At 68.6% G+C, this 112,110-nt stretch carries 103 protein-coding genes (2 of these 103 only partly in view); 55 read left to right on the forward strand and 48 right to left on the reverse strand.

Features of this window, described 5'->3' with window-relative positions:
- The 16 genes from nirB to BM004_RS07480 all read left to right on the forward strand — a co-directional run.
- Window positions 1-1,557 carry the 3' portion of a nitrite reductase large subunit NirB gene (gene nirB, locus BM004_RS07405; RefSeq protein WP_093212252.1) on the forward strand. It extends 900 nt beyond the left edge of the window, so the window shows 1,557 of its 2,457 coding nt (coding positions 901-2,457); its start codon lies beyond the left edge, outside the window; it ends in the stop codon at window positions 1,555-1,557.
- Window positions 1,558-1,586: 29 nt separating this feature from the next.
- Window positions 1,587-2,396 (forward strand): type IV pili methyl-accepting chemotaxis transducer N-terminal domain-containing protein, encoded by an 810-nt coding sequence (locus tag BM004_RS07410; protein ID WP_093213011.1) that lies wholly within the window; start codon window positions 1,587-1,589, stop codon window positions 2,394-2,396.
- A gap of 19 nt (window positions 2,397-2,415) precedes the next feature.
- Entirely contained in the window at window positions 2,416-2,850 is a 435-nt protein-coding gene (gene nirD, locus BM004_RS07415; RefSeq protein WP_093212254.1) for a nitrite reductase small subunit NirD, read from the forward strand.
- Between the two features lie 3 nt (window positions 2,851-2,853).
- Window positions 2,854-5,658: a nitrate reductase gene (locus tag BM004_RS07420; protein ID WP_093212256.1), complete on the forward strand. Its 2,805-nt coding sequence runs from the start codon at window positions 2,854-2,856 to the stop codon at window positions 5,656-5,658.
- 194 nt (window positions 5,659-5,852) lie between these two features.
- A complete protein-coding gene (gene ybiB / locus BM004_RS07425; RefSeq protein WP_093128547.1) occupies window positions 5,853-6,758 on the forward strand; it encodes a DNA-binding protein YbiB in 906 nt (301 codons plus the stop codon).
- Window positions 6,755-7,570: a uroporphyrinogen-III C-methyltransferase gene (gene cobA / locus BM004_RS07430; RefSeq protein WP_093212258.1), complete on the forward strand. Its 816-nt coding sequence runs from the start codon at window positions 6,755-6,757 to the stop codon at window positions 7,568-7,570. The genes ybiB and cobA overlap by 4 nt, the downstream gene beginning before the upstream one ends.
- Before the next feature lie 95 nt (window positions 7,571-7,665).
- Window positions 7,666-8,772: an ABC transporter ATP-binding protein gene (locus tag BM004_RS07435; RefSeq protein WP_093212260.1), complete on the forward strand. Its 1,107-nt coding sequence runs from the start codon at window positions 7,666-7,668 to the stop codon at window positions 8,770-8,772.
- A 70-nt stretch (window positions 8,773-8,842) separates the two neighbouring features.
- Window positions 8,843-10,111 (forward strand): ABC transporter substrate-binding protein, encoded by a 1,269-nt coding sequence (locus tag BM004_RS07440; RefSeq protein ID WP_093128543.1) that lies wholly within the window; start codon window positions 8,843-8,845, stop codon window positions 10,109-10,111.
- Between the two features lie 40 nt (window positions 10,112-10,151).
- Window positions 10,152-11,066 carry an ABC transporter permease gene (locus tag BM004_RS07445; RefSeq protein WP_093212262.1) on the forward strand — a complete coding sequence of 305 codons (915 nt, stop codon included), beginning with the start codon at window positions 10,152-10,154 and terminating at the stop codon, window positions 11,064-11,066.
- A gap of 1 nt (window position 11,067) precedes the next feature.
- Window positions 11,068-11,958 carry an ABC transporter permease gene (locus BM004_RS07450; RefSeq protein ID WP_093212264.1) on the forward strand — a complete coding sequence of 297 codons (891 nt, stop codon included), beginning with the start codon at window positions 11,068-11,070 and terminating at the stop codon, window positions 11,956-11,958.
- Between the two features lie 67 nt (window positions 11,959-12,025).
- On the forward strand, window positions 12,026-13,156 hold the full coding sequence (locus tag BM004_RS07455; protein WP_093128539.1) for a sterol desaturase family protein: 1,131 nt from the start codon (window positions 12,026-12,028) through the stop codon (window positions 13,154-13,156).
- Window positions 13,156-13,944, forward strand: coding sequence for a YaeF family permuted papain-like enzyme (locus tag BM004_RS07460; RefSeq protein WP_093212266.1), 789 nt, complete (start codon window positions 13,156-13,158; stop codon window positions 13,942-13,944). Before BM004_RS07455 ends, BM004_RS07460 begins: the two co-directional genes overlap by 1 nt.
- On the forward strand, window positions 13,941-15,179 hold the full coding sequence (locus tag BM004_RS07465) for a BaiN/RdsA family NAD(P)/FAD-dependent oxidoreductase (protein WP_177206409.1): 1,239 nt from the start codon (window positions 13,941-13,943) through the stop codon (window positions 15,177-15,179). The genes BM004_RS07460 and BM004_RS07465 overlap by 4 nt, the downstream gene beginning before the upstream one ends.
- Before the next feature lie 222 nt (window positions 15,180-15,401).
- Window positions 15,402-15,614, forward strand: a complete 213-nt coding sequence (rpsU, locus tag BM004_RS07470) for a 30S ribosomal protein S21 (RefSeq protein ID WP_007833691.1) — start codon at window positions 15,402-15,404, stop codon at window positions 15,612-15,614.
- A 109-nt stretch (window positions 15,615-15,723) separates the two neighbouring features.
- Complete coding sequence (locus BM004_RS07475; protein ID WP_093128537.1) at window positions 15,724-16,173, forward strand: GatB/YqeY domain-containing protein; 450 nt, start codon at window positions 15,724-15,726, stop codon at window positions 16,171-16,173.
- Complete coding sequence (locus BM004_RS07480) at window positions 16,173-16,643, forward strand: NUDIX domain-containing protein (RefSeq protein WP_093128535.1); 471 nt, start codon at window positions 16,173-16,175, stop codon at window positions 16,641-16,643. The genes BM004_RS07475 and BM004_RS07480 overlap by 1 nt, the downstream gene beginning before the upstream one ends.
- Before the next feature lie 9 nt (window positions 16,644-16,652).
- On the opposite strand, the gene BM004_RS07485 is transcribed toward BM004_RS07480, so the two are convergent.
- A complete protein-coding gene (locus BM004_RS07485; protein ID WP_093212268.1) occupies window positions 16,653-17,408 on the reverse strand; it encodes a sulfite exporter TauE/SafE family protein in 756 nt (251 codons plus the stop codon).
- A 101-nt stretch (window positions 17,409-17,509) separates the two neighbouring features.
- On the opposite strand from BM004_RS07485, the gene BM004_RS07490 reads away from it, so the two are divergent.
- A complete protein-coding gene (locus tag BM004_RS07490) occupies window positions 17,510-18,415 on the forward strand; it encodes a LysR family transcriptional regulator (protein ID WP_093128533.1) in 906 nt (301 codons plus the stop codon).
- Here the strand turns inward: BM004_RS07490 and BM004_RS07495 are convergent.
- From BM004_RS07495 to pmbA, 5 genes are all read right to left on the reverse strand, one after another.
- The gene (locus tag BM004_RS07495; RefSeq protein ID WP_093213015.1) at window positions 18,402-19,394 is read right to left on the reverse strand and encodes an SDR family oxidoreductase; all 993 of its coding nucleotides are present in this window, start codon (window positions 19,392-19,394) and stop codon (window positions 18,402-18,404) included. The genes BM004_RS07490 and BM004_RS07495 overlap by 14 nt on opposite strands.
- Window positions 19,391-20,293, reverse strand: a complete 903-nt coding sequence (locus BM004_RS07500; protein ID WP_093212270.1) for a bile acid:sodium symporter family protein — start codon at window positions 20,291-20,293, stop codon at window positions 19,391-19,393. Before BM004_RS07500 ends, BM004_RS07495 begins: the two co-directional genes overlap by 4 nt.
- An 18-nt stretch (window positions 20,294-20,311) precedes the next feature.
- Window positions 20,312-21,643: a flavin-containing monooxygenase gene (locus BM004_RS07505; protein ID WP_093212272.1), complete on the reverse strand. Its 1,332-nt coding sequence runs from the start codon at window positions 21,641-21,643 to the stop codon at window positions 20,312-20,314.
- The gene (locus BM004_RS07510) at window positions 21,640-22,548 is read right to left on the reverse strand and encodes an SDR family oxidoreductase (protein ID WP_093212274.1); all 909 of its coding nucleotides are present in this window, start codon (window positions 22,546-22,548) and stop codon (window positions 21,640-21,642) included. The genes BM004_RS07505 and BM004_RS07510 overlap by 4 nt, the downstream gene beginning before the upstream one ends.
- Window positions 22,549-22,682: 134 nt before the next feature.
- Window positions 22,683-24,053 (reverse strand): metalloprotease PmbA, encoded by a 1,371-nt coding sequence (gene pmbA / locus BM004_RS07515; RefSeq protein ID WP_093212276.1) that lies wholly within the window; start codon window positions 24,051-24,053, stop codon window positions 22,683-22,685.
- A 97-nt stretch (window positions 24,054-24,150) separates the two neighbouring features.
- On the opposite strand from pmbA, the gene yjgA reads away from it, so the two are divergent.
- The 3 genes from yjgA (at window position 24,151) to BM004_RS07530 (ending at window position 26,706) form a co-directional block, all read left to right on the forward strand.
- Window positions 24,151-24,807, forward strand: a complete 657-nt coding sequence (yjgA, locus tag BM004_RS07520; RefSeq protein WP_093212278.1) for a ribosome biogenesis factor YjgA — start codon at window positions 24,151-24,153, stop codon at window positions 24,805-24,807.
- Window positions 24,808-24,949: 142 nt separating this feature from the next.
- Window positions 24,950-25,540, forward strand: coding sequence for a molybdopterin adenylyltransferase (gene mog, locus BM004_RS07525; RefSeq protein WP_093212280.1), 591 nt, complete (start codon window positions 24,950-24,952; stop codon window positions 25,538-25,540).
- A gap of 14 nt (window positions 25,541-25,554) precedes the next feature.
- Window positions 25,555-26,706, forward strand: coding sequence for a hypothetical protein (locus BM004_RS07530; protein ID WP_093212282.1), 1,152 nt, complete (start codon window positions 25,555-25,557; stop codon window positions 26,704-26,706).
- 3 nt (window positions 26,707-26,709) lie between these two features.
- On the opposite strand, the gene BM004_RS07535 is transcribed toward BM004_RS07530, so the two are convergent.
- The 4 genes from BM004_RS07535 to czcI form a co-directional block, all read right to left on the reverse strand.
- Entirely contained in the window at window positions 26,710-29,910 is a 3,201-nt protein-coding gene (locus BM004_RS07535) for a CusA/CzcA family heavy metal efflux RND transporter (RefSeq protein ID WP_093212283.1), read from the reverse strand.
- A 9-nt stretch (window positions 29,911-29,919) separates the two neighbouring features.
- Entirely contained in the window at window positions 29,920-31,326 is a 1,407-nt protein-coding gene (locus tag BM004_RS07540) for an efflux RND transporter periplasmic adaptor subunit (protein WP_093212285.1), read from the reverse strand.
- Between the two features lie 18 nt (window positions 31,327-31,344).
- Window positions 31,345-32,715, reverse strand: a complete 1,371-nt coding sequence (locus tag BM004_RS07545; protein ID WP_093212287.1) for a TolC family protein — start codon at window positions 32,713-32,715, stop codon at window positions 31,345-31,347.
- Between the two features lie 98 nt (window positions 32,716-32,813).
- Window positions 32,814-33,188 (reverse strand): cation efflux protein, CzcI family, encoded by a 375-nt coding sequence (gene czcI, locus BM004_RS07550; RefSeq protein WP_093128518.1) that lies wholly within the window; start codon window positions 33,186-33,188, stop codon window positions 32,814-32,816.
- Window positions 33,189-33,357: 169 nt separating this feature from the next.
- Here czcI and BM004_RS07555 point away from each other — a divergent pair, with 169 nt between their 5' ends.
- Together BM004_RS07555 and BM004_RS07560 are read left to right on the forward strand one after the other, a co-directional pair.
- Window positions 33,358-34,035: a heavy metal response regulator transcription factor gene (locus BM004_RS07555; RefSeq protein WP_093128517.1), complete on the forward strand. Its 678-nt coding sequence runs from the start codon at window positions 33,358-33,360 to the stop codon at window positions 34,033-34,035.
- Window positions 34,032-35,363 carry a heavy metal sensor histidine kinase gene (locus tag BM004_RS07560; RefSeq protein ID WP_093212289.1) on the forward strand — a complete coding sequence of 444 codons (1,332 nt, stop codon included), beginning with the start codon at window positions 34,032-34,034 and terminating at the stop codon, window positions 35,361-35,363. Before BM004_RS07555 ends, BM004_RS07560 begins: the two co-directional genes overlap by 4 nt.
- 29 nt (window positions 35,364-35,392) lie before the next feature.
- Here BM004_RS07560 and BM004_RS07565 read toward each other — a convergent pair whose 3' ends face one another.
- Both BM004_RS07565 and BM004_RS07570 read right to left on the reverse strand, forming a co-directional pair.
- Window positions 35,393-36,673, reverse strand: a complete 1,281-nt coding sequence (locus BM004_RS07565) for a cation:proton antiporter (RefSeq protein WP_093212291.1) — start codon at window positions 36,671-36,673, stop codon at window positions 35,393-35,395.
- A 223-nt stretch (window positions 36,674-36,896) separates the two neighbouring features.
- A complete protein-coding gene (locus tag BM004_RS07570) occupies window positions 36,897-39,263 on the reverse strand; it encodes a heavy metal translocating P-type ATPase (RefSeq protein WP_093212293.1) in 2,367 nt (788 codons plus the stop codon).
- A 70-nt stretch (window positions 39,264-39,333) separates the two neighbouring features.
- Between BM004_RS07570 and cadR the strand changes: the two genes are divergently transcribed.
- Window positions 39,334-39,804, forward strand: a complete 471-nt coding sequence (gene cadR, locus BM004_RS07575) for a Cd(II)/Pb(II)-responsive transcriptional regulator (protein ID WP_093128512.1) — start codon at window positions 39,334-39,336, stop codon at window positions 39,802-39,804.
- A gap of 6 nt (window positions 39,805-39,810) precedes the next feature.
- Here cadR and BM004_RS07580 read toward each other — a convergent pair whose 3' ends face one another.
- Complete coding sequence (locus BM004_RS07580; RefSeq protein WP_093212295.1) at window positions 39,811-40,710, reverse strand: LysR family transcriptional regulator; 900 nt, start codon at window positions 40,708-40,710, stop codon at window positions 39,811-39,813.
- 154 nt (window positions 40,711-40,864) lie between these two features.
- Between BM004_RS07580 and BM004_RS07585 the strand changes: the two genes are divergently transcribed.
- From BM004_RS07585 to BM004_RS07595, 3 genes are read left to right on the forward strand one after another with little or no spacing between them, the layout of a single operon-like run.
- The gene (locus tag BM004_RS07585; RefSeq protein WP_093212297.1) at window positions 40,865-41,866 is read left to right on the forward strand and encodes a Bug family tripartite tricarboxylate transporter substrate binding protein; all 1,002 of its coding nucleotides are present in this window, start codon (window positions 40,865-40,867) and stop codon (window positions 41,864-41,866) included.
- Window positions 41,867-41,891: 25 nt separating this feature from the next.
- Window positions 41,892-43,355: an indoleacetamide hydrolase gene (gene iaaH, locus BM004_RS07590; protein WP_093212299.1), complete on the forward strand. Its 1,464-nt coding sequence runs from the start codon at window positions 41,892-41,894 to the stop codon at window positions 43,353-43,355.
- A 14-nt stretch (window positions 43,356-43,369) separates the two neighbouring features.
- On the forward strand, window positions 43,370-44,155 hold the full coding sequence (locus tag BM004_RS07595) for an aldolase (protein ID WP_093212301.1): 786 nt from the start codon (window positions 43,370-43,372) through the stop codon (window positions 44,153-44,155).
- A 61-nt stretch (window positions 44,156-44,216) separates the two neighbouring features.
- Here BM004_RS07595 and cysE read toward each other — a convergent pair whose 3' ends face one another.
- Both cysE and BM004_RS07605 read right to left on the reverse strand, forming a co-directional pair.
- Entirely contained in the window at window positions 44,217-45,005 is a 789-nt protein-coding gene (cysE, locus tag BM004_RS07600) for a serine O-acetyltransferase (RefSeq protein WP_093128504.1), read from the reverse strand.
- Between the two features lie 48 nt (window positions 45,006-45,053).
- Window positions 45,054-45,887, reverse strand: coding sequence for an RNA methyltransferase (locus tag BM004_RS07605; protein ID WP_256219823.1), 834 nt, complete (start codon window positions 45,885-45,887; stop codon window positions 45,054-45,056).
- Between the two features lie 117 nt (window positions 45,888-46,004).
- Between BM004_RS07605 and BM004_RS07610 the strand changes: the two genes are divergently transcribed.
- The 12 genes from BM004_RS07610 to rrtA all read left to right on the forward strand — a co-directional run bounded on the left by BM004_RS07610 (window position 46,005) and on the right by rrtA (window position 61,665).
- Window positions 46,005-47,072, forward strand: a complete 1,068-nt coding sequence (locus tag BM004_RS07610) for an inositol monophosphatase family protein (protein ID WP_093212303.1) — start codon at window positions 46,005-46,007, stop codon at window positions 47,070-47,072.
- Between the two features lie 2 nt (window positions 47,073-47,074).
- Window positions 47,075-49,330, forward strand: a complete 2,256-nt coding sequence (locus BM004_RS07615) for an FUSC family protein (protein WP_093128502.1) — start codon at window positions 47,075-47,077, stop codon at window positions 49,328-49,330.
- On the forward strand, window positions 49,330-50,421 hold the full coding sequence (locus BM004_RS07620) for a mechanosensitive ion channel family protein (protein WP_093212305.1): 1,092 nt from the start codon (window positions 49,330-49,332) through the stop codon (window positions 50,419-50,421). The genes BM004_RS07615 and BM004_RS07620 overlap by 1 nt, the downstream gene beginning before the upstream one ends.
- Before the next feature lie 137 nt (window positions 50,422-50,558).
- Window positions 50,559-51,077 (forward strand): sigma-70 family RNA polymerase sigma factor, encoded by a 519-nt coding sequence (locus tag BM004_RS07625; protein ID WP_093212307.1) that lies wholly within the window; start codon window positions 50,559-50,561, stop codon window positions 51,075-51,077.
- A 2-nt stretch (window positions 51,078-51,079) separates the two neighbouring features.
- Window positions 51,080-52,066 carry a FecR domain-containing protein gene (locus tag BM004_RS07630; protein ID WP_093212309.1) on the forward strand — a complete coding sequence of 329 codons (987 nt, stop codon included), beginning with the start codon at window positions 51,080-51,082 and terminating at the stop codon, window positions 52,064-52,066.
- Between the two features lie 232 nt (window positions 52,067-52,298).
- Window positions 52,299-54,929: a TonB-dependent hemoglobin/transferrin/lactoferrin family receptor gene (locus BM004_RS07635; RefSeq protein ID WP_093212311.1), complete on the forward strand. Its 2,631-nt coding sequence runs from the start codon at window positions 52,299-52,301 to the stop codon at window positions 54,927-54,929.
- Between the two features lie 70 nt (window positions 54,930-54,999).
- The gene (locus tag BM004_RS07640; RefSeq protein WP_093212313.1) at window positions 55,000-57,114 is read left to right on the forward strand and encodes a choice-of-anchor tandem repeat GloVer-containing protein; all 2,115 of its coding nucleotides are present in this window, start codon (window positions 55,000-55,002) and stop codon (window positions 57,112-57,114) included.
- Between the two features lie 83 nt (window positions 57,115-57,197).
- The gene (locus BM004_RS07645) at window positions 57,198-59,186 is read left to right on the forward strand and encodes a choice-of-anchor tandem repeat GloVer-containing protein (RefSeq protein ID WP_143072409.1); all 1,989 of its coding nucleotides are present in this window, start codon (window positions 57,198-57,200) and stop codon (window positions 59,184-59,186) included.
- Window positions 59,187-59,229: 43 nt separating this feature from the next.
- Entirely contained in the window at window positions 59,230-59,838 is a 609-nt protein-coding gene (locus tag BM004_RS07650; protein ID WP_093212317.1) for a biliverdin-producing heme oxygenase, read from the forward strand.
- Window positions 59,835-60,647, forward strand: a complete 813-nt coding sequence (gene gspN / locus BM004_RS07655) for a type II secretion system protein N (RefSeq protein ID WP_093212319.1) — start codon at window positions 59,835-59,837, stop codon at window positions 60,645-60,647. The genes BM004_RS07650 and gspN overlap by 4 nt, the downstream gene beginning before the upstream one ends.
- Window positions 60,644-61,081 (forward strand): YbaN family protein, encoded by a 438-nt coding sequence (locus BM004_RS07660; protein ID WP_093212321.1) that lies wholly within the window; start codon window positions 60,644-60,646, stop codon window positions 61,079-61,081. Before gspN ends, BM004_RS07660 begins: the two co-directional genes overlap by 4 nt.
- Window positions 61,078-61,665 (forward strand): rhombosortase, encoded by a 588-nt coding sequence (gene rrtA, locus BM004_RS07665; RefSeq protein WP_093128729.1) that lies wholly within the window; start codon window positions 61,078-61,080, stop codon window positions 61,663-61,665. The genes BM004_RS07660 and rrtA overlap by 4 nt, the downstream gene beginning before the upstream one ends.
- Before the next feature lie 178 nt (window positions 61,666-61,843).
- Here rrtA and BM004_RS07670 read toward each other — a convergent pair whose 3' ends face one another.
- Window positions 61,844-62,188, reverse strand: a complete 345-nt coding sequence (locus BM004_RS07670; protein ID WP_093128490.1) for a hypothetical protein — start codon at window positions 62,186-62,188, stop codon at window positions 61,844-61,846.
- Between the two features lie 194 nt (window positions 62,189-62,382).
- On the opposite strand from BM004_RS07670, the gene BM004_RS07675 reads away from it, so the two are divergent.
- Both BM004_RS07675 and BM004_RS07680 read left to right on the forward strand, forming a co-directional pair.
- A complete protein-coding gene (locus BM004_RS07675) occupies window positions 62,383-63,093 on the forward strand; it encodes a response regulator transcription factor (protein WP_093212325.1) in 711 nt (236 codons plus the stop codon).
- On the forward strand, window positions 63,059-65,098 hold the full coding sequence (locus BM004_RS07680) for a sensor histidine kinase (protein WP_093212327.1): 2,040 nt from the start codon (window positions 63,059-63,061) through the stop codon (window positions 65,096-65,098). Before BM004_RS07675 ends, BM004_RS07680 begins: the two co-directional genes overlap by 35 nt.
- A gap of 16 nt (window positions 65,099-65,114) precedes the next feature.
- On the opposite strand, the gene BM004_RS07685 is transcribed toward BM004_RS07680, so the two are convergent.
- Window positions 65,115-66,371: a DUF418 domain-containing protein gene (locus BM004_RS07685; RefSeq protein WP_093212329.1), complete on the reverse strand. Its 1,257-nt coding sequence runs from the start codon at window positions 66,369-66,371 to the stop codon at window positions 65,115-65,117.
- Window positions 66,368-66,904: a hypothetical protein gene (locus BM004_RS07690; RefSeq protein WP_093212331.1), complete on the reverse strand. Its 537-nt coding sequence runs from the start codon at window positions 66,902-66,904 to the stop codon at window positions 66,368-66,370. The genes BM004_RS07685 and BM004_RS07690 overlap by 4 nt, the downstream gene beginning before the upstream one ends.
- A gap of 168 nt (window positions 66,905-67,072) precedes the next feature.
- Here BM004_RS07690 and BM004_RS41360 point away from each other — a divergent pair, with 168 nt between their 5' ends.
- Entirely contained in the window at window positions 67,073-67,843 is a 771-nt protein-coding gene (locus tag BM004_RS41360) for a hypothetical protein (RefSeq protein ID WP_177206411.1), read from the forward strand.
- 76 nt (window positions 67,844-67,919) lie between these two features.
- Here BM004_RS41360 and pcaQ read toward each other — a convergent pair whose 3' ends face one another.
- On the reverse strand, window positions 67,920-68,858 hold the full coding sequence (gene pcaQ / locus BM004_RS07700; protein WP_093212333.1) for a pca operon transcription factor PcaQ: 939 nt from the start codon (window positions 68,856-68,858) through the stop codon (window positions 67,920-67,922).
- A 153-nt stretch (window positions 68,859-69,011) separates the two neighbouring features.
- Here pcaQ and BM004_RS07705 point away from each other — a divergent pair, with 153 nt between their 5' ends.
- The 3 genes from BM004_RS07705 (at window position 69,012) to BM004_RS07715 (ending at window position 72,552) form a co-directional block, all read left to right on the forward strand.
- A complete protein-coding gene (locus tag BM004_RS07705; RefSeq protein WP_093212335.1) occupies window positions 69,012-70,037 on the forward strand; it encodes a Bug family tripartite tricarboxylate transporter substrate binding protein in 1,026 nt (341 codons plus the stop codon).
- A 144-nt stretch (window positions 70,038-70,181) separates the two neighbouring features.
- A complete protein-coding gene (locus tag BM004_RS07710; RefSeq protein WP_093128479.1) occupies window positions 70,182-71,168 on the forward strand; it encodes a Bug family tripartite tricarboxylate transporter substrate binding protein in 987 nt (328 codons plus the stop codon).
- Between the two features lie 46 nt (window positions 71,169-71,214).
- Entirely contained in the window at window positions 71,215-72,552 is a 1,338-nt protein-coding gene (locus BM004_RS07715) for a sulfatase family protein (RefSeq protein ID WP_093212337.1), read from the forward strand.
- A gap of 54 nt (window positions 72,553-72,606) precedes the next feature.
- On the opposite strand, the gene BM004_RS07720 is transcribed toward BM004_RS07715, so the two are convergent.
- From BM004_RS07720 to BM004_RS07730, 3 genes are all read right to left on the reverse strand, one after another.
- Complete coding sequence (locus BM004_RS07720; protein ID WP_093212339.1) at window positions 72,607-72,960, reverse strand: hypothetical protein; 354 nt, start codon at window positions 72,958-72,960, stop codon at window positions 72,607-72,609.
- Between the two features lie 109 nt (window positions 72,961-73,069).
- Window positions 73,070-73,336, reverse strand: a complete 267-nt coding sequence (locus tag BM004_RS07725) for a hypothetical protein (RefSeq protein WP_143072410.1) — start codon at window positions 73,334-73,336, stop codon at window positions 73,070-73,072.
- Between the two features lie 452 nt (window positions 73,337-73,788).
- Window positions 73,789-74,718: a DUF3883 domain-containing protein gene (locus tag BM004_RS07730; protein ID WP_093128472.1), complete on the reverse strand. Its 930-nt coding sequence runs from the start codon at window positions 74,716-74,718 to the stop codon at window positions 73,789-73,791.
- 267 nt (window positions 74,719-74,985) lie between these two features.
- Here BM004_RS07730 and BM004_RS07735 point away from each other — a divergent pair, with 267 nt between their 5' ends.
- Window positions 74,986-75,813, forward strand: a complete 828-nt coding sequence (locus tag BM004_RS07735; RefSeq protein WP_093128471.1) for an HDOD domain-containing protein — start codon at window positions 74,986-74,988, stop codon at window positions 75,811-75,813.
- A gap of 27 nt (window positions 75,814-75,840) precedes the next feature.
- Here BM004_RS07735 and BM004_RS07740 read toward each other — a convergent pair whose 3' ends face one another.
- A complete protein-coding gene (locus tag BM004_RS07740) occupies window positions 75,841-76,611 on the reverse strand; it encodes an SDR family oxidoreductase (protein ID WP_093212343.1) in 771 nt (256 codons plus the stop codon).
- Between the two features lie 113 nt (window positions 76,612-76,724).
- Between BM004_RS07740 and BM004_RS07745 the strand changes: the two genes are divergently transcribed.
- Window positions 76,725-77,627: an AraC family transcriptional regulator gene (locus BM004_RS07745; RefSeq protein WP_177206413.1), complete on the forward strand. Its 903-nt coding sequence runs from the start codon at window positions 76,725-76,727 to the stop codon at window positions 77,625-77,627.
- A gap of 87 nt (window positions 77,628-77,714) precedes the next feature.
- Here the strand turns inward: BM004_RS07745 and acpA are convergent, their stop codons facing one another.
- Window positions 77,715-79,853: an acid phosphatase gene (acpA, locus tag BM004_RS07750; RefSeq protein WP_093213017.1), complete on the reverse strand. Its 2,139-nt coding sequence runs from the start codon at window positions 79,851-79,853 to the stop codon at window positions 77,715-77,717.
- Between the two features lie 249 nt (window positions 79,854-80,102).
- Here acpA and BM004_RS07755 point away from each other — a divergent pair, with 249 nt between their 5' ends.
- Window positions 80,103-81,554 (forward strand): cytochrome-c peroxidase, encoded by a 1,452-nt coding sequence (locus tag BM004_RS07755; protein WP_371268865.1) that lies wholly within the window; start codon window positions 80,103-80,105, stop codon window positions 81,552-81,554.
- A gap of 15 nt (window positions 81,555-81,569) precedes the next feature.
- Here BM004_RS07755 and BM004_RS07760 read toward each other — a convergent pair whose 3' ends face one another.
- On the reverse strand, window positions 81,570-82,010 hold the full coding sequence (locus BM004_RS07760) for a MarR family winged helix-turn-helix transcriptional regulator (protein WP_093212349.1): 441 nt from the start codon (window positions 82,008-82,010) through the stop codon (window positions 81,570-81,572).
- 104 nt (window positions 82,011-82,114) lie between these two features.
- On the opposite strand from BM004_RS07760, the gene BM004_RS07765 reads away from it, so the two are divergent.
- From BM004_RS07765 to BM004_RS07780, 4 genes are all read left to right on the forward strand, one after another.
- Window positions 82,115-83,272, forward strand: coding sequence for an FAD-dependent oxidoreductase (locus BM004_RS07765; RefSeq protein WP_093212351.1), 1,158 nt, complete (start codon window positions 82,115-82,117; stop codon window positions 83,270-83,272).
- Window positions 83,273-83,376: 104 nt separating this feature from the next.
- Entirely contained in the window at window positions 83,377-83,955 is a 579-nt protein-coding gene (locus BM004_RS07770; RefSeq protein ID WP_093128463.1) for a PadR family transcriptional regulator, read from the forward strand.
- Between the two features lie 43 nt (window positions 83,956-83,998).
- Window positions 83,999-84,433 (forward strand): DOPA 4,5-dioxygenase family protein, encoded by a 435-nt coding sequence (locus tag BM004_RS07775; RefSeq protein WP_093212353.1) that lies wholly within the window; start codon window positions 83,999-84,001, stop codon window positions 84,431-84,433.
- Window positions 84,426-85,265, forward strand: coding sequence for a siderophore-interacting protein (locus tag BM004_RS07780; protein WP_093212355.1), 840 nt, complete (start codon window positions 84,426-84,428; stop codon window positions 85,263-85,265). Before BM004_RS07775 ends, BM004_RS07780 begins: the two co-directional genes overlap by 8 nt.
- Before the next feature lie 134 nt (window positions 85,266-85,399).
- Here BM004_RS07780 and BM004_RS07785 read toward each other — a convergent pair whose 3' ends face one another.
- From BM004_RS07785 to BM004_RS07800, 4 genes are all read right to left on the reverse strand, one after another.
- A complete protein-coding gene (locus BM004_RS07785) occupies window positions 85,400-86,932 on the reverse strand; it encodes a DHA2 family efflux MFS transporter permease subunit (protein ID WP_093212357.1) in 1,533 nt (510 codons plus the stop codon).
- On the reverse strand, window positions 86,929-87,405 hold the full coding sequence (locus tag BM004_RS07790; protein ID WP_093128457.1) for a MarR family winged helix-turn-helix transcriptional regulator: 477 nt from the start codon (window positions 87,403-87,405) through the stop codon (window positions 86,929-86,931). Before BM004_RS07790 ends, BM004_RS07785 begins: the two co-directional genes overlap by 4 nt.
- Before the next feature lie 90 nt (window positions 87,406-87,495).
- Window positions 87,496-88,473: a magnesium and cobalt transport protein CorA gene (locus BM004_RS07795; protein ID WP_093128455.1), complete on the reverse strand. Its 978-nt coding sequence runs from the start codon at window positions 88,471-88,473 to the stop codon at window positions 87,496-87,498.
- A 16-nt stretch (window positions 88,474-88,489) separates the two neighbouring features.
- Window positions 88,490-89,122 (reverse strand): hypothetical protein, encoded by a 633-nt coding sequence (locus BM004_RS07800; RefSeq protein WP_256219824.1) that lies wholly within the window; start codon window positions 89,120-89,122, stop codon window positions 88,490-88,492.
- 203 nt (window positions 89,123-89,325) lie between these two features.
- Here BM004_RS07800 and BM004_RS07805 point away from each other — a divergent pair, with 203 nt between their 5' ends.
- Entirely contained in the window at window positions 89,326-89,658 is a 333-nt protein-coding gene (locus tag BM004_RS07805) for a helix-turn-helix domain-containing protein (RefSeq protein WP_093213021.1), read from the forward strand.
- Between the two features lie 418 nt (window positions 89,659-90,076).
- Here BM004_RS07805 and BM004_RS07810 read toward each other — a convergent pair whose 3' ends face one another.
- The 4 genes from BM004_RS07810 to BM004_RS07825 form a co-directional block, all read right to left on the reverse strand.
- Window positions 90,077-90,946 (reverse strand): restriction endonuclease, encoded by an 870-nt coding sequence (locus BM004_RS07810; protein WP_177206415.1) that lies wholly within the window; start codon window positions 90,944-90,946, stop codon window positions 90,077-90,079.
- Window positions 90,947-91,513: a hypothetical protein gene (locus BM004_RS07815; protein ID WP_177206417.1), complete on the reverse strand. Its 567-nt coding sequence runs from the start codon at window positions 91,511-91,513 to the stop codon at window positions 90,947-90,949.
- 129 nt (window positions 91,514-91,642) lie between these two features.
- Complete coding sequence (locus BM004_RS07820; protein WP_093212359.1) at window positions 91,643-93,523, reverse strand: UvrD-helicase domain-containing protein; 1,881 nt, start codon at window positions 93,521-93,523, stop codon at window positions 91,643-91,645.
- A 2-nt stretch (window positions 93,524-93,525) separates the two neighbouring features.
- Complete coding sequence (locus BM004_RS07825; protein WP_093212361.1) at window positions 93,526-95,490, reverse strand: ATP-dependent nuclease; 1,965 nt, start codon at window positions 95,488-95,490, stop codon at window positions 93,526-93,528.
- Between the two features lie 146 nt (window positions 95,491-95,636).
- Between BM004_RS07825 and BM004_RS07830 the strand changes: the two genes are divergently transcribed.
- Window positions 95,637-96,512: a hypothetical protein gene (locus tag BM004_RS07830; protein WP_093212363.1), complete on the forward strand. Its 876-nt coding sequence runs from the start codon at window positions 95,637-95,639 to the stop codon at window positions 96,510-96,512.
- A gap of 191 nt (window positions 96,513-96,703) precedes the next feature.
- Window positions 96,704-97,672, forward strand: coding sequence for a hypothetical protein (locus BM004_RS07835; RefSeq protein ID WP_093212365.1), 969 nt, complete (start codon window positions 96,704-96,706; stop codon window positions 97,670-97,672).
- A 1-nt stretch (window position 97,673) separates the two neighbouring features.
- On the opposite strand, the gene BM004_RS07840 is transcribed toward BM004_RS07835, so the two are convergent.
- Window positions 97,674-98,423, reverse strand: coding sequence for a hypothetical protein (locus BM004_RS07840; protein ID WP_093212367.1), 750 nt, complete (start codon window positions 98,421-98,423; stop codon window positions 97,674-97,676).
- Window positions 98,424-98,547: 124 nt separating this feature from the next.
- Here BM004_RS07840 and BM004_RS07845 point away from each other — a divergent pair, with 124 nt between their 5' ends.
- Window positions 98,548-99,333, forward strand: coding sequence for a GNAT family N-acetyltransferase (locus BM004_RS07845; RefSeq protein WP_093212369.1), 786 nt, complete (start codon window positions 98,548-98,550; stop codon window positions 99,331-99,333).
- Between the two features lie 55 nt (window positions 99,334-99,388).
- Here BM004_RS07845 and BM004_RS07850 read toward each other — a convergent pair whose 3' ends face one another.
- The 14 genes from BM004_RS07850 to BM004_RS07915 form a co-directional block, all read right to left on the reverse strand.
- Window positions 99,389-99,649 (reverse strand): DUF2274 domain-containing protein, encoded by a 261-nt coding sequence (locus BM004_RS07850; protein WP_093212371.1) that lies wholly within the window; start codon window positions 99,647-99,649, stop codon window positions 99,389-99,391.
- Window positions 99,646-100,914 carry a TraB/TrbI/VirB10 family type IV secretion system protein gene (locus BM004_RS07855; protein WP_177206419.1) on the reverse strand — a complete coding sequence of 423 codons (1,269 nt, stop codon included), beginning with the start codon at window positions 100,912-100,914 and terminating at the stop codon, window positions 99,646-99,648. Before BM004_RS07855 ends, BM004_RS07850 begins: the two co-directional genes overlap by 4 nt.
- Entirely contained in the window at window positions 100,911-101,939 is a 1,029-nt protein-coding gene (trbG, locus tag BM004_RS07860; RefSeq protein ID WP_093212373.1) for a P-type conjugative transfer protein TrbG, read from the reverse strand. The genes BM004_RS07855 and trbG overlap by 4 nt, the downstream gene beginning before the upstream one ends.
- Window positions 101,936-102,643 carry a conjugal transfer protein TrbF gene (gene trbF / locus BM004_RS07865; protein ID WP_093212375.1) on the reverse strand — a complete coding sequence of 236 codons (708 nt, stop codon included), beginning with the start codon at window positions 102,641-102,643 and terminating at the stop codon, window positions 101,936-101,938. Before trbF ends, trbG begins: the two co-directional genes overlap by 4 nt.
- 12 nt (window positions 102,644-102,655) lie before the next feature.
- On the reverse strand, window positions 102,656-104,029 hold the full coding sequence (gene trbL / locus BM004_RS07870) for a P-type conjugative transfer protein TrbL (protein WP_093212377.1): 1,374 nt from the start codon (window positions 104,027-104,029) through the stop codon (window positions 102,656-102,658).
- A 4-nt stretch (window positions 104,030-104,033) separates the two neighbouring features.
- Window positions 104,034-104,318: an EexN family lipoprotein gene (locus BM004_RS07875; RefSeq protein WP_093212379.1), complete on the reverse strand. Its 285-nt coding sequence runs from the start codon at window positions 104,316-104,318 to the stop codon at window positions 104,034-104,036.
- Window positions 104,319-104,331: 13 nt separating this feature from the next.
- Window positions 104,332-105,060 carry a P-type conjugative transfer protein TrbJ gene (gene trbJ / locus BM004_RS07880; protein WP_093212381.1) on the reverse strand — a complete coding sequence of 243 codons (729 nt, stop codon included), beginning with the start codon at window positions 105,058-105,060 and terminating at the stop codon, window positions 104,332-104,334.
- On the reverse strand, window positions 105,057-107,531 hold the full coding sequence (gene trbE, locus BM004_RS07885) for a conjugal transfer protein TrbE (RefSeq protein WP_093212383.1): 2,475 nt from the start codon (window positions 107,529-107,531) through the stop codon (window positions 105,057-105,059). The genes trbJ and trbE overlap by 4 nt, the downstream gene beginning before the upstream one ends.
- Window positions 107,532-107,541: 10 nt before the next feature.
- Window positions 107,542-107,823 (reverse strand): VirB3 family type IV secretion system protein, encoded by a 282-nt coding sequence (locus BM004_RS07890; protein WP_093213027.1) that lies wholly within the window; start codon window positions 107,821-107,823, stop codon window positions 107,542-107,544.
- An 8-nt stretch (window positions 107,824-107,831) separates the two neighbouring features.
- Window positions 107,832-108,191: a TrbC/VirB2 family type IV secretion system protein gene (locus tag BM004_RS07895; protein WP_093212385.1), complete on the reverse strand. Its 360-nt coding sequence runs from the start codon at window positions 108,189-108,191 to the stop codon at window positions 107,832-107,834.
- On the reverse strand, window positions 108,188-109,225 hold the full coding sequence (trbB, locus tag BM004_RS07900; RefSeq protein ID WP_093212387.1) for a P-type conjugative transfer ATPase TrbB: 1,038 nt from the start codon (window positions 109,223-109,225) through the stop codon (window positions 108,188-108,190). The genes BM004_RS07895 and trbB overlap by 4 nt, the downstream gene beginning before the upstream one ends.
- Complete coding sequence (locus BM004_RS07905) at window positions 109,222-109,728, reverse strand: ribbon-helix-helix domain-containing protein (RefSeq protein ID WP_143072412.1); 507 nt, start codon at window positions 109,726-109,728, stop codon at window positions 109,222-109,224. The genes trbB and BM004_RS07905 overlap by 4 nt, the downstream gene beginning before the upstream one ends.
- Window positions 109,725-111,770 (reverse strand): conjugal transfer protein TraG, encoded by a 2,046-nt coding sequence (locus BM004_RS07910; RefSeq protein WP_371268881.1) that lies wholly within the window; start codon window positions 111,768-111,770, stop codon window positions 109,725-109,727. Before BM004_RS07910 ends, BM004_RS07905 begins: the two co-directional genes overlap by 4 nt.
- Window positions 111,771-112,055: 285 nt before the next feature.
- Window positions 112,056-112,110, reverse strand: partial view of a LysR family transcriptional regulator gene (locus tag BM004_RS07915; RefSeq protein WP_093212389.1) — the 3' end only. It continues 833 nt past the right edge of the window; only the last 55 of its 888 coding nucleotides appear in the window; its start codon lies beyond the right edge, outside the window — the gene reads right to left on this strand; it ends in the stop codon at window positions 112,056-112,058.

Genomic DNA, 112,110 nt, shown 5'->3' on the forward strand with positions numbered 1-112,110 from the left:
GCGCCGCTGTTCGAGCAGGCCAAGGTGGCGGCCAACCACCTGGCGCAGTTCGGCATCGGCCGCTACCTGGGCTCGCTCACCTCCACCAAGCTGAAGGTGACGGGCATCGACCTGTTCTCGGCCGGCGAGTTCATGGGCGGCGAAGGCACCGAGGAGATCGTCATGAGCGACCCCTTCGGCGGCGTCTACAAGAAGCTGGTGATCAAGGACGACAAGCTGGTGGGCGCCTGCCTGTACGGCGACACGGTGGACGGCAGCTGGTACTTCAAGCTGCTGCGCGACGGGCGCAGCGTGCACGACATCCGCGACAAGCTGATGTTCGGGGAATCGAACATCGGCGACACCGGCCACGAAGGCCACAGCAAGGCCGCGAGCATGCCCGACGACGCCGAGGTGTGCGGCTGCAACGGCGTGAGCAAGGGCACCATCTGCAAGGCCATCAAGGACAAGGGCCTGTTCACGCTCGACGAGGTGAAGAAGCACACCAAGGCCAGCGCCAGCTGCGGCTCGTGCACCGGGCTGGTCGAGCAGATCCTGATGTTCACCGCGGGCGGCGACTACTCCGCCACGCCGAAGAAGAAGGCCGTGTGCGGCTGCACCGACGTGAGCCACCAGGACGTGCGCGACGCCATCCGCAAGGAACACTACCTGACGCACGACGCGGTGTACCGCAACCTGGGCTGGCGCACGCCCGACGGCTGCGCCACCTGCCGTCCGGCCGTCAACTACTACCTGATCAGCACCTGGCCCAAGGAAGCGAAGGACGACCCGCAGAGCCGCTTCGTCAACGAGCGCAGCCACGCCAACATCCAGAAGGACGGCACCTACTCGGTCATTCCGCGCATGTGGGGCGGCCACACCACGCCCGACGAGCTGCGCCGCATCGCCGACGCGGCCGACAAGTACAAGATTCCGACCGTCAAGGTCACGGGCGGCCAGCGCATCGACCTGCTGGGCGTGAAGAAGGAAGACCTGGCCGGCGTCTGGAAGGACATCGGCATGCCCAGCGGCTTTGCCTATGCCAAGTCGCTGCGCACGGTGAAGACCTGCGTGGGCAGCGAGTGGTGCCGCTTCGGCACGCAGGACAGCACGCAGATGGGCAAGGACCTGGAGCGCGCGCTGTGGGCCATGTACGCGCCGCACAAGGTCAAGCTGGCGGTGTCGGGCTGCCCGCGCAACTGCGCGGAAGCCGGCATCAAGGACGTGGGCGTGATCGGCGTCGACTCGGGCTGGGAAATCTACGTGGGCGGCAACGGCGGCATCAAGACCGAGGTGGCCGAGTTCCTCGTGAAGGTGAAGACGGCCGAGGAAGTCATGGCCTGCGCGGGCGCGTTCCTGCAGCTGTACCGCGAGGAAGGCTGGTACCTGGAGCGCACGGTGCACTACATCGGCCGTGTCGGCCTGGACCACGTGAAGAAGAAGATCCTGGAAGACGCCGAGGGCCGCAAGGCGCTGTGGGAGCGGCTGCAGTTCGCGCTCGACGGCGAGCCCGACCCGTGGTTCGAATCGTCGCGGGCCTCGGTCGACGTGCGGCAGTTCACGCCGCTGCCTGTGTGATGAACGACACGACACACGGAGCCCACGGTTTGAAACGCAGAGCCTTCATCGCTTCCACGGCCATCGCCGGCATGGGTGTCGGCATGGGGATCGGCATGGGCACCGTCGCCCACGCGCAGGTCCTGGACCTTAACGACGCCATCAACAAGGCGGGTCGCCAGCGCATGCTGTCGCAGCGCGCGAGCAAGGCCTACCTGGCGCTGGCGCAGAACGTCGAGTCGCGCAATGCGCAGCAGGTGCTCGACAAGTCGGTCTCGCTGTTCGAGCGGCAGCTGGGCGAGCTCAAGTCCTTCGCGCCCAGCGCGGCCATTCGCGCCACCTACGACGCGCTCGACGGCGCGTGGGGCGAATTCAAGCGCGAACTCACGGGACTGAATCCCGGCAAGGCCGAAGCCGCCAAGGTGGTGAAGCTCGACGCCGCCGTGCTCGCGCTGGCCAACCAGGGCACCACGCAGTACGAGGCCGCTTCGGGCAAGCCGGTCGGCAAGCTCGTGAACATCGCGGGCCGCCAGCGCATGCTGTCGCAGCGCATGGCCAAGTTCTGCCTGGCCAGCGCCATGCAGATCGACCCGGCGGGCAGCACGGCCGAAATCGGCAAGTCGCGCACCGAGTTCCTCGCGGCGCTCGAGGTGCTGCGCAACGCCCCCGAGGCCACGGCCGCGATCCGCCAGGAACTGGTGCTGGCCGACGCGCAATGGATCTTCTTCAACCGCGGCCTGCAGCGCCTGGATGGCGCGGGCGCGTCGGCCTCGCTGATGTCCGACGTGTTCGTTTCCAGCGAGAACCTGCTCGCGATCATGGACCGCGTGACCGGCCTGTACGCCGAGATCAAGTCATAGAAAAGAAGAGAGCCCCACCATGAGCGATTGGAAAGTCATCTGCCGCATCGACGACATCCCCGTGCTCGGCGCGCGCCGCGTGGCGCGGCCCGCGGGCGTGGACGTCGCCGTGTTCCGCAATGCCGGGGACCAGGTGTTCGCGCTGCTCGACCGCTGCCCGCACAAGGGCGGCCCGCTGAGCCAGGGCATCGTGTTCGGCACCAGCGTGGCCTGCCCGCTGCATAACTGGGCCATCGGGCTGGACGACGGCTGCGCCAGGTCGCCCGACGAAGGCTGCACGCCGCGCTTCGCGGTGAAGGTGGAAGACGGCGTGGTGCACCTGGACGCCGCCGAGCTGGCCACGCATGCCATCGACCTCGAGCGCCCGGTGGCGGGCCCCAGGCCTTACCCGACGATGTCGGTCTTGCCGCTGGAGCCCCTTGAGCCGCTGGGGCCGCTGGGGTCGCTGGAATGAGCCATGACTGAAACACGCTCCACCTGCCCCTATTGCGGCGTCGGCTGCGGCGTCATCATCGAATCCCAAGGCGCCGAGATCACCGGCGTGCGCGGCGACCCCGGCCACCCCGCGAACTTCGGCCGCCTGTGCACCAAGGGCTCGACGCTGCACCTCACGGCCAGCGCCACCGTCACGCGGCAGACGCGCCTGCTGCAGCCCCTGCAGCGCCTGGTGCGCGGCGAAGCGCCCACCGCGGTGCCATGGGACACCGCGCTCGACAACGCCGCCGGCAAGTTCGCGCAGGTGGTGCGCGACCACGGGCCCGACGCGGTGGGCTTCTACGTGTCGGGCCAGTTGCTCACCGAGGACTACTACGTCTTCAACAAGCTCGCCAAGGGCCTGGTGGGCACCAACAACATCGACACCAACTCGCGCCTGTGCATGAGCAGCGCGGTGGCCGGCTACAAGCAGACGCTGGGCGCCGACGCGCCGCCGGCCTGCTACGACGACCTGAAGCACGCCGACTGCCTGTTCATCGTGGGCAGCAACACGGCGTGGGCGCATCCGATTCTGTTTCGCCGCATCGAGGACGCGAAGGCCGCCAACCCGGCGCTGAAGATCGTCGTGGCCGACCCGCGCCGCACCGACACGGTCGAGATTGCCGACCTGTTCCTGCCGATCCAGCCCGGCACCGACGTGATGCTGTTCAACGGCATGCTGCACCTGATGCTGTGGGAAGGCTGGACCGACGCGGCCTACATCGCGGCGCACACCAACGGCTTCGACGCGCTGAAGGCCACGGTGCGCGAGTGCACGCCCGACAAGGTGGCGCAGCTGTGCGGCATCTCGAAGGACGACCTGCTCGCGGCGGCGCGGCTCTTCGCCACCTCGGCGGCCACGCTGAGCCTGTACTGCCAGGGCCTGAACCAGTCGTCGAGCGGCACCGCGAAGAACGCGGCGCTCATCAACCTGCACCTGGCCACCGCGCAGATCGGCCGCCCCGGCGCGGGCCCGTTCTCGCTGACCGGCCAGCCCAATGCCATGGGCGGGCGCGAAGTGGGCGGCCTGGCCAACCTGCTGAGCGCGCACCGCGACCTGGCCAACCCCGGGCACCGCGCCGAAGTGGCCGCGCTGTGGGGCGTACCGTCGGTGCCCGAGAAGCCCGGCAAGACGGCGGTGGAGATGTTCCAGGCCGCGGCCGACGGCGAGATCCGCGCGCTGTGGATCGCCTGCACCAATCCCGCGCAGTCGATGCCCGACCAGGCCACGGTGCGCCGCGCGCTGGAGCGCGCCGAGTTCGTCGTGGTGCAGGAGGCCTTTGCCACCACCGCCACCTGCGCCTTCGCCGACCTGCTGCTGCCCGCCACCACCTGGGGCGAGAAGGAAGGCACCGTGACCAACAGCGAGCGCCGCATCTCGCGCGTGCGCCCGGCCGTTCCCGCGCCGGGCGAGGCGCGCAACGACTGGTCGATTGCCGTGGCCTTCGCGCGCCGGCTCGAGCAGCAGCTGGGCCGCGCCTGCACGCTGTTCCCGTACGACACGCCCGAGCAGGTGTGGAACGAGCACCGCGAGTCGACGCGCGGGCGCGACCTGGACATCACCGGCCTGAGCTACGCGATGCTGGAAACCGCCGGCCCGCAGCAATGGCCGCTGAAGGAAGGCGAAAGCACCGGCCGCGTGCGCCTGTACGAAGACGGCGTGTTCCCCACGCCCGACGGCCGCGCGCGCTTCGTCGACACCGTCTACAAGCCGGTGGCCGAGGCCCGCGAGGCGCGCTACCCCTTCTCGCTGAACACCGGCCGCCTGCGCGACCAATGGCACGGCATGAGCCGCACCGGCACGGCGGGCCGGCTGTTCGGCCATGTGCCCGAACCCATGGTGCAGATGCACGCGCAGGACATGGCGCGCCGCCAGATCCAGGAAGGCGACCTGGTGCACCTGACCTCCAAGCGCGGCTCGATCCTGCTGCCCGCGCGCGCCAGCGCCGAGGTGGGGCTGAACCAGGCCTTCGTCGCGATGCACTGGGGTGAGGAATACCTGAGCGGCTGCTCGTCGACCGGCGCGCGGCTGGCGGGCATCAACGCGCTGACGACGCCGGCCTATTGCCCGACCTCGAAGCAGCCCGAGCTGAAGCACACGCCGGTGAAGATCCTGAAGGCCGAGCTGCCGTGGTCGCTGCTGGGCATGGCCTGGCTGCCGCCCGACGCGGCGCTGGCCGCGCAGCGCGCGCTGCAGCCGCTGATGGCAATGTTTCCGTTCGCGACCTGCGTGCCGTTCGCCGGGAACACGCAAGGCGCGCAAGGTGAAGAACGCAGCGGCATCCTGTTTCGCGCCGCCGCGCACGACGCGCCCGACGATGCGCTGGTCGAGAAGATCGAAGGCCTGCTCGGCCTGCAGGTGGCCGACACCCTGCGCTACGCCGACCGCCGCCGCGGCCAGCGCCGCAGCGCGCGGCTGGTGCGCCGCGCCGACGGCAGCGCCGGGCTCGAGGCCTTCCTGCTGGGCGGCGACACCAGCGCCGAGGCCTGGATCTCCACGCTGCTGCGCGAGGAGCTGCCGGCCCAGAGCTACGGCCGCCTGCTGCTGTCGCCGGGCGCGCGCGCGCCGGTGGCGGTGCAGTCGCGCGGCAAGACCGTGTGCGCCTGCTTCAACGTGGCCGACGCGGCGATCCAGGCCGAGCTGGGGCGCTGCAGCGGCACGCCCGACGAGCGGCTGGCCAAGCTGCAGGGGGCGCTGAAGTGCGGCACGAACTGCGGCTCGTGCATTCCGGAGCTCAAGCGGATGGTGCGGGCGACGCCGGCGGAAGCGCAGGCGCTCACGCCATGACCGCCTGCCTTGCGCTTGCGCCCTCCCCCGCTCGGGGAGGGCCGGGGTGGGGGCCGGGGTGGGTGCCGGCGGCGTCACCATCGGGCGTCCTGCCTGCCCCCATCCCGGCCTTCCCCCGAAGCGGGAAGGAGCCGATCCAAGGCATAAGCCAACTCACATTCCGGCATAAGCCTTGCAGGACAATCCCCCTACCCATGGGAATCAGCCAATACATCAAGGAAATCGGCCGCGGCGCGCGAGGCGCCAAGCCGCTCGCGCGCGAACAGGCCATCGACCTGTTCGGCCAGGTGCTGGACGGCACCGTCACCGACCTGGAACTCGGCGCCTTCTGCCTGGCCATGCGCATCAAGGGCGAGACGCCCGAGGAGATGGCCGGCTTCCTCGACGCCACCCATGCGCGGCTGGACCGCATCCCGGCCGGCGACCGCGCGCTGGTGGTGCTGCCCAGCTACAACGGCGCGCGCAAGCTGCCGGTGCTCACGCCGCTGCTGGCGCTGCTGCTGGCCCGCGAAGGCCTGCCGGTGCTGGTGCACGGCAGCGCCAGCGAAACCTCGCGCGTGCTGGCGTCGAACGTGCTCGCGGAACTCGGCGTGGCGCCGATGACCGCCATCCGCCCCATCGCCAACGGCGAAGCGGCCTTTGCGCCCACCGAACTGCTGAACCCCGCGCTGAAGCGCCTGCTCGACGTGCGCCGCGTGGTCGGCCTGCGCAACCCGGGCCACAGCGTGGTGAAGCTCATGCAGCCCGGTGCCGGCCCCTGCGTGGTGGTGGCCAGCTACACGCACCCCGAATACGCCCGCACCATGGGCGAGACCTTCGAGCTCACGGGCATGACCGCCTTGCTCTCGCGCGGCCTCGAAGGCGAGGTGGTGTCCGACCCGCGCCGCACCGCGCAGATCGACGGCTTCGTGCGCGGCGTGCGCACCGAACTGCAGGCCCAGCAGCCCGGCACCACCGCCGACGTGCCCGGCCTGCCCAAGGAAATCGACGTCGCCACCACCGCCGGCTACACGCGCCGCGTGCTGGCCGGCGAGCTTCCCGTGCCCGAGGCCATCGCGACGCAAGTCAGGCACATCACGCAACTGGCATCCCACGCATGAACAACAACGCCCACCCCACTTCCTCCGCCCTGATCACCGGACGCTGCACGCTGGTGGGCGCCGGCCCCGGCGACCCGGAGCTGCTGACGGTCAAGGCCGTGAAGGCGATCCAGGCCGCCACCGTGCTGCTGGTGGACGACCTCGTGAACGACCAGATCCTGGCCTACGCCCGCCCGGACGCGCGCATCGTGCACGTGGGCAAGCGCGGCGGCTGCAAGAGCACGCCGCAGGCCTTCATCGAGCGGCTGATGATCACGGCGGTGCGCGAGGGCGAGACCGTGGTCCGGCTCAAGGGCGGCGACCCGTTCATCTTCGGACGCGGCGGCGAAGAGGTGGAGCACCTGCGCGACGCCGGCATCGAATGCGCGGTGGTCAACGGCATCACGGCCGGCCTGGCCGCGGTGACCTCGCTGGGCGTGCCGCTCACGCACCGCGACCATGCGCAGGGCGTGGTGTTCGTCACCGGCCACGCCAAGACCGGCGCCGGCGCGGCCGAAGACCCGACCGACTGGCGCGCGCTGGCCGCCACGGCGTACAACGCGCGGCTCACGCTGGTGATCTACATGGGTGTGTCGGGCGCGGGCCACATCGAGCGCGAGCTGCTGCAGGGCCTGCCGGCCGACACGCCGGTGGCCGTGATCCAGCACGCGAGCCTGCCGCACCAGCGGCACATCGCGACCACGCTGGGCAACCTGAAGCACGGCATCGCCGAAGCCGGGCTGGCGAGCCCGGCGGTGATCGTGGTGGGCGATGTGCTGCGCGGGCTGGCCGCGGCCGCCCTGCCGGTGGACGCGGGCAAGTTCGGCACCTGACCCGGCACGGGTCGCGCGGGCGCCGCGCACCGGAGAGTGGCGCGGCCGGCCACCGCGCACCGTCACGTGGCATGGATCGTGCTGAGCCTTCGGCAATGAATGCCGTTGTCACGCCTGTCCCCGCCGCGGTCGAGATCGTCGCGCTCACCAAGCGCTACGCCCCCGGCACCCCGGCCGCCGTCGACCAGATCGACCTGCGCATCGCCAGCGGCAGCTACTGCTGCCTGCTGGGGCCTTCGGGCTGCGGCAAGAGCACCACGCTGCGCATGATCGCCGGCCACGAGTCGGTCACCAGCGGCGACATCCTGCTGGACAACCGCAACATCACCAACCTGCCCGCCGCCGCGCGCGGCACGGCCATGATGTTCCAGAGCTTCGCGCTCTTTCCGCACCTCTCGGCCACCGACAACGTGGCCTTCAGCCTCAAGATGAAGGGCATCGGCAAGGCCGAGCGCCACAAGCGCGCCAACGACCTGCTGGAGCGCGTCGCCATGGGCCACCTGGCCGCGCGCAAGCCCGGCGAGCTGTCCGGCGGCCAGCAGCAGCGCGTGGCGCTGGCGCGCGCGCTCATCACCGAGCCGCGCGTGCTGCTGCTCGACGAGCCGCTGTCGGCGCTCGACCCCTTCCTGCGCATCCAGATGCGCGCCGAGCTGCGGCGCTGGCAGAAGGAGCTGGGCCTGACCTTCGTGCACGTCACGCACTCGCAGGAAGAAGCCATGGCGCTGGCTGACACCATGGTGGTCATGAACCACGGCGTGATCGAGCAGGTCGGCTCGCCGCACGCGGTCTACAACCATCCGGCCAGCGAGTTCGTGGCGCGCTTCATGGGCGGCCACAACGTGCTGGACACGCCGGCCGGCCCGATCGCGGTGCGCAACGACCACATGCGGATCGCCGCGGCGTCCGAGGGCACGGGCGGCCTGGCCGCCACCGTGACCGACGTCGAATACCAAGGTACCTACGTGCTGCTCGGCCTGGCGCTCGATGCCGCCGCGCCGGAGCGCCAGAACGTCTCGGTGCTGCTGGGCGAAGCCGCCTTTCTGGCGCGCCCGTACGCGCAGGGCGAGCCGGTGCGGCTGTCCTGGGCCGAGGCCGACGCGCGCGCGCTCGGCCCCGGCGTCAAGCCGCCGGGCGAGCGGGCATCGGCCCCCGCCGGTGCCTCCCTGCGCGACGACACCGCCGCGCTCGCCATGACCCTGTGAGCGCAGCAGCCGCCAGCTTCCCGTTTTTTCGCGTCCGTTTCATTCCACTTCTTTCCCTGGAGACTCAGCCATGACCGAACCCATCGACTCGTCCGCCGGCGTCAAGCGCCGCATGCTGCTGCAAGGCACGGCCGGCATCCTGGCCACGGGCATCGCGCCCTTCGTGCACGCGCAGGAAAAGGTGGTGCTGCGCTACCTGGGCACCGCGGTGAACCAGGACAAGGCGATCGCCGAGAAGTTCAAGGCCGACACCGGCATCGAGATCCAGTACGTGGCCGTGACCACCGACGACGTGACCAAGCGCGCCGTGACCGCGCCCAACAGCTTCGACCTGATCGACACCGAGTTCTTCTCGCTCAAGAAGATCGTGCCCACCGGCAACCTCAAGGGCATCGACACCAAGCGCGTGAAGAACGCCGACAAGATCACCTCGCTGTTCACCAAGGGCGAGGTGGCCGGCAAGAAGGTGGGCGACCAGGGCACGGCGCCCGTGAAGGTGATCTACCTCGAGGGCGAGAAGAGCAAGGCCTTCGCCAAGTCGGCCACGCAGTACATGTCGCTGATTCCGACCACCTACAACGCCGACACGCTGGGCATCCGCCCCGACCTCATCAAGCGCCCCATCGGCTCGTGGGCCGAGCTGCTGAACCCCGAGTTCAAGGGCAAGACCGCGATCCTGAACATTCCGTCGATCGGCATCATGGACGCCGCGATGGTGGTGGAGGCCAAGGGCATCCACAAGTACGCCGACAAGGGCAACATGACCAAGGCCGAGATCGACCTGACGATCAAGACCCTGATCGAAGCCAAGAAGGCCGGCCAGTTCCGCGCGCTGTGGAAGGACTTCAACGAGTCGGTGAACCTGATGGCCTCCGGCGAAGTGGTGATCCAGTCGATGTGGTCGCCGGCCGTGACGGCGGTGCGCAGCAAGGGCATCGACTGCACCTTCCAGCCGCTGAAGGAAGGCTACCGCGCCTGGGCCTCGGGCTTCGGCCTGCCGGCCACGCTGTCGGGCAAGAAGCTGGACGGCGCGTACGAGTTCATCAACTGGTTCCTCGACGGCTGGGCCGGCGCGTACCTCAACCGCCAGGGCTACTACAGCGCCGTGCTGGAGACCGCCAAGACCAAGATGGAAGCCTACGAGTGGGCCTACTGGATGGAAGGCAAGCCCGCCGCGCAGGACATCAAGAGCCCGCAGGGCGACGTGATCGCCAAGGCCGGCTCGGTGCGCGACGGCGGCAGCTACGAGCAGCGCATGGGCGGCATCGCGTGCTGGAACGCCGTCATGGACGAGAACGAGTACATGGTGCGCAAGTGGAACGAGTTCGTGGCGGCCTGAAAGCCAGCCTGACCTCCCGCCCGAACTCCGCCTTCACTCCGTGAGCGCTCCCGCCACCCGCGCGCCCGCCGCCGCCCCCCTCCATGCCGTGAAGGCGTGGTGGCAGGCGGCGCCGTTCGCGCTGGTGTTCCTGCTGTTCTTCCTGATTCCGCTGGCGCTGGTCGCCATGGTCAGCCTGTGGAATTTCAACGAGTACGAGCTGATCCCGGCCGTCACGCTGCGCAACTACCTGAGCCTGTTCGAGGGCTGTTCGCACCTCACCGACAACGGCGACCTGTGCGTCACGCTCAACACCTACCTGAGCACCTTCAAGTTCTGCCTGCTGGTGTGGGGCATCACGCTGCTGATCGGGTTCTCGGTTGCGTACTTCCTGGCGTTCCACGTGCGCTCGTCGACCGTGCAGACGGTGCTGTTCGTGCTGTGCACGGTGCCGTTCTGGACGTCGAACGTGATCCGCATGATCTCGTGGGTGCCGCTGCTGGGGCGCAACGGCCTGGTCAACCAGGCGCTGATGGGCACGGGCCTGGTGAACCAGCCGGTGGAGTGGCTGCTGTTCTCCGATTTCTCGGTGGTGCTGGCCTTCGTGCACCTGTACACCATGTTCATGATCGTGCCGATCTTCAACAGCATGATGCGCATCGACCGTTCGCTGCTCGAAGCGGCCAGCGACGCGGGCGCCTCGGGCTGGCAGACGCTGTGGAACGTGGTGGTGCCGCTGTCGCGCACCGGCATCCTGATCGGCTCGATCTTCGTCATCACCATCGTGATGGGCGACTTCGTGACCATCGGCGTGATGGGCGGGCAGCAGATCGCATCGATCGGCAAGATCATCCAGGTGCAGACCTCGTACCTGCAGTTTCCGCTGGCCGCGGCCAACGCGATGATTCTTCTGGCGGTGGTGCTGATGATCATCTGGGGCCTGACCCGGCTGGTCGACATACGCAAGGAGCTCTGAGATGCAGACACCCATCAGCGCACAGCGCGCCCCGGGTTTCTGGCCGCTGGCCACCGTGTTCGCGCTCTTCGTGCTGTTCCTCTACGGCCCGATGATCACCATCTTCGTGCTGAGCTTCCAGGGCCCCGAAGGCGGCCTCACGTTCCCGCTGCGCGGCGTGTCGCTGCACTGGTTCCACAAGCTGGCCGAGGGGCTGGGCACGGTGGACATCGGCGCGGCCTTCCGGCGCTCGCTGGCATTGGGCGCGGTGGTGATGGCGTTCACCGTGGTGCTGTCGGTGCTGGCCGGCCTGGCGTTCCGCAAGAAGCTCGCGGGCAGCAATGCCCTGTTCTTCGTGACGGTGGCCAGCCTGATCATGCCGTCGATCATCATTTCGCTGGGCATCGGCCTGCAGTTCCGGCTGCTCGACACCGGCATCAAGGGCATGCTGAGCGCCATGGACGCGACCACGCTGCTCGAAGGCTACGGCACCGCGCTGGGCCTGTTCAGCTCGGCCCTTGGCGCGCACCTGACCTGGACGCTGCCCTTCGGGCTGCTCATCATGTTCGCCGTGTTCAACCGCTTCAACCCGGCCTACGAGGAAGCCGCGCGCGACCTCGGCGCCACGCCGTGGCAGTCCTTCCGCTTCGTGGTGCTGCCGCTGATCGGCCCGTCGATCGTGGGCATCGGCATGTTCGGCTTCACGCTGTCGTGGGACGAGATCGCCCGCACCTCGCAGGCCATCGGCGACGTCAACACGCTGCCGCTGGAGCTGCAGGGGCTGACCTCGACCGTGACCACGCCTTCGATCTACGCGCTGGGCACGGTGACCACCGTGGTGTCGCTGGTGGTCATGGGGGTGGCGCTGGGCGCGGCCGCCATGCTGCGGCGGCGCTCCGTGCGCAAGGCGTGAGCGTTTTTCCTACAGCCCCCTCTAAAATCGCGCTCCAACAAAAGCGCAAGCAAAAGAAGAGGTGGGCATGCTGGATATCGACAAACTCAACGAATTCACCCAGAACCACGGCGAACTGCGCCGTGGCCGCGGGCTGGTCACCGGCACCATCGCGCTGAGCCTGGCCATCCTGTGCTTCCTGGGCGTTCTGGCCTTCCACTTCCCCCAGTACCTCACCACGCCGGAGTTGCGCAAGAGCTACAACGTCGACGTGATGCGCTTCATCCTGCTGGCGGCGCTGGTCATCTCCGGCGGCATGTCGCTGGTGAACATCATCTTCAACCGCTCGCGCTGGCTCTCGTCGGCCGCGTTCCTGCTGGTGGCGGCCTCGGCGCTGCTGGGCGGGCACAAGGTGCCGGTGCACGACTTCGCGGACAACACGCCGTACATCGGGCTGGACTGGTTCATTCTTGACCTGCTGGGCTCGTCGCTGATCTTCATCTTCATCGAGAAGCTGTTCGCGCTGCGCAAGGACCAGCCGGTGTTCCGCGAAGAGTGGCAGACCGACTTCCACCACTTCGTGGTGAACCACATGATCGTGGGCTTCGTGCTGCTGGCCACCAACCTGATGGTGCACAAGCTGTTCGGCTGGGCGGCCAACGACGGTATTCGCGGCTGGGTGGGCAACCTGCCGTTCTGGGCCGGCATCCTGCTGATCGTCCTGGTGGCCGACCTGGTGCAGTACTGGACGCACCGCGCCTACCACGAGGTGCCGGTGCTGTGGCGCCTGCACGCGGTGCACCACAGCGTGAAGAGCATGGACTGGATGGCCGGCTCGCGCCAGCACATCCTCGAACTGCTGATCACGCGCACGCTGGTGCTGGCACCCATCTACGTGCTGGGCTTCAGCAAGGAAGTGATCGACGCGTACATCGTGGTGGTCGGCTTCCAGGCGGTGTTCAACCACTGCAACGTGAGCGTGCGGCTGGGCCCGCTGCGCTACATCATCGTGACGCCCAACTTCCACCACTGGCACCACAGCCAGGACATCGAGGCGCTCGACAAGAACTACGCGGCGCATTACGCCTTTCTCGACTACCTCTTCGGCACGGCCGTGAAGAGCACCAAGCTCTGGCCCGAGAAGTACGGCGTGCTGGGCGACTACGTGCCCAACGGCTTCTTCAAGCAACTGAAGTTCCCGTTCGTCTGGAAAGGCTGATGCGCTTGCGTTTCCAGACCTTTGCGGCCCTGGCTGCCGCGGGCGCCGCCCTGCTGCTCACGGCCTGCGCCACCCGCCTCGACCTGCCCTCCAAGGACAACGGCCTGCGCCTGCGGGTGCAGAGCTCGGTGATCGCGCCGGGCAACGGCGGCGAGCTCATCGCCGCCGACGCGCTGGAGCCGGGCGACATCCTGCTGACCTCGATCGCCACGGTGAACTCCTTCGGCATCCGGCTGGGCACCTTCTCACCGGTGAGCCACGCCGTGCTGTACCTCGGCGACGGCCAGATCGCCGAAGCCGTGGGCACCGGCGTGCGCGCGCGGCCGCTGGCCGAGGTGGTCGACGAAGAACAGATGGTGGTCGCCTTTCGCGTGCCCGGCGTGGACGACGCCGGCGCCGGGCGCATGCGCGCCTGGGCGCTGTCGCAGGTCGGCGCGCGCTACAACACCGTGGGCGTGCTGCTGAACGCGCCCTTCGTGCTGAACCGCCGCCTGTGCGAGCTGCCGCTGGTGCCGGCCGCCGTGAGCCACTACTGCATGAGCGGCATGGCGATGGTGCAACTGGGCGCGAGCCGTGACGACCAGTTCTTCTGCTCGCAGTTCGTGCTCGAGGCCTACAAGCAGGCCGGCCTGCCGATCACCAGCGCCGACCCGCGCTGGGTGAGCCCGGCCGACCTGCTGCACATGCGCGAGGGCGACGTGCCCTCGATCGCCGCCACGCAGCCGCTGCGCTACGTGGGCCACCTCAAATACAACCCGCCGCCGCTGCTGGCGGCCGACGGCCCTTGAGCGCGGCCGACGTGTCCCGCTTCGACGTCGTCGTGATCGGCGCCGGCGCCGCCGGGCTGTTCTGCGCCGGCGTGGCCGGCCAGCGCGGGCTCAAGGTGCTGGTGGTGGACCACAGCGAGAAGGTGGGCGAGAAGATCCGCATCTCCGGCGGCGGGCGCGCCAACTTCACCAACCGCGACCTCGACGTACGCGCGCCGCAGCGCCACTTCATCGGCGACAACCCGAATTTCTGCCGCTCGGCGCTGTCGCGCTATGCGCCGCAGCAGTTCATCGAGCTGGTGCAAAAGCACGGCATCGCCTTCCACGAGAAGCACAAGGGACAGCTGTTCTGCGACGGCTCTTCGCAGCAGATCGTCGACATGCTGCTGGCGGAATGCACCGCGGGCGGGGTCGAGCGGTGGCAGCCGTGCAAGGTCGGGAAGATCGCGTTTTCCGCTGCGGATGCTGATGGAACCGGCACGGGCAGCTATCGAATCGAGAGCGATCGCGGGGTCATCGAGACGGCGAAGATCGTGGTGGCGACGGGTGGCTTGTCGATTCCGCAGATCGGCGCCAGCGACTTCGGCTACCGCCTCGCAGAGCAGTTCGGGCTGCGGCTGGTCACGCCGCGCCCGGCGCTGGTGCCGCTGACCTTCGGCGGCGACGCCTGGGCGCCGTATGCCGAACTGGCCGGGCTGGCATTGCCGGTGCGCATCGAGACCGGGGCCAGGAAGGACAAGATGGCCTTCCTCGAAGACCTGCTGTTCACCCACCGCGGCCTGTCGGGCCCGGCGGTGCTGCAGATCTCGAGCTACTGGAAGCCCGGAACGCCGCTCACGCTGGACTTTGCACCCGGCGTGGACGTGGCCGGATCGCTCGGCGAAGCCAAGCTGCGCTCGAAGAAACGCATCGCCAACGAACTGGCCACGCTGGTGCCCTCGCGGCTGGCGGACGCCTGGGTCGGGCAAGACCCCGCGTTGCAGCGGCCGGTGAACGAAGCGGCCGACAAGGCGCTGGCGGTTTTGTCGGAGCGCATTGCGCGCTGGCAGATCACCCCCAGTGGCACCGAAGGTTACAAGAAGGCCGAAGTCACGGCGGGCGGCGTCGACACGCGCGACCTGTCGTCCCAGACGATGGAATCGAAGCAACCCGGCCTGTATTTCATCGGCGAAGTGGTCGATGTGACCGGCTGGCTGGGCGGGTACAACTTCCAGTGGGCGTGGGCAAGCGCTCATGCGTGCGCCACGGCCCTCTGACTCTCTTCGCCAGGGACACCGCGGAACCGGCTTTGCCGGGCCGCTGGTGTCGCCCCCGGCCAGGGGGAAAAGAAGCGACAGGAAGTGCGTGAAGCCTGTGTGAGTGCTATACTAGCGGGCTAACTTTTGGCCTCCCCTCAACGGCCACAAAATTTTTCAGTTGAGGAACCCCGGCTTTGGGCCTCGATCTCCCCGAGCCAACTTCAGTTCAACGATTCATCAATGACCACCATCCGCGTTAAAGAAAACGAGCCCTTCGACGTCGCACTTCGCCGTTTCAAGCGCACCATCGAAAAGCTCGGCCTGCTGACCGACCTGCGTGCCCGCGAGTTCTACGAAAAGCCGACCGCCGAGCGCAAGCGCAAGAAGGCCGCTGCCGTCAAGCGCCACTACAAGCGCGTGCGCAGCATGCAGCTGCCCAAGAAGCTGTACTAAGCAACGCCCCGGGCGGCAGGCTCTCGACGAAAGTCAGCGCCGTCGCCTCGTTGCCTCAGCCGCGCCAGGGAAACCTGCCGCGGCTTTTGTTTTTTCCGAAAGGTTGCGAATGACACTCAAAGAACAGATCACCGAAGACATGAAGACGGCGATGCGCGCCAAGGACTCCGAGCGCCTGGGCACGATCCGCCTGCTGCTCGCGGCCATGAAGCAGAAGGAAGTCGACGAGCGCGTGGAGCTCGACGACGCCATGGTCATCGCCATCGTCGACAAGATGGTCAAGCAGCGCAAGGACTCGATCGCCGCGTTCACCACCGGTGGCCGCCCCGACCTGGCCGACAAGGAAGCCGCCGAGATCAAGGTGATCGAGGTCTACCAGCCCCAGCGCATGAGCGCCGACGAAGTCGCCACCGCGGTGAAGGCCATCGTGGCCGAGCTGGGCGCCAGCGGCCCCGGCGACATGGGCAAGGTGATGGGCGCGGTGAAGACCCGCCTCGCCGGCAAGGCCGACATGGGCCAGGTCAGCGCAGCGGTCAAGGCCGCTCTGACGGGCGCATGATGACCACCGGCAGCCCCTCCGCTCCGATCCTCAAGGCCTGCGCCTGCATGGTCGACTCGCGAGGCCGGCTGCTGGTGTTCCGCCATCCCGAGGATGGCAACATGCAGCTCCCCAAGGGCACCATCGAGCCCGGCGAGTCGCCCGAGGCCGCCGTGCGGCGCGAGCTGCTCGAAGAGTCCGGCATCGACTACGCCGGCCCGCTGCAGGCGCTGGGCACGCTCGACCGCGAATGCGAAGCCGGCGTGGAAGGCAACACGCACCGCCACCCGCAGCTGTGGCACCTGTTCCTGATGCGCGCCGAAGGCCGGTTGCCCGAGACCTTCCTGCACACCGCCACCGGCAGCCCGGAAGAAGAAGGCCTGGTCTTCCTGTTCCGCTGGCTCGAAGCCGGCGAGGCCATCGACGACTTCGCCCTGCCCTACCGCCAGACCATCGAGCGCGTGCGCGCGGCGCTGCTGCTCGCAGCCTGAGCTCCGCCCTCAGGCCAGGGCGCGTACGACCATGTACGAGCCCAGCAGCGCGAGCCCGACCAGAAAGCAGCGCCGGAACACCGCCACCGGCAGCCGCTTGCGCAGCCAGGTGCCCAGCACCATGCCGCCGACGGCCGGCACCAGCATCGCCAGCGACGCACCCACCGCCGACATCGGATAGCCCCCGTTCCCCGCCAGCCCGATGGCCAGCACCACCGTCGAGGTGGTGAAAGAGATCCCCATCGCCTGGATCAGCGCGTCGCGCTGGAACCCCAGCGCCTGCAGGTACGGCACCGCCGGCACCGCGAACACGCCGGTCACCGCCGTCACCAGCCCCGTGACGACACCCACCAAAGGCCCCAGCCAGCGCGCCTGCGCATCGCTCACGTGCAGTTGCCGCCCGGTCAGGCTCCAGCCCGCGTAGAGCAGCAGCGCCACCCCCAGCGCCACCGAGGCCCAGGCGCCCGCCGGCACGCCCAGCCACAGCGCCCCGCCCAGCGTGCCGATCACCACCCCCACCTGCATGCCGCCGATGCGCCTGAGCACCGGCATGAAGGTCGCGCGCGGCCCGGTCTGCCAGATGTTGGTGACCAGCGACGGCACGATCAGCAGCGCCGCCGCCTGCACCGGCGACATCCACAGCGCGAGCAGCGCCATCGACACCGTGGGCAACCCCAGGCCGATCACGCCCTTGATCACGCCGGCCAGCAGGAACACGGCCGCGGCGGCGGCCCAGAAGCTCGGGAGGTCGTTCGAATGCGTCATCGCGGCCGAGTCTGCCGGGCAATGCCGCGGCTGCAAATGCGGGGTTCGCAGAGCCGGCCTCAGGCTGGGCCTGAGGCTCGTGGTGCACACTCCGGCGAACCATGCGATTCGACCTCACCGATCTGCGGCTCTTCCTGAACGTCGCCGAAGCCGGCAGCCTCACCGGCGGCGCGGCGCGCTCGCACATGACGCTGGCCTCCGCCAGCCAGCGCGTGCGCGGCATGGAAGACGCGCTGGGCACCCCGCTGCTCACGCGCCATGCGCAGGGCGTGCGCGCCACCGAGGCCGGCCGCACGCTGCTGCACCATGCGCGCGTCGTGCTGCAGCAGATGGAGCGGCTGCGCGGCGAGCTCGGCGAATACGGCCAGGGCCTCAAGGGCCACGTGCGCTTCATGTGCGGCACCTCGGCGCTGACAGAGCACCTGCCCGAGGTGCTGAGCCGCTTTCTCGCCGAGCATCCGCGCATCTCGGTCGACCTCGAGGAGCGCGCCAGCCCCGACACGGTGGAGGCCCTGCGCGCCGGCCTGTGCGACATCGGCATCGTCTCGGACGCCATCGACAGCGACGGGCTCGAATGCCACCCCTTCCGCCGCGACGACCTGGTGCTGGTGATGCCGCGCGGCCACGCGCTGGCCGGGCGCCGCCGCCTGCGGCTGGCCGACGTGGTCGACAGCGAATTCGTCGGCCTGCCCGCGGACAGCGCGCTGCAGCAGCTCATCACGCAGCATGTGCGCGCGCTCGGCAAGCACCTGGCCTACCGCGTGCGCGTGCGCAACTTCGAGGCGGTGTGCCGCATGGTGGAGTACGGCATTGGCGTGGGCATCGTGCCGCAGACCGCGGCCGAGCGTTGCGCGCGCTCCATGAAGATCGCGCGCGCCTCGCTCGCCGACGCCTGGGCCGAACGCACGCTGATGGCCTGCGTGCGATCGTCGGAAGACCTGCCGCTCAATGCCCGGCGCATGCTCGAGCACCTGATCGCGCCGCCCGACGAAGCTACGAGGAAGTGATCGGCCGGCCTTGCCGCTTGCGCGCCGCCACGAAGGCATCGAAGGCCTCGCTGCTGGTCTTGCGCGGCACGTAGCCGAAGCGCGCCTTCAGCGCCGTGTTGAGCAGCACCGGCCGGTAGCGCAGGAAGTCCAGCTGTTCGGGCCCGTAGCGGCTCACGCCCAGCGCGGAACCCACCGACAGTGCGGTCTTCAGCACACCGGCCGGCCAGCCGGCGGCGCGCTTGCCCAGGCGCGACGCGATCTCGTGGATCGTCAAGGCACCATCGCCCGCGAGGTTGTAGCAACCGGGCGGTGCGCCGGCGAGCGCATGCGCGATGGCACCCGTCACGTCCTCGTCCCACACGAATACGAAAGGGCTCGCGCTGCCGCGGATGGCAATGAGCCGTTTCTTCTCGAACAGCGCGGTGATCTGGTTGTCCACGTGCTCGCCGAGGATGGTGCCGATGCGCAGCACCGTCTGCGCCAGCGCCGGATGCCGCGCGCGGTAGTCGGCCAGCATCTCTTCCACCTGCCGCTTGTGGTCCGCATAGGCGAACACCGCATTGCCGCGCAGCGGCTGCGACTCGGTCATCCACGCCGGGTTGTCCGCGTGATAGCCGTAGGCCGCGCCGCTGGACGACACCACCACGTGCCGCACGCCGTTCGCCACGCAGGCTTCGAGCACGTTGCGCGTGCCGCCCACGTCCACCGAATGCTCGAACGCGCGGTTCGAGTCCTTGCCCGGCGTGACGATGGAAGCCAGGTGCACCACGGTGTCGATCGCGTGGTCGGCGATGGTCTCGGCGATGCGCGCGTCGCGCACGTCCTGCTGCTGGTAGGCCACGCCCATCAGCCGGCGGTCGGGCGGCACGTCGCGCACGTCGAGGGCCACCAGCACCTCGAGCCCGCCCTGCTCGCACAGCGCGGCGAGCACCGTGCGCCCCAGGAACCCGTCGGCACCCGTCACCAGCACGCGCCTTGCCACGATGCCCCCGCTCATGGCGCCACCGGCCTGCGGCCCCACCAGCCCGCGAGCGCAAGGCCCGCGATGATGTCCCAGAAACCCCACACGCCGGCCACCACGGCCATGCCGCCGAGCCCGCCGAAGAAGCTGAAGATCAACACCAGCCCGAGCCCCGAATTGCGGATGCCCACCTCGATGGCCACCGCCCGCCGGTCGTAGTCGCCCAGCCCCGAGAGCCGCGCGCACAGGTAGCCGGTGCCGAAGGCCAGCGCGTCATGGATGACCACGGCCAGCAGCACCAGCCCCACGTAGTCGAGAAAGAAGCGCCAGTTGCCCGCGATGGCGCCCACGATGAACACGATCAGCGCCACGAAGCTCACGATGCCCACCGGCTTCTTAATGCGCGCCGTGAGCCCCGGCAAGCGGTGCGAGCAGGCCACGCCCAGCACGAACGGAATGCCGATGATCATCACGATGTGCCCCAGCATGTCGAGCGGATCGAGCGCGATGGTCTTCAGCAGCGGCGCGGCCGTCGGGTGCATGCCGCCCCAGAACGCGAAGTTCAGCGGCATCACCACGATGGAGATCGCATTCGAGATCGCCGTCATCGACACCGACAGCGCCACGTTGCCGCGCGCGCGGTGCGTGAGGATCTGCGAGATGTTCCCCGGCGGGCAGCAGGCCACGAGGATCATGCCCAGCGCGATGCTCGGGCCGGGCTTCAGCAGCAGCGTGAGCGCGAAGGTCACGGCCGGCAGCACGACGAACTGCGCGCCGATGCCCACCGCCATCGCGCCGGGCATGCGCGCCACGCGCCTGAAGTCCTCGATGCGCGTGTCCAGCGCGATGCCGAACATCAGGAAGCCCAGCACCACGTTCAGCAGCACCAGCGAGGCCGGGTTGAAGTGCAGGCGGATCTCGTCGACAGGCAGCATGCGGGGGCCCTCGCTGGTTCAGGTGGGGTCGGCCAGTGCCGCGGCCGCGTTGCGCACGGCGGCGCGGTAGGTGTCCTTGTGCACGTAGTACGCCATGCGCTCCAGCTGCAGGTACTTGAAGCCGCCCGACAGGTCGGGAGGCGGCCCCTGCACCGCCGCGCGCAGGGCCTGCGCCTTCGGCGAGCCGCTGGCCTTGGCGCGAAAGTAGCGCGCCACCAGCTCGGCCTGTTCGTAGCGCCCCTGCCAGCCGATGCCGCTCGCTTCGATCATGCCCAGCACGGCGATGTTCTCGAAGCGCGGCGAGAAGATGTTGAGGTACAGCCGCGGCGCCATGCCCTGCCAGTTGAGCAGTTCGCGCTCGATGAACGGGTAGTGCAGCGCGTAGCCCGTGGCCGCCAGGATCAGGTCGTAGTCGCGCGCGCTGCCGTCCTTGAAATGCACCGTGTGCCCGGCCAGCCGCGCAATGTCGCCGCGCACGCCGATGTCGCCATGCCCCACGTGGTGCAGCACCAGCGAGTTCACGATGGGATGCGACTCGTACATCCGGTAGTCGGGCTTCGGGAAGCCGAAGCGCACCGGGTCGCCGGTGAACCACTTGAGCACGGTCGCGTCGATCTTCTGCTTGAGCCACGGCGGCAGCGGGCGCTTGCCGCCCAGCGTGTCGGCGGGCTTGCCGAACACGTACTTGGGCACGAAGTAGTAGCCGCGCCGCACCGAGATGTCGACGCTCTTCGCGTAGTGCACCGCATCGACCGCGATGTCGCAGCCCGAGTTGCCCGCGCCGACGATCAGCACGCGCTTGTCCTTGAAGAGCTCGGCGTGCTTGTAGTCGCTGGTGTGCAGCAGCTCGCCGTCGAAGCGGCCTTCGAACCGCGGGCGCTTGGGCTCGGCCAGCGTGCCGTTGGCGATGACCACGCCCTTGTACTCGGCCGTCTCGCGCGTGCCGTCGGCCGCCTCGGTGCTCACGCGCCAGCGCGTGCCGGGCGCGTCGCTCACCGGCTCGACGCGCAGCACGCGCGTGTGGAATCGAAAGTGCGCGCGCAGACCGAAGCGGTCCGCGAAGTCGCTGAAGTAGCGGCGCAGCTCGCGGTGGCTCGGGTAGTCGGCCACCGTGTCGGCCATCGGGAATTCTGCGAACTCGGTGGTGCGCTTGCTGGAGATGAGGTGCGCCGAGTGGTAGACGGTGGAGCGCGGGTTGTCGATGTCCCACAGCCCGCCCACGTCGCCGTGCGCCTCGAAGCCCTGGAACGGCACGCCGTGCTTCTGCAGGTTGCGCGCGCCGGCCAGGCCCGAAGGGCCGGCGCCGATCAGCGCGATCTGTTCATGGGTCGGTGCGGTGGCGGTGCTCATCGGGTGGGGGGCTCCTTCGACACATCGGAAAGACCTGGAATGGCCGTGGCACCGGCCTCGCCCACGCGCGGCTTGCGCGGCTGGCCGCGCAACAGGCGGTCGTGCAGCGCCTCGGGCAGCAGGTCGAGCGCCTTCGACAGCCAGCCGATGCGCCGCGGCAGCACGACCTTCTCGCGGCCCGCGCCCACGGCGGCCAGCAACCGGCGCGCGGCCTCGTCGGCTTCGAGCAGCCCCGGCATCGCGAAGCGGTTGCCGGCCGTGAGCGCGGTGCGGATGTAGCCGGGGCTGACGGTGTGCACGGTGAGCCCGGTCTCGCGCAGCTCGGCACGCAAACTTTCGAGGTAACGGATCAGCCCGGCCTTGCTCGCGCAGTACGCGCCGTTGCCCGGCATGCCGTGCCAGCCGGCGATGCTGGCCACGCCGACCAGCGCGCCCCTCGCGCCCCTCGCGCGTCTCTCGCCCCTCTCGCCCCTCGCGCCTTCGTCGCCTCTTTTCTGCTCGCGCATGGCGGCCACGAAGGGCTGGAAGGTGGTGGCCGCGCCGAGCAGGTTGATCTCCAGCATGCGGCGGAACACCGCAAGGTCGCCGGCTTCGGCGGTGTCGTAGCCGCCTGCGACGCCCGCGTTGGCAATCACGAGGTCGGGCACGCCGGCCTTCGCCATCCAGTGGGCGGCCATCGCCTGCATGGCGGGGCCCTGGGACACGTCGGGGGTGTAGACCGCGCAGCGTTCGGGCGCGAGCGAGGCCAGCGCCGCGAGCCTGCCGGTGTCGAGCCCCACCAGCGCCACCTGGGCGCCGCCGCCGATCAGCTCACGCGCCAGCGCCTGGCCCAGGCCCCCACAGGCTCCGGTGAGGACGATGTTGCGGAATGGCAGGCGCGGTGGCGGTCGCGGCGACAGGGGCATTGACGCAGTGGCTCCGGGTGGCAAAACCCGGCCACTTTAGCCGCGCGGGTGCGCGGTGCCCCCCGGCATTTCCCCTTGGGTTTCCCCTGGAAGGAGCGGCGTGAAGAGCGGCACGAAAAGCGCCGCCCCCGGGCTCAGCTGCCGGCGATCTTCATCCGGTTCACCAGCACCGACCCCGTGGTCTTGGCGCCGAAGGTGTAGGCGTCGGCACCGATGGCCTCGATGCCCATGAGCATGTCCTTCAGGTTGCCGGCGATGGTGATCTCTTCCACCGGGAAGGCGATCTTGCCCTTCTCCACCCAGAAGCCGCTGGCGCCGCGCGAGTAGTCGCCGGTCACGTAGTTCACGCCCTGGCCCATCAGCTCGATGACGAACAGGCCCGTGCCCAGCTTGGCGAGCATGGCGTCCAGGTCGTCGCCGTGCTTGGTGAGGCGCGAGCTCAGCGTCAGGTTGTGCGAGCCGCCGGCGTTGCCGGTGGTCTTCATGCCCAGCTTGCGGGCCGAATAGGTCGACAGGAAGTAGCCTTCCAGGCGGCCGGCATCGACCACCTTGCGCGCCCGGGTGATCACGCCTTCGTCGTCGAAGGGCGAGCTGCCCTTGCCGCGCATCACGTGCGGGTCTTCGGCCACGTCCACGTGCTTGGGCAGCACCGACTTGCCCAGCGAGTCGAGCAGGAAGGTGCTCTTGCGGTACAGCGCACCGCCGCTCACGGCCTGCACCAGCCCGCCCAGCAGGCCCACGGCCAGCGGCGACTCGAACAGCACCGGGCATTCGGTGGTCTTGATCTTGCGCGACTTCAGCCGGCTGAGCGCCCGTTCGGCGGCGTAGCGGCCCACGGCCTGCGGGCTGGCCAGTTCGTCGGCCGCGCGCATGGAGCTGTACCAGGCGTCGCGCTGCATGTTGTCGCCCTTGCCGGCGATGGGCGCCACCGAAATCGAATGCCGCGAGCTGGCGTAGCCGCCGCGAAAGCCGTGCGTGTGGGCGCTGAAGAAGTGGCTCTGCTGGGCCGAGACGCCCGCACCTTCGCTGTTGGTGATGCGCCTGTCGGTCGACAGCGCGGCCGCTTCGCACTCCAGGGCCAGCTTGGCGGCCTGCTCGCTCGTCACGTCCCAGGGGTGGAACAGGTCGAGCTCGGGGTGGTCCTTGGCGATGTCCGCCTCGTCGGGCAGGCCGCTCACCGGGTCTTCGGCGGTGAAGCGGGCAATGTCGTAGGCCGCCTGCACGGTCTGCTCGATGGCGGCTTCGGAGAAGTCGGAGGTGCTGGCATTGCCGCGGCGGTGCCCCACGTAGACCGTGACGCCCAGCGACTTGTCGCGGTTGCGTTCGACGTTCTCCAGCTCGCCCTTGCGCACCGACACGCTCAGGCCGCAGCCCTCGGAGGCCTCGGCCCCGGCGTCGGTGGCACCGAGCTTCTTGGCATGCGCCAAGGCCGTGTCGACCAGGTTTTCGAAGAAGGAGCGGCTGTAGGCGAAGCCGGAATCGGCGCGCGAGGAGGATGTCGTCATGTGGTGGCTATGATACTTGCGCCCCCCATTTCCCGTTTTCCCTCCAGCTTCCCACTGCGCGTTGCAACGCCGCACGGTGCGGCCCAGAATCCACTCCATGTCCCGCAAACCCAAAAAAGGCTATTTCGTCCGTGGCCAGTTCGTCGCCGAAGGCAGCGAACTCGACCTCGAGCTCAAGCGCGAGCTCAAGGGCTCCGACGATGCCAGCCGCACCGACCTCAAGCGCGAAAGCGACGAGCTGCAGAAGCTCGGCACCGAACTGATGGGCCTGCGCGCCGCCCTGTTCGACGCGCTCCAGCTCGACGAGAAGCTGATCGACGCCCTGGCCGAGGCCAAGCGCATCACCAATTTCGAGGGCAAGCGCCGCCAGATGCAGTTCATCGGCAAGCTCATGCGCAAGCTCGAGCCCGAGGTGCTGGAGGCCGTCAAGCGGGCCCTGGCCGAACAAGACACCGTGCCGGCCGCCGAAACCGCCGCCCTGCACGAGGCCGAACGCTGGCGCGACCGCCTGATTGCCGACGACGACGCCCTGGGCGGCTGGATCGAGACCCACCCGGCCACCGACTCGCAGCAGCTGCGCGCCCTGGTGCGCCAGGCCCGCAAGGACATGAAGGCCGGCCCGGCCGGCGAAGCGCCGCGCCAGGGCAAGGCCTACCGCGAGATCTTCCAGCTGGTGCGCGCGCAGCTGGCGGTGCATGGCGGTGACGACCACGCAGAGGCGGCCGCCGCCCAAGACCGGGAAGAAGACGCATGAGCGTCGGGTCTTTTCCCCTCCCCTCCCGGGGGAGGGACGGGGTGGGCGCACGACGGCCTTCGAGCCGCCATGGCGTCATTGGCGCCGCATGCCCCCATCCCCACCTTCCCCACCTTCCCCCGGAAGGGGAAGGAGCCACACCATGAGCACATCTGACACCGTCCGCATCGGCATCGTCTCCGTCAGCGACCGCGCCTCCAGCGGCACCTACGAGGACAAGGGCCTGCCCTCGCTGAAGGAATGGCTCGGCCGAGCGCTGAAGAACCCGCTCGAATTCGAACCGCGCCTGATCCCCGACGAGGCCGAGCGCATCAGCGCCACGCTGATCGAGCTGGTCGATGCCGGCTGTTCGCTGGTGCTGACCACCGGCGGCACCGGCCCCGCGCTGCGCGACGTGACGCCCGAGGCCACGCTGGCCGTGGCCCACAAGGAAATGCCCGGTTTCGGCGAACAGATGCGCCAGATCAGCCTGCGCTTCGTGCCCACCGCGATCCTGTCGCGCCAGGTGGCGGTGATCCGCGGCAAGAGCCTGATCATCAACCTGCCGGGCCAGCCCAAGTCGATCGCGGAAACGCTCGAGGGGCTGAAAGATGCCGACGGCGCGCAGGTCGTGCCCGGCATCTTCGCGGCCGTGCCCTACTGCATCGACCTGATCGGCGGCCCGTACCTCGAGACGGACGACACGGTCTGCAAGGCCTTCCGGCCGAAGTCGGCCATCCGTCCCGGTCGCTGAGGGCCGCCGGGACCATGCCGGTGGAACTGGCGGACATCTACCGCACCTGCACCGACCACGCCAACGCCGCCCGCCTGCTGGCCGACTGCACGGCGCAAGCCGTGACGTGGCGCTGGGCCACAGAGTCGATGGGCGAGGAAACGCCCTTCCTGCAGGAGCAGTACGGCGGCCCCAGGGCCCGTTGGCTGGCCGACGACCAGGCCGACCCCGAGCGCCACATGCACCACGGCTTCGACGCCGAAGGCCGGCTGGTGCTCCAGCGCCAGAGCCGCGACCGCGCCACGGCCTGGCTGCACGAGGCCGACCGGCGCACCGGCGTGCAGCTGCAGGTGCACGACGGCGAGACCCGCATCGGCACCGTCACCCAGTTCCGCCATGCCGGCGGCCTGCTCGCGTCGCAGCACGTCAGCCACGGCCACAGGGGATTCGACACCCGCTACGAATGGCAAGACGGGCAGCTGCGGCGCGCCGTCACGTCCAACTGGGCCGAAGGCCAGAAGACCTGGCTGTGCCAGGACGTCTACCGCTACGACGAGGCCGCACGGCTGGACACCATCACGCTCGAATACCTCGGCGACGACGGCACGCCCAGCGGCCAGACGCGCCTGAACTACCGCCGCCCGCGCAAGGGCGAGACGCTGGCCACGGTGGCCGCCAAGGTCGAGGCCCTGCTCGTCGACGAGATCGCGCGCGCGCTCCCGCAGATCCCCGCGGAGGAGCCGATCTACTGCCTGCTGATCTGCTACACGCAGGAAGACTTCAACGCCGCATGGCCGCCCTTCCTGGTGTGGGGCCTGGCGTCGTACCGCGACAAGGTGCTCGAGGCCGGTGAAGAGGTCGGCTACCACCTCTGGGCGCCCGACGAAATCCGTGCGGTGCAGGGCGACGCGCACGAACGCTGGTTCGACGACGCGGCGCTGAAGGAAGCCTGCCTGCTGCACGGCCAGTTCATGGACGTCGCGCAGAGCACGGCATCGGCCCGGCGCGTGCTGAAGAATCTCGCGGCGCACTTCAACGCGCCCACCGCGCACGCGATGCTGAACGCGACCGACGACTTCGTCGTCGCGCATGCCGACAACACCGGCGAGATCGACCCGCTCAAGGCCATGAAGACCGCCATCGCGCCCGCGCACTGGGCTTTGCTCAAGGCGCGCGGGCGGGTCTGAGGGCTACGACTGCGTCGCCTGCACGGCGGGCACCGCATTCACCTCTTCTTCCTCGTCGCGCCGGTACGCCATGCGGTACAGCAACGGCAGCACCAGCAGCGTCAGCGCGGTCGACGACAAAATGCCGCCGATCACCACCGTCGCCAGCGGCCGCTGCACCTCGGCGCCCGTGCCGGTGGCGATCGCCATGGGCACGAAGCCCAGCGACGCCACCAGCGCCGTCATCAGCACCGGGCGCAGCCGCGTGAGCGCGCCTTCGCGGATGGCCGCGTCCAGCGGCAGCCCGCCTTCGCGCAGGTTGCGGATGAACGAGATCATCACCAGCCCGTTGAGCACCGCCACGCCCGACAGCGCAATGAAGCCCACCGCCGCCGAGATCGACAGCGGAATGTCGCGCAGCCACAGCGCCACGATGCCGCCCGTGAGCGCGAACGGGATGCCGGTGAACACCAGCAGGCCGTCCTTCAGGTTGCCGAACATCGCGAACAGCAGCGTGAACACCAGCAGCAGCGACACCGGCACCACCACCTGCAGCCGCTCCGTGGCCGAGGCCAGGTTCTCGTACTGGCCACCCCACGCGGTCCAGTAGCCGGCGGGAATGTTCACGCTGCGCATGGCCTCCTGCGCTTCGGCCACGAAGGACCCCAGGTCGCGCCCGCGCACGTTGGCGCTGACCACGATGCGGCGCTTGCCGTCCTCGCGGCTCACCTGGTTCGGTCCGGGCGCGATGTCGAGCGTGGCCACTTCGCCCAGCGGAATGAAGCTGGTGCGCAGGGCCTCGCCGCCCGCGCCCGCGCCCGTACCCTTGGGCAGCGCCACGGGCAGCCGCTTGATGGCCTCCAGGTCGGTGCGCAGGTGCTCCGGCAGCCGCACGATGATGTCGAAGCGCCGGTCGCCGTCGAACAGCGTGCCCGCCTCGCGCCCACCCACCGCGATGGAAATCGCGTCCTGCACGTCGCCCACGTTGAGGCCGTAGCGCGCGGTCTTCTGGCGGTCGATGTTCACGGTGAGCATCGGCAGGCCTGTCGTCTGCTCGACCTTCACTTCGGCCGCGCCGGGAATCTTGCCGAGCGTCTCCGACACCTGCGCGGCCGTCTTGTTGAGCACGTCCATGTCGTCACCGAAGATCTTCACCGCCACGTCGCTGCGCACGCCGGAGATCAGTTCGTTGAAGCGCAGCTGGATCGGTTGCGAGAACTCGTAGTTGTTGCCCGGCAGTTGCTCGACCTCTTCCTGCACGGCCGCAAGCAGCTCGGCGCGCGTGCGGCGCGACTTGCCTTCGAGCGCGGGCCACTCGCTCTCGGGCTTGAGCATGATGTAGCCGTCGGAGATGTTCGGCGGCATCGGGTCCGACGCGATCTCCGCCGTGCCGGTGCGCGCGAAGACGCGCTCGATCTCCGGAAACTTCGCCTTCAGCGTGCTTTCCAGCTGCTTCTGCATCTCGACCGACTGCGTGAGGCTGGTGCCCGGAATGCGCAGCGCCTGGATCGCGAAGTCGCCCTCGCTCAGGCTCGGCACAAACTCCGTGCCCAGCCGCGTGGCCAGCAGGCCCGACAGCAGCACGGCCACCACCGCGGTGGTGATGACCAACGGCTTGGCGCGCATCACGCGCGCCAGCAAGGGCTCGTAGCCGCGCTTGGCCCAGGCCATCAGCTTGTTCTCTTTCTCGCTGACCTTGTCGCCGATGAACAGCGCCACGGCGGCGGGAATGAAGGTGATCGACAGGATCATTGCGCCCAGCAGCGCAATCACCACGGTGAAGGCCATCGGGTGGAACAGCTTGCCCTCCACGCCCGTGAGCGCAAAGATCGGCAGGTACACGATCATGATGATCAGCTGGCCGAACAGCAGCGGGCGCCGCGCCTCCTGCGAGGCCGCGAACACCTCGTGGAAGCGCTCGCTGCGCGTGAGCGGGCGCCCGTGCTTTGCCTGCGCATGCGCCAGCCTTCGCACGCAGTTCTCCACGATCACCACCGCCCCGTCGATGATGATGCCGAAGTCCAGCGCGCCCAGGCTCATGAGGTTGGCGCTGACCTTCTGGTTCACCATGCCGGTGAAGGTGAAGAGCATCGACAGCGGAATCACCAGCGCGGTGATCAGCGCCGCGCGGATGTTGCCCAGGAACAGGAACAGCACGGCAATGACCAGCACCGCGCCCTCGAACAGGTTCTTCTTCACCGTGGCGATGGCCTTGTCGACCAGCACCGTGCGGTCGTACACCGTCACCGCCTTCACGCCGGCGGGCAGCGAGCGGTTGATCTCCTGCATCTTTCTGTCGACCGCCTGCGACACCGTGCGGCTGTTCTCGCCGATCAGCATGAACACCGTGCCCAGCACCACCTCGCGGCCGTTGTCGGTGGCCGCGCCGGTGCGCAGCTCCTTGCCGATGCCGACCTCGGCCACGTCCTGCACGCGCAGGGGAATGCCATTGGCGTTGCCCAGGATCACGTTGCCGATGTCCTCGGCCGACTTCACCTGCCCCGGCGCGCGAATCAGGTACTGCTCGCCGCGCTTCTCGATGTAGCCAGCGCCCACGTTGGCGTTGTTGCGCTCCAGCGCGGTGACCAGGTCGGTCATGGTGAGGCCATGGGCCAGCAGCTTGGCCGGGTCGGGCGCGATCTGGAACTCCTTGGCGTAGCCGCCGATGGAGTTGATCTCGGTCACGCCCGCCACGTTGCGCAGCTGCGGCTTGATGATCCAGTCCTGTATTTCGCGCAGGTCGATCGGTGAATAGGGCTTGCCGTCGGCCTTCTTCGTGCCCTCTTCCGCCTCCACGGTCCACAGGTAGATCTCGCCCAGGCCGGTAGAGATGGGCCCGATCACCGGGGAGATGCCGCCCGGCATGCTCTCGCGCGCCGACTGGATGCGCTCGTTGACCAGCTGGCGCGCAAAGTAGATGTCGGTGCCGTCCTTGAAGATCACCGTCACCTGCGAGAGGCCGTAGCGCGAGAGCGAGCGCGTCTGCTGCAGGCCGGGCAGGCCGGCCATGACGGTCTCGATCGGGTAGGTCACGCGCTGCTCGGTCTCCAGCGGGGAGTAGCCGGGCGTGGCGGTGTTGATCTGCACCTGCACGTTGGTGATGTCGGGCACGGCGTCGATGGGCAGCTTCTGGTAGCTGAAGACGCCCAGCGCCGCCATGCCGAGCACGGCCAGCAGCACGAGCCAGCGCTGCGCAATGGAAAAACCGATGATGCGTTCGAACATGCGGCGTCCTCAGTGCGTGTGCGTGGCCGAGCTCTTGCCCTGCTGCGACTTCACGACGAAGCTGCCGCTGCCCGCATGGCTGGCGCCGGGCGCAAGGCCGCCGACGATCTCCACGCGCTTGCCGTCGCTGCGCCCGGTCTGCACGTGCTGCGGCACGAAGCCGCCGGGCACGCGCAGGAACACGGTGGGCTTGTCTTCGACGGTCTGCAGCGCCTCGGCCGACACCGTCACCGGCGCATCGGCCTCGGAGGCAACCAGCTCGACATTCACGAACAGCCCCGGTCGCCAGATGCGCTGCGGGTTGGTCAGCGTGACGCGCGCGGTGGCGGTGCGCGTCTGCGCGCCGATGAGCGAGCCCACGTACGACACCTTGCCCGTGGCCGCCTGGTCGAACGCGCTGGCGCGGATGGTCACCGGCTCGCCGATGCGCACCAGGTTCAGGTTGCCGGCCGCCACGCTGATCTCGGCCCACACGCTCGACAGGTCGGAGATGGTGAAAACGTTGACGTCTTCCTTCACCGACTCGCCCAACGCGATGTGCTTCTCGACCACCATGCCGTCGAAGGGCGCGCGCAGCTCGTAGCGGCCGAGCGCCGCCGAGGCCGGCGTGGCACCGAGTGCCAGCAGCTTCTGGTTGGCGTTGGCCACGGCGATCTGCGCCTCCTGCAGCGCCTGCTCGGCCTGCAGGTAGTCCTGCTGCGGGGAGATCTTTTCTTCCCACAGCTTCTTCTCGCGCTCGTGGGTCGTGCGGGCCAGCGCCAGGCGGCGCTGCGCCGATTGCAGCGCGCTGCGCTGCTCGGAGAGCGAAGGGCTCGACAGCACCGCCAGCACCTGGCCGCGCCTGACCTCCTGCCCCAGGTCGGCCGACACGCTGTCGACCACGCCCGCCACGCGTGGCACCACGTGGGCGGTGCGGTCTTCGTTGAACTTGATCTCTCCGGGCAGCTGCAGCGACAGCTTGATGCGCGCGGGGCCCGCGCCTTCGATGGCGATGTCGGCGGACTTGATCTGCGCGTCGGTGAAGGCGATCTTTTCTTCCTTGTGTTCTTCCTTGTGCGCTTCCTTGCCCTCTTCCTTGTGATCGCCCTTGTGATCGCCCTTGTGATCGTCCTTGTGCTCTTCCTTTTCTTCCTTCTCGGCCTTGCCCTCCGCGTGGTGCTCCTTGTCGGCATGGCCCGCGGCCTCGCCGTGGCTGTGGTCGTGGTCCTCTTCCTTGCCGTGGGCCTTGCCCTCTTCGTGGTGTTCACCGTCGCCGTGCCCGGCCGCTTCGGAATGACCGGCGGCCTCGGGCTTGGCCGGCGAGGTGCGCAGGATCATCGCGCCCGCGCCGAGGCCCAGGGCCAGGACCACCGCGATGGCGATCCACTGCTTCTTGCCGACGCGCTCGGCAAGGGATGTGCGTTGTTGTGCGTTCATGGTGTGTGAGCTTTCCTGTCAGCGCGCGACGGGTGTCGCGAGCGAGATGTCATCGCCGTGGCGGCCCAGCAGCCGGTCGAGTTCGCCGGCCGCGCGGTGCGCGTCGGCCAGTGCCAGCAGGTACTGCGCGCGCACCTGGAACAGCGTGCGTTGCGCGTCCAGCGCCTCCAGGAAGCTGAACTTGCCCAGCTCGAAGCCCTTGGTGGCGGCCCTGTAGGCGCTCTCGGCGCCTGGCAGCGCGTCGCGCTGCAGCGTCTGGGCGGTGGCCCGCGCGGAGCGCAGGCGCTCGGTGGCCTGCGCCACGTCGGTGCCCAGTTGCAGTTCGGCCGCGGCAAGGTCGTCGCGCGCCTTCTCCTCGCGGCTCAGCGCCTCGGCCACGTTGCCGCGGTTGGTGTCGAAGATCGGCAGCGGCACCGACAGGCCCAGCACCACCTGGTTGCGCCGCCCGCCCCCCATCTCGCCTTCGGAAGAAGGCACGCGCTTGGCGCCGAGCGACACGGTCAGGTCGGGCACGCGCCTGGCCTGCTCGAGGTCGGACAGCGCCCGGCGCCGCTCGACCTCGAGCCGCGCCTGCCGCAGCACGGGCGCGTCGGCCAGTCGGGCTTGCGCGTCCTGCGGCGGCGCCATGGCCGGCAACTGGTCGACCGCGCCGTCCACCTGCGTGAAGCGCGGGCTCGGGTTGCCCCACGACGCCGCGAGCTGCTGGCGCGCCGAGCGCAGCGTGCCTTCGGCCTGCAGCAGTTCGACGCGAATGCCGGCCTCGGCCACGCGCGCTCTGGTTTCCTCCAGCGGCGACACCTTGCCCGCCGCCACGCGGTTGGCGGCGGCGCGGGTGCCCGTCTGCGCAAGGCCGACCGAGTCCTGTGCCAGGCGCAGGCGCTCCTGCGCGGTCAGCACCTCGAAGAAGGCGGTGACCGTGGCCGCGCGGACCTCGGCGCGGCGCGCAGCAAGCGCCGACGCGGCCTGGTCGCGTGCGCGTTCGGCCGCCGTCACGCGCGCGGCGCGCTTGCCGCCCAGTTCGATGGGCTGGCTCAGCTGCAGCGTGGTGGTGCGGTTGTCGCGGCGCAGGTCTTCCACCTGCGCGTCGAGCGTGGGGTTGGGCCAGGCGCCGGCCTGCACGATGGCGGCCTCGGTGGCGTCCTGTTCGCGCGCGGCGGAAGACAGGCCCGGGTTGGCCTGCAGCGCCATCGCAATGGCGCCCTGCAGGTTCAGCGGGCCGATCGGCTCCAGCGTGCGGCCGGATGAAGGCCGGGGAACGGCCGAAGTCTGGGTCTGCGAGGCCTGTGAGGCCTGTGAGGCCTGTGAAACCTCTGAGCCCTCTGAGCCCTCTGAAAGGGCCGGGGTCGCCGCCATGGCCAAGACGGCCAGCGGCACGAAGAGCGTGCGCATCGAATTCTCCTGGGTTGCAAAACAACGGACGGACGAATTCGGCGAGAGCTCAGCTGACGGTGAAGTTCAGAAGAAGTGGGGTGTGTTCTCTCGCCGAATCAAAGGGCGAGAGACCAGTCGGGACGCACCGGAACGTCGGCGATGTGCGAGGCGAAGCGCTCGGCGTGCATGGCACGCAGCGGCTGGGCCACGCGCGCGATGGCGGGCATGGGCTCGCCCGTTGCGTCCGCGTGCTGCGCCCAGCCCGCATGGCAGACCGCGCAGTCGCCGACCACGGCGTTGGGCTGGGTGCTGGCGTTCTTCTGCGCGCCCTCGCCGCTGTGGCTGCGGTCGGTGCCGCGGCTTTCGCTTTCGTGGTGGCCCCAGTGCTCGGGCTGCGTGTCGCGCTCATGCTGGCAATACGCCGATGCCGCGGCCCAGCTCAGCTGGAGCGGCAAGAGTGCAAGCAGGAAGATGAGGAGCCAGCGGCGCATGGAGGCAAAAAGTATATCGGCGGCGTGCATGGAGCCTTGCGCCACGGAGCCTAAAGCCCCGCGGCCTGGAGGCCCGGCGCAATGTATGACAACAACACAAGTGCTTGTCCGTCGATAGGATTACTAAATCGTAATCTCTGTATCGAAAGTGCTTGGGTACCATTTGCCCATGCGCATTCTTGTCATCGAAGACGAGCCCAAACTGGGCGATTACCTTAAAAAAGGCCTTGAAGAGAACGGATACGTGGTCGATATCGCCCGCGACGGTATCGAAGGGAGGTTTCTCGCCACCGAAGGCGACTATGCGCTGGTCCTGCTCGACGTACAGCTCCCCGGCATCGACGGTTTCGCGGTGCTGCAGGCCATACGCCGGACCAAGAACGTGCCCGTGCTGGTGCTCACCGCGCGCGACAAGGTCGAAGACCGCGTGCAGGGCCTGCAGCAGGGCGCGGACGACTACCTCGTCAAGCCCTTCTCCTTTTCCGAACTGCTCGCGCGCGTGCAGGCGCTGTTGCGCCGCGGCAAGCTGCAGGAGTCGACGGTGCTGCGGCTGGCCGACCTCGAGGTCGACGTGGTCAGCCGCAAGTGCTTTCGCGGCCGCACGCGGCTCGAGCTCACGGCCAAGGAGTTCACGCTGCTGCTGGTGCTGCTGCGGCGGCGCGGGCAGATCCTGTCACGCACCACGCTGGCCGAGCAGGTGTGGGACATGAACTTCGACAGCGACACCAACGTGGTCGAGGTGGCCGTGCGGCGCCTGCGCAGCAAGCTGGACGATCCCTTCGACGTGAAGCTGCTGCACACGGTGCGCGGCATGGGCTACGTGCTGGAAGACCGCTCCTGGGCATGAGCCCGCGGCCGCATTCGCTGCAGCGCCGCCTCTCGCTCTGGCTGGCCGCGCAGACCCTGTTCGGGCTCAGCGTCATCTGCCTGGCGATCTACCTCGTCACCGCCTGGAACTTCGGCCAGAAACAGGACGAAGTGCTGGCCCAGAAGGCCGCGCTGGTGCGGCACCTGCTGCAGGAGGCGGAGAAAGGCGGCGACCTGGTCTTTCTGCGGCACAAGCTCGACGACTTCTTCTCGATGCAGGACGACGTGTCGCTGCGCATCTCGCATGCGGGCCGCGAGCTGTTCCGGTCCACGCCCGCCAGCAGCGGGCGCTGGCTGCACCGCGACCTCGAGGTGCCCTGGACCCAGGCCGGCGCGGTCACGCCGCTGTCGGTGGAACTGGGCATGAACGTGACGCAGGAGGCGCGGCTGCTGCAGCGCCTGGCATGGACGCTGTTGGGGGCCGTGGTGCTGGGCACGGCGCTGGTCTCGCTCACGGGCATGTGGCTGGTGCGGCGCGGCCTGCGGCCGTTGAAGGCGCTGGCCGAGCGCACCGCGGCCATGGCGCCCGACAGGGCCAACCAGCCGATCGACGCGATGGCCTTCGCCGAAGAGCTGCGCCCGTGGATCACGCAGTTCAACGCGCTGCTGCTGCGCGTGCAGCGTGCCTATGTGCAGCTCGAATCCTTCAATGCCGACGTGGCGCACGAGCTGCGCACGCCGCTGGCCAACCTGATCGGCGCTACCGAACTCGCGCTCACGCGCCCGCGCAGCAACGAAGAGCTGCAGGGCGTGCTGGCCTCCAACCTCGAAGAGGTCGGGCGGCTCTCGGGCATCGTCACCGACATGCTGTTTCTCTCGCAGGCCGAGCGCGGCGTGCCGATGCGCACGCGCGCCGCCACCAGCCTGGCCGTGCAGGCGGGCGACGTGATCGACTTCTACGACGCCATGCTCGAGGAGGCCGGCCTGCGCGCCGAGGTGACGGGCGACGCCACGGCCGACGTGGACGCCGCGCTGGTGCGGCGCGCCCTCTTCAACCTGCTGGGCAACGCGGTGCGCTTCGCCGCGCCGGCGTCGGTCATCCGCATCGAGATCGGCCGCGACCCGCAGGCAGGTGACGCGTTCGCCGTCACCGTGGCCAACCGGGGCGAACCGATCGACCCGGCCGCGCTGCCGCGCCTGTTCGAGCGCTTCTACCGCGCCGCGCAGGCGCGAGACGGCTCGACCCGGCACCACGGGCTGGGCCTGTCGATCGTGGAAGCCATTGCCCGCATGCACGGCGGGCGCGTGTTCGCGTCGAGCGAAGATGGCGAGACGCGCATCGGATTCACGGTGCAGCGCGGCGGCTGAGCCGCGCCGGACCTCGCCTCAGGGAGTTGTCAGGACTTGGCGGCCGCGCCGCCGACCTCGGCCGCCTCCGCCGCGGCCGCCGCTGCCCCGCGCGCCTTGCGCCCGATGAACAGGTTGATCAGCGGTCCCGTCATCGCGGTGGTCGCCAGCGCCATCACCAGCAGCATGGTGAACAGCTCGGGGCCGATGAGCCCGGCGTCCAGGCCGATCTTCATCACGATGAGCTCCATCAGCCCGCGCGCGTTCATCAGCGAGCCGGTGGCCAGGCTGTCGCGCCAGCCGTAGCCCGCCATGCGCGCGCCGGCCGCGCCGCCGGCGACCTTGCCCAAGGTGGCCACAGCCACGATCAGCAGCATCGCGCCCAGGCTCGCGCCCGTGAAGGCGCTGGCCGTGGTGCCCAGGCCCGCGAGCGCGAAGAACAGCGGCATCAGCACGACGATGGAAATGGGTTCGATGCGCTCGGTGAGCGACTTCAGCAGCCGGTCGTCGCGCGGCAGGCAGACGCCGAACAGGAAGGCGCCGAACACCGCATGCAGGTGCAGCCACTCGGTCGCCAGCGCGGTCACGAGCAGGCCGAGCATGAGCGCGGCCATGACGGTGGTCGAGGGCTCGCCGCCGGGCGCCCTGGTGCGCAGCAGCCAGGCAAAGGCCGGCTTCGCGCCCAGGAACAGCACGCACAGCACCACTGCCATGCCCAGCGTGGTCTTGAGCAGGCCGTGGTAGCCCTCGCCCGCGCCGACCATCGCGACCACGAAGGCCAGCAGGATCCACGCGAACACATCGACCACCGCGGCGGCGCCGAGCGACAGCTGGCCGAAGGGCGTGCGCGTCATGGCGCGGTCCTTCAGGATGCGTGCCATCACGGGGAACGCGGTGATCGACAGCGCCGCCGCGATGAACAGCGCGAACGGCCAGAAGGCCACGCCGGCCGGTGCCAGCGACGGATGCAGCGCGGGCGCGATGGCCACGCCCAGCGCGGCCGGCACCACGATGCTCAGCACGCCGACATAGCCCGCGGAACGCAACTGCTCGCGCACGCCCTGCGACGCGCGCAGCTCCAGGCCCACCACGAACATGAACAGCACGAGCCCCAGCGTCGAGAGCGACGAGAGCCCCTGCAGCGATTCCTTGGAGAACAGCTGCGCATGCAGCGACGGAAACAGCGCCCCCATGACGACGGGGCCGAGCATCAGGCCGGCCGCCATCTCGCCGACCACCGCCGGCTGGCCTACATGACGCAGAACCCAGCCGCACACGCGTGCGGTGGCGAGGATGACGATGAGTTGCAGCAGCAGCGAGGTGGCGGACATGGGAGCGGGATGCGGGGAATGCAGGGAGCGCGGGGGCAGGCGAAGCGGCACATGTTAGTGCCCTCGCGTGACGCGCTCAACCCGCCCTGCTCACGCCGTGCACCCGCCGTGCGCCCGCTGCGCGCCAGCAGCCGCTGGCTTGCTGCCCCGCGCCGGCCATCGCCATCGCGCTGCTCGCGGCAACCGCGTTGCCGCCAGGCGCAAGGCGGACGCAGGTACCGGCTCAGTCCTTCGGCGCGCGCATCAGCCGCAACCCGTTCGCCACCACCAGCAGGCTCGCGCCCATGTCGGCGAACACGGCCATCCACATGGTGGCGCTGCCGAACACCGCGAGCACGAAGAACACGGCCTTGATGCCCAGCGCCAGCGTGATGTTCTGCCACAGCACCGCATGCGCGCGGCGCGACAGGCGGATGGTCTCGGGAATGCGGCGCAGGTCGTCGTTCATGATGACCACGTCGGCCGCTTCCATCGCGGTGTCGGTGCCGGCGCCGCCCATGGCGAAGCCGATGTCGGCCTGCGCGAGCGCGGGCGCGTCGTTGATGCCGTCGCCGGTCATCGCGGCCGCGCCGTAGCGCTGCTGCATGGCCTTGATGGCGTCGAGCTTTTCCTCGGGCAGCAGGTTGCCGCGCACGTCCTCGATGCCGGCATGCGCGCCGATGGTCCTGGCGGTTGCGGCGTTGTCGCCGGTGAGCATCACGGGCACCACGCCCAGCGCGCGCAGCTCGGCCACCGCGGCCTGCGACGACGCCTTGATGGTGTCGGCCACCGCGAACAGCGCGAGCACGGCCGTGTCCGAGGCCAGCAGCGTGACGGTGCGGCCGGCTTCCTCGTGCTGCTTGAGTTCGGCTTCGAGCGCGGGCGTGCACAGGCCGCGCTCTTCGATGAGCCGGTGGTTGCCGAGCACATAGGTCTGGCCCGCGACCACGGCCTGCACGCCGCGGCCGGGCAGCGCGGTGAAGTCGCCGGCTTCCTCCGCGCGTGCGCCCTTCAGTCCTTCGGCAATCGCCTTCGACACCGGGTGGTCCGAGCGGCCCGCGATGCTCGCGGCCGTTGCGAACACCACCGCCTCGTCGGCCGACGCACCGGCCGGCGCACCGTGCAGCGACGACGCCACCAGCTTCGGCTTGCCTTCGGTGATGGTGCCGGTCTTGTCGAGCGCGATCGCCTTCAGCTTGCGCGCTTCTTCCAGGTAGGTGCCGCCCTTGATGAGGATGCCGCGCCGCGCGGCCGAGGCCAGCGCGCTCACCACGGTCACAGGGGTGGAGATGACCAGCGCGCACGGGCACGCGATGACCAGCAGCACCAGCGCCTTGTAGAGCGCCTGCGTCCAGGTCCAGTCCATGAACAGCGGCGTGAACAGCGCGACGGCCAGCGCCAGCACGAAGACGGTGGGCGTGTAGACGGCGGCGAACCGGTCGACGAAGCGCTGCGTGGGCGCGCGCGAACCCTGCGCCTCCTCGACCGCGTGGATGATGCGCGCGAGCGTGGTGTTCGACGCCACCGCGGTCACGCGAAACTCCAGCGCGGCGGTCTGGTTGATGGTGCCCGCGAACACCGGGTCGCCCACGGTCTTGTCGACCGGAATGCTCTCGCCCGTGACGGGCGCCTGGTCGATCGCGCTGGCACCCGCGGTGACGATGCCGTCCAGCGGCACGCGTTCGCCGGGGCGGATGCGCGCCACGGCGTCGAGCGCCACCTCGCCGGCCCTCACGGTCTGCCAGCTGCCGTCGGGCTGCTTCACCTCGGCCTGCTCGGGCGCGAGCGCCAGCAGGCTCTGGATGGCGTTGCGGGCACGGTCCACGGCGCGCGCCTCGATGAGCTCGGCAATGGCATACAGCGCCATCACCATCGCGGCCTCGGGCCACTGGCCGATGACGAAGGCGCCCGTGACGGCCACGGCCATCAGCGCGTTGATGTTCAGGCGCCCGCGCACCAGCGCGGCGAAGCCCTTCTTGTAGGTGTCCAGGCCCGCAAGGCCGATGGCGCCCAGCGCGAGCGCCATCTCGGCCGCCATGAAGGCCTTGCCGTCGAAGCCCATGAAGGAAATCGACTCGGCCGCGATGGCCAGCACCAGCGCGGCCACCAGGCGCACCAGCCCCGCGTTCATGCCGGCGATCGTCGCGGGCGCGGCGGCCGGTGCCGCACCGCCCTGCACGTCCACCGGCTCGGGCTTGAAGCCGGCCTTGCGGATGGCGTCGAGCGCCTGGGGCAGCGCGCCTTCGTCGGTGGTGATGGCCATGGTGCGCTCGCCGAGGCGAAAACGCAGCGCCTTCACGCCGGCAATCGGCTCCAGCGCGCGGCGGATCTCGGACTCTTCCACCGCGCAGTCCATGGTGGGAATGCGAAACAGCAAGGCGCCCTTGGGCAGGTCGGCCGGCGTGGCGGACGCCGTCGAGCCGCGGACGACGGGGCTGCCGCAGCAGGCGGGCTCGGCGTGGGCGTGCGCGTGGGCGGGGGCATGCGCGTGGCCGTGCCCTTCGTGCGCGTGACCGTCGTGGTCATGTGCATGGCCATGGTCGTGCGCATGGTCGTGGCCGTGCGGGTCTGCTTGGGGAACCTTGAGGTTCAGGGCGCTTTCGTTCGTCATGGAATCGATTGGAAACCCTGAAGCAGGTGTAGAGTCAAACGCTCATTTCCACCCGTTCGGATACCGCATCATGAAAATCGGTGAACTGGCCAAGGTCACGAACACGCCGGTCGAAACCATCCGGTACTACGAGCGCGAGCACCTGCTGCCCGAGCCCGCGCGCACCGACGGCAACTACCGCATCTACGACGAAGACCATGCCCAGCGCCTGGGCTTCATCCGCCGCTGCCGCTCGCTGGACATGACGCTCGACGAGATCCGCAGCCTGCTGAAATTCCGCGACGCGCCGCAGGAGGACTGCGGCCAGGTCAACCAGCTGCTGGACGACCACATCGGCCACGTGGCCGCGCGCATCGCCGAACTGAAGACGCTCGAGAAGCAGCTGAAGGCGCTGCGCCAGCAATGCGGCGGGCCCGAGTCGGCCAACGCCTGCGGCATCCTGCAGGAGCTCGACACCGCCGCGCTCGCGCCCGACACCTTCGGCCAGCATGCGGGCCATGTGCACGGCGCACTGCATGCGCCGGCCAAGCGCGGCGCCTGACCCCGCCTACGCCTCGTTTTCCGGCTCGCCGCCGAGCGCCGACAGCCGCTGCGCAATGCCGATGGCCTGCGCCACCCACTGGTTGCCGCAGTGGTGCCGCCGGATCGCCGCCACCTTGCGCTCGAAGCGCCCGCCCACGATGCGCACGCGCTCCAGCCCGCGCGAGGCCACCATCGCCGCGCCCAGCCGCGCCGGAAGAATGCCCATGCCGCAACCCGCCGCCGCCAGGTCGAGCGTGAGTTCGACCGAGTTGCTCTCGATGGCCGGGAGCAGCGGCCGCCCGCATTCGCGCTCGACGATGCGGCGCAGCACGTAGGGCCGCGGCGGCAGTATCAGCGGCTGCGCAGCCAGCTGCGCCACCGCGATCTCGCGCGGCAGCCCCTGCCCCGCCAGCCGGTAGCCCACCAGACGCTCGTCGTGCAGCAGCACGCGCTCGACTTCCTCGGAGTCGATGGCCACGTCGTAGACGAAACCCATGTCGGCCTTGCCGCGCACCACCGCCTCGACCACGTCCTGCGAGCTGGCCGTCATCAGCGTGAGCCGGGCCGTCGCGCCCTGCTGGCGGAAGGCCACGGCCAGGTCGGGCAGCAGATAGGCCGCCAGCGTGTTGACGGTGGCAATGCCCAGGTGATGGGTGGAGGCGCCGGCGGCGGCCGCCGCGCCCATGGCATGGTCGATCTGCTCGAACGCCGGCTCCAGCCGTGCCAGCAACTCCGCGCCCGACGCGGTGAGCGCAATGCCGCGCCCGTGGCGGCGGAACAGGGCAAAGCCCAGTTGCTCCTCGAGCCGGCGGATCTGCTTGCTCAGCGCCGGCTGCGAGATGACCAGCGTCTCCGCAGCCTTGCGCAGCGAAGGCGAGCGCGCGGCAAACACGAACTGCCGCAAGGCGTGGTCTGAGGTGTCCATGGGAGGCAAAGGCTAGCGCATCCAGGGCCGAGCCGTGCGGTCTTGCAGCGGGCGAGCGATAACCCGGGGTTATCTCTGGAATGCGGCGCGGGCGGTTTCTCCGGTGGGCGCAAACACGGAGCATGGCCGCTTCCCACCTCACGACGGAACCGACATGCAACGACGCCAGCTTCCCGCCGCGCTCTTCGCGCTTTCAGTGGCCACGCAGGCCGTGCGCCCTGCGCTGGCGCAACCGGCCTCGGCTTCCGCGGCGGCTTCGCCGTCTTCGCGCGCGGTGCGCCTCATCAACGGCTTCTCGGCCGGCGGCGCGGTCGACACGCTGTCGCGCGCCGTGGCCGAGCGCCTGGGCGCGGTGCTGGGCCAGCCCGTGGTGGTCGACAACCGGCCCGGCGCCTCGGGAATGATCGCGGCCGACGCGGTGGCGCGCGCCGCGCCCGACGGCCTCACGGTGGGTGTGCTCGACGTCGGCGCGCTCGCCGTGAACCCGGCCTTGCAGAAGCGCCTGGCCTACGACGCGGGCAAGGACTTCGCGTACATCGGCCTGGTCGCGCGCATCCCGCTGCTGCTGGTGGCGCACCCCTCGGTACCCGCGGCCAACCTCAAGGAACTGACGGCGCTGCTGCGCGCCAACCCCGGCACCTATGCCTACGCCACGGCCGGCATCGGCAACCCGCTGCACCTGGCCATGGAGGCCTACCGGCAGGCCAGCGGCGTGAAGGTGGTGCACGTGCCGTACAAGGGCGCGAGCGCAGCCGTGCAGGACGTGCTGGGCGGGCGCGTGCCGCTGATGTTCATCGACGTCAACACCAGCGCGCAACACCTTCGCGCGGGCACGCTCAAGCCCTTGGCCATCGCCACGCGCGAGCGCAACCCCACGCTGCCGGGCGTGCCCACCTTCGCCGAATCGGGCTTCCCTGGCTTCGAGGCCACGCCGTGGATCGGGCTGCTCGGGCCGGCCGCGCTGCCGGCCGACACCAAGGCGCGCATGGCCGATGCGTTGGCCCAGGTCATGGCGCAGCCCGACACGCGCAACAGGATCACCGCGCTGGGCTTCGTCGCGCTGCAGGACGGACCCGATGCGTTCGCCAGGCTGGCGGGCGAAGATCGCATCGCCTATGCGAAGCTGATCCGCGAGCGCGGCATCTCGCTCGACTGACCCGATCGACCTGCTGGAGGTTTCCATGACGACACCCGACATACCCGAACTCAGCGCCGTCGAGGCGCTGGCTGCGTTCGACAACGGCACGCTGACCTCGGAGGCCTATGTGCAGGCCCTGCTCGCGCGCGCCCAGGCGCTGCGCTCGCTCAACAGCTGGATCACGCTCGATGCGCAAGGCGCGCTGCAGGCGGCACGCGCCGTGGACGCCGCCCGTGCGCGCGGAGACAAGCTCGGCGCGCTGGCCGGCCTGCCGCTCTATATCAAGGACAACATCGACACCCAGGGCATCCGCACCACCGGCGGCACGCCCGCGCTCAAGGACTTCGTGCCGCGCGCCAATGCGCCGGTGCTGGAGCCGCTGCTGGCGGCCGGCGCCATCGTGCTGGCCAAGGCGAGCCTGCACGAGCTCGCGTTCGGCAGCACCTCGAGCAACGCGGCCTTCGGCTTCGTGAAGAACCCGTACGACACGGGGCGCATTCCGGGCGGCTCGTCGGGCGGTACCGCGGCCGGCATTGCCGCGCGCATTGCGCCCGCAGGGCTGGGCACGGACACGGGCGCGTCGGTGCGGCATCCGGCGTCGTTCTGCGCGCTCGTGGGCCTGCGCCCGTCGGTGGGCAACGGCGGCGCCCAGAGGCGCTACCCGGGAGGCGGCGTGGTGCCCATCTCGCGCACGCGCGACACGCCCGGCCCGATGGCGCGCACCGTGGCCGACGTGGCGCTGCTCGACGCGGTCGTCACCGGCGCACCCACGGCCCCGCTGGCGCCCGCAGCGCTCGCGGGCCTGCGGCTCGGCCTGCCGCGCGCGTACTTCTGGGAGAACCTCGACCGCGAGGTCGAGGCCGTGATGAACGCGGCCGTGCAGCGGCTGCGCGAAGCGGGCGTGGTCTTCGTCGAGGCCGACCTGCGGGGCGTGCCCGAGCTCAACGAGCGCGTCTCGATGCCGGTGGCGCTCTACGAGTTCTACCACCGCGACCTCGAGGCTTACCTGAAGGAAGAAGGCCTGCAGCTCACGCTCGACGAAGTGATTGCGCAGGTAGCGAGCCCCGACGTGAAGGGCATCTTCGGCATCGCGAAGGACATGCCCAGGGCCGCCTACGAGGACGCCATCGGCGTGCACCGGCCGAAGCTCGTCGCGGCCTATGCCGACTACTTCTCGGCGCATGCGGTCGAGGGCGTGCTGTTCCCGACCTGCGCCATTCCGCCGCCGCCCATCGACCCCGACTTCACGGGCAAGGTCGAGATCAACGGCGTGCGGCAGCCGGGCGGCCCCGCCGCGCTGTTCCAGGTGCTGATCCGCAATGTCGATCCCGGCAGCAATGCCGGCATCCCGGGCCTCGCGCAGCCGGCCGGCATGACCGCGGGCGGGCTGCCCGTGGGCCTGGAGATCGACGGCCCGCTGGGCAGCGACCGGCGGCTGCTGGCCATCGGCCTGGCCATCGAGCAGCTGCTGGGCAAGCCCCCGGCGCCCCCTGTCACTTCCCTTTGACGACCCCACGCACCATGAACACACCTGAGCGCGCCCAACTGCGCGACACCGTCAACGGCACCCTCGGCTCGCCGCTGCGCCCCGCGCCCCACTGGACGCTCGAACAGAAGATGGCCATCGCCTGCCGCTACCTCGCGCTGCAGGAGCACTGCGAAACGCTGGCCGGCCAGATGACCGTGCGCCTGGGCGAAGGCCGCTTCGCGACCACGCCCATCGGCGTGGCGTTCGACGAGATGCGCCCCGGCGACATCCTCGTGGTCGACGACGAACTTGCGCTGCTCGAGGGCCGCGGCATGGCCAACCCCGCCACGCGCTTTCACATGTGGGTGTACCGCGCGCGGCCCGACGTGGCCTGCATCATCCACACGCACCCGCCGGCCACGTCCGCGCTGTCGATGATCGAAGAACCGCTGGTGGTGGCGCACATGGACCAGACGCCTTTCTTCAACGACTGCGCGTTCCTGAAGGAATGGCCGGGCCTGCCGATCGCCGACGACGAAGGCGTGGTGATCTCGGCCGCGCTGGGCGGCAAGCGCAGCATCCTGCTTGCGCACCACGGCCTGCTGACCGCCTGCGCGACGCTCGAGGAGGCCACCTACATGGCGGTGCTGCTGGAGCAGGCCGCGCGGCGCCAGTTGATGGCGGCGGCGGCCGGCACGGTGCATCCGGTGGCGGACGCGCTCGCACAGGAGTCGCACGACTTCCTGCTGAAGCCGAGCATCGTGAACGCGACCTTCGCGATGTATGCCCGCCGCGTGCTGCGCGCGGGGCATCCGCAGGATGACTTCCTGGGCAATTGAGCCGGTACGGCCCTGAACACGGCTTGCCGGGGGCCGCGGCGGCCCTGCTGCCCCGCTGCCCCTACTTGCCCACCAGCTGCGTGAGCTTCTCCGCCTCGAAGCTCTCGTCGCGCGCCGCATCGCAGGGCACGCAGTCCTTGGTGCCCGGTTGCGCCGACAGCTTCTCGATGGCCTGCCACAGCAGCGCGATCTGGTGCTCCTGGCTGGAGGCGTTGTCGATCAGCCCGCGCATGGCCTGGCTCAGCGGGTCGTCTTCCTGCGTGATGCCGTAGGCGGAAAACTTCTGCGGCGCGGCCACGTCGGCGCCCTCTCCGGCTTCGCCGGCCTCGCCGCTCTTCGACGGAATGATGCGCGCGGGAATGCCCACCGCGGTCGCCCCGGCCGGCACCGGCTTGATGACCACCGCGTTGCTGCCGATCTTGGCGCCGTCGCCCACGACGAAGCCGCCCAGCACCTTGGCGCCCGCGCTCACCACCACGTTGCGGCCCAGCGTCGGATGCCGCTTGGCGCCCTTGTAGAGCGAGGTGCCGCCCAGCGTCACGCCCTGGTAGATGGTGCAGCCGTCGCCGATCTCGGCGGTCTCGCCGACCACCACGCCCATGGCGTGGTCGAAGAACACCCGCTCGCCGATCTTGGCCGCGGGGTGGATCTCGATGCCGGTCAGCCCGCGTGCCACGTGCGCGATGAAACGCGCCGGCCACTTGAAGCCATGGGTCCAACAGGCATGCGCCCAGCGATGCAGCACCACGGCATGGAAGCCGGGGTAGACCGTGATCACTTCCCAGGCGCTGCGGGCGGCCGGGTCGCGTTCGAGGATGCACCGGATATCGGCGCGCAGGCGAGAGAACATCGCTGCCTTCTTGTCGTTATATGGTTATGTCGACGGGGGGCGCGCAGTCTATAGCCCGCTGTCATCGCGTACGGGCGATGGGGTCTTAGCCTCGGGCCCGGGCGCCGCGGCGGCGCCGACAAGCGGCTTGACGGCGTCGCGCGGCGGCTTGGTGGTGTCGCGCGGCAGCTTGGTGGCGTCGCTCATGGCCTTGGCGATGCCGCGCAGGATGTGGATCTCTTCCGGCGTGGGCTGGGCCCGGTTGAACAGCTGCTGCAGCCGCGGCATGAGCTTCTTGGGCGCCGCGGGGTCGAGAAAACCGATGTCCACCAGCGAGCGCTCCCAGTGCTCGAGCATGCCGGCCACGGCCTGCGCGTCGGCCACCTGCACCGGCGCCGTGGCCTCTCGCACGCCGTAGCCGCCCAGGGCCAGCCGCCATTCGTAGGCCACCACCTGGATGGCCGCGCCCAGGTTCAGCGAGCCGAATTGGGGGTCGGTCGGAATGGTCAGCGCCACATTGCAGCGGTAGACGTCTTCGTTTCGCATGCCGAAACGCTCGGAGCCGAACAGGAAGGCCACGTGCTGGTCGGCTTGCTGGCCCAGTGGTTCGAGGTGCTCGCGGGGCGTGCGCGTGGGCGGGCCGAAGTCGCGCGGGATCATGGCCGTGGCGCACAGGTGGGTCACACCGTCCAGGGCATCGTCGAGCGTCTCGACGATGCGGGCGTTGGCCAGCACGTCGAGCGCGCCGCTCGCGCGCTGGATGGTTTCCTCGCGCCGCAGCACGTTGGCCCAGCGCGGCGCGACCAGCACCAGGTCGGTGAAACCCATGGTCTTCATGGCACGGGCGGCGGCGCCCACATTGCCGGCGTGGCTGGTCTGGATCAGGATGAAACGGGTGCGCATGACGGGTTTAGCAGACACAAAACGGCGGAGCCGGTAAAATCCCCCGATTCTCGCCGCCCGCATCGCCGGGCCGCTCACGGGGCGCCAAGCCCCTCCTCTTGCTCTTCTCACAATCCAATGTCGTCCCCCAACCTGCATCCCATGCTCAATGTGGCCGTCAAGGCCGCACGCGCCGCCGGCGCGATCATCAACCGCGCTGCCCTCGACGTCGAGTCCGTGCGCATCTCCCAGAAGCAGGTCAACGACTTCGTCACCGAAGTCGATCACGCCAGCGAGAAAGCGATCATCGAGACGCTGCTCGGCGCGTACCCGGGGCACGGCATCCTGGCCGAGGAATCGGGCACCGAGCACGGCGCCAAGGATTCCGACTACGTCTGGATCATCGATCCGCTGGACGGCACCACCAACTTCATCCACGGCTTCCCGGTGTACTGCGTGTCCATCGCGCTGTCGGTGCGCGGCAAGATCGAGCAGGCGGTGGTCTACGACCCGAGCCGCAACGACCTGTTCACCGCCACCAAGGGCCGCGGCGCCTACATGAACGACCGGCGCATCCGCGTGTCCAAGCGCACGCGCCTGAACGAGTGCCTGATTTCGACCGGCTTCCCGTTCCGCACCGGCGACAACTTCAAGCAGTACCTGGCCATCATGGCGGACATGATGCCCCGCGCGGCCGGCCTGCGCCGCCCCGGCGCCGCCGCGCTCGACCTGGCCTACGTGGCCGCCGGCTTCACCGACGCCTTCTTCGAAACCGGCCTGAACCCCTGGGACGTGGCCGCGGGTTCGCTGCTGGTCACCGAGGCCGGCGGCCTGATCGGCAACTTCACGGGCGAGCCCGAGTTCCTCGAGCAGCGCGAATGCCTGGCCGGCGCCCCGCGCATCTACGGCCAGCTGGTGCCGCTGCTCGCCAAGTACTCCAAGTTCGCCAACGTCGACGACAAGCTGCGCGCCAGCGACCGCGTGCGCGCGGTGTCCGCCTCGACCAAGGCCAACGCGGAAGACGCATCGGTCGACCTGTACGCCCGCAGCACGGTGCCCGACTTTGCCGACGAGGCCGCCGAAGGCGCTGAAGGTGCCGCGCCCGCCCCCGCCGCGGCGCCCGCGCCCCGCAAGCTCACGCGCATTCGCCGTGACGCGCCCCCCGCCGCCGGTGCCCGCTCCGAGGGCGACACGTCCGCCAAGTGACGATGCTGGGGCCCCGCGCCGCGCCCCGGGTTCGCGAAGCTCTGCGCATTGCGCTGAGCCACTACGTCGCGAGCGGGCTGACCGTGGCGCTCGGCCTGCTGTTCATCTCGGGCGGCATCCACCTGTGGCTGGGCACCCTCGCGGCCTCGGCCGCCGCCACCGGCGTGATCGTCACCGCGCCGCCCGACCTGCCCGGCCCGCGCCGCGGCAAGTTCTTCCAGATGCTGCCGGCGCCGCTCATCGGGCTGCCGCTGTTCTTCGCGGTGCAGATGCTGCACACCGCGCCCATCCGCCTCGGGCTGCTGCTGGTGCCCGCCACCTTCATGGCCTTCCTGGCCATGGCCTGGGGCAAGCGCGGCATCCCGATCGCGATCGCGGTGATGTTCTCGATGGTCTTCTCCATGGCCACGCCGGCACCCGGCGGCATGGCCGACGCCCTGCAGCGCACCTGGGAGTTCGGGCTGGGCGCGGGGCTGTACGTCATCTGGGCCACGCTGGCCAACCTGGCGCTCAACGGGCGCTTTCGCACGCAGTCGGTGGCCGACGTGCTGTATTCGCTGGCCGCGCTCATGCGCACCGAGGCCAGCCAGTTCCTGCCGCAGGACGAGACCCGCGACGTGCGCGACACGCCCGCGCCGCTGCTGGGCCAGCTGCTGCGCGAGCAGGCCGCGCTGGCCGACCAGCTGCAGGCCACGCGCGACATCGTGCTGGAGTCGCCGCGCACGCCGCGCCGCCAGCGGCTGGCCGCCATGCTGGTGATCGTGCTCGAGATGCGCGACCAGCTGCTGGCCAGCGAGCTCGACCTCGACACCCTGCGCGCCCACCCCGCGCATGCCGAGGCGCTCATCGAGATGCGCACCGTGCTCGAGGAACTGTCCGACGAGACCATCGCGCTGGCCGACGCCCTGCTGCTGCGCCGCCAGCCCGACGCCGTGGCCGACCGCCGCCCGCGGCTGGCGGCCATCCACGTGTCCGCGGACGACAGCGCCAATGCGCTGGGCGGCACCGGCGGCCACATCGGCCCCACGGCGGCCATGCTCGCGCGCGGGCTGGCAAGCCGCATCGGCCACATCAACGACGAGGTGCTGCGCCTGTCGGCCATGGCGCGCGGCGACGCCGAGCCCAACCTGGCCGTGGTGCGCGCCAACTGGCAGATGTTCGTGAGCCCGACCGACTGGTCGCTGCGCCCCTTCTTCACGCTGTGGCGCTGGGACCAGCCGCCGCTGCGCCACGCCATTCGCGCCGCGCTGGCCATTGCCGCGGGCTACGCCATTGCCGTGTCGATGCCCTGGGGTTCGCACGACTACTGGATCCTGCTGACCATCGTGGTGGTGCTGCGCGGCAGCCTGTCGCAGACGCTGGAGCGGCGCAACGCGCGCGTGGCCGGCACGCTGCTGGGCTGCGTGCTCGCGGTGGGGCTGCTGTCGGCGCATCCGTCGGCGCTGATGCTGCTGGTGATCGTGACCGTGGCGCAGGCCATTGCGCACAGCTTCGCGGTGCGCCGCTACCTCATCACCGCGGTGGCGGCCACCGTGCTCGGCCTGGTGCAGGCCCACCTGCTGAACGTGGGCGTGGCGCCCATCTTCGCGCTGTTCGAGCGCATTGCCGACACGCTCATCGGCGCCACGCTGGCCTGGGGCTTCTGCTACGTGCTGCCTTCGTGGGAGCGCACGCAGATCCCGGCGCTGGTGGCGCGCGTGCTCACCGCGCAGGCGCGCCATGCGCGCCTGGCGCTCGGCCTGGGCCAGCTGCAGGCCGTCGACAGCAGCCCCGAACTCGAATGGCGCCTCGCGCGCCGCGAGGCCTACGACAGCCTCTCCGCGCTGGTGCAGGCCACGCAGCGTTCGCTGTCCGAACCGCGCGCGGTGCAGCCGCCGCTGGAGCCGCTGGAGCACCTGCAGGCCCACAGCTACCAGCTGCTCGCGCAGCTGAGCGCCGTGAAGTCGATGCTCGTGCTGCGGCGCGACCGCCTCACGCCGGGCGAGGTCGAAGGGCCGATCAGCCGGACTTCGCAACGAATCGAAGCCGCCATCGGAACTCTGCCCACCACCGGGCCCTCTCACCCCGAGAGCCCGGGTTCGACCACCGTCGGCGGTCCGATCCCCTTGCCTGACCCGTTCGACAACGACATCAGCCCCTGGCTGCTGCGCCGGCTCGATCTGGCCACGGCACTCGCCACGCAGCTGCGCGACGACGCAGCGCGCATTCTTCAACCTCTGAACGAGACAACGGAACAAGCAAAGACGACCACCGCCTGATGATCAAAGAGATACTCGCCCACCCCTGGTTCGGCACATGGGTTGCCGCCCTGATCGCAGTTCCCCTTTCTCTTCTCGCCCACCGCATCGGCGGCCTTGTGTTGAGGCGGATCACCCGCCCGGCCCCGACGATCCACACGATGGTGGTCAATTGCAACGCCGCGGCGCGCATCGTGCTGCCGCTGGTTGCGCTCAATGTGGTGTGGCAAGGCGCGCCCGACGACCTGCGCTTCATCGGCAACGTGCGCCATCTCACCGGCCTGCTGCTCATCGCGTCGACCACCTGGCTCGCGGTGAAGGCCATCAGCGGTTTCGCCGACGGCGTGCTCGCGCAGAACCCTTCCGACATCGCCGACAACCTGCAGGCGCGCCGCGTGCTCACGCAAACCCGCGTGCTCGCGCGCACCGCCGCCACGGTGGTGCTGGTGGCCGGCGGCGCCATGATGCTCATGACCTTCCCCGGCGCGCGCCAGGTGGGTGCGAGCCTGCTGGCCTCGGCGGGTGTCATCGGCATCGTGGCCGGCCTGGCGGCCAAGCCGGTGTTCAGCAACCTCATTGCAGGGCTGCAGATTGCGCTGGCGCAGCCCATCCGCATCGACGACGTGCTGGTGGTCGAAGGCGAATGGGGCCGTGTGGAAGAGATCACCGGCACCTTCGTGGTGATGAAGATCTGGGACGAGCGCCGGCTGATCCTGCCGCTGACCTACTTCATCGAGAAGCCGTTCCAGAACTGGACGCGGCATTCCTCGCAGCTGCTGGGCGCGGTGTTCGTCTACGCCGACTACGGCATGCCGCTCGCGCCGCTGCGCGAAGAGGCCGAGCGCATCGTGAAGGCCGCGCCCGAGTGGGACGGCCGCTTCTTCAACCTGCGCGTGACCGACGCCACCGAGCGCACCATGCAGATCCGCGTGCTGTGCACGGCCGCCACCTCGGGCCTGGCCTTCGACCTGCGCTGCAGCGTGCGCGAGGGGCTCATCGACTTCATGCAGCGCGAGTACCCGCAGTTCCTGCCGAAGATGCGCATCGAGACCGACGGCCCGCAGGAGCGCGAGCAGCCGAGGGCGATGCCCGGCGTGGCCTCCATCGGCTGAATCGCCTGGATCGCCTGGATCGCCTGGATCGCCTGGATCGTCAAAAAGGCCTGACCGGATTGCGGAGAAAGCCGAAAGCAAGAAGATAAGAATCATTCTCAACTATCATTGAGAATTCCTTCTTACAGCTTGCTTCCATGCTCGGCGCGTCTTCCCCCTCGCAGGACCTTTTGCATTCGCTCTACAGCGAAAACCAGCGGTGGCTGGTCCAGTGGTTGCGCCGCAGCACCGCCAGCGTCCATGAAGCCGCCGACCTGGCACAGGACACCTTCGTGCGGGTCGTGCAGCGCTGCCCCGACGAGATTCGCGAGCCCCGCGCCTTCCTGGCCACCATTGCGCGCGGCGTGCTCATCGACCATTGCCGCCGCATGGCGCTGGAGCGCGCCTACCTCGAGATGCTCGCGCGGATGCCCGAGGCCTGCGCGCCGTCGCCCGAGGAGCGCGCCATCGCGCTGCAGACCCTGGAGCAGCTCGACCGCATGCTCGACGGCCTCGGCAGCAAGGCCCGCAGCGCCTTCCTGCTGGCCCAGCTCGACGGCCTGCCCCACCGCGAGATCGCCTCGCGCCTGGGCGTGACCGTGAGCTCGGTCGAGAAGTACATCGCCGGCGCGTTCCGCCACTGCTACCGCATCGCCTACCAGGACGGCGCGGCGTGAACATGGGCGCCAAGGCCGAATTCAGCGCCGGTCCCGACGACACCGTCGTCGACCAGGCCATCCACTGGCTGATGCGGCTGCAGTCCGGCCAGGCCTCTCCTTCCGACTGGCAGGCCTTTCGCGACTGGCGCGAAGCGCGCGCCGACCATGCCGTGGCCTGGGAGCGCCTGCAGGGCATCCAGGCCCGCTTCACCGAGCTGCCGGCGCAACCCACGCGCACCGTGCTGGAGAACGCTCGCAAGGACGTCACCCGCCGCCGCGCCATGCGCACGCTGGGCGTGGTGCTCGGCGGCGGCGTGGTGCTGTGGCTCGTGCGCGCGCAAGCCCCGGCGGATTCCCTGCTGGCCAGCTACGGCACCGGCGTGGGCGAGCAGCTGCGCGTGGCGCTGGACGACGGCAGCATGCTGGTGCTGGGCTCGTCCACGCGCGCCGACGTGCGCTTCGACGCGAACGAGCGCCGCATCCTGCTGCGCCAGGGCCGCGTGATGGCCACCACCGGCGCCGACGCCGACGTGGCGCAGTCGCGGCCCTTCTTCATCGAGACCGGCCACGGCCGCGTGCGTGCGCTGGGCACGCGCTTCTGCGTTTCGCTGGGCGCCGACGGCAGTGAAGTGCAGGTGTTCGAGGACGCCGTGCGCATCCGCCCGGCGGCCGGCACGGCCACGCGCACGCTCGAGGCCGGCCAGCGTGCCTGGTTCGACGCGCAAGGCGTGCACGACGCCGGCCCGCTCGAGGCCGACGCCGACGCCTGGGCCGACGGCCTGCTGGTGGCGCGCGAGATGAAACTGTCAGACCTCGTGGCCGAGCTCGCGCCCTACCGCCGCGGGCGCCTGGCCTGCGACGCCGACGTGGCCGAGCTGCGCATCTCGGGCGTCTTCAGCCTCACCGACACCGACCGCACGCTGTCGCTCGTCGAGAAGACGCTGCCCGTGCGCGTGGCCACCGCCACCCGCTACTGGGTCACGCTGAAGGCCAGGGCGCCGCGCTGAGCACGCCGGGAGCGCGCCCCGCGGCGCGCTGAACACGCCGGAACGCGCCGCGCGGCGCGGCGCGCCGTCCCCACCCTCGCTGAAATTCTTTTGCCGGTCCGTTGCGGATTCGCGCATCTCGTTCGACCTATTCCACAGAGCGGCTCGAAAGCCGCCGCACTTTCCGAGTTCACGGACCCCACGGCAGTCGCCACCCCGTTCAGCCACGAAGGGCTTACCAAAGGATCCGCAGATGTCTTCCCCCCGCCCGCCGCACGCCCGTGGCGAGCCTCGCCATTCCCTGCTCGCGCTGGGCATCGCCGCCGCGCTGTGCACCGTGTCCCACGGTGCAGCGCATGCGCAAGCCGGCGCCGCCCCCTCACCCGCACCCGCGCGCGCCGCCGCCGGCGCGGCCCTCAGGACCTACAGCATCGGCGCCGGCCCGCTCGACGACGCGCTGCAGCGCTTCGCGCGCCAGGCCGGCGTGCTGATCTCGTTCGACCCCGCCGTGGTGCGCGGCCTGCGCACCGACGGCTTCAACGGCGAGGCCAGCGTGGCGGGCGTGCTGGGTGCGCTCATTGCGCCGCACCCGCTGGCCGCGCAGAGCGACGGGCCCGACGCGTGGCGCATCCGCGCGGCGCCGCGCCCGGTGGCGCCGCCCGCCGGCGGCATGCCCTCGGCCTCGGGCGGCGACCTGCCGCCGGTGGTGGTCACGGCCGACCGCGACGCGCGCCAGCGCGCGTACGACACGCCGGCCTCGGTGGCCGTGATCACGCGCGAGGACATGGACCGCCTGCCGCCGCGCAACACCAGCGACGTGCTGGCCGACGTGCCGGGCCTGTACACCTCGCAGGGCCGCGACAACCCCGGCGTGTCGGTCAACATGCGCGGCCTGCAGGACTTCGGCCGCGTCAACGTGATGATCGACGGCACGCGGCAGAACTTCCAGCAGAGCGGCCACGGCTCCAACGGTTCGGTCTACCTCGACCCCGAGCTGCTGGGCGGCGTGGACATCACCAAGGGCGCGAGCTCCACGGTGGGCGGCGCCGGAATGATCGCGGGCATCGTCAACTTCCGCACGCTGGAAGTGGACGACATCGTGCGCGAGGGCCAGACGCTGGGCGCGCGCGTCAACGCCACCTCCGGCACCAACGCCTACAGGTTCGCCGGCAGCACCGCGCTGGGCATCAAGGCGAGCCCCGACGTCGACGTGGTCATGGTCGCCAGCCGCAAGAAGATGGGCATGTTCGAGATGGGCCAGCGCGGCTCCATTGCCGACAACGAGGGCCTGGACAAGGTGGTGCACGGCGTGAACCGCCTCACCAAGCAGGACCAGAGCTCGGCGCTGCTGAAGGGCACCTGGCGCTTGGCGCCGGGGCAGCAGGTCAAGCTGAGCTACGTGGGCTTCGACGCGAAGTTCGGCGAAAACAGCGACAGCGGCGTGGAGGCCGGCGGCGGCGCCATGATGAACCACGTGCGCAGCGACACCCTGTTGGGCAACTACAACTGGAAGCCGGCCGGCAACCCGTGGATCGACCTCGCGGCCAGCCTCTACTACACGCGCACCAGCAACAAGGCACACCGCGCGGCCGGCGGCCTGCTCGACGGCAACGAATACAACCTGCAGTACCAGACCAGCACGGTGGGCGGCACGCTGCAGAACAGCTCGGGCATGAAGCTCGGCCCGCTGGACGCCGTGTTCAAGACCGGCGGCGAGTTCTTCCAGGACAAGACCGACCCCAAGGCCCAGTCGCTGAGCGTGGGCGCCGACGCCGGCACCACCGCGCTGTACACCGGCGCCACGCCCGCGGGCACGCGCACCGTGGCCAGCCTGTTCGGCGAGCTCAGCCTGCTGCGCGGCGACTGGCTCGAAGTGACCGGCGGCATGCGCTACGACTGGTACGGCCTGCAGGGCAGCGGGCGCATGCGCGTGGGCTCCATCGCCAACCCGGCCGGCGTGCGCCCCGCCACCACCGCGCTGTTCACCAACTTCGAGACCGACCGCCACAACGGCGCCATGTCGCCGAAGATTTCCATCGCGGTGAAGCCCGTCGAGCAGGTGCAGCTGTTCGCCAACTTCGGGCGCAGCATGCGCCCGCCCGCGCTCACCGAGACGCTGCTGTGGGGCCAGCACGTGGGGAGCCTGTTTCCGTACTACCCCAACCCCAACCTGTTCGCCGAACGCGCGCGCACCTGGGAGGTGGGCAGCAACGCCAACTTCAGCGACCTGCTGGCGCGCGGCGACAAGCTGCGCATGAAGGCCGCGTGGTTCAACAGCCGCGTGAACAACTACATCACGCAGGCGCGCGTGATGTCGCCCATCAGCACCGCGGCGGGCGGCACCTTCGGCCCGTATTCGTACGTGAACCTGGACGACCCGTTTCGCAACCGCGGCCTCGAGCTGCAGGCCGACTACGACGCGGGCACCGTGTTCGGCGGCATCAGCTACACGCACCTGATCGTGGACACCGGCACGGGCGGCTACGACCCGTTCCCGCTCGGCAGCCTCACCGGCTACCCGGCCAGCGGCACGCTGGGCAAGGCCAACGGCGCCAACATCCAGTACGTGCTGCCGCCGCGCAAGAACCTCAGCGTGACGGCGGGCGTGCGCCTGCTCGACGGCAAGCTCACGGTGGGCGGGCGCATGAGCTTCCAGTCGCCCAGCAACAACCGCAGCAGCTGGACCGCCGACAACGCCGAGACCTACAACGGCAAGGCCTGGCACCTGTACGGCCTGTGGGCCAGCTACGAGATCAACAAGCACCTCACGTTGCGCATGGCCGTGAACAACCTGCGCGACCTGAACTACGCCGAGATGCAGGGCGCCGCGTACTTCGCCGGCCCGGGGCGCACGGCCACCGTGACGCTGTCGGCCCGGTTCTGACACCGCCGCAACCCCCTTGCGCTTCGCTTTTTCCCTTCTTTCCATTTCCTTCTTGCGAGATCGAATCCGTATGCATTCCCTTGCCCCGAAACTTGGCGCCGCGCTCGCCGCCGCCGCCACCACCGCCGCCATGGCCGCGGTGGTCGCCGGTGCCACCCTGGCACCGCCCCCCCTGCACGCACAGACACGCGTTTCCGGCGTCACGTTCACCAGCCTCGCCTCGTTCCGCCCCGCGGGCGACGACGTCACCACGCCCGACGGCACCGTCGGCTGGCCCGGCGCGCGCAACCCCACGGCGCCGCCGCTGTATGCGCTGCGCCCGGGCACGACCACCGGCCACCTGTACGGCGGCTTCCTCGGCAACGGCCTGGTGGGGGGGCGCCCGTTCCTGTACACGGCCACGGGGCTCTACAGCATGCAAGCCGGCGTCTCCATCTACGAGCGCCTGCCCTACGACGTGCTGAGCGACCTGCAGGGCCGCGTGAGCAGCACGCCCGTGCAGGCCAGCGACGGGCGCATGTACAGCGTGATGACCAGCACCAACGGCGAAGCCAACGCCGGCAAGAACGCGCCGAGCAACTACACCTACTCCGCCACCGTCGGGCTCGGCCTGCTGGTGCGCACCGACGCCGACGGCACGCACGCGCAGGCACTGCCGGCCACCATCGGGCAGATGCACTCGCCCAACGGCGCGCTGGTGATCGACGCCGACGACAACCTGTACGGCATCGACAAGGGGCCGCAGGGCAACGGCCGCATCTTCAAGCTCGACCTGCGCAACACCGGCGCCGCGCTGGAAACGCTGCACACCTTCCCGGCCGGGCCCAACGGCATGAAGCAGGTCGCCAACGACCTCATCATCGGCAGCGACGGCGTGCTCTACGGTGTCACCGCCTACAACCGCGGCCTGCCGCTGCACGCGACCACGCCCACGGCCACCGACACGCCCACCGGCACCGCGTACCGCATCGACCCGAAGAACGCCGCCTCCTTCAAGGTGCTGCACACCTTCACCCTCGCGGAGGGCGAAATCAACGTGCTGGACAACGCGAGCGACGAAGGCTTTCGCCACTACCCGAGCGGCCAGCCGTTCGTGACGGGCGATGCCGGCGAGGCCACGCTGCGCAGCATCGGCAGCGGCCAGCCGGCCGCCCTGTCGTCGCTGGTCGACGGCGGCGACGGCTACCTGTACGGCGGCACCTCCACGGGCGACTGCTACCACTACATCAGCCCCCCGGCCGTGACGACCGGCCTTCGCTACATCTCGCGCGACAGCCCGCTGTGCGGCTTCCGCTCGTGGACCGGCACCACCGGCACGCAGCACACCACCCCGTACCCGCACTACGACGGCCCCAAGCCCTTCGGCACGCTCTACCGCATCGCCAAGGACGGCAGCGGCGGCCTGCAACTGCTGCACACCTTCAGCGACAGCGACGGCGCCACGCCGCGCGGCCAGATGGCGCTGGGTGCCGACGGCGCCATCTACGGCACCACCCTGTCCGGCGGCGGCAACGTCTGCATCAACCTGGCGACGCGCAACGCGGAAGTGGGCTGCGGCACCATCTACCGCATCAAGCCCAGGTCGATCACGCTCGACGGCAACGGCCAGGCCGGCAATGCCGGCTTCGAGGTGGTGCACGTCTTCTCGGGCAACGACGGCCGCGTGCCGCTGGGCATCCGCACGGGCGCCGACGGCCGGCTCTACGGCGTGACCTCCATCGGCGGCAGCTACACCAACAGCACGGGCCAGGTCGTGCCCACGCCCTACGGCACCGTGTACCAGCTCTCCACCGACGGCGGCCCGGTCACGGCCAGCGCCAGCCTGATCGCCAGCCCGGTGCAGTTCAACGCCGGCGGCAGCACCACGCTCACCTGGACCACCAGCAACGCCACCAACTGCTCGGCCGCCTCGTCGGCGGGCGACTGGAAGGGCCCCGTCGACACCTACGGCAGCCTGGTGCTCACGCCCAAGGCCGGCACCTACCGCTACACGCTGACCTGCAACGTGAACGGCTCCGCCGCCGGCGCGCAGGTGTCGGCCACCACCACGATCTTCGTGGGCACCGTGGCCACGGCGGAAGACGGCAACCTGGTGAGCTACGGCAACGGCGGCGGCGGACCGGTGTCGCCGCTGGCCCTGCTGCCGCTGGCCGGCCTGTGGTGGCTGCGCCGCCGGCGCGACTGATGCGCCACGCCCTTTCCACCCTTTCCACCCTTTCCGGTTTCATCGTCCATCGATCAACGCCCTCGCGGGCAACGAGAAATTCCATGCGTCACCCTTCCCGATTCGCCCTGCAAGGCAGCGCGCTCGTGCTCGCACTCGCGGCCGCCGGCTACAGCAGCGCCCTGCTCGCGCAAACCGCAACCACGGCCGCCACCTCCGGCTTCAAGCCCGAAGTCCTCGCCCGCTTCACCGGCACCACCGGCGCCGCCATCGGGGCCATGCCCACCTCACCGCCCCTGGTGGGCAAGGACGGCCGGCTCTACGGAACCACCAAGCTCGGCGGCCCGTCGATCGGCCCCTTCAACTTCACGGTACAGGGCACCGCCTACAGCGTGCCGGCCACCGCGAGCGGCACGCCGGGCCATTCGTCGGTGCTGCTCGGCAACCTCGGCAGCGCCAGCTCGACGCTGGCGCAGGACAGCGCGGGCACCTTGTATGCCGGCGCCGCGTTCTCCGAATACAACAACGTCAACAACGCGCTGCTCGGCGCGCCCGTGATGTTCACGCTCAAGCAGGGCGTGCCGGCCGCGTGGACGCAGCCCAGCCTGAGCGACACCTACCAGAAGGCGATCAGCCCGCGCGGCCAGCTCGCCATCGACGACGCGGGCAACGTGTACATCGGCTCCAGCGAATCGTCATCGCGCTGCGTCGCCGGCACCACGCAGAACCAGCTCTGGCGCGTGACCCCGGCCGGCGTGTTCCAGCGCGTCGTCGACTTCTGCAAGTTCATCGACGCGTCGGCCAGCGCGCAGCTCCACCACAAGGGCGGTGCCTCGGTGTCGCACGTGTGGAGCCAGCGCGACCAGGCGCTGTACGCGCTGACCTCGGTCACCGCCACCGGCGTGTTCGACCCCACGGCCACCTCCGACTACCTCGGCCGCTCGGTCGGCACGCTGGTGAAGATCGGCAAGGCCGCGCTTGACGAAGGCGCGGCGAACAACGGCGTCATCGACACCGGCAAGGTCGAGCTGCTGCACACCTTCCTGCGCGGACGCGACGGCGAGCCCGCCGCCACCAGCGACCGGCTGTCGGGCGTGGTCGAGGCGGGCGACTGGCTCTACGGCACCGGCTACTCGAACAACCCGACCTCCTCGAACGTCCCCAGCTCCGAGGTCTACAGCGGCACGGTGTGGCGCGTGAAGAAGAACGACCCGTCCTCCTTCAAGGTGGTGCACAGCTTCCGCGGCACCGGCACGCTGGCCGCCGACGGCACGCCGGACGGCGACGGCGGTACGCCCTACGGCCCGATCGTGTTCGCCGCCGACGGCAACATCTACGGCACCACCAAGCGCGACGGCACCATGGTGTACCGCTCCGGCACGGGCGTGGTCACGCCCGTGGGCGCAGGCACGCTGTTCCGCATTCGCGTGGGCACGGCGGGCGACCATTCGGACGACGTGTACGAGGTGCTGCACCGCTTCGACTCCGCCACCGAAGGCGCGCACCCGGTGGGCCTGAGCGCGGGCAGCGCCGCCAACGGCATGCAGAAGCTGTACGGCGCCACGGCGTACGGCGGCTCGGGCCAGGTGCTGAACACCGCGTCGCCGGAAGGCGGGATCGCGGGCAGCGGCACGGTGTTCTCGCTCGACGTGCCCGTGTCCAGCGTGAGCTTCACCACACCGCTGACCGCTTCGGCCAGCAGCGTGCGCGCTGGCGACACCGTGCGCCTGAGCTGGGACGCGGCCAACGCGGCTTCGTGCACGGCCGGCGGCAGCAACGGCGGCGCCTGGCTCGGCGCGCAGCAGACCCGCGGCAGCGAGGTGCCGGTGGTGCTGCGCACGGCGGGCAACAACACGCTCACGCTGAGCTGCCAGAGCGACAGCGGCGGGCTGGCCGCCACGTCCAGCGTGGCGGTGACCGTCACGGCGGCCAGCGCCACCACCACGCCCGGCACGTCCACCGGCGGCACCACGGTGACGGGCATCAGCCCCGGCGCCGGCCGCAGCGAAAGCGGCGGCCCGCTGAGCGCGTGGCTGCTCGCGCCGCTGGCCGCGCTGGCGGCATGGCGTGGCCTGCGCCGCGGCCCGCGCTGATGCGGACCCAAGCTTCTTTCCCGAACCCACTCCCACAACGACCATGACACCTTCGCACATTCCCGGCGCGCTCCCCGCGCACGCCCTGTCCCAGCGCCTGAAGACCGAAACCGCCGTGCAGCACGAGCGCATGCACCAGCTCATGGCGCAGGCCGATCCGTTCGCGAGCCGTGCCGCCTACGCCCGCTTCGTGGCGGCGCAGTACCTGTTCCAGCGCGACGTGGAGCACCTGTTCGCCGACCCTGCCCTGCAGGCCGCGGTGCCCGACCTCGACACGCGCGGGCGCCAGGAAGCCTCGCTCGCCGACCTGGCCGACCTGGGCGCGGCGCCGCCGCAGGACGACATTGGCAGCACGGGCGCCACCATGCCCGGCGCGCTCGGCTGGCTGTACGTGTCCGAAGGCTCCACGCTGGGCGCGGCCTTCCTGTTCAAGGAGGCCCAGCAGAAGCTGCAGCTCGACGCGCAGTTCGGCGCGCGCAACCTCGCGGCCTACCCCGAGGGCCGCGCGCAGGCATGGCGGCGCTTCGTCCAGTCGCTCGACGCGCTGCCTTGCGACGACGCCGGCAAGAACGCCGTGGTGGCCGGCGCGAACGCGGCCTACGACCGCTTCGGCGCGCTGCTGGCCACGCACTTCGAACTGCCCGAGGAATGAAACGCTGGGCGGTTCTGGGCGCCGTGTGCGGTGCGCTGGCCACCGCCGCGGCGCAGTGGCCGGCCGCATGGGCCGTGGCCGGCGCCGCCTCGCGCGCCAGCGGTGGGCGCGTGCAACTGGCCGACGTGCGCGGATCGGTCTGGAATGGCTCGGCCGTGCTGGTGCTCTCGGGCGGCCCCGGCAGCAACGACGCGCGCGCACTGCCGGGCCGCGTGGCGTGGCAGGCGCGGCCTTCGCTGCATGCGGCGGGCGACGACGGCATGGCCCCGGGCCTGCGCATCGCCATCGCCCAGGACTGCTGCCTGCGCGAGCCGCTGCGCCTGGGCGTGCGCGCGCACGCCGGCGGCGTGGAAGCCCGCGTCGGCGCGCTCGACTGGCAGGTGCCCGCCAGCCTGCTGCAGGGGCTGGGCGCGCCGTGGAACACGCTGGGCTTCGAAGGCGGCCTGCGGCTGCAGGCGCAGGCGCTGCAATGGCAGCGCGGCCAGGGCGGCAGCCGGCTGCAAGGGCAACTGGCGCTCACCGCCGAGCGCATCTCTTCGCGCATCGCGCCGCGCCGCTCGCTGGGCAGCTACCGCCTCGAGCTCGACGCGCAGCCGCCGCAGCGCGGCGGCCAGCCCGGGCGCACCACGCTCCAGCTGCGCACGCTGCAGGGCATCCTGAAGCTGGCGGGCGACGGCGAGTGGCTGGCGGGCCAATTCCGCTTCCGCGGCGAGGCCCGGGCCCAACCTGGTGAAGAATCGGAGCTGGCGAACGTGCTGAACCTGATCGGCAACCGCCAAGGCCCCATCACCCTGAGAGTGCTGCGTTGAAGCCAGTTCCCCGACCGACCTCCCCGCTCACGCGGGCCCTGCTGTACGGCTTTGCCGTGCTGTGCCTGGTGCTGGGCCTCATCGGCGTGGTGCTGCCCGGCATGCCGACCACGGTGTTCATCCTGATGGCCGCCTGGGCGGCGGCGCGCAGCTCGCCGCGGCTGCATGCGTGGCTGCTGAACCACCGGCTGTTCGGCCCGCTGCTGCACAACTGGGAGAACGGCCGCACCGTGAGCCGGCGCGCCAAGTGGAGCGCGACCATCACCATGGCCGTGTGCGCGGTGATCGTGTCGTTCACGGCGCACCGCCCGTGGCTCGCCGGGCTGGCCATCGGCTGCATGGCGACGGTGCTGGCGTGGCTGTGGTCGCGGCCACCGCCGCCACCTCCGCCACCGCCGCCACCTCAAGCGTCACCGCCTCCTTCTTCTGCGTGACAGCGAACGCTGTTCAATGGCGCGCGCCGCTTGCGCTGGCCGCGCTGCTGCTGTTGCTGCAGGCCGGCGGCGAGCCGGTGCGCGAGGCGCTGCGGTACGAGCGCGGTGCCGTGCTGCACGGCGAGCTGTGGCGGCTGTTCACCGCGCACGCGGTGCACCTGGGGTGGACCCACGCGCTGCTGAACACGGCCGGGCTGCTGCTGTGCGCGGCCCTCGCGCCCGCATCGCTCGCGCGCCTGTCCTGGCCGCGGCAGGCGCTGTACCTGCTGGCGCTCGCCGGCACCGTCTCGCTGATGCTGCTGCTCTTCTCGCCGCACGTCGGCAACTACGTGGGGCTGTCGGGCGTGCTCTACGGCCTGTTCGCGTGCGTGCTGTTCGCGCAGGCCCGCCGGGGCGGCCGGCCGGAGGCCGCGGCGCTGTTACTGCTCGCCGCGTGGGTGGCGTGGCAGTGGCTGGCCGGCCCTTGCGCGCAGGAGGAGCGATGGATCGGCGGGCGCATCGTCGCCCAGGCGCATCTCTACGGGCTGCTGGGCGCGGCCGGCTTCGGGGCGGCGATGGCGTTCAGGGCGCGGCGACCGGCGTGATCCTGCGGATCTTGAGGAGAGGAAGCCATGAACTGCGCTCGGCAAGACAAAGCAAGTTCTCCGCACCGGGAGTGCGAAGCTCGACAAGCTGGGGAAAGACAGCCAGCGGATTGTGAAAACTCGTCAACAGTTCGTCTGCCGCTGTCCGTGGCGACGGGTCCCGTTCACACCGGTCTCTTCATCCCCTGTGCGCGAAGCCGAACCGCACCAGGAACAGCTCGGCGCGCGCCAGCACCCAGCCCGCGGCCAGCTCCCATTGCGACGCCGGGGCCCAGTGGTGCACCTCGGCGTCGCCGGTCGCGCACAGGCTCACGCTGCCGGTGGTGGCCACGCGGTGCCCGCCGCCTTCGGCCAGCACCGTGCGCACCGGCACCATGGTGTCGGCCAGCCACAGCGGCGGCCCGTTCACCGTCACCTCGCCCTTGTGAACCAGGAGTTGCGTGCCCGCGCGCAGCGTGGTGTGGAACGACTCACCGGCATGCAACACGGTAGTGATCGGTTGGAGCTTGGAATGAAATGTCATCTGGGCCACCTGCCTTTGGAAGCGGTTGAACGAGCGAGGGAGGCGGCCCTCGCAGCCACGCGACGGGATCGCGATGCGGCGGATTGTTCCGGCTGCGCGGCCGGCGGTCTGTCGCTATCCATAGCTACCCCTGCATTCCAGTGAGCGCGGCAGGTCACATTCGGTGACAATCCGCTTCTTCCCACTGGCAAGCCATGCTGAACCCTTCCGCGCCGTCACCGATACAGGTCGCCTTCGTCGAAGACGAGCCGGTCTTCGCGGACGCGCTTTCGGCCGCCATCCGAGAAGCGCCCGGCATGCAGCTGCACAGCGTGGCGCGCAGCCGGCGCGAAGCGGGCGCCATGCTCGACCTGCCGGCGGCGCACGTGCTGGTAGTCGACCTGGGCCTGCCCGACGGCTCGGGCGTGGAGGTGATCCGCGCGGCGCAAGGCGCCTGGCCCGACTGCACGGTGATGGTGAGCACCGCCTTCGGCGACGAGGCGCACGTGCTGCAAAGCCTCGAGGCCGGCGCCACCGGCTACCTGGTGAAAGACAGCTCGCCCCACAACATCGTCGAAGAGATCCGGATCGCGCACGCCGGCGGCAGCCCTCTCAGCCCGCTGGTCGCGCGGCGGCTGCTCGCGCGTTTCAAGCACAGCCTCTGCGCCACCGCGCCGCAGGCGGCCACGCTCGGTGTGAGGCCCGAGGCGCCGCTGCCGGCCGAGCAGGCGCAGCTGTCGCCGCGCGAGCGCGAAGTGCTGGAGTACATCACCAAGGGCTTCAGCTACGAGGAGATCGCCGGGCTCATGGCGGTGTCGCGCAACACGGTGCTGAGCTTCGTGCGACGCATGTACGCCAAGCTCGAGGTCCGTTCGCAGCTGGAAGCCATTCATGAAGCCCGCAGCCAGGGCCTGCTGGCGCCCTAGCCGGGCCCTTGCGGCTTTGCTGCTCTTCGTCGCCGCCTTCTGCGCCGCGGCGCAGGGCGACGCAACGCTTTGCGCGCACCAGTTCACGCAGGCGCGCGTGCTCACGCAGTTCGGCGTCACGCCGTCGGACGAACCGCCGCGCCGACTGGAGGCTGCCATGCTCGCCGGTGCCGCAGCGGACAGCGGCAAGGCGAACTGGCAGGAGGTCGCCCTGCCCTACACCTGGCCGCGCGCCGTGTTGCCCGACGCCACGGCCGGGCGGGCCGCGCGGGCGCCGTGGCAGGTGACGTGGGTCGAGTTCGACCTGCGCGGCCTGAACGGCCTGAGCGGCCTGAGCGGCCTGAGCGCAGCGCAGGCCGAAGACGCCTACCTCTACCTGCCGCGCTGGCAGACCATCGGCCGCATCGCCGTGTACGCGGACGACCGCCTCATCTACCGCTCGAGCGGCGACGTGGTGTGGAACAGCTTCAACTTCCCGCTGTGGATGCCGCTGGACGGTGACGGCGCCGCCAGCACGCCGCTGCCGTCGGTGCTGCGCCTGCGCATCGAGAGCCTCACCAGCGCGGGCGGCGCCCTGTCCAGCGCGTGGGTCGGCCCGCGGCCGGCGCTGGAGCCGCGCTACCAGTGGCGCAGGCTGCTGCAGTCGCGCATCTCCGAGATCATGAGCTTCGCGGTGATGGGCCTGGGCCTGTTCGCGCTGCTGGTGTGGCTGCTGCGCCGCCGCGAGAGCATCTACCTGCTGTTCGCGGTGTACACGCTCTTCATGGCGCTGCGCGGGCTGCACTACTACATGGGCGTCGAGCCGCTGCCCATTCCCTCGGCGTGGTTCGGCTGGATCACAGTGAACTCGGTCAACGCGCTGCTCGTGACTTGGTACTTCTTCGTGGCCACGCTGGTGCCGAAGGCGCCGCGCTTCGTGGGGCGCGCGCTGCTGGCGCTGCTGGCGGTGTCGTGGATCGTCACCATGCCGGCGCTCGCGGTGTTCCCGCCCTTCGAAGCGATGGCGCCGCTGTCGTACCTGCTGACCATCCTGGCGGGCCTGCCCGCCGTCGTCACCATCGCGTGGGTGGCGTGGCGGCAAGGCTCGCGCGAAGGCATCCTCGCCTCGTCGGTCGGGCTGGTCGACCTGCCCGTGGCCATTCACGACTGGCTCATGCAGAACTACATGGCCAGCCCCGAGGACGTGTACCTCTGGCCCGTGTCGACCACCGCGCGGCTGGTGATGTTCATCTACATCATCCTGCGGCGCTACGTGGGCGCGGTGGACGAGGTCGAGCAGGCCAACGTGCGCCTGGCCGAGCGCCTGCGCGAGCGCGAGGACGAGCTGGCCGCCAACTACGCGCAGCTGCGCGAGGTGCAGCAGCGCGAAACCCTGAGCCGCGAACGCCAGCGGCTCATGCAGGACATTCACGACGGCATGGGCTCGCAGCTGATGAGCGCGCTGAAGGTGGCCGAGGCCGGCAAGCTCAGCGAGCCGCAGATGGCGATGGTGCTGCGCGAGTGCATCGACGACCTGAAGCTCACCGTCGACTCGCTCGAGCCGGTCGAGGCCGACCTGCTGCTGCTGTTGGCCACGCTGCGCTACCGCCTGCTGCCGCGGCTGATCGACGCCAACCTGCGCCTGCGCTGGGAAGTGGCCGACGTGCCGCCGCTGATGTGGCTGGACCCGCGCAGCGCGCTGCACATCCTGCGGATCCTGCAGGAGGGCATCTCCAACGTCATGCAGCACGCGGGCGCCACCGAGCTGCGCGTGGCCACGCGCGAGGAGGCGCTCGGCGTGTCGGTGATCCTGCTGGACAACGGCCGCGGCTTCAGCCCGCGGCCCGAAGGCGCGGCGGGGCGCGGGCTGTCGAACATGGTGCGGCGTGCGCGCGCGGTCGGCGGCGAGGTGACGTGGGAAGCCACGCCAGACGGCACGCAATTCAAGCTGTGGCTGCCGCTGCGCCAGGAGCACATGGACGGCCTGGCCGACTCGACCTTGTCGATGCCGGCCACGCTGGCCTGACGGCGAACTTCGCGCCCTATGTGCCTGAAGCGGAAGCAGGAGAGCCAGGCACAGGCCTGCGCCGCATCGGCGGCAGCGCGAGATTCGTGAACGCGCGCAGCAGCCACTCGACCGGCCCGTAGGCGAAGCGGCGCATCCACCAGCGGCTGAGCACCAGCTGGCACGCGAAGATCGCGAAGGCGACGGCCGTGGCCGCGATCGGGCCGACCGTGCCGATCCACCGCAGCCCGTAGGCCAGGAAGATCCACGCGCACACCAGCGACTGCCCCAGGTAGTTCGACAACGCCATGCGCCCCGCCGGCGCGAGCACGCGTTCGAGCACTCGGCCGCGCGGCGTGAGCATGAACAGCACCAGCGCCGAGGCGTACGCGGCCGAAAGAAACGGTGCCGTCAGCAAGGTGGCCGAGAGCCCGTAGAACTCGCGCACCGAGCTCTCCAGGCGAATCGACGGCCAGGCATACACCGCGGCCCCCGGCAGCCCGACGGCCAGTCCCCAGAACAACAGCCGCCTGAACAACGCGCGGTGCGCGCCCGCGTTCGCGAACAGTCCGCGCCGCCCGGCGATGAAGCCGGCAAAGAACATCGCGAGCGCCGTCGGCGCCTGCACCAGCCCCGTGATCCACCAGATCTGCAGCAGCTCGCGCACGTGCTGCGCGATCACCGTGGCAGGTGTGCCGCGGTAGGCCGCGAGCGCGGCAACGGCCTCGGCATAGGCGCCGCGCGTGTCCATCGGAATGCCGGCCTTCACCAGCAGGTAGCCGATGCCGCCCCACAGCAGCGAGGTCACGAGCACCAGCCCCGTGGCGAAGCGCGCCAGCAACACATCGCTGCGCCGCCGCAGCATCAGCAGCACCGCGCCGATCACCGCGTAGGTGGTGAGGATGTCGCCGTGGTACAGCAGCACCGCGTGCGCGAGGCCCAGCACCCACAGGCCCAGCAGCCGGCGCGCCATGCGCGGCGCAAAGCGCTTGCCGTCGCGCTGCGCCGACTGCATCTGCAGCGTGAAGCTGTAGCCGAAGAGAAACGAGAACAGCAGGTAGAACTTGGTCTCGAAGAAGAAGGTGCGCACGAACGACGCCGTGCGCTCGGCGAGCGACAGCGCCATCGGGTCGGGCACGCTCGCGCCGTAGTAGGTCGACGAGAAGGTGGCGATGTTGACCACCAGGATGCCCAGCAGCGCGAAGCCGCGCAATGCGTCGACGAGCGACTGGCGCTGCGCCGCCGCGTCCGCGTCGTGCAGTGCCTGCGCCGGCTGCGTGGGCGGGGTGCTCATCCGCCGGCCAGCAGCGCGTCGATGTGCGCCCGCGCGCCCTCGTCGTCCAGCGCCTCGCGCGGGTTGATGCGCATGTCGAACGCCTGCAGGCACCGGTCGAGCTCGCCCAGCGCCGCCTCGTCGTCCTTCACGCAGAGGATGTAGGCGTTCTCGAAGGGCAGCAGGTCGACCAGCCGCAGGCCATGGGGCTTCAGCGCCGAGTTGATGTGCTCCAGGAATGGCAGTTCGTACTGCAGCATGGAGGGGTCGATGCTGGCCTGCGACCAGTCGACGTCCTGCATGAGGTCGATCACGAAGTTCACGTTGCAGGCCGACAGGTCCAGCCCGGCGAGCGGGCGCAACGCGGGCACGCCGCCGAAGTATTCCTTCCACTCCTCGTAGACGACCAGGCCCTGCTGTCCGAGCTGGTCCGCGAGCCAGTGCAGCACGTCGAGTTGCGCGCTGCCCGGCGGGCGTTGCGCGCGCAGCGGCTGCGGGTCGAGCAGGGGAACGCAGTGCGCCAGCGCGTCGATGAGGTTGTCGATTTCTTGCATGTGTGGTGTGAACGATGAGCGCGGCTCGCGCGAGGGTGGACCGCGAACTCTAATCGCACGCGCGACGCGCGCACCGCCAAAGACCGTGGCCGGTTCAGCACGCGCCGATCGCCGATACTCCTGCCCTTTTTGAAAAATCGCCGCACCGACGGCAAGAGGGAGAAGCACATGATTTTTGTCTGGTCTGGCCTGGGGTTCCTGGTGATACCCATCGTATTCGTCACCTCCATGGCGGTCACGCTGGTGCTGGAGAAACTGCTGGGCGTCATCGGCCACGGCGAGTGGCTGACGACGGCCATCGGGCTCGGCATTCTGGCCGGCGCCGCGGCCAACTGGTTCATCGGCAAGAAGCTCAACAGCACGCCGCCGCGCGAGCTGATCGATGCCAAAACCAATGAGACGGTGCTGCTCTACAAGCGGCACAAGTTCTTCTGGATTCCGATGCAGTACTGGTCGTTTCCGGTGGTGGCCGTCTCGCTGATCGTGCTGTTCTCGCAGTCGGGCCATGCGGCGCCGCCGGCCCGCGGCAACAGCCTGCCGCCCCTGCAGGCACTCGTCGAATGCAAGGGTGCGGCCAGCGGCATCGCAGCCTATGCCGACAAGCTCGAGGAAGGCACGCTCGCCGGCTGGGCGAAGAACCCGGAGCTCAGCACCTTCATGTCGGACGTGTGGCGCATGCCCAAGCCCATGACCGTCACCGTGGCCGGCCTGCAGACACAGGACGTGCGCTTCGGCAGCTACGAGCTCGGCAACTACGCGGTGCACGCCGTGACCGATGCCACCGACCTCGACGCCGTTGCGCGCCAACTGGGCCTGCGCGGCGTCGACGGCCGCGGCTTGGCGCGCGAAGCCGGCAAGGGTGCGTGGATCGTGGCGCGCCAGTTCAAGGGGCGTGTCGAAGTGGGTTGCGAGTACCCGAACCCGCGCATCGCGGGCTGAGCACGCGGCGCACATCTCAGGTGATCTCAGGCGATCTCAGGTCACCTCAGGTGATCTCAGGTCGCATCAGCTCCCGTCAGGTCTTTCGGGCGCCGACGATCGCGCGGATTTCCTCGATCAGCAAGCGCGCGCCCTCGGCGATCTCCCCGGCCCCGCTGTTGCGCCGCACGGTGAGCCCCACCGGCCCTTCGGTGCTCGCGGTGTCCAGCGCCACGCGCTTCAACTCGCCGCGCGCGAGCAGCCCTTCCACCGCGCCCTGCGGTGCGAACCACACGGCCTCCGAACGCTGCAGCAAGCCGAGCGCGAAGCTCGTGTCGGTCGCTTCCACCAGCTGGTTGGGCAATGCGAAGCCTTGCGCGATGAGGAAGGCGTCGGCCGTGTGCCGTATCAGCGTGCCCGACACCGGCAGCACCAGCGGGTAGGCCGCCAGCGCGTCCAGCGTCGGCTTGCGCCGCGCCGCCAGCGGATGGCCGGGCCGCACCACCAGCCGCAGCGGCTCGCTGTACAGGTGCTCGAACGCCAGGTCGGCCATGGCCGAGGCCTGCGCGAGGCGGCCCAGCACCAGGTCGATCTCGCCCTGGCGCAGCTGCGTCATCAGCTGCGCGTTGGTGCCGCTCACCACGCGCACGCGCAGCGACGGGTGCGCCGCGTGCAGCCGGGCCACGGCCTCGGGCAGCAGCTCGCCCGCCATGTTGGGCAGCGCGCCGACCACCACGCGCAGCTGGTCGGCGTCGGGCTGGTCCATGGCCAGGCCCATGCCTTCGCGCAGGCCGCGCAGCGCCGAGACGGCGTGGCGCACCAGCACCTCGGCCGCGGGCGTCAGCTCGACCCCCCGGCGGCGGCGCAGCAGCAGCTGGCGGCCGACGATTTCTTCGAGCTCCGCGATGGTCTTGGACACGGCCGGCTGCGTGAGCGACAGCGCGCGCCCCGCGCGCACCAGGTTGCGCTCCTGCGCCACCATCACCAGGCACTGCAGGTGGCGCAGCTTCAGGCGCGCAAAGTTCATGGCTGACATGGCGGTTCCATCTGGAGAGGCATCGTTGAAATATAACGAGAGGGAATACCTGGCGGAAGAGCTTTCAGTTGTGCCCGCCCGGCCACCCTTCTAGAGTTGCCTTCCATGCTGCCCCGTACCGGCATGGCAGCACCGAACCACAAAGAGAGACACATGACCACCGGCCACCTGATGACCACCTTCGGCGGCGCCCGCCGCCGCCTCGCCCTTGCCGCCGTTGCCACCGCAGCGGCCTGCGCTGCGCTGTCGCTGGCCGCGCCGGCCGCGGCGGCGGACGCCCCTTCCCCCGCCTACCCGGCCAAGGCCGTGAAGTTCCTCACCAACTTCCCCGCCGGCGGCCCCATCGACATCCTGGGCCGCGCGCTGGCCGACGCGCTGCAGAAAGACCTGAAGCAGCCCTTCATCGTCGACAACCGCCCCGGCGCGGGCGGCAACATCGGCGCCGACCTGGTGGCCAAGAGCCCGGCCGACGGCTACACCGTGCTGCTGGGCATCGACAGCACCTTCACCATCAACCCGCACCTGTACCCGTCGATGCCCTTCGCGGCCAAGGACCTGAAGCCGCTGATGGTGTTCAGCTCGTCGGGCCTGAGCTTCGGCGTGGCCTCCGGCGTGAAGGCCAGGACGCTGCCGGAGTTCATTGCGCAGGCCAAGGCCGAGCCCGCCACCTTCAGCTCGGCCGGCAACGGCAGCCCGGGCCACATTGCCGCCGAGATCTTCGCGAGCGACACCGGCGCCAGGATCACGCACGTGCCCTACAAGGGCAACGCGCCGGCCGTGCTGGCGCTCATGGGCAACGAGGTGCAGGCCGGCATCCTGGCCACGCCGGGGCTGCTGCCGCAGGTGCAGTCGGGCAAGCTGCGCGCGCTGGCCGTCACCGGCAAGCAGCGCTCGCCGCTGCTGCCCGAGGTGCCCACCGTGGGCGAACTCGGCCTGAAGGGCCTGGAGTTCGAGGTGCTCTACGTGGCCATGGTGCCCGCCGCCACGCCCGAGCCGGTGATGCAGACGCTGCGCCAGTCGCTGCACAAGGCCATGGCCCTGCCCGAGATCAAGACACGCCTGGCCTCGCTGGACATGGTGCCCCTGGCCGAGACAGGCGCCGCCGCCAGCGAGCACCTGGCCGGCAACCTCGCGCGCTACGGCCGCATCGTGAAAGCAACAGGCATGAAGGTCGATTGAGCCGCACGTAACGCCTTCGGGTTAACCCCGGCGATGGTTGATTTGATCAATCGAATGCCGGGTCTACAGAATCGTCGGCAACCGCGAACCTCGCGGCCACACTCACAGGCCAACACCCTGAACGACGACAAGGAACCGACCATCATGCTGCCGACCCGCCCCCTCTCCCGCCGCCTTGTTGGTTTGCTGGCCATTGCCGGCGCCGTGGCCTGCCTGGCCACCAACGCCGCCGCGCAGGCCAAGCTCGACAGCCCCCTGCACCTGGTGGTGGGCTACGCACCCGGCGGCGCCACCGACCGCGTGGCGCGCATCGTGGGCGACAAGCTCGGCGCCAAGCTGGGCGTGGCCGTGGTGGTCGACAACAAGCCCGGCGCGGGCGGCCGGCTGGCCGCGCAGCAGGTGAAGATCACGCCCGCCAACCAGAACGTGCTGATGCTCGCCAACCCCGCCGTGATGGTGGTGGCGCCCCTGGTCTTCAAGGACAACAACTACGACGCCGAGCGCGACTTCGTGCCCGTGTCGCACGTGAACGACTACAACTTCGCGCTGTCGGTCTCGCCCACGCTGCCCGTGCGCGAACTGAGCCACCTGCTCGCCTGGATGCGCGCCAACCCCACGCAGGCCAACGTGGGCGTGCCCGCCACCGGCAGCCTGCCGCACTTCTTCGGCCTGATGATGGGCGAGAAGGCCAAGGTGCAGACCCAGGTCATCGGCTACCGCGGCTCCGCGCCGCTGCTGAACGACCTGATCGGCGGGCAGGTGCCCATTGCCGTGGACACCGAAGACGTGGTGCTGCCGCAGCACGCCGCGGGCAAGCTGCGCGTGCTGGCGCTGTCGGGCGCCAAGCGCTCGCCTTTCGCACCCGACATTCCCACCTTCAAGGAAGCCGGGCTCGACCTGTCCGCCACCGGCTGGAACACCTTCTTCGCGCCCAACAGCATGCCCAAGGCCAAGGTCGAGCAGCTGGCCACGGCCATCCGCGAAGTCATGCAGGACCCCGACACCCAGCGCAAGTTCAAGGACTCGGGCATGACCCCCGTGGTGAGCACGCCCGCGCAGACCGCCGCCATGCTGAAGGCCTACCGCGCGCAGTGGGCGCCGGTGGTGCAGAAGTCGGGCTACCAGCCCTGATCGAGCCGATCGCCTAACAACAACCAGACCAGACCAGTCCAGAGACATGACCAGACCCAACATCATCTTCATCGTGGCCGACGACCTCGGCTATGCCGACCTGGGCTGCTACGGCGGCCGCGACGCCGCGTTCGGCCCCGTGTCGCCGGTGCTCGATGGGCTGGCGGCCAACGGGCTGAAGCTCACGCAGGGCTACGCCAACTCGCCCGTGTGCTCGCCCACGCGCTTCGGCATGATCACCGCGCGCTACCAGTACCGCCTGCGCGGCGCGGCCGAGGAGCCCATCAACAGCAAGAGCCGCGGCAGCACCACGCTCGGCCTGCCGACCGACCACCCCACCCTGCCGTCGCTGCTGAAGGCCGGCGGCTACCAGACCGCGCTCATCGGGAAGTGGCACCTGGGCTACCCGCCCACCTTCGGGCCGCTGCGCTCGGGCTACGACGAGTTCTTCGGGCCCATGTCGGGCGGTGTCGACTACTTCACCCACTGCGACTCCACCGGCCGCCACGACCTGTGGTTCGGCGAGGAAGACAAGCAGGAAGAGGGCTACCTCACCGACATCCTGTCGAAGCGCGCGGTGGACTATGTCGATCGCATGGCCGCGCTGCAAAAGACCGATGACGGCAAGGACGCGCCCTTCTTCCTGAGCCTGCACTACACCGCCCCGCACTGGCCGTGGGAAACCCGCGACGACGCCGAGAAGGCGCCGCTGGTGAAAGACAACCTGTTCGACCTGGCCGGCGGCAACATCCACGTGTACCGCCGCATGATCCATCACATGGACGAAGGCATCGGCTGGATCATGGCCGCGCTGCACAAGCACGGCATGGCCGACAACACGCTGGTGGTGTTCACCAGCGACAACGGCGGCGAGCGCTTCTCCGACAACTGGCCGCTGGTGGGCGGCAAGATGGACCTGACCGAAGGCGGCATCCGCGTGCCATGGATCGCGCACTGGCCCGCCGTGATCGGCAAGGGCGGCGAGAGCACCCAGCTGTGCATGACCATGGACTGGTCCGCCACCATGCTCGACGCGGCCGGTGTTGCAGCCGACCCGGCCTACCCGCTGGACGGCGTGTCGCTCATGCCGGTGCTGAAGGACGCGAAGCAGAGCTTTCGCCGGCCGCTGCACTGGCGCATGAACCACCGCGGCCAGGAAGCCCTGCGCGATGGCGACTGGAAGTACCTGAAGGTCGACGACAACGAGTACCTGTTCAACATTCCGGCCGACGAGCGCGAGCGGGCGAACCTGGCGAAGAAGGAGCCGGAACGGCTGGCCGCGATGCGCGCGGATTGGGCGCAGTGGAATGCGACGATGCCGGCGATTCCGGAGGATGCGACGGTGAGCCTGGGGTATTCGGTGAAGGATATGCCGCAGCGCTGAGCTGCCACGTTTGTTCCTGACGCCGGCACCGACTCGGGGCCGGCCACACACCGGCTAAGGCTGGCAAACGACGTCTAACCTTGCCGTCAACTCGCCCGCCGTGCACAGGGCGAGCATTCGGGCGCCCTTCTTCCAGAGGAACTTGCAGTTGGCCAGTCCAGTGCCGGCGCACGCCACCATTTCGGGCCGGCCTGTGCACCTCGAATCGCCTGAGCCGCACGTGTCGGCATCGGGCGCATGGAAGGGTTTCCAACCCGCCTTGATCATCTTCGCGCGCACCGCGCCGTAGTCTTCTCCCTTCTCGAAGGAAGGAGCATCGCTTGCCGCGATGGCCAGGGGTCCAAGCAGAAGCGCGGCGGTCCAGACCATGAGGAAGCGGGAAACGAGGCTGTTCGAAAAGTTGGGCATACCGAATTCCTTGAGTGAGCCATGGCACGTGGCAAGAGCCGGGCGCGTGCTTCGCATCGAGAACGCCGCCGCCACGAGAAGTGGTGCGGCAGCGGCGCTTGGGCGAGCCCTACGCTCTCAAGCTTGCTTGCACCAGTTCATCCACATCTTCCGCCAGATCCGCGGCGATCCACAGCATCCTGTCTCGCCGCATCTCTCCCGCTTCTTCAAACCAGCCGTTGCCGCTTCCGTAGCAGCACCAGAGCAGCGTCTTCAACTGCGAGGACTTGATTTCGAGGAGGTCTCTTGCTTCGTCGCCCGAGAGGCAGGCGTATCGGGAGGGGCGTGTCCGGCGGAATTTGGGTGTGGGACGCCGGGCCATAATTCGAACAGCCATGGGGTGTGCTCCTTGTAGAAGATTTGCACGTCATGTGGTCAGACGGCCAGGGTGTTTGCTTCACCCTGGCCGTCGCCTTTGATACCTCACGTTCGCATCGGTGCGCGAGCGCATCGACAACCCGCCGTGAGGCGAGCGGTTCACTCATTCATTCGCTGGTGGGTGTGGGCATTCCTTTCACGGCATTCGCCGCCCCTGTAGCGGGGCGCCTTGCTGCTGGGGCATCACTTTAGATAAGCGAAGCCGGGCAAGGGAAAAGAATTCGTCGAGAAATTCTCGAATCGAAGAGGTATCTGCCGGGGCTCGGCCCGGGGACACAAACAATGACAGTTGCAGCGCTGTCACGCGCCGGAAGCAGCGCACAGGCGGCTGCTTCCGGTGGTGAAGTCGGGCTCTACCGAGCTGACGCGCCGTGGCGCTTTGCGCTGCGCATTGCACGCAGCGCCGAAACCTCAGAATGCCTCGTAGCCGGTCGCCGAAGTGATCTCGGTGGGCTTGTAGATCTTGTGCTGCGCGGTCGGGCCGCCCGCGTCCATCACCACCAGCAGGCGCCACAGCGGCTCGCTCGTGGAACTGGCGCTTTGTTCCTTGCTGAGCTTGAAGCTCGGCACGCCGGGCGCGGTGCCCTTCACGACCACGCGCAGCAGCGTCTGGCCCTTGGCGTTCGACACTTCGAGGTCGTAGCCGAGGTTCTTTTCGCTGAGGTTCTCGGCCTTGTAGCCGTAGCCGGTGAAGTGCTTCACGACGTATTCGAAGGCAGCGGCCTGCACCTGCTCGGGCGAGGCCTTGGCGCCACCGCCTGCGGCGGCCGCGGCGGGCGTTGCGGCCAGCGGCTGCGGCACGTTGCCGCGCGACTTGGCGGCGTGCACCTCGGCGTCGGTCGGAACCCAGCCGCGCGGGCCGCGCACCAGCACGGCCAGCTTGTCTTCGGGCTCCCAGCTGGCCACGTGCCATTCGTCGTCGTCGCGCACGCGGGTGGACACCTTGGCGTCCTTGTTGCTCTCGACTTCGAGGATGGCGATGCGGTTGGTCTGCACCACGGCGCGGAAGTTCTGGCCGGCGTCGAAGGTGCGCTTGAGCAGGGCCAGGCGGTCCTTGGCGCGCTGGATCTGGTGCGCGCTGCGTTCACCGCCGCCGGCGCGGTGGTGGGTGTCGAGCGACTCCAGGTAGAACCAGCGGCCGCCGGCACCCAGGTTCACCCATTCGGCCCAGATGGTGGCGATGACGTTGTCGCCGGTGGCCAGCCAGGCGTGGTCGAAGGGCTTGTCGCGCGCGTCGAACACGCCCATCTTGGCAACGATTTCGACCGGCGTGAGCCGTGGTCCGGACAGTCGCTTTTCATTGATGACAGCGAGTACCTGGGGATCGACTTCGTTTTCCATTCAGCGGGCTTCGAGGGGAGTTGCAAGGGGTGGGGAGTATGCCGCATCGCCGCCGAAAACCGGCGCCCGCGGCCAAGCCGGGCCGCCCGGAATACAGCAACAGCTTCGTAAAACATGCAATACCGCGATCGGGCTATTCGCCCGCGGCTGTTGCGGGAAGTCTGCACTCGCGCCGCGCCAGGAGCCCCGGGGGCCACGCAGCGCAACATGTAACTTGAAGCTTGCAGGACAATTCCGGGCTACAAAAAATCACACACCGAGATCGCCATGACCCTGGACGAACTGTTTGCCGAGAGCCATTTGCTTCCCACGGTACCCAAGGTGGTGTTCGATCTCATCGAATTGCTGCGCGACGAAGACGCGGCAATTCCCCTGGTGGCCCGCAAGGTCGAGCTCGACCAGGTGCTGACGGCCCGGGTGCTGCGGATGGCCAATTCGCCCTACTTCGGGCTGCGCCGCAAGATCATGTCGATCCAGGACGCGATCCAGATGCTGGGCTTCTCGGCGATCCGCTCGCTGGTGGTGAGCTCTGGCCTCACGGGCACGTTCCAGAAGGTGCACGGCGTGCACCTGCCGACCTTCTGGTCGCACAGCCTGCGCGTGGCCTCGGTGGCCCGCTACCTCGCGGGCAAGACCCGCCGGGTGGACGCGAGCCTGGCTTTCACGATGGGCAGCATGCACGCCATCGGCCACCTGATCATGGCGGGCGCCATGAAGGAGCAGATTGCCGAGCTGAACGCGGCGCACCCCTTCGACCGCATGGGCCGGCTCGAGGTGGAACAGCAGAAGTTCGGCTACCACTACGGCGACGTGGGCGGGCGGCTGGCCGCGCGCTGGGAGTTCGCGCCGGAGTTCGTGAGCGCCCTCTCGGGCTTTGCCAACCCGATGGAAGCCGAGCACCTCGACCCGCTGGCCAATGTGCTGCACCTGGCGGTGTGGCGCGTGGCGCTGGAAGGCGAAGGGCTGCGCATCGGCGACGCGCAGCACGTGTGGCCGGCCCTGTCGGCCGACGCCATCGGCATCTCCGAAGACGTGGTGCAGGAAATGCCGGCGCCGCGCGAGCTGGCGTCCGACCTGGAATCGATGATCGCCTGATCGCCTGATCGTCGGCCATTCAAGCCATCAGGCGGGCGCTCGTTGCCCGTCGACCGCCGCGGCCCCGGCCAGCGCCACCGCATCGGCGCCCGCCGGATACCGCAGCCGTCCCGACGTGTCGTTCGCGGCGTGCCACACCGCCTGTGCCACATCCGAAGCCACCGTCACGGCCTGCAACTTGCCGAACGACGCGAAGACGCGCTGCGCGAACGGCGCATAAGCCTCCGGAATCAGCCCCTGCATGCGCGCCTGGCCGTTGCTGGTGAAGCTTGTCGTGGGCGCGTAGCCGGGCTGCACCAGCTTCACGCGCACGCCGAAGGCTTCGAGTTCATGCGCGAGCGACGCGGTGAAGCCCTCCACGGCCGTCTTGCTCGCGGTGTACACCGCCACCAGCGGCATGGGCGCGAGCGTGGCGCTCGACGTCACGTTCACGATGACGCCCGAACGCCGGGCGCGGAACTGCGCAAGGACCGCCTGGGTCATGGCGATCACGCCGAAGGTGTTGGTCTCGAACACCTCGCGCGTGGTGGCCATGGGCGTGGCCTCGAACGCGCCGAAGAGGCCGATGCCGGCGTTGTTGACCAGCACGTCGATGGGCCCGGCCGCCTCGAGCACGGCGTCGATGCTGGCGGCGTCTGTCACGTCGAGCGGCAGCACGCGCAACCGGTCGGAAGGCGGTAGCAGGTCTTCTTGCGGTGTGCGCATGGTGGCGACGACGTTCCAGCCTTGCGAGAGGAAATGGCGCGCGGTTTCGAGGCCGTAGCCTGAAGAGCAGCCGGTGACGAGTACGGTTTTCATGGATGTGTCCTGGACGGTTGGTGGAGTGGTTTGCATGGTGGGTTGAACGATATCCAGCACAGGCAGGACTTTCTACAATGCGCAGTCCACCATTCGTTTGCGAGCGTCCAGCCATGAGCGATCCGCTGTCCGAGGTCATCGCGCTGCTGCAGCCGCGGGCCGTGTTCTCCAAGTGCATCAGCGGCGCCGGCCAGTGGGCGGTGCGCTATTCGGACTACGGCCAGCCGAGCTTCTGCGCGGTGCTCGAAGGCAGTTGCCTGCTGGCGGTCGACAGGCAGCAACCGTTCACGCTGCAGGCGGGCGACTTCGTGCTGATGCCGGCCACGCCGGGTTTCACGATGTCTGGCTTCGAGGCCGCGGCGCCGACGCACATCGACCCCAAGCTCACGCCCTCCCCCACCGGCGAGGTTCGCCACGGCCGGCGCGGCGGGCGGCCCGACGTGCGGCTGCTGGGCGGCTACTTCGTCTTCGATTCGCCCGACGCGGCGCTGCTGGTCTCGCTGCTGCCGGCGCTGGTGCACGTGCGCGGCGTGGAGCGGCTGTCGGTGCTGGTGCGGCTGGTGGGCGAGGAGTCGCGCGAGAGCCGCTCGGGCCGCGAGATGGTGCTCACGCGGCTGGTGGAGGTGCTGCTGATCGAGGCGCTGCGCTCTTCATCGGGCGAAGACGCGCCGCCGGGGCTGTTGCGCGGGCTGGCCGACGCGCGGCTCTCGCTGGCGATGCGGCAGCTGCACAAGGACCCGTCGCGCTCGTGGACGGTGGCGCAGCTCGCGCAGAAGGCGGCGCTGTCGCGCTCGGCGTTCTTCGACCGCTTCACGCGCGCGGTGGGGCTGCCGCCGATGGAATACCTGCTGGCGTGGCGCATGGCGCTCGCCAAGGACCTGCTGCGCCGCCAGGACCTGGCGATCGGCGAGGTGGCCGAGCGCGTGGGCTATGGCTCCGCGAGCACCTTCAGCACGGCGTTCAGCCGGCACGTGGGGCAGCCGCCGAGCCACTTCGCGCGCACCGCGGCGGGCTGACCGAGCCCCGCCGAGGCCCCATGAAAAAAGGGGCGCCCCGCAAGAGGCGCCCCATGTCCGTTCGAGACCCCGAAGGGCCCCGCGTGCTCAGGACTTCTTGAAGTCCAGCGCGCCGGTCAGGTCACCCATGGGGTGGCCGCCGTTCTTCAGGAGCGCGGCGTCGCGGTCGACCAGGCCCTTCAGCGGCGGCAGCGACCAGCGGTGCGTGATGAAGCGCAGCGTGGAAGCGGTGTCGTACTGGGTCTTGTCGACGAAGCCCTTCTTCGAGAACGGCGAGACGATGATCGCGGGAATGCGCGTGCCGGGGCCCCAGCGGTCGGCCTTGGGCACGGCGGCGTGGTCGTAGAAGCCGCCGTTTTCGTCGTACGTGACGACCACGAGCATGTGGCCCCACTGCGGGCTGGCCTGCAGCTTGGCGAGCACGTTGGCAATGTGCGCGTCGCCGTCGGCCACGCTGGCGTAGCCGGCATGCTGGTTCAGGTTGCCCTGCGGCTTGTAGAAGCTCACGGCGGGCAGCGTGCCGGCAGCCGCGTCCTTCAGGAAGTCGGCGTCGAAGTCCTTCAGGTAGGCCGCGCGCGCGTCCGGGTGCGCCGTCGGGTCGAAGGCGGCGTAGTAGTTGAACGGCTGGTGGTGGAACTGGAAGTTCGGCGTTTGCGCGGCCGGCGGCACGGCGGCCGGGAACTTGCGGTCACCGGTGGCGACGGCCGTGGTGTCTTTCCACGCGCCACCGTACCAGGCCCAGCTCAGGCCCTTGGCGGTGAGCAGGTCGCCGATGGTGGTCTGCGTCTGCGGCGGCAGCGTGTTGGCCTTGGTCGGGTCGGCGAAAAGCTTGCTGCTGTCCGCCGCCGCCGGCGCGTTGCCGCTGGGCTGGTAGGCCGGCTGCATGGTGTTCACCGCGTAGAAGTTGCCGGCGGCATCCTTCGGCGTGAGCGTGCTGTCGTTCAGGTAGGTGGGCGCACCGTTGAGCACCGAGGTCGGCGCGTTGGCGGCGGGCGTGAGGCGCACGAAGTTGCCGTTGGCATCGGTGTCGATGGCCGAGATGGTGGCCTTGGCCGGCGAATTTGCGTCGTCCGCGTTCGGGTACAGCGGCGCGCAGGCGCACACGAGGTACTGGTGGTTCAGGAACGAGCCGCCGAACGCGCCCATGAAGAAGTTGTCGGCCAGGGTGAAGTTCTTGGCCACTTGCCACAGCTGCATCTTGCTGCCGTCGTAGTAGCCCATGCTGAGGCCGCCTGCGTCGGAGTACGCGGCGAACTTGTCGTTCTTGCCGCCGTCGATCTGCATCTGGTTGTTGTAGAAGCGGTGCACCAGGTCACGCGAGATGACGGTCTGGTCGACCTTGGTTCCCGTGTTGAAGAAGCCGGCCTCGGCATCGATCTGGAACATCTTGTTGGGCATGCCCACCGTGGCTTGCTGGGGGATCGAGACCGTCTGGCCGCTCGCGGTCACGCCGCCGCCCCACACCGGCGGCAGCGTCGGCAGCGTGGCACCGTCGAAGTCCTTCTGCGGCTCTGGCGCGGTGGTCGACGAGGTCGGGTTCACGCCGGGGATGCCGTTGGCGCCGGGGTACAGGCCGTACAGGTTGTCGAAGCCGCGGTTTTCCGCGTAGATGACGACCACGTTGGTGATCTGGTCGAGCGCGAGGCGGTTGCGCAGCGCGGCGATCACGTCGCCGCCCGCGCCGGCTTCGGCCACGGCCTCGGCAATGCGCTCGATCGCCTGGTCGATCTCGTTCTGCAGCGCGGTCTTGATGGCCGCGTCGGTCTGCTTGTTGTGGTCGGCCAGCAACTGGGCTTCGCTCACGCCCAGGCGTGCGGCGAGCGCGGCGCGGGCAGCGGCCAGGTCGCCGCCGTTGGCGTCCATCAGCGCCACGAGTTCGGTGGTGATGGCGCTCACCACGCCGTTGGCGCCGGCCGGCGCGCGGAACACCAGCGGCTGGGTGACGGGGGTCTCGGTGTTGGTGACGGGGTCGAAGCGCTTGCTCGACGTGCCGATCTCGGCCACCAAGGCGCCCTGGCCGGTGAGCGTGAAGGCGCCGTTGGCGTCGGTGGTGGTGCTGGGCTCGCCGCTGTCGCAACGGCCGTTGCCGTTGGTGTCGATGCAGACCTTGGCGTTGCGGTAGTAGCTGCCGGTGACCACGCCCGAGGTGGTGGTCGCCGTGCTGCCGCCCGAGGGGAAGCCGAAGAAGCCCGGGCCGCTGTTGTCGCCGCCGCCGCAGGCAACCATCATGGCCGCCGCGGCAATGGCGGTCGGCCAGGGGGTGAGGTGGCGTACGAGTTTGCGTCCGCGAGCGGACACGTTGCTACGTTGGGAGGGGGTCATCATGTGTGGTGTTATGAGGTGTGGATGAACCAGACCGGTGGTCGGGCGGCGTGATGCTCTGCGTGGCGCATGACAGCCATGTTGCAATTCGTGCTACATCCGATGCGCTAATTCAGGGCTAAGAAATCCCCCTGCGCATGTCACGCCGCTGACATGCGCGAAACCGATCCTCGTCGGCTGCCCCGCGGCCCTGCCCGCACACTTTTTCTCCACGTGCCCCCGACGACCCGACTCTTTCGCCGCATGGCCCTGCTGGCCGCGGTTCCCCTGCTGTGCGGCGTGCTGGCCGCTTGCGGGCGCGCCGCGCCTGACGCATTGACCGCGTCGACACCCGCGCCGGCACCGCAAGCCGCCCCAACGCCTGCAACGCCAGCAACGCCAGCAGCGGCACCATCCGCCGCACCACCGGCCCAGCCGGCCTACGTCGGCGCCACCTACGCCCTCGTGCCTGGCCGCCCGCAACCGAGCGCCGCGCAACTCACCGAGATCGGCCGGCGCATCTTCTTCGACGGCAGCCTCTCGGCCACGGGCAAGGCCTCGTGCGCGAGCTGCCACGACCCGCAGCACGCCTTCGGTCCGCCGAACGCGCTGTCGGTGCAGCTCGGCGGCGCCGACGGCAAGCAGCAAGGCCCGCGCGCCGCGCCCTCGCTGCGCTACCTGGAAACGCTGGCCGCCTTCACCGAGCACCACCACGACAACGACGGCGACGACAGCATCGACGCCGGTCCCACCGGCGGCCACATGTGGGACGGCCGCGCCGGCTCCGCGCACGAGCAGGCGGCCATGCCGCTTCTCTCCCCCGCCGAGATGGCCAACGCGTCGGTGGCGGACGTGTCGGCCAAGCTCGAGCGCGCGGCCTACGCCGACGACCTGCGCAAGGCCTTCGGCGACGACGTGTTCAAGACGCCCGACGCCGCCTTCAAGGCCGCGGGCCTCGCGCTGGAGGTGTTCCAGCAGTCGCCGAAAGACTTCTATCCGTTCACCAGCAAGTACGACGCGGTGCTGCGCGGCCAGGCCAGGCTCAGCGCGGCCGAAGCGCGCGGATTGCGCGTGTTCAACGACGAGGACAAGGGCAACTGCGCGTCGTGCCACATCAGCGAGCGCACGCAGGACGGCGCGTTTCCGTTCTTCACCGACTACGGCCTGATTGCGCTCGGCGTGCCGCGCAACCGCAAGCTGAAGGCCAACGCGGACCCGGCGTTTCACGACCTCGGCCTGTGCGGCCCCTACCGCACCGACATGAAGGACCACCCCGAGTACTGCGGCCTGTTCCGCACGCCCACGCTGCGCAACGTGGCGGTGCGCCAGAGCTTCTTCCACAACGGGGTGTTCCACTCGCTGGAGCAGGCGATCCGCTTCTACGCGCAGCGCGACACCGCGCCCGAGCGCTGGTACGCGCATTCGGGCAAGGGCATCGTGCAGCAGTACGACGACCTGCCCGAGCAGTACCACGCCAACCTCAACACCGACGCGCCCTTCGGCCAGAAGCGCGGCGGCAAGCCGGCGCTGACGGAGGCGGAAATCCGCGACGTGGCGGCATTCCTGCGAACGCTGACCGACGCGGATCAGAAGAACGCGCCGGCCACCGCCACCGCAGCCCGATAAGACGCGCAGGCGGCCCTAGCCTCCGCCCATGCGCTCGACGTTCGCGTTGAGCCGCTCCAGCAGCGCCGCGAGCTGCGCGACCTCATCCGCCGAGAAGCCCGCGAGCGCGTCCTGCGCGTGCGCGTCCATCAGCGCCTTGGCCCTGGGCAGGCGCTTGGCGGCCAGCGGCGTGAGCGAGATCAGGCGGCTGCGGCCGTCGTCGGGGTCGGCGACGCGCTCGACCAGGCCGTCGCGTTCCATGCGGGCCAGCAGCTGCGCCATGCTGGGCTGCTCCACCTGCGCGATGCGCGCGAGCTCGGCCTGCGACAGCGCCTTGCGCTTCTTGAGCGACACCAGCACCGGCAACTGGCCCACCGCAAAGCCGAACTCGCGCAGCCCGCCGTCGGCAATGCGCGTGAAGCCGCGCGTGATGCGGCCGATGAGCCGCAAGGGGCTGGAGTCGTGCGTGTCGGTCATGCGAGGCATTCTATCTTCATAGGCTCCTATGCTAATATAAATAGGAACCTATCCTTCATGGAGCCTTTCGAATGCCCCGCCTGTCCACGTCTTCCACGTCTTCCATGCCTCCCGCTTCCCTCACCCCGTCCCGCATCGCCATCGTCGGCGCCGGCCCCGGCGGGCTCACGCTGGCGCGCCTGCTTCACCTGTCCGGCATCCATGCCACCGTGTTCGAGCGCGAGGCAAGCCCGCTCGCGCGGCCGCAGGGCGGCACGCTCGACCTGCACGAAGACTCGGGCCTGCTGGCCGTGCAGCGCGCCGCCCTGGCCAGCGAGTTCCAGCGCATCGCGCGCTACGACGACCAGGGCTCCCGGCTGCTCGACAAGGCGGCCCGCGTGCTCTTCGAAGAGCCCGACGCGGGCGCCGGCAACCGCCCCGAGGTCGACCGCACCGCGCTGCGCGAGATGCTGCTGGCCTCGCTGCCCGCCGAATGCGTGCAGTGGGGCCATGCGCTGCGCGACCTGCGGCTGCAGGAAGGCGGGCGCTGGAACCTGCTGTTCGAAAACGGCGAGGCCGGCCCGTTCGACCTGGTGGTGGGCGCGGACGGCGCCTGGTCGCGCGTGCGGCCGCTGCTGTCGCCGTACAAGCCGCAGTACAGCGGCCTCACGTTCATCGAGTTCGGCATCGACGACGTCGATCGCAGCCACCCGGCACTGGCGCAACTGGTGGGCCGGGGCAAGCTGGAGGTGCAAGGCGACGGCAAGGAAATCATCGTGCAGCGCAATGGCAACGCGCACATTCGCGGCTACGCGATCTTCCGCGTGCCGGCGGACTGGGCAGCGCAGCGCTTCGACTTCGCCTCGCCCGCGTCGGTGCGCAGCGCGTTGCTGGCGGAGTTCGCGGGCTATGCCGATGCGGTGACCGACCTCTTTCGCGTCAGCAACGACAACTTCGTTTCGCGCCCGATCCATGCGCTGCCGGTCGGCCATTGCTGGACGCACCGGCGCGGGCTGACGCTGCTGGGCGACGCGGCGCATGTGATGTCGCCCTTCGGCGGCGAAGGCGTGAACGCCGCGATGCGCGACGCCGTCGAACTGGCCGCCCAGCTCGGCGCGCAAGGCGATTGGGCCGCCGCCGTGGGCACTTACGAAATGCAGATGTTCGAGCGCGTGGTCGACGCGGCGGAAGGCTCGGCAGAAGCCGCCGCCGTGCAGATGTCGCACATCGGCGAGGCACTGGCGCTGGCTCACCTGAGCGAGCACCGGGCCGTGGCCGCCTGAACCGGCGGGTGTCCGTGGGACGGAGACGTCTTGGGTGTATCTATTTGACTTTGTTTTAGATATATCTAAAATAATTCAGATACGCATCAGACAGGACACCCACCATGAGACATTTCCACCTCGACCACCACCACTGCCGCACCGCCCGCGGCGAGCATGAAGACGGCCTTTCCGGCGGCCGCGGACACCGTGGCGGGCGCGGCGGCGGAGGCGGCGGCCGCGTGTTCGGCCACGGAGGCCTGCGCTTCGTGCTGCTGCAGCTCATCGCCGACAAGCCGGCCCACGGCTACGAGCTCATCAAGGCCATCGAAGACCGCCTCGGCGGCAGCTACGCGCCCAGCCCCGGCGTGGTCTACCCCACGCTCACGCTGCTCGAGGAGCTCGGCTACCTCAGCGTGGAAACCGCCGACGGCGGCGGGCGCAAGCGCTACAGCATCACGGCCAGCGGCCAGGAGTTCCTGGCGGCCAACCGCGAAATGGCCGACGCCATGATGGCCCGCATGAGCGGCGGCGTCGACGGCGCCGGCCCGCGCGGCGGGCGCCCGCCGCAGGTGACGCGCGCCATCGAGAACCTCAAGCTCGCGATGCGCATGCGCCTGTCGGGTGCGCCGATGACCGAGCAGCAGGCGCACGACTTCGCGGCCGTGCTCGACAGCGCCGCGCAGCAGATCGAGAAGATCTGAGCCTGTTGCCGACCCCCTGCCTGCACTGCCTGCCTGCCTCGCCATGCTGCACAACATCGCCACGATCAGGGGCTACCACGCCCACGTCTACTTCGACCCCGACACGCGCGCCACCGCACTCGCGGTGCGGCACGCGCTCACCGGGTGCTTCGACGTGCGGGTGGGTGGCTTCCACGACGAGCCGGGCGGGCCGCACCCCAAGGGCTCCTACCAGATCGGCTTCACGCTCGGCCAGTTCGACCATGTGGTGCCCTGGCTGATGCTCAACCGGCAAGGCCTCGACGTGCTCGTGCATCCGCTCACCGGCGACGAGGCCGGCGACCACGAACACCGCGCACTGTGGCTGGGCACGCCGCAGCTGCTGGACATCGACTTCCTGCGCAGCCTGGCCGCCCTGGCCACCCCGGCCGCCACCCTGGCCGCTGCGCCTTCCCCATCTCAACCCGCCCTGCTCACCCAGGACTCATGCAATGACTGACTTCAGCACTTCATCTGCTTCCACCGCCCCCGACCGCACGCCGCGCCGGGTGCGCCACGACCTGCGCTTTCGCCAGCTCACGGTGAAGACCGTGCAGCGCGTCACGCCGCACCTGATTCGCGTCACCCTCGCGGGCGACGACCTCGCGGGCTTCACCAGCCTGGGCTTCGACGACCACGCGAAGATCTTCTTTCCCGACGCCGCCACCGGCAAGCTCACGCTGCCTACCGCCGGCCCCGACGGCCCGGTGTGGCCCGCAAGCGGCCGCCCGACCATGCGCGACTACACGCCGCGCCGCCACGACGCCAAGGCCGGCACGCTGGAGATCGACTTCGCGCTGCACGACGCCGGCCCCGCCACGCAGTGGGCCGAGCAGGCCAAGGCCGGCGACACCCTTGGCGTGGGCGGCCCGCGCGGCTCGTTCATCGTGCCGACCGAATTCGACTGGCACCTGCTGATCGGCGACGACACCGCCCTGCCCGCCATCGCGCGCCGCCTGGCCGAGCTGCCCGCCGGTGCGCGCGCGGTAGTGCTGGCGGAAGTCGACAGCGAAGCCGACGAGATTCCGTTCGAGACGCAGGCCGAGCTCACGCTGCAATGGGTGCACCGCCGCGGCGCCGAGCCGGGCACGAGTGCCGTGCTGGTCGATGCGCTGAAGGCCGCGAAGCTGCCGGCCGGCGATTTCCATGCGTGGGTGGGTTGCGAGTCGGCCATTGCCAAGGCGCTGCGCGCGCACCTGGTGGGCGAGCGCGGCGCGAACCCGAAGTGGACGCGGGCCTCGGGCTACTGGCGCCGCGGTGCGGTGGCCACGCACGATTCGCACGACGAGTAATGTGAGTCCTGCTCCTTCCCCTCCCGGGGGAAGGCTGGGATGGGGGCAAGCGGCGCATCCACCGCCGACGGTGATCGATACGCCGTCAGCCCCCACCCCGCCCTCCCCCAAGCGGGGGAGGAAGAGATACCGCCTCAGTGCGGCACTTCGGCAGGCCCCGATGCCGCGGCATTGCGTCGCGGGCTCTTGATGAGCAGCAGCAGCGGAATCGCCAGCACCGTGATGATCATCATGATCGCGAAGTCGTCCAGGTAGCCGATCAGCGCGCCCTGCCGCGTCACCTCCGCATTCAGCAGCGCCAGGCCGCTCAGGGTGTCGGGCGACATCATCTGCGGCAGCGTGGCCAGCGCGGGGTTGCCCGGCGCCACGGTCGAGGCGATCTGCGCATGCGCCTTGCTCGAGCCTTCGGTCAGCAGCGCCTGAACGATCGAGATGCCCACGCTGCTGCCGATGTTGCGCAGCAGGCTGAAGATGGGCGTGCCCTGGTTGCGCAGGCGCGGCGCCAGCGTGGCGAAGGTGGCGGTCGACAGCGGCACGAAGGTGAAGCCGATGCCCAGCCCCTGGATGAAGCCAGAAAGAATGATCAGGCTGCTGTCCATCTGCAGCGTGAGCCGCGTCATCTGGTACAGCGAGAAGGCCGTGAGGCCGAAGCCCACCGCCATGATGGCGCGCACGTCGATGCGCTGCACCAGCCGGCCCACGATGATCATCGCGATCATCGTGCCCACGCCGCGCGGCGCGGTCACCTCCCCGGTGTAGATCACCGGATAGCCCATGAGCCCCTGCAGGAAGTTGGGCAGCAGCGCCATGGTCGCGAACAGGATCATGCCGACGATGAACGCGAACAGCAGGCCGGTGACGAAGTTGCGGTCCTTGAGCAGGTCGCGGTCGAAGAACGACACGCCCTGCACCGTCCAGGTGTGGACCACGAAGAAGCCGAAGGCCACCAACGCGGCGGCCGCCTCGAGCTTGATTTCCCACGAGTCGAACCAGTCGAGCTGCTCGCCGCGGTCCAGGAACAGCTGCAGCATGCCGATGGCCAGGCTCAGCGTGACGAAGCCGAAGATGTCGAGCTTCTCGCCCTGCGGCCGGCTCTCCGGCAGGTAGCGCGCAATGCCCCAGAAGGCGAAGATGCCCACCGGCAGGTTGATGAAGAACACCCAGCGCCAGTCGAAGTTCTCAGTGAGCCAGCCGCCCAGCAGCGGCCCGAGGATGGGCCCGACCATGATGCCCGCGCCCCAGATGGCCATGGCCTGGCCGACCTTCTCGCGCGGGTTGATGTCCAGCAACACCGCCTGCGACAGCGGCACCAGCGCCGCGCCGAAGATGCCCTGCAGCAGGCGCGCCGCCACGATGCCGACCAGCGAGGTGGCCAGCCCGCACAGCGCCGAGGCCACCGTGAAGCCGATCACCGAGATGATGAACACGCGCCGCCGCCCCCAGTGGCCGCACAGCCAGCCCGTGAGCGGCAGCGCGATGGCCGAGGCCACGATGTACGAGGTGAGCACCCAGGTGATCTGGTCCTGCGAGGCCTGCAGGCTGCCCTGCATGTGGGGCAAGGCGACGTTGGCGATCGTCGTGTCCAGCGCCTGCATGATGGTCGCCAGCATGATCGAGATGGTGATCATGCCCTTGTGCGGCACGGTGGTTCCGGGTGCGACGCTCATGGCTTCGGCCCCGTGCCGGAGGTGATCTCCACCAGGCTGCCATGCACCTTGCCCAGCAGGCTCAGCAGCTGGGCGCGTTCGGGCGGCGTCAGCACCGCCATCACGCGCGCGTTGAGTCCGTCGCTGATGCTCAGGGCCGCGTCGAGCGCCTTCTCGGCGCTGGGCTGCAGGTGGATCTTGTTGACGCGGCGGTCCGTGGCGCTGGGTTCGCGGCGGATCCAGCCGGCGGCGGCCATCCGGTCGCACAGGCCGGCCACGGCCATGGGCGTGAGGTCGAGCCGCTGCGCAAGTTCGGCCTGAGAGAGCGGCTCGACCTCGTCCGGGTCGCCGTGCATGGCCAGTGCGCCCAGCAGGCGGCACTGTGCACTGGTGAGGCCGATGCGTTCGCGCGCGAGGCGGTCGAACTCTTCGCTGTAAAGCTTGCCCACGCTCTTGACGAGGAAGCCGAAACGCTGGGTGAAGTCCCTTTTCATAAGGGACTTGATTATCTACATGTTTATTAGTTTGGAATTAGCAAAGGCCGGCGGCAGGCCCTGCCCTTGCAACCTGTCCTTGCATCTGCCTCACAACCAGCCCGCGCGCCGGAACCGGTAGTACAGGTAGCCGCAGGTGCTGACGATGAGCCCCAGCGCCACCGCGTAGCCGTAGCGGAATTTCAGCTCCGGCATGTTCTCGAAGTTCATGCCCCAGATGCCCGCGAACGCGGTGCACACCGCGAAGATGCTGGCCCAGGCCGCGAGCCGCTTGGTGACCTCGCTTTCCTCGATGGTCACCATCGACAGGTTCACCTGGATCGCCGTGCCGATGGTGTCGCGCATGGCGTCGATCGAGCCGTTGATGCGCCCCAGGTGGTCGCCCACGTCGCGAAAGTACTCCTGCGAACTCATGCAGACCTGCGGCACCCGCCCGCCGTGCATCTTGCCGGCCGCCTCCAGCAGCGGCGCCACCGCGCGCTTGAGGATCATGCTGCGCCGCTTCAGGTCGTAGAGCTGCTTGATTTTGTCGCGCGCCGCGCCGCCCTGGCCGAAGATCTGCTGCTCGATGCTTTCCAGCTCCACCTCGAGCGCGTCGATCACCGGAAAGTAGCGGTCGACCACCGCGTCCATCAGCGCATACAGCACGAAGCCCGCGCCGTGGCGCAGCAGCTCGGGCTCGCGCTCGCAGCGTTCGCGCACGCCCAGGAAGCCCTGCTTGCTGCGGTTGCGCACCGACAGCACGTAGTTGCTGCCCACGAACACGTCGACCTCGCCCACGTTGGTGCAGTGCTCGCCCTCGGGGGAGGGCTCGACCAGGTGCATGACCACGAAGAGCGAGTCGCCGTACTCCTCCACCTTCGGGCGCTGGTGGCCGTGGTGCGCGTCCTCGACCGCCAGCGGGTGCAGGCCGAACTCCATCTGCATGTGGTCGAGCTCTTCGTTGCTCGGGTCGCTCAGCGCCACCCACACGAAGCACCCCGGCCGGGTGATGTATTCGCTGATGTCGTCGACGGTGATGTCGGCCAGTTTCGAGCCGTTCTCGTAGGCTACGCAGTTGATCAGCATCGCTACGCGTCCTCGGTCAGTCCTGGGGGTCGGCCGCGGCCAGCTGCGCGGTGGCGGCCAGCGCGGCCTCGATGGCCTGCGTCTCGCTCCTGAGCAGGGCCAGGCCCTTTTCGGCGAACGCGGCGTGGCTCGCCACGTCGGCCCACAGGCTCGATGCGGCTTCGGCGCAGGTGAGCGATGCGAAGCGGATGCGGCCCTTCGCCAGGTCGACGAAGCGCTGCTCGCGCAGCGGGTCCGCCCGGTCCCAGGCGCCGCCGATCAGCACGCGCTTGCCGCGCTTGATGCGCGGTTCGCGCTCGGCGAAGAAAGGCAGCTTGGCCGAGACCCAGGCCTGCATGCCGGTGTTCAGTGCGGTGTCGAAGGCCGAAGGCGCGGGGTGCGCCTTCGCAAAATCGCGCAAGGTGCCGACGTTGTAGAGCAGCGGGTCCTTGGGGTTCGCCGCACTGCCTTCCACGGGCCGGATGACCGACGGGTTGCTGCCCGCGCGCTCGGGCCGCTTCGACTTGCGCAGGTCCGCAAGCTCGGCCGGCGACATGCACAGGTACAGCGCCGCGAGTTCGGCCGGCAAGGTGGCGGTGTCTGGCAGCGCGTGCGCGTCAGGGCCTTTGAGTTCATCCAACTGGGCCATGGGCGCCTTGTTCTTCTTCACGCGGGGTTTGCGCTTGTGGATTTTAGGGCTGTGGGCTGCGCGGCGATGGACCCGCAGGCCGGCGAGGTTGACGACGTTGACGCGGCTCCATCCGGTCGATCTGCATGGGGATGCCACAAAGTTCACGGCAAGCAAGGGCGAGAAGGCAGCACGCGACGCGAAAGCGACAGGGCTCTATCGACAATGGCGAGAAAGAATTGACCATGAAGACCGACACCGCAGTCCGCCACGTCACCAAGCCCGGCGCCAACCTCTTCCTCGAGCTGGGTTTTCCGCCGGCCGAAGCCAGGCGCTTGCAGGCCGCGTCGCAAAAGCAGATCAACGACACGCGGTTGCTGAAACAGCAACTCATGGAAGCGCTGTCGAACTGGATCGCGGAGCATCACCTGAAACAGGCCGACGCTGCCGAAATCCTGATGGTCTCCCGCCCCCGGGCTTCCGACGTGGTGAACAGGAAGACAGCCAAGTTCACCATCGACACGTTGGTTGAAATGCTCAGCCGCATCGGCAAGCCGGTCAAACTGGTCGTCGGCTGAGCCCCCCGCCCGTCCCCGATAATCGCCCGAGTGAAAACGACGACTGCCCAACCCACCCCCTCGACCAGCGACTTTTCCGGGCACACGCCGATTGTGTAGGTAGGCAGATGCTGTCTGGCGTGGAAGGAGCGATTTTTCCTTTATTGACAGTCACTTAGTGCATCTACGCAGTTCTACGCCGGAACGCACCATGGGCGTGGATTGGCATGGTTTGGCGATGAAATTACCCCAAAATTACCCCACGCAAGTGCTCAAAAACTAAGGCGTAGCCGGGCGTATGGCGGAGTACTTAGACATGGCTCGCCACTACGCGCTGAACCTCGCCTGAGCATCTGTCGTGACCCCACAAAGAGCGCGAATGTCACCCGTTGAAAGCGGCGTGATCCCGGGTTCGCGTAGCGCGGCTTTCAGTTGAGCATCAACGCGAGAAGAGGTCGCGAATCCTCTCGAACGGAACGCCGGTTTCCGCCGCCCGCCGAACCTTCCGGTCGATCGCGAGGTTGAGCGGCAGTTCGCGATCAAGCGCGTCGAAGAGGTCGAGACCATCCATGCAGACGACGCGCTTCCCGCGTCCGAAGGCGGCCAAGCCATCTTCGGTGAAGCCGCTGTTGCTGACGAACAGCCCCCGCGCCCACGCTGCCTTCTGCTCTAGCTTCCCGTGAAATGCGTGCAGGTCGGCAGCGCTCGTCTTCGCCGATTCCCACTTCGCTTCGAGCAGATAGGTCTCACCCTGCAAGACAAAGCTACCGTCGATCTGCTCACCCTTGTTCCGAAAGGGCTCGCGGGCCTCCAACCCATAGAAATTGAAGGCATCACGCAGCCATACCTCGAATGCGTAGCCTCGCGGATGCGGCTCCATAGCAGAAAGATCAATCAGCCGTTGCTTCAATGCGAGGACCTTCGGCAGGTCAAAGGCCGCCTTAGGCGGCTCTCCCGCAGGAACCGCATCGGGCTTGCCCTGCATGCGATTCAAAAGCGAGAAGAATCGCCCCTCGGCGTTCGACACCCATTCCTCACGTTCGCGATGCTTCCGAATCCCCTCGCGGTAATCCCACAGGGTCCGCAGCGTCTTGACGGAGGTGGGCAGGTCGACCTTGTTCAAGTAGCACCGAAGACGCTTGGCCTTTGAGGTGCCATGTTCCCGGTAGGCGTCATCGTCAATGTCGACGTTCAATTCTTCTGCGAAGAAGCTCGCCATGCTGTGGTCGGAGAAGTCGAGGACGTAGCCACTGTTCATCTCGAACAAGTCGTCGAGAAACTTCATGTCCAGTGATCGAATATTCGACATTCAGGCGGCTCCTTTGAGCTTGAGCAGGAATTCGCCCACCTTGGACAGCGCCCCTACCCGGGCGATCAAGTTGCCTAACGCGGACAACGCGGAGACGTCGCCTTCGGCGTTCAGACGCTTGATGGCATCGTCCACATACTGCTCCAGCTCGGCGGTGACAAGAACCGGATCTGTGGTCTGCTCATCGATGCGGTAGATCGAAACGTCCTCGATGTTCTCCCCATGCACGCGAAAGAACACCATGCAAGGCGGCGTCGCTTGCTCTTCAACCCCCAGCGCCTCCATGAAAGATTTGTTGAAGCTGCGCCAGTGAGCCTCGATCGCACGATCATGCAGATAGAAGAGCGTGATGTCTTTGCCTGTCTTCTCATGCAGCAGGCGGAAGCCACGAGCATCGTTTAGGGCTCGACGCACGACGCCATTGGTCATGTCATAGAAAACGAATGCAAATGCTCTGGCGCGTCCCTCCTGCAAGTGTTCATGGCAGATTGCCTCAAACGTATCGATGAATCCCGTGTAGCCCATGCCGATTCCTCGGTCGCCTTCCTGCATTTGAATTGGGTGCATATCTTCTCCGGGTGGTGGAATTGCCAGGCTCGTATTTTCCCAGTCACTCGGCACAATCCCAACGACCTTAGGCAGGGTCTGGCGCCTAGCGAATACGGGGCTGGAACGCGCGAAGTACTTTCGCGCCTGTTAAATCGCGATCTCCCGTACACCTGCCTGCGCAAGCAGTTCGAACAGGTCCGCCACCTTCTCGCGCGGACCTCGCTCCCGACAGAAAAGGAAAAGCGCGCGCTGCTTGGCGCGCGACAAGGCAACAAAGAAGGTGGCGATACCCTCCGGATTGCCGGGGACGTAGCTCCACCAAGCCCGATCGTCCAGACCCAAGAACGCAATGGTGTCGTACTCGAGGCCCTTGCTCTTGTGCACAGTCATCAAAGGGATCTGCCCGATGCCAGCGAAGGTGGCGAGACACGCCGGCCATTCCTGCGCCGTCTGGGCGGAGTTGGCGAAGTGCTGCGCGAAGCCTTCGGCCATGATCTGTAGCAAATCGCCATGGGTGTACTGCAGAAACGTTCGCGAGATGGCATCTCCGTCCAAAAACTCGAACACCTTGATCACCAAGTTCACCGCGCTCACTCGATTCGGCGAGGTAGCGGCCATATCGCTGCGCAGATCCGTCAGGAAGCGGGCGAGCTGCGCCTGGCTCCGGTCTGCACCCGCTTCGTCATCGGGATCAAGCGCACGAAGGATCTGAAGCGCGCTGGAAGCGCGCTGCCATGCGTCGGGTTCTCGTCGGCTTGCGCCCAACCGAAGAATTGCGAGCACGACCTGGCTGATCTCGTCCGCCAGCAGATCTTGAACCGTCGTGCGTCCCAGCGAGCGGCTTTCGTTGCGGATGCTTAACCCGGCAGCCGCAAAGGCCTCGCCCAGTTCTCCTTCGAAAACGTCCGCAGTCTGACGCACCAGCAGCGCATAGTCGCGGGGCTGCTTGCCGCGCTGCGCCATGTCTGATGCAATCCATCGCGCAAGATGGCTTGCCTCGGCCTCACGCGTGCTACTTGCCCAAATCTGAGCCACATCGCCATCCACCTGGCGCATGGCTTGCGCCTGGGTTGCCACAGCACCGGGATCCAGCGCGCGCGCCACCACGTGCTGGATGCGCACGAGATCTGGCGATGAGCGGAAGTTGAACAACAGCGGAAATCGCTGCGCCCGGAAATCGGCCTCGAACCTCTCGAAGGCATCAGTTCGCGCGCCCGCCCACCCCATGATGCGTTGCTTGTGATCCCCGACGGCTGTAACCATCGCATGGCCCGCAAAGGCCGACAAGAGCAAGTCATACTGCGCGAAGGTCGTGTCCTGAAACTCGTCCACAAACACGAATGGGTAGGTCGTGCGCATTGCCGTGCGAATGTGCGGATTCGACCGTAGCAGCAACTCCGCAAGCCGGTTGATACCGACAAAGGTGAGTGTGGAACGTTCTGCTCCAGCCAGTTGCTGGTGCCACCAGCGGTCGATAGCAAACTCGATGCCATTTTGGGGGGCAACCCGCTCGACTTCCAAAATCCGACTGCCCACAACCTCTGGCTCGAAGGTCGACGGGCCGAGCCCCGCGATTTCGAACTGCCAAGGTGGCGGTGCCGCCAAGCGCGCGCCATCTAGGAAACCGTCCATCTGGCGCCGTGTCGGGAAGGCGATGTCGTAGGGCTTGGTCGGCCGGCGCGACGCGGGGATCGCAGACTGGAAGCGATCCACCAACCCCTTAGTGAAGGCGTCGAAGGTCATCGATACAAAGCGGCTGGCCAGCTCCAGAGGACAACGCTGGCGTACGCGAGCAGCAAGGTTCGCCGCCGCATCGCCCTTGAAGGAGATGGCCAGTATCCGATAGGGTGGCAGGCAGAGCCCCGTCTCCAGCAGATAAACGGCCCGTTGCGCCAGGAACTCGGTCTTGCCGGAGCCCGGGCCTGCAACGACCGACGCGGAGCCGACATGCTTGAGTGCCCGCCAGGCTTGAGGTTCCAGATCGGGGATACCACGCGGATGCCAGTCATCCGGTGCAACGCGCGCCATCGTCAGATGCCACCCGGCGCCGCCGGTTCGACCTTGGCGCGCACGTAGTTCAGCAGCGCCCGCAGTTCCTCCGGGGCACCTGCAGCGAGTTGCGGTGCCGGCACGGTCGAGAGCACACGCACGTGCGTCGTTGGCTTGCCTCGACCGAGGAACAGGTAGCGGTACCAGCGCAGCGCAGTATCCCAAGCTGCTGGATACGTGCCAGGAATGCCATCCTCGCCGAGCACAGCATCCCTGGGGTCACCCCTTCCTGAAGGCCCGCGATCTCCGGCCTCCAGTACTTGGTACGCGACGGAAAAGGCGCTGAACATCGACAGGTCAAGGTCGAGTGGATAAGAGAAAAAGACGCCGGAGCTGCGCAGGTGTTGAACCCATTGCTCGACGCCTGCTACGTTGCCTGCCGCGTTTTGAGCGAATAGCGCTAAGTTCGCCGCCGGCCCATCGGGGTGCAAAGCGGCGCCGAACACCTGCTGTGGATGAAATTCGCAGGCCAGCAGTTGCTCGCAAGCCGTCTTGATGCGCCCCCACCCTCCTCCGCTTCGGCCCCAGTCCAGGTCAAGCAAGGTGGCATGTGGAATATCAAGGTCGGTGAGCAGGCGCCATAGGTGGTTCACGTGCCGCCCACCCAGCGGGACGATAGCCACAAACGACCGATCGATCGGAAACCCCATCGCTTCAGCCAGTTTAGGCAACACCACCTCTTCGGTAGCTCCCTCGCCCAGGACAACGAAACGAGCGAAATAGAGTTCCGGATAGCTCCTCACGGCCTCACGCACGAATTTAGACGCTTCCTCCACGCCAACAGGCAATTGCAGCGCACGAACCATCGCCGTGCGGTCCACCGGATTCAAGCGGAAATGCCGCACGCCCTCAGGCTCGATGCGCGCCAGGATGCTCGCGGAGTGGCTCGACACGATGGCTTGTGCGCGATGGCCGTGGGTGAGTTCCCGGATCTGACCCACGATGCGCGACAGGTAGAACGGTGCCAATGTGTTCTCTGGCTCCTCCACCGCGATCAGCGTCAGAGCGGGAAGCGACACCGTGTCGACCAGGAAACCTGCAGCGGCGGGATCGGCCGCCACCTGCGCTTCAACGTCAAGGATCGCCGCGGTCATGGCGAGGTGGAACAAGGAGCGCTGCCCATCGCTGAGATCGTCGAGACCACGCTCACGACCCGACTCATCCGGGTAGAACATGACTTCCACTCTGCGCACAAACTCCTGCCAGCGCACGTCCACAGGCCGAAAGACCGGCGTGGTGTCCGTGCCCGCCGAATGGACCTGCTGCCAGCGATAGCTGACGGCCGCGGCGATGCGACCGACAGCTGCTTCCCCGACGAAGGCCCCGTTCATCGTCGCTCCGGCATGGACCAGTGCGTCCTTGACACCCTGCGACCAGTTGATCGCGCGCCACAGACGCCCCTTGAGGAAGGCCGTGACCTGAGAGCCACCGTCTCGCGTGGCCGGAACGTAGATCATCTGAATCCTCGCCCGGTCCACAGCCTTCATTTCGAAGCACTCGTCGTCCTCGAATGGCCCGAAGGTGCGCACGGCCAGCAACTTTTGCTCCACTGCGCCTTCGAGCGAGCCGTCGTCTGTCCAGGTCGCCTGCAGCCGCAGGCGGCACTTGAGGCGGCCCTGCTCGTCGGCGGCCATTTGCTGGAAAAATTCTGGCACCGCCGCGAGGTCCGCGTTCGCATCGAGCTCAGGGAAAGCGACGACGGCCTCGACGTACAGCGTTCGCTGCGGTCCAGGAGCGAGTTCATTTGCAGGAACATGGAAATCCTGTCGCCGCAAGCGACGTTGGTCCGCCGTCACGCCAAAGAGGCGAGCCAAAGCCAAAAGGACGGCGGTCTTGCCGGTGCCATTGACACCGATGAATGCGGTGAGATGGCGCTCCAGCGCAATGGTGCTTTCTTGTGGGCCGAAGCATCGAAAGCCGCTCAGGTGCAATCGCTCGATATGCATGCAGAATGGGGCTGTAGCCGAATGTAAATTTGGCTTGCAGTATGACCGAGTCGCGGGGCGATTAAACGGAATGTCCGTCAGCTGAGTGGTAAGCCCAATTCCTACGATCCGGCCCTAACCACGATGCTTCTAGGGGAGCTATAGCTATGTCATCTTTTAAGTTCTCGAAAGTCGCAATCCTCCAGTCCCTCGATCCTGGAGATTTCGAGACCGGAACCGAGTTGGGAAAATCCATCGAGGGTCTGCGCGACGATCATGCAGTGGTGCCTGAAGTGGAGCTGATCAACGTAAAGGGACGCGAAGAATTCCTACAAGCCATTGAAAAGCTGACCACTGAGGTTGAGAAGAGTGATGCCGCCCCCATTCTCCAGATCGAGATGCATGGATGGGAGGACAAGACGGGACTCGCATTCCCTGACGATACGTCCTTGACTTGGCCAGAGCTTTCGGACCCGTTGGCCCGGCTCAACAAGGCAACTGGATTCAACCTGCTCGTATGCATGTCAGCATGCTTTGGTGGCCATTCCCTCAGTTTCGTCAAGCCCGATGGCCCCAGCCCTTGCTTCGGGCTCATCGGCCCTACGCATTCTGTCGATCCGTCAGAGCTGCTCGGTGGTTTTCGCTCGTTCTATCGGGAGCTGATCACAACGCTGGACATTAATGCTGCGCTCGCGAAGCTGCATGCTCACAAGCTGCAGAAGGGTGGCTACATCAACATCACGGCGGAAGAGTGGTTTTTCAAGCTCGCGGCTGGCTATCTCAAGACTGACTGCACCGAAGAGCGACTCCAAGCCAGATCCAAGGCAATCACCGACCAGATGAAGAGCGAAGGAAAGACGCTCAACGATGCGCAACTGGCGGCCATTGCACAACTTGGGACCACGCTAGCGACCAGCTTTCTAGATCGCCGATTCCCGACGTTTTTCATGGTCGACGCAATCCCGGAGAACCATGTTCGCTTTGGCCATGCGTTGACCCAGGCAAAGCAAGATGTTGCGGATTTCATCGCGTCGCAAAAGTAGCCCGGACCGCTTAGCCGGTAGCAACGTGCTGTTGGGGATCGTCACACCCCTGCAAAGAACGCTTCAGCGCCTAGTCCATCGACCCTAAAGCAAATCGGAGTGATCTGTTGAAGCTGTTTGATCCTATCGTCGCTGAAGCGAGGTTGCACCCAAACCTGCGCAGCATTCTCAGTACAGGAAACGTCTACAACATGGACGTCCTGCAGGACTGGGCGCGCGGCTTCGTCGATCGCGACGGCAAGTTCGTCGAGGAGTTCCAGACCACGTTCAATTCGAGCTTCTGGGAGCTGTACCTGTTCGCCGTGCTGAAGAAGTACGGCATGAGCGTGGACTTCTCGCAAGCAAGGCCCGACTTCTGCATCCCAAGCCTGGGGTTGAACATCGAGGCCACGATCGCCTCGAACGCGCAGGGTGCCGAGCCGGAGTTTGCCAGGCTGGGCAAGATGCCGCCGGGCGACCTGAATGCATTCAACCTGCAGACCATCGTGCGGCTGGCCAACAGCCTCGCAGTGAAGCATCGCAAGTACATCGAGTCATATGCGCCGCTCGATCATGTGAAGGATCGCGCCTATGTGGTGGCGGTGACGAACTTCGACCAGCCGTTCAGCTTCATGGCCTGTCAGCGACCGATCGAAGCCGTGCTGTATGGCTACTACGTCGACGAAGAGCGCTACATCGCCACAGGAGGCCAGGAAGGCCGGTTGCAAGGTGAAGAACTGCGGCAGGTATTCAAGGACAACGGCAGTCCGATCGACCTCGGCCTGTTCACCACGCCGGCCTATCGGGAGATCAGTGCGGTGATCTTCAGCGGATGCGCAACCATGGGCAAGGTTCGCGCGCTCTCATCAGATCCCGCTCCCGGAATCGTCTTCACCGCATTGCGCCTCAATCCGGCCGCAGACCGTCCGCATGTCATCAACGAACCCAAGCGGCGCTACCAGGAAAGCCTGCTTGACGGCCTGCGCGTCTATCACAACCCGTTTGCGCAGCGCCCGCTGGACCCTGCCCTCCTCCGACACCCAAGCGTGTTCCAGTGGCATTTCCAAGGTGACGAAGAAATCATCGAGCAGCGCGAAGGTCAGTTGCTCTTCCGTTGTGTCAATACGGTCCTCGACAAGCCTGGTACACCGGGTGTCCTAGGGCAGTCCGACCGTTCGTGAATCAATCGCGGAGAATCCTTGCCGGATACTTGGCATCGAACATCTTTTCTTCGAGCCATTCGCACAAGTACTCTACCTGCTCGATCGCTTTCATCAGCTTGTCGCGAGAGACGTGAACCGAGGGCGACATGAACAGCGCCGGCTCGTCGCCTTCTTCAAACAGCGCGGCCTCGCGCTCGCTCATGAAGAACGGCCGGGGATATCTCTGCCTATCCTTCTCGGCGTGGGTCACTCGCACCGACGTGATGCTCTCTGGATGCTGATCCCGATTACGGGCCAACACCACCTGCTCGATGATATCCAGGTCCGCCGGGCATCGAGTCCAGTCGATGCCCGCACACGAGGCCAGACAAGCGCGATAGCCGCCGACAATCCCTTCGTTCTTGAATTCGACCTTGAAGGCCTTGCCGCAGTTCAGGCCAAGGTCGCGCTCCCAGGTCCGGAAGTAGAGCTGCAGAGATGCCGACAGCATGGACAGGCAACAGCGGCCAGTGACTTCCCGCAGTTCGTCCGCATCGATCCACTCGCTGAGAAACGGCGGCTCTCCATCTTCGCTGTAGGGAGGCACATAGGGCTCTTCCTCCGCTTCGATCTTTCGGATGATCTCGTTGAACGGACTCGTCCCATGCTCGTAAAACTGGCGGATGAGGCGCGTACGATCTTTCAAGAAGAACAGAACATCCATACTCACTCCTTCCTTGACGACGGTGGCGCACTCGCGCTCGATGCGACGGGGGCCACCGACGAGCAACGGCGGTCCATCACGTTCAGGACGACGCGCTGCAGCCGTACAGGCCACTCTGCAAGCCCACAATAGCGGCTGATGCGCGCATCCGCCGCCGCGCCCATACCCCACCGCATCCTACAGCTCTGCCATGCCCACTACTAACCCGCCAGAAGCGCGTGCTGGCTCGCGCTCTGTCATCAGACGCTCCAAACCCGAAGACATCGCGCTAATCCGTTCCTGGTTGGAGGCGGAAGATGCTGCTGGCGTGCACGGCAACTTTCTTTGCAACTGGTCCGTCATTGCACGAGCCCATGAGGACCAAGAGCTGCTTGTGTACATAGACGGCAAGACTGGACTGCCAGTTGCCTTCCAACTCGGGCGCCTGCTGCAGTCAGGAATCCTGCAAGTCAAGCAAGACTTCCGAGGCCGGGGAATCGGCAAGAAGATGGTTGCCTACTGCGTCAATCTCGCCCGACACAAGGGCGAGGATCTCCTGGTCATTCAATGCAAGCCGTCTTCATCGATTCCGTTTTGGCAGCGCATGGGCTTCACGCTGATCCCTGATAGTGACCCGCCGAACAAAGCCTATAGAGTCTTGGAGCGAAGGCACGACCTGCCCGCAGTCGGCAAGCCTGTAGACGTAGTCATTCGGTTCTATCCGGAGGAAAGAAAATGGCGAGATGCCTGCGCTGCGCTCGTGCAGCTTGCGGCGTCAGGGAAGGAATTGCCGGACGGCGTGATCCAGCTCGACCGCCGAATTTCCTTTCATGAAGACGCCTACCCACTCGCCCGAGATGTCGTTGTCGAGGCTGAGGTCAATGGAGTTCGCCAGTTTATCGACAAGGCCAAATACCGCGAACTTCAACAACGCGGCGTCACACGGTGCAGGAATGGATGGTTCATTGACCAGATTCGCCCCGAAGAAAGTCATTGATCCATCGCTTCGCCGCAGTCTTTTCAGAGCGATTTGCATCCGCAACGCGCAGGCGTCACCCACCCGGGAGCGGTCTGCTCACAGCAGTGGGAGCGATTCGTTTGTGTCCCATCGTCCTGAACCCACGATCCCGCGCCATGAACGCCTCCAGCATGTGCGGCACCAGCGCAACGGCATCGACCCGCTCGCCGTAGGTCTGCGCGTGCATCGCCGCATAGCGGTCCAGCGTCGCCTTCAGCTCCGCCGACAACGTGACAGTGAGCTTGACCGGTTCGATCTTGGGCAGCGGCCCGAGGCGAAGCTTGGCCGTGCTCATTGCGACGAACCCCGGGTGAAAAACAAGGGCTGATAGGGCCTCAGGATCAGATCCTTATTGACCATCACCCGCATTGGGAAACCCGGCCGGATCGTGAGCGTCGGCTGGACACTGAGGTTGCGCTTGGTGATCTCCTGGCCGACCTGGTTCACCGTGTCCTGGGCGCTTTCACGACCGGCGATGATCACGCGGTCCCCGGTGCCGCCGTTGATCGCGCGGGTCTCGGGCGCGGCCAGTTCGGCGCCGAGGCCCAGCAGCGTGGACAGCGCCGCACCGGCGAGGATGCGGTCCCAGTGCCAATCGACGCCATCCTCCAGGCCAGCGTAGCCGGCCGGGTCGATGCCCGGCAGACGGTCCAGCGCCACCGAAGACGTGTCGGGCAGGATCAGCCGCGTCCACACCAGCAGCACGCGCCGCTGTCCGAAGGTCACCTGGCTGTCATAGCGCCCGATCAGGCGCGAGCCCTGCGGGATCAGCAGGTAGCGGCCGGAGGCAGTGTCACGAACCTCCTCGGTCACATTGGCGATCACCTGCCCCGGCAGGTCGGAGTTGATCCCTGTCACCAGCGCGGCCGGGATGATCGTGCCGGCCATGACCTGGTACGGCGAAGCCGGGAGCTGCAGACTTCCGGGATTGCGCGTGGCCGCGTCGCCCGCCTTGGCGACAAAGGACTCTTTTTGGTCTTGGCGGTTCTGCACCGCAGTGGGGTCGGCCGGCTGCGCCGGCGCTGTAGGCGCCAAGGCGCCGGCCAGCGCATCGAATGGCTGCACGGCGCGGGCCTCGCCAGAAGGCGCGGCCTGGGCAGGCCTGGCGCTGGCGCCGCCCGGGGCGCGGAAGAACACCCCCGAGCGTGCCGCCTCCTCGGCCGCCAACTGCGCCGCATGCGCCGGATCGACACCGCCCCCCGGCACGCGCGTGTCCATCGGCTGCTGCGATTTCACGATGGCCGGCCCCAGGTCGCCCGGCAGCGGCACGCCCAATTGAGGCACCGCGGACCGTGCGGGTAGCCCAGCGTAGTCCTTGGGCAACTGGTCCAGGCTCTCGGCCTTGGCGACGCGATCGACGTTGTACAGCTCGGCGGCCGGGTTGCGTTCGCGCCTGTGCGGCTGCAGCGACCACAGGGTCGCACCGAGCACCACGGCGGCCAGCGCGCCGACGATCACGGCCAGCATCCGCCGGTTCAGGCGCACCACCGGGCGCGGCGGCGCGCGCAACGCCATCGCCTCCGGGTCGGCCTTCGGCGGGACGTTGGCGGACTCGCTCATGATCCATTGCTCCCCGTCGCCGCACGGGACACGCCGTCGGTGCGCTCGATGCGCACGACTTCGGCCTTGCTGCCCTTGAAACCGCCCAGGCGCAGCTCTGCAGCGCCGAACAGCCGGTCCACCACGTAGTACGGCGCACGGAAGCGGTAGTTCACGAGCTGGCCGTCGCCCTGCGGGCCGATCACAAACAGCGGCGGCAGTTCGCCCTGCGCGATGCCGCCGGGAAACTGGATGTAGACCTTCTGCCCGTCATCGAAGGCGCGCAACGGCTTCCACGGCGGGCTGTCACCGTTGATCGCATAGCGGAAGCGGATGCTCTCCAGCGAGAGGCCCGCGTCCACGGGCGCCGCGGCCTGCGCCTCGCGCGCCTGCTTCTGGAGCGCCAGCATGCGGTCCTTCGGGTAGTCCCAGGACACGGATGCCATCCAGGCCTGCTGCGTCGAGGACAGTTCGACCAGGTAGGTGCGCCGGTTGGTCGTGATGACCATGTTGGTCTTCAAGCCCGTGCGGGTGGGCTTGACCATCACATTCACGCGCAGCGTCGATCCAGCGCCGCTCGCGGTATCGCCAACGACCCAGCGCACGGTGTCGCCGGCCGAGACCGTCACCAGCTCCTCGCCCTCCTGCAGCGCGAGGACGGTGACGCGGCCAGGGCTCGTATAGACCTGGTACAGCGCGCCGTCGGTGAAGGGCCAGACCTGGATCGCATTGACGTAACCCTCGCGCGAAGGCGCGATGCGGGCCTCATCGTTGGCCTTGGACACACGCACCTTCTCGTCGGCCGGCTCGGGCAGCAGCGGTGCGTCGGCCGCAGGCAGTGCCTTCATCTGCGCCGGCAGCGGCAAGAGCTTGGGCACCTCCACCACTTCGACGGGTACGGGCGGATCGGGCAGGCGCTGCGCCTGCACGGGTTCGTCCAGCGTGATGGTCGGCGGCGGCTTGCCCTGCGAGGCGCAGCCTGTGAGCCCTGCAATCAGCAGAGCCGGAAACACGTGAAGGCGCAACTGAGAATTCGTCGGGTTCATGGTTTCTTCACTCCTTCGTTCGCATCAAGTTCGCGGCTCCACGACAGACCATTGACGTAGATGCCCAGGGGGTTCTTGCGCAGCCGCTCCTCGGTGCGCGGCGGCTGCAGGACGATGGACAGCACGGCAGTCCAGCGTTCGGTTCCGGCCGGTGCGCCGTTGACGTAGCCGCGCTCGATCCAGCGCACCTGGAACGAGGAATCGCTGGCGCGCACGACGCTGGTCACTTCCACCGCCACCGAGTTCTGACCGATGCGCGAGAACGGATCGTTGGTGCGGGCGTAGTCGTTGAGCGTGGCCGCGCCCCGGTCGGTCGCATAGTCGTAGGCTTCGAGCCAGTTGCGCCGCACGACGATGGGGTCAATGGACAGCGAGCGTACGTCGTTGATGAAGCGCGCAAGGTGGTGCGCGATCTGCGCATCGCCCGGCCGGTACGGCGTGGCGGCCTCGCCGACCGTGCGCACCTGGCCGGCCTGGTCCACCTCGATCACGTAGGGTGTGACGATGGATTGCGCCGAGCGCCACACGAGGCCGCTGGCCATCAGCAGCGCCAGTGTCAGGGAGCCGAAGGCCATCAGGCGCCAGTTCTTTGCCTGCACGCGCGCGGAGCCGATGCGCTCGTCCCACACCTGCGCGGCCGCCTGGTAGGGGGTGACGGGCGCCGGCGTGTCCGAGTAGCGCACCTGGGGTCGTTTGAATCGCATGAAGGGTTCTCCTTAGCTGTCATCCCGAAGGCTGGGACTGGCACCGCTGCCGCTGCTGTCGCCCGAGCGCAGCGTGTGGGCCGCGACGGTTGCGCCGTGCGCGATGCGCTGGTGGCGTTGAAGGCGTTGCGCCCAGGCGGGCGGCGCGCTGGTCGCGCTGTGCGCTGCTGAAGCATCGGCAGGTGCTGCCGATGCAGCCGCTGGCGGCGCGGTCGCCTCGGCCACGAAGTTCGCCACGCGGTCGCGCACGGCCTTGGCGCCCGAGGCGACGCGATCACCGACTGCCTCGGCGCCGCTGCGTGCGACGTTGGCCAGGCCCGCGCCGGCAGCGCGCAGGCCGCTGCCACCCGAGGCCGCAGCTCCAGCCTGGTAGGCCGAGCGCGCGCCGCCAGCGAGCGTGCTGGCCGAACGCCCTGCAGCCGCTGCACCGCCGATCGCGCTCCGCGCCGCGCCGGGTGCCATGCGCGCACCGGCCGCGACCGCCGCACCAGCGCCGGCCACAGCAGCACCACCGGCGACCGCGAGCCCTGCCCCGCCGACCAGTGTCCCAGCTGCCGCGCCGGCACTGAGCTGCGGCGCGCCGGACACCAGCCCGGTGGCGATGCCCGGCCCGAAGATGCCCAGGCCAAACAGCGCGAGCGAGGCCAGCATGATGGTCAGCGCGTGGTCGATGCTCGGCTCGGTGCCCGGCGGAGCAGTGAACTCGCCGAACAGCCCCGTGCCGATGCCGACGATCACGGCCAGTACCAGTACCTTGATCCCCGCAGACACCACGTTGCCCAGCACCCGCTCGGCCAGGAACGAGGTCTTGTTCCACAGCGCGAAAGGCACCAGCACGAAGCCCGCGAGCGTCGTCAGCTTGAACTCGATCAGCGTCACGAAGAGCTGCACCGAGAGCACGAAGAAGCTCACGATGACCACCAGCCAGGCGAGGCCCAGCACGATGATCACGTCGAGGTTGGCGAAGATCTCGGGGAAGCCCGTCAGGTCGCCGATCTGCGTCATGATCGGCCGCCCGGCGTCGATGCCGACCTGCGCGAGGCGACCCGGCTGCAGCAACTGCGCCTGCGTCAGCGCTGAACCCGAGGCGGTCAGTCCCAGGCCAGCGAACGAGCGGAAGACGATGCCCGCGAGCGAATTGAAGTTGCCGATGATGTAGGCGAAGGCACCGACGTAGAGCACCTTCTTGATCAGTTTGGCGATCACGTCGTCACCGCCGCCGCCGCTTGCGTTGCTCATGGCCCAGAACAGGCCAGCGAGCGTCATGTCGATCAACACCAGCGTCGCCGTCAGGAACGCGACCTCGCCGCCGAGCAGGCCGAAGCCCGAGTCGATGTAGCGCGAGAAGACGTCGAGAAAGCGGTCGATGACGGCGATGTCGTTCACGGCATCATTCCTTTGGTGCCGACTCGGCCGCCGGGGGCGCCGGTGGCTTGACCGGATCGCCCGCATACGGCGACTGGCCGCTGCCGAGAAAGCGTCGCCGCGTGGCCTCGGACACGGCGCTGCACTGCGCATCGCCGACCTTGGCGTGGTCGACCTTGCAGGCTTCGCGCAGTTCCTTCAACCGCTGTGGATTGGCGGCCAGCGACTCAACGGACTCGATGGGCGCGGGCGTCTTCTCGCAGGCGGCAAGTGCCAGCGCGAACAGGCTGAGGATCAGGATTCGTTGCATGGCGGCCTCTCCCTCAGTTGCCATAGAAGTTGACGGCCGCGGGCGTGTACGGCGTGCCATCCCCCTGGAAGCGACGGCGCACCTCCCGGGCGCGCTCCTGCACGGCGACCTGGCGTGCCTGCTCCAGCGCAGCCGCACGATCCTGCGTGATCTGGAGCTGCTGGGCCTGCATCGCCTGGCGCGACTGCAACGCGAGCAACTGGTTCGTCGCCTGCATCGCCTGCAGCGCGCCGACGGCCGACTGGCTGCGGCTCACCAGGTCGGTCAGCGTGCGCTCGTCGGCGGCGAAGTTCTGCGCCGCCTGCGACTGCACCTTAGTGGCGGTACGCAGCGCTTCCAGCGAATTGCGCCAGCGCGTGCGAGCATCGACGGCCATCTGCGTGCCCGAGATCGCGGCCGTGTACGAGTCGGGATAGAGACGGCGGAAGTCCGACTCCATCTGCGAAACGTTGAAAGCCAACCCCTGGGCCTGCTGGATGAGTTGGTTCGTGGCCGACAGCGCGGCGCGCAACTCGGCCAGCGCACTGAAGTCCAGTCCCGTCAGGTTCCGGGCCTGGTTGGTCAGCATCTGCGCTTCGTTCTGGAGCTGGCGAATCTGGTTGTTGATCTGCTCCAGCGTGCGCGCGGCGGTGAGGATGTTCTGCACGAGGTTGGTCGGATCGATGACCACCCATTGCGCGTATGCGCCCGGGGCGAGCGCGGTGAGGATGGCCGTGACGGCGGCCAGCAAGGTCTTCTTCATGGCTTGATCTCCTGAAGTGAAGGGAAAGAACCGAAAGAGGGGATGAGATCGGCGGCCCAGTCCAGGCCGTAGTGGCGCAGCCAATGGGGTGCGAAGTCCTGCGCGCCGTGCGCGGCGAGCACGGCGTCGATGTCGCGCTGGTGCTCGGGCGTGGAAGCGCCCGCGAAGGCGAGCGCCACCGGCCCGAGGTCCAGGTCGAAGACCCGGTTGCCCAGTCGCGACTGGTAGTAGTAGTCGCGCTTGGGCTGGGCGGTGGCGACGATCTCGATCTGCCGGCTGTTGAGCCCAAAGCCCTCATAGATCGTGCGGATCTGCGGCTCGGTGGCCTGCGGGTTGGGCAGGAAGATGCGGCTCGCGCAGCTCTCGATGATCGCGGGCGCGATGGCCGAATCCTTCACGTCGGCGAGCGACTGCGTGGCGAAGACGATTGACGCGTTCTTCTTGCGCAGCGTCTTGAGCCATTGGCGGATACGCGCCGCGAACACAGGGTCGTCGAGGAACAGCCACGCCTCGTCAAGGATCAGCAGCGTCGGCGCACCGTCCAGCCTTTCCTCGAAACGCGCGAACAGATAGCGCAGCACGGCCAGCACCGCGGCCTTGCTGTGCATCAGCTCTTCCATCTCGAAGCCCTGCACGTCGGCGCTGCCCAGCCGATCATGGTCGGCGTCCAGCAGCTTGCCGTGCGCGCCACCCAGCACGTAGGGCGCGAGCGCCTGGCGCAGCATGTTGGACTGCAACAGCACCGACAGGCCCGTCAGCGTGCGCTGCTCGATGGGCGCGCTGGCCAGGCTACCGAGCGCGGACCAGACCGCCTCGCGCTCCTCCGGGCCGACTGCCACGCCCTCGTGGATCAGCCGGCCTTCGACCCATTCGGCGGCCCAGGTGCGGTAGCCATCGCGGTCGATGCGCGCGAGCGGTTGGAAGGCCATCCCGTTCTCACCTTTCCCGCCGCCCTCCTCCTGCGACGTGCCCAGGTCATAGTGCTCACCGCCCAAGCCCAGGACGGTGGCGCGGATCGAGCGCCCCATGTCAAAGGCGAAGATGCGCGAGCCGGCGTAGCGGCGGAACTGCAGTGCCATCGTCGCCAACAGCACCGACTTGCCCATACCGATGGGGCCGACCACCAGCGTGTTGCCCACATCACCGATGTGCGTGACAAGCCGGAACGGCGTCGCGCCGTCGGTGCGCGTGACGATTAGCGGCGGGCCGTCCAGATGCGTGTTGCGCTCCTGCCCGGCCCAGACCGCAGAGACCGGCATCAGGTGCGCGAGGTTCAGCGTGGAGACGATCGGCTGGCGCACGTTCGCATAGGCGTGGCCGGGCAGCGAAGACAGCCAGGCCTCGACCGCGTTCAGCGTCTCGGGGATCGTCACGAAACCGCGCCCTTGGATGACGCGCTCGGCGGCGCGCAGCTTCTCGTCGGCCGCTGCTGCATTCGCGTCCAGCACGGTCACGGTGGACGTGACGTAGCCGTAGGCCACCTCGTCGCTGCCCAGCTCCTGCAGCGCCGCATCGGCGTCGGCTGCCTTGTTGGCGGCATCGGAGTCGACCAGCGGCGATTCCTGCTGGAAGATCGTCTCGCGCAGCAGCGCGACGATGTTCTTGCGCTTGGCGAACCACTGACGGCGCAGCCGGCCCAGCTCACGCTCGGCCTCGGCCTTGTCGAGGCACAGGAAGCGTGTGCTCCAGCGGTAGGCGAAGCCCAGGCGGTTCAACTCGTCGAGCAGGCCTGGCCATGTGGAGGTCGGGAAGCCACGCACCGTGAGCACGCGCATGTGCCGCGCACCCAGCATCGGCGCCAGGCCGCCCGTCAGTGCTTCGTCGGCGAGCAGCGCATCAAGGTGCATCGGCACCTCGGGCACGGCGACCGCCTGCCGACGCGTGGACACGCTGGCGTGCAGGTGCGCGAGCGTCTGTGCATCGTCCAGCCAGCCGACTTCGGGCATCACGCCTTCGAGCAGGCCGTGGAAGCGCTCGGTCTCGGCGACGAAGCCCTGCAGGCGTTCGCGCCAATCGACGCGGCGCTGGCCGGAGGTCTCACCGGCGTTCTCGTAGAGCAGGCTCGCGGCGCGCGAGCGCGATTCCTCGGGCGGCAGGTAGAGCTGAGTCACGTGGTAGCGGCTCTCGAAATGCGAGCCGGCTTCCTCGAACCCGGCGCGGCGCTCCTCGTCCACCAGCCAGGACAGCGGCTCCGGGAAGGCCGAGCGCGGATAGTCTGCAGCCTCGCGCCGTTCGGCCTCGACGAACAGCGCCCATCCCGAACCCAGGCGGCGCAGCGCGTTGTTCAAGCGAGCGGTGATGGCCACCAGTTCCCCGGCGGTGGCGCTGTCCAGGTCCGGGCCACGGAAGCGCGCCGTGCGCTGGAACGAGCCGTCCTTGTTCAGCACCACGCCGGGCGCTACGAGACCTGCCCAGGGCAGCCAATCGGCAAGCAGCGCCGGGCGCTGGCGGTATTCGGCGAGGTTCATCATGCCTTCGCCCTCACGTGTCCAGCAGCACGCGGTGCTTGATGTGCCGCGCGAACACCTGCATGAATTGCGGGTCCGCGCGCGCGCCCCACACCGCGAGTGAATGGCCCACGATCCAGAGCACGATGCCCGGGACCCAGAGCTGCAGGCCCAGGCCCACGGCGGCCGCTAACGTGCCGTTGGCAATCGCTACGGTGCGCGGCGCGCCGCCCATCAGGATGGGCTCGGTCAGGGACCGGTGCAGAGGAACTTCGAAGCCCCGAACGTCGAAACCCGGCGCATCATGCGAATTCATGTGCGGGCTCATGCCAGCACCGCCCCGCCGGCGAACGAGAAGAACGACAGGAAAAAGCTCGACGCGGCGAACGCGATCGATAAGCCGAAGACGATCTGCACCAGCTTGCGGAAACCCCCGCTGGTGTCGCCGAAGGCGAGCGTCAGGCCCGTGGCGATGATGATGATCACCGCAACGATGCGAGCAACCGGCCCCTGGATGGATTCGAGGATGGACTGCAGCGGCGCCTCCCAGGGCATGTTGGAGCCGGCGGCGTGCGCCGGCAGCGCGAAGGCCAGCAGCAGCGCAGCCAACAGCATCACTTGCAGCGCCAGACGCAAGCGCGCGGTGTGCAGAGACGGATTTACGGAAATGTGCGAAGGCGTCATGACGGATCTCCTGGAAGTGAAGGCAATGAGGGAAGCGATGGCAGTGGCGCGGGCGCCAGCTCGTAGCTGAGCTGGTAGCCGTTCGCGTCGAGTCCGAGGACACGCGCGATGGCCTCGACGCGGCGCGTGCGGCCGCGCCCGGCTATGAAGACGATGACGTTGATGGTCTCAGCGATCAGCGCGCGCGGCACGTTCATCGACACCTCCTGCACGAGCTGTTCGAGACGCGTGAGCGCGCCCACCGCCGAGCCTGCGTGCACAGTGGCGATGCCGCCGGGGTGACCTGTTCCCCAGGCCTTGAGGAGGTCCAGTGCCTCAGGGCCGCGCACCTCGCCGACGACGATGCGGTCCGGTCGCAGGCGCAGCGTGGAGCGCACGAGCTCGGTCATGCTGACCACGCCAGGGCGCGTGCGCAGCGGCACGTGGTCATGCGCGGTGCATTGCAGCTCCACGGTGTCTTCGAGCACGATCACCCGGTCGCCAGTGGCGGCGACCTCATCGAGCAGCGCGTTGGCGAGCGTGGTCTTTCCGGTGCTGGTGCCGCCAGCGATCAGGATGTTCTGGCGGTCGCGCACGGCCACGCGAAGGAACGCGGCCTGGTCGGCGGTGAGGATGCCGTCAGCCACATAGTGTTCCAAGCGAATCAGTGCAACGGCGCGCTTGCGCAACGCGAACACCGGACCGGGCGTCACGGGCGGCAGCGCGCCTTCGAAGCGCTCACCCGTCTCGGGCAGCTCTGCCGTCAGCAGCGGCTTGTCCGCATGCACCTCGGCGCGCACGTGCGCCGCGATCAGGCGGATGATGCGTTCGCCGTCGGCGGGCGACAGCGTGACGCCCATCGGCGCGCGTCCGCTGCTGAGTCGGTCCAGCCACAACGAGCCATCGGGGTTGAGCAGCACTTCGACCACGTCGGGGTCGGCCAGCGCCTGAGCGATCTCAGGCCCCATCGCCGTATGCAGCATGCGGATGCGACGGTCAAGCGCCAGCGAGGCCGGTGCGACGGGTTTGCTCGGATCGCGCTGCACTCCGGTCATGAAGCCGCCTCCGGTTTGCTGCCGGCCGGGGTCACCGGCCGATCGTCTCCAGTGGCTTTCCCCACTGGATCACCCAACCCGAAGAACTGGCTGTCCTCGGGCTGGATCTCCTCGTATACGTCCTTGACCAGGCTGCGCCCGCGCAGCAGGTGGCGACCGAGCTGTTCGATGAACTGCTCGAAACGGGCGCGGCCCTGGGCGCGCGCAGCCTCCTGATGCGCCTCGGGCACCGGAGTGCTGACGGTGAGGAAATAGCGCACGTACAGCGACACTGTCTCGATCAGGATGTTCTGGTCGCGTTCCAGCTTGTCGTACTGGCGCGAGAGGCGGTCCAGGCGCTTGGCGATGGCGGCCTCCCGCTGGTCGCCACTGTCGGGCGAGAGGAACGAGGACAGCGCGGCGGCGATGATGGAGGATTTGGACAGGCCCTTCATCGCGGCCAGCTCGTCGAGACGGCGCGCGTGGTCGCGTTCGAGGAAGATGTTCAGGCGGGTGCGGCTCATAGCGCGATCCCGTCGTCTGGGTCGAGCGCGGCCAGCCGCGCAGCGCGCTGCAGGCGCGGGTCGAGCTGCGTCGGCAGGGGAAGCGGCGAGTCGTCGTCATCGAGCAGGCCGAGGTCGTCGGCGCCAGACTCGGGCTGAGGCGAGTAAATGACTTCGTCCAGCTCGGGTTGCTGCTGGCGGCCGCCTTCATCGACGCTGCCGGTTGGGCCCGCCAACGCCATGTCGAGGATGGGCGCAGCCAGCGGCGCAAGCCCGCTCCAGTCGTCGGCGCGGAGCGCCGGGGCGTCTGCATAGTGGCCGGCAGCAGTGAGCAGCGGCGCGGGCTTCACGCGCCCAGTGAAGTTGCGGTCGAGGTAATAGCGGATCTTGCGAGCCTTGATCGGCGCATGGCCCGACACCATCACCACGGCCTCTTCCGGCGGGAGCTGCATCACTTCGCCCGGCGTCAGCAGCGGCCGCGCCGTCTCCTGGCGCGACACCATCAGGTGACCGAGCCATGGCGCGAGCCGGTGGCCGGCGTAGTTACGCTGCGCGCGCAACTCAGTGGCCGTGCCCAGCGCGTCTGAGATGCGTTTGGCGGTGCGCTCGTCGTTGGTGGCGAAGGCGATGCGCACGTGGCAGTTGTCCAGAATCGAATGATTCTGGCCGTAGGCCTTGTCGATCTGGTTAAGCGACTGCGCGATCAGGAAGGCGCGCAGGCCGTATCCCGCCATGAAGGCCAGCGCGGACTCGAAGAAGTCCAGGCGCCCGAGTGCGGGGAACTCGTCGAGCATCAGTAGCAGTTGGTGCCGACGCGCAATGCCATCGGAGCCATCGAGTGATTCGGTGAGGCGCCGGCCGATCTGGTTGAGGATCAGGCGCATCAGCGGCTTGGTGCGGCTGATGTCCGAAGGTGGCACCACCAGATACAGCGACACGGGATGCTCCGCCGATATCAGGTCGGCAATGCGCCAGTCACAGCGCGATGTGACTTCAGCCACCGTCGGATCGCGGTACAGCCCGAGAAAGCTCATCGCGGTGGAGAGGACGCCAGACCGCTCGTTGTCGCTCTTGTTGAGCACCTCGCGCGCGGCCGACGCGACGACGGGATGTGGCGTCCCACCTTGCTCGTTCGCCAGGTGTTTGGTCGACATCATCCGGTGCAGCGTCACCTCGAACGGGCATGCCGGATCAGAGAGGAAGTTGGCGACGCCGCGCAGCGTTTTGTCCTCACCGGCGTAGAGCACGTGCAGGATCGCACCGACCAGCAGCGCGTGCGAAGTCTTCTCCCAGTGGTTGCGTCGTTCCAGCGCGCCCTCGGGGTCCACGAGGATGTCGGCGATGTTCTGCACGTCGCGCACCTCGTGCGCGCCGCGCCGCACTTCAAGCAGCGGGTTGTAGGCTGCCGACTTCGCATCAGTGGGGTTGAACAGCAAGCAGTGCGAGAAGCGCGAACGCCAACCGGCAGTCAATGTCCAGTTCTCGCCCTTGATGTCGTGGATCACGGCCGATCGCGGCCAAGACAGCAGCGTCGGCACCACCAGACCTACACCCTTGCCTGATCGCGTCGGCGCGAAGGCCATCACGTGTTCGGGGCCGTCGTGGCGCAGGTAGCGGTCGTCTTTGCGACCAAGGAAGACGCCGGCCGGCGCGGTCAAGCCCGCCTTGGGGAGCTCTTCCCGCTCTGCCCATCGGGCGGAACCGTAGGTGGTGACGCGTCGGGCCACGCGTGACCGCCACACCGCCATGCTGATCGCCACGCCCGTTGCGAGCAGGCCACTGGCTGCGGCAATGGCGCCGCCGCGCAGGAAGATTTCTGGGGCATAGGCGTCATACCAGTACCACCATTCGAACACCTTCCAAGGCTTGTAGATCGGCAGGCCCGCCAAGTCGGCCCACGCCGACCCTAGCTGCGGCTGATAATCGAGCGCATGCGCGGTCCACTGCGTGGCCACCCACACGCCGGCCAGCACCACGCCGAAGACGGCCGCGATCTGGCCGAGCAGGATGCCCGTTTGGATATTTGATCCGGCGCCGTCGCCGTTCCCTGGTCGAAAAGCCATCTCTGACGTTCCCCTTGGCGCTCCGCTGCGCCATACGCATGCGCGCCCCCATGGCTCGCATGGCACGAGTCTGGAATCGATGGGCCGCGAGGTACACCAACGTAGGCGTAGCTAGGCGAAGGCTGGCGGGTAAGCTGCAAGAAACGCAGTGCGCTGGCGCGATTCCAGTCTGCTGAGGGCGTAGTGACCCCAGCTTCTCAAACCGGAAGCATCCTCAGCGCCAGCTCCGATGTCCAAGGCCGATGGTGCAGGTCCAGCGTGCAGTGAACCCGCGCTGAGTAACGATTACGACAAAGTGCTGACGTGGGTAAGAAAGCGTTGCATTGACTCGGCGATGCCA

The organism is Variovorax sp. OK212 (genome assembly GCF_900112425.1).
Lineage (GTDB): Bacteria > Pseudomonadota > Gammaproteobacteria > Burkholderiales > Burkholderiaceae_C > Variovorax.

What these genes read in the sequence shown, in the direction of transcription:
- nirD (WP_093212254.1), top strand. Translation starts at nt 2,416, where the DNA reads ATGAGCGATTGGAAAGTCATCTGCCGCATCGACGACATCCCCGTGCTC.
- BM004_RS07420 (WP_093212256.1), top strand. Translation starts at nt 2,854, where the DNA reads ATGACTGAAACACGCTCCACCTGCCCCTATTGCGGCGTCGGCTGCGGC.
- ybiB (WP_093128547.1), top strand. Translation starts at nt 5,853, where the DNA reads ATGGGAATCAGCCAATACATCAAGGAAATCGGCCGCGGCGCGCGAGGC.
- cobA (WP_093212258.1), top strand. Translation starts at nt 6,755, where the DNA reads ATGAACAACAACGCCCACCCCACTTCCTCCGCCCTGATCACCGGACGC.
- BM004_RS07435 (WP_093212260.1), top strand. Translation starts at nt 7,666, where the DNA reads ATGAATGCCGTTGTCACGCCTGTCCCCGCCGCGGTCGAGATCGTCGCG.
- BM004_RS07440 (WP_093128543.1), top strand. Translation starts at nt 8,843, where the DNA reads ATGACCGAACCCATCGACTCGTCCGCCGGCGTCAAGCGCCGCATGCTG.
- BM004_RS07450 (WP_093212264.1), top strand. Translation starts at nt 11,068, where the DNA reads ATGCAGACACCCATCAGCGCACAGCGCGCCCCGGGTTTCTGGCCGCTG.
- BM004_RS07455 (WP_093128539.1), top strand. Translation starts at nt 12,026, where the DNA reads ATGCTGGATATCGACAAACTCAACGAATTCACCCAGAACCACGGCGAA.
- BM004_RS07460 (WP_093212266.1), top strand. Translation starts at nt 13,156, where the DNA reads ATGCGCTTGCGTTTCCAGACCTTTGCGGCCCTGGCTGCCGCGGGCGCC.
- rpsU (WP_007833691.1), top strand. Translation starts at nt 15,402, where the DNA reads ATGACCACCATCCGCGTTAAAGAAAACGAGCCCTTCGACGTCGCACTT.
- BM004_RS07475 (WP_093128537.1), top strand. Translation starts at nt 15,724, where the DNA reads ATGACACTCAAAGAACAGATCACCGAAGACATGAAGACGGCGATGCGC.
- BM004_RS07480 (WP_093128535.1), top strand. Translation starts at nt 16,173, where the DNA reads ATGACCACCGGCAGCCCCTCCGCTCCGATCCTCAAGGCCTGCGCCTGC.
- BM004_RS07485 (WP_093212268.1), bottom strand. Translation starts at nt 17,408, where the DNA reads ATGACGCATTCGAACGACCTCCCGAGCTTCTGGGCCGCCGCCGCGGCC.
- BM004_RS07490 (WP_093128533.1), top strand. Translation starts at nt 17,510, where the DNA reads ATGCGATTCGACCTCACCGATCTGCGGCTCTTCCTGAACGTCGCCGAA.
- BM004_RS07495 (WP_093213015.1), bottom strand. Translation starts at nt 19,394, where the DNA reads ATGAGCGGGGGCATCGTGGCAAGGCGCGTGCTGGTGACGGGTGCCGAC.
- BM004_RS07500 (WP_093212270.1), bottom strand. Translation starts at nt 20,293, where the DNA reads ATGCTGCCTGTCGACGAGATCCGCCTGCACTTCAACCCGGCCTCGCTG.
- BM004_RS07505 (WP_093212272.1), bottom strand. Translation starts at nt 21,643, where the DNA reads ATGAGCACCGCCACCGCACCGACCCATGAACAGATCGCGCTGATCGGC.
- BM004_RS07510 (WP_093212274.1), bottom strand. Translation starts at nt 22,548, where the DNA reads ATGCCCCTGTCGCCGCGACCGCCACCGCGCCTGCCATTCCGCAACATC.
- pmbA (WP_093212276.1), bottom strand. Translation starts at nt 24,053, where the DNA reads ATGACGACATCCTCCTCGCGCGCCGATTCCGGCTTCGCCTACAGCCGC.
- yjgA (WP_093212278.1), top strand. Translation starts at nt 24,151, where the DNA reads ATGTCCCGCAAACCCAAAAAAGGCTATTTCGTCCGTGGCCAGTTCGTC.
- mog (WP_093212280.1), top strand. Translation starts at nt 24,950, where the DNA reads ATGAGCACATCTGACACCGTCCGCATCGGCATCGTCTCCGTCAGCGAC.
- BM004_RS07530 (WP_093212282.1), top strand. Translation starts at nt 25,555, where the DNA reads ATGCCGGTGGAACTGGCGGACATCTACCGCACCTGCACCGACCACGCC.
- BM004_RS07535 (WP_093212283.1), bottom strand. Translation starts at nt 29,910, where the DNA reads ATGTTCGAACGCATCATCGGTTTTTCCATTGCGCAGCGCTGGCTCGTG.
- BM004_RS07540 (WP_093212285.1), bottom strand. Translation starts at nt 31,326, where the DNA reads ATGAACGCACAACAACGCACATCCCTTGCCGAGCGCGTCGGCAAGAAG.
- BM004_RS07545 (WP_093212287.1), bottom strand. Translation starts at nt 32,715, where the DNA reads ATGCGCACGCTCTTCGTGCCGCTGGCCGTCTTGGCCATGGCGGCGACC.
- czcI (WP_093128518.1), bottom strand. Translation starts at nt 33,188, where the DNA reads ATGCGCCGCTGGCTCCTCATCTTCCTGCTTGCACTCTTGCCGCTCCAG.
- BM004_RS07555 (WP_093128517.1), top strand. Translation starts at nt 33,358, where the DNA reads ATGCGCATTCTTGTCATCGAAGACGAGCCCAAACTGGGCGATTACCTT.
- BM004_RS07560 (WP_093212289.1), top strand. Translation starts at nt 34,032, where the DNA reads ATGAGCCCGCGGCCGCATTCGCTGCAGCGCCGCCTCTCGCTCTGGCTG.
- BM004_RS07565 (WP_093212291.1), bottom strand. Translation starts at nt 36,673, where the DNA reads ATGTCCGCCACCTCGCTGCTGCTGCAACTCATCGTCATCCTCGCCACC.
- BM004_RS07570 (WP_093212293.1), bottom strand. Translation starts at nt 39,263, where the DNA reads ATGACGAACGAAAGCGCCCTGAACCTCAAGGTTCCCCAAGCAGACCCG.
- cadR (WP_093128512.1), top strand. Translation starts at nt 39,334, where the DNA reads ATGAAAATCGGTGAACTGGCCAAGGTCACGAACACGCCGGTCGAAACC.
- BM004_RS07580 (WP_093212295.1), bottom strand. Translation starts at nt 40,710, where the DNA reads ATGGACACCTCAGACCACGCCTTGCGGCAGTTCGTGTTTGCCGCGCGC.
- BM004_RS07585 (WP_093212297.1), top strand. Translation starts at nt 40,865, where the DNA reads ATGCAACGACGCCAGCTTCCCGCCGCGCTCTTCGCGCTTTCAGTGGCC.
- iaaH (WP_093212299.1), top strand. Translation starts at nt 41,892, where the DNA reads ATGACGACACCCGACATACCCGAACTCAGCGCCGTCGAGGCGCTGGCT.
- BM004_RS07595 (WP_093212301.1), top strand. Translation starts at nt 43,370, where the DNA reads ATGAACACACCTGAGCGCGCCCAACTGCGCGACACCGTCAACGGCACC.
- cysE (WP_093128504.1), bottom strand. Translation starts at nt 45,005, where the DNA reads ATGTTCTCTCGCCTGCGCGCCGATATCCGGTGCATCCTCGAACGCGAC.
- BM004_RS07605 (WP_256219823.1), bottom strand. Translation starts at nt 45,887, where the DNA reads ATGCGCACCCGTTTCATCCTGATCCAGACCAGCCACGCCGGCAATGTG.
- BM004_RS07610 (WP_093212303.1), top strand. Translation starts at nt 46,005, where the DNA reads ATGTCGTCCCCCAACCTGCATCCCATGCTCAATGTGGCCGTCAAGGCC.
- BM004_RS07615 (WP_093128502.1), top strand. Translation starts at nt 47,075, where the DNA reads ATGCTGGGGCCCCGCGCCGCGCCCCGGGTTCGCGAAGCTCTGCGCATT.
- BM004_RS07620 (WP_093212305.1), top strand. Translation starts at nt 49,330, where the DNA reads ATGATCAAAGAGATACTCGCCCACCCCTGGTTCGGCACATGGGTTGCC.
- BM004_RS07625 (WP_093212307.1), top strand. Translation starts at nt 50,559, where the DNA reads ATGCTCGGCGCGTCTTCCCCCTCGCAGGACCTTTTGCATTCGCTCTAC.
- BM004_RS07630 (WP_093212309.1), top strand. Translation starts at nt 51,080, where the DNA reads ATGGGCGCCAAGGCCGAATTCAGCGCCGGTCCCGACGACACCGTCGTC.
- BM004_RS07635 (WP_093212311.1), top strand. Translation starts at nt 52,299, where the DNA reads ATGTCTTCCCCCCGCCCGCCGCACGCCCGTGGCGAGCCTCGCCATTCC.
- BM004_RS07640 (WP_093212313.1), top strand. Translation starts at nt 55,000, where the DNA reads ATGCATTCCCTTGCCCCGAAACTTGGCGCCGCGCTCGCCGCCGCCGCC.
- BM004_RS07645 (WP_143072409.1), top strand. Translation starts at nt 57,198, where the DNA reads ATGCGTCACCCTTCCCGATTCGCCCTGCAAGGCAGCGCGCTCGTGCTC.
- BM004_RS07650 (WP_093212317.1), top strand. Translation starts at nt 59,230, where the DNA reads ATGACACCTTCGCACATTCCCGGCGCGCTCCCCGCGCACGCCCTGTCC.
- gspN (WP_093212319.1), top strand. Translation starts at nt 59,835, where the DNA reads ATGAAACGCTGGGCGGTTCTGGGCGCCGTGTGCGGTGCGCTGGCCACC.
- BM004_RS07670 (WP_093128490.1), bottom strand. Translation starts at nt 62,188, where the DNA reads ATGACATTTCATTCCAAGCTCCAACCGATCACTACCGTGTTGCATGCC.
- BM004_RS07675 (WP_093212325.1), top strand. Translation starts at nt 62,383, where the DNA reads ATGCTGAACCCTTCCGCGCCGTCACCGATACAGGTCGCCTTCGTCGAA.
- BM004_RS07680 (WP_093212327.1), top strand. Translation starts at nt 63,059, where the DNA reads ATGAAGCCCGCAGCCAGGGCCTGCTGGCGCCCTAGCCGGGCCCTTGCG.
- BM004_RS07685 (WP_093212329.1), bottom strand. Translation starts at nt 66,371, where the DNA reads ATGAGCACCCCGCCCACGCAGCCGGCGCAGGCACTGCACGACGCGGAC.
- BM004_RS07690 (WP_093212331.1), bottom strand. Translation starts at nt 66,904, where the DNA reads ATGCAAGAAATCGACAACCTCATCGACGCGCTGGCGCACTGCGTTCCC.
- BM004_RS41360 (WP_177206411.1), top strand. Translation starts at nt 67,073, where the DNA reads ATGATTTTTGTCTGGTCTGGCCTGGGGTTCCTGGTGATACCCATCGTA.
- pcaQ (WP_093212333.1), bottom strand. Translation starts at nt 68,858, where the DNA reads ATGTCAGCCATGAACTTTGCGCGCCTGAAGCTGCGCCACCTGCAGTGC.
- BM004_RS07705 (WP_093212335.1), top strand. Translation starts at nt 69,012, where the DNA reads ATGACCACCGGCCACCTGATGACCACCTTCGGCGGCGCCCGCCGCCGC.
- BM004_RS07710 (WP_093128479.1), top strand. Translation starts at nt 70,182, where the DNA reads ATGCTGCCGACCCGCCCCCTCTCCCGCCGCCTTGTTGGTTTGCTGGCC.
- BM004_RS07715 (WP_093212337.1), top strand. Translation starts at nt 71,215, where the DNA reads ATGACCAGACCCAACATCATCTTCATCGTGGCCGACGACCTCGGCTAT.
- BM004_RS07720 (WP_093212339.1), bottom strand. Translation starts at nt 72,960, where the DNA reads ATGCCCAACTTTTCGAACAGCCTCGTTTCCCGCTTCCTCATGGTCTGG.
- BM004_RS07725 (WP_143072410.1), bottom strand. Translation starts at nt 73,336, where the DNA reads ATGGCTGTTCGAATTATGGCCCGGCGTCCCACACCCAAATTCCGCCGG.
- BM004_RS07730 (WP_093128472.1), bottom strand. Translation starts at nt 74,718, where the DNA reads ATGGAAAACGAAGTCGATCCCCAGGTACTCGCTGTCATCAATGAAAAG.
- BM004_RS07735 (WP_093128471.1), top strand. Translation starts at nt 74,986, where the DNA reads ATGACCCTGGACGAACTGTTTGCCGAGAGCCATTTGCTTCCCACGGTA.
- BM004_RS07740 (WP_093212343.1), bottom strand. Translation starts at nt 76,611, where the DNA reads ATGAAAACCGTACTCGTCACCGGCTGCTCTTCAGGCTACGGCCTCGAA.
- BM004_RS07745 (WP_177206413.1), top strand. Translation starts at nt 76,725, where the DNA reads ATGAGCGATCCGCTGTCCGAGGTCATCGCGCTGCTGCAGCCGCGGGCC.
- acpA (WP_093213017.1), bottom strand. Translation starts at nt 79,853, where the DNA reads ATGGTTGCCTGCGGCGGCGGCGACAACAGCGGCCCGGGCTTCTTCGGC.
- BM004_RS07755 (WP_371268865.1), top strand. Translation starts at nt 80,103, where the DNA reads ATGCGCGAAACCGATCCTCGTCGGCTGCCCCGCGGCCCTGCCCGCACA.
- BM004_RS07760 (WP_093212349.1), bottom strand. Translation starts at nt 82,010, where the DNA reads ATGACCGACACGCACGACTCCAGCCCCTTGCGGCTCATCGGCCGCATC.
- BM004_RS07765 (WP_093212351.1), top strand. Translation starts at nt 82,115, where the DNA reads ATGCCTCCCGCTTCCCTCACCCCGTCCCGCATCGCCATCGTCGGCGCC.
- BM004_RS07770 (WP_093128463.1), top strand. Translation starts at nt 83,377, where the DNA reads ATGAGACATTTCCACCTCGACCACCACCACTGCCGCACCGCCCGCGGC.
- BM004_RS07775 (WP_093212353.1), top strand. Translation starts at nt 83,999, where the DNA reads ATGCTGCACAACATCGCCACGATCAGGGGCTACCACGCCCACGTCTAC.
- BM004_RS07780 (WP_093212355.1), top strand. Translation starts at nt 84,426, where the DNA reads ATGACTGACTTCAGCACTTCATCTGCTTCCACCGCCCCCGACCGCACG.
- BM004_RS07785 (WP_093212357.1), bottom strand. Translation starts at nt 86,932, where the DNA reads ATGAGCGTCGCACCCGGAACCACCGTGCCGCACAAGGGCATGATCACC.
- BM004_RS07790 (WP_093128457.1), bottom strand. Translation starts at nt 87,405, where the DNA reads ATGAAAAGGGACTTCACCCAGCGTTTCGGCTTCCTCGTCAAGAGCGTG.
- BM004_RS07795 (WP_093128455.1), bottom strand. Translation starts at nt 88,473, where the DNA reads ATGCTGATCAACTGCGTAGCCTACGAGAACGGCTCGAAACTGGCCGAC.
- BM004_RS07805 (WP_093213021.1), top strand. Translation starts at nt 89,326, where the DNA reads ATGAAGACCGACACCGCAGTCCGCCACGTCACCAAGCCCGGCGCCAAC.
- BM004_RS07810 (WP_177206415.1), bottom strand. Translation starts at nt 90,946, where the DNA reads ATGTCGAATATTCGATCACTGGACATGAAGTTTCTCGACGACTTGTTC.
- BM004_RS07815 (WP_177206417.1), bottom strand. Translation starts at nt 91,513, where the DNA reads ATGCACCCAATTCAAATGCAGGAAGGCGACCGAGGAATCGGCATGGGC.
- BM004_RS07820 (WP_093212359.1), bottom strand. Translation starts at nt 93,523, where the DNA reads ATGGCGCGCGTTGCACCGGATGACTGGCATCCGCGTGGTATCCCCGAT.
- BM004_RS07825 (WP_093212361.1), bottom strand. Translation starts at nt 95,490, where the DNA reads ATGCATATCGAGCGATTGCACCTGAGCGGCTTTCGATGCTTCGGCCCA.
- BM004_RS07830 (WP_093212363.1), top strand. Translation starts at nt 95,637, where the DNA reads ATGTCATCTTTTAAGTTCTCGAAAGTCGCAATCCTCCAGTCCCTCGAT.
- BM004_RS07835 (WP_093212365.1), top strand. Translation starts at nt 96,704, where the DNA reads ATGGACGTCCTGCAGGACTGGGCGCGCGGCTTCGTCGATCGCGACGGC.
- BM004_RS07845 (WP_093212369.1), top strand. Translation starts at nt 98,548, where the DNA reads ATGCCCACTACTAACCCGCCAGAAGCGCGTGCTGGCTCGCGCTCTGTC.
- BM004_RS07850 (WP_093212371.1), bottom strand. Translation starts at nt 99,649, where the DNA reads ATGAGCACGGCCAAGCTTCGCCTCGGGCCGCTGCCCAAGATCGAACCG.
- BM004_RS07855 (WP_177206419.1), bottom strand. Translation starts at nt 100,914, where the DNA reads ATGAGCGAGTCCGCCAACGTCCCGCCGAAGGCCGACCCGGAGGCGATG.
- trbG (WP_093212373.1), bottom strand. Translation starts at nt 101,939, where the DNA reads ATGAACCCGACGAATTCTCAGTTGCGCCTTCACGTGTTTCCGGCTCTG.
- trbF (WP_093212375.1), bottom strand. Translation starts at nt 102,643, where the DNA reads ATGCGATTCAAACGACCCCAGGTGCGCTACTCGGACACGCCGGCGCCC.
- BM004_RS07875 (WP_093212379.1), bottom strand. Translation starts at nt 104,318, where the DNA reads ATGCAACGAATCCTGATCCTCAGCCTGTTCGCGCTGGCACTTGCCGCC.
- trbJ (WP_093212381.1), bottom strand. Translation starts at nt 105,060, where the DNA reads ATGAAGAAGACCTTGCTGGCCGCCGTCACGGCCATCCTCACCGCGCTC.
- trbE (WP_093212383.1), bottom strand. Translation starts at nt 107,531, where the DNA reads ATGATGAACCTCGCCGAATACCGCCAGCGCCCGGCGCTGCTTGCCGAT.
- BM004_RS07890 (WP_093213027.1), bottom strand. Translation starts at nt 107,823, where the DNA reads ATGAATTCGCATGATGCGCCGGGTTTCGACGTTCGGGGCTTCGAAGTT.
- BM004_RS07895 (WP_093212385.1), bottom strand. Translation starts at nt 108,191, where the DNA reads ATGACGCCTTCGCACATTTCCGTAAATCCGTCTCTGCACACCGCGCGC.
- trbB (WP_093212387.1), bottom strand. Translation starts at nt 109,225, where the DNA reads ATGACCGGAGTGCAGCGCGATCCGAGCAAACCCGTCGCACCGGCCTCG.
- BM004_RS07905 (WP_143072412.1), bottom strand. Translation starts at nt 109,728, where the DNA reads ATGAGCCGCACCCGCCTGAACATCTTCCTCGAACGCGACCACGCGCGC.
- BM004_RS07910 (WP_371268881.1), bottom strand. Translation starts at nt 111,770, where the DNA reads ATGGCTTTTCGACCAGGGAACGGCGACGGCGCCGGATCAAATATCCAA.